The sequence below is a fragment of the Saccharopolyspora erythraea NRRL 2338 genome (assembly GCF_000062885.1).
Taxonomy (GTDB): Bacteria; Actinomycetota; Actinomycetes; order Mycobacteriales; family Pseudonocardiaceae; genus Saccharopolyspora_D; species Saccharopolyspora_D erythraea.
The window spans coordinates 8,123,643-8,212,805 of the sequence record NC_009142.1 but is presented as its reverse complement, the minus strand read 5'-3'; the positions used below and the strand labels follow the sequence as shown (position 1 = coordinate 8,212,805).

Annotated in this window: 75 protein-coding genes and 1 pseudogene (1 of these 76 cut by a window edge); 42 read left to right on the top strand and 34 right to left on the bottom strand. The window is 71.5% G+C overall.

Annotated elements, in window-relative coordinates:
- The first annotated feature begins 643 nt into the window (after window positions 1-643).
- The 8 genes from rpmH (at window position 644) to SACE_RS35670 (ending at window position 6,251) form a co-directional block, all read left to right on the top strand.
- Window positions 644-787 carry a 50S ribosomal protein L34 gene (rpmH, locus tag SACE_RS35705; RefSeq protein ID WP_011875345.1) on the top strand — a complete coding sequence of 48 codons (144 nt, stop codon included), beginning with the start codon at window positions 644-646 and terminating at the stop codon, window positions 785-787.
- Between the two features lie 10 nt (window positions 788-797).
- Window positions 798-1,289: a ribonuclease P protein component gene (rnpA, locus tag SACE_RS35700; protein ID WP_044547737.1), complete on the top strand. Its 492-nt coding sequence runs from the start codon at window positions 798-800 to the stop codon at window positions 1,287-1,289.
- Window positions 1,289-1,648, top strand: coding sequence for a membrane protein insertion efficiency factor YidD (gene yidD / locus SACE_RS35695; RefSeq protein WP_081468291.1), 360 nt, complete (start codon window positions 1,289-1,291; stop codon window positions 1,646-1,648). Before rnpA ends, yidD begins: the two co-directional genes overlap by 1 nt.
- A 4-nt stretch (window positions 1,649-1,652) precedes the next feature.
- Entirely contained in the window at window positions 1,653-2,663 is a 1,011-nt protein-coding gene (yidC, locus tag SACE_RS35690; RefSeq protein ID WP_009945732.1) for a membrane protein insertase YidC, read from the top strand.
- A gap of 33 nt (window positions 2,664-2,696) precedes the next feature.
- A complete protein-coding gene (locus SACE_RS35685) occupies window positions 2,697-3,245 on the top strand; it encodes a Jag family protein (protein WP_009945733.1) in 549 nt (182 codons plus the stop codon).
- Between the two features lie 263 nt (window positions 3,246-3,508).
- The gene (gene rsmG / locus SACE_RS35680) at window positions 3,509-4,216 is read left to right on the top strand and encodes a 16S rRNA (guanine(527)-N(7))-methyltransferase RsmG (protein ID WP_009945734.1); all 708 of its coding nucleotides are present in this window, start codon (window positions 3,509-3,511) and stop codon (window positions 4,214-4,216) included.
- Window positions 4,217-4,326: 110 nt separating this feature from the next.
- Entirely contained in the window at window positions 4,327-5,226 is a 900-nt protein-coding gene (locus SACE_RS35675; RefSeq protein WP_009945736.1) for a ParA family protein, read from the top strand.
- Window positions 5,223-6,251, top strand: coding sequence for a ParB/RepB/Spo0J family partition protein (locus SACE_RS35670; protein WP_029621527.1), 1,029 nt, complete (start codon window positions 5,223-5,225; stop codon window positions 6,249-6,251). Before SACE_RS35675 ends, SACE_RS35670 begins: the two co-directional genes overlap by 4 nt.
- 116 nt (window positions 6,252-6,367) lie before the next feature.
- Here the strand turns inward: SACE_RS35670 and SACE_RS35665 are convergent, their stop codons facing one another.
- The gene (locus SACE_RS35665) at window positions 6,368-7,315 is read right to left on the bottom strand and encodes a D-alanine--D-alanine ligase family protein (RefSeq protein WP_011875341.1); all 948 of its coding nucleotides are present in this window, start codon (window positions 7,313-7,315) and stop codon (window positions 6,368-6,370) included.
- A 98-nt stretch (window positions 7,316-7,413) separates the two neighbouring features.
- Complete coding sequence (locus SACE_RS35660; RefSeq protein ID WP_009945739.1) at window positions 7,414-8,751, bottom strand: aminotransferase-like domain-containing protein; 1,338 nt, start codon at window positions 8,749-8,751, stop codon at window positions 7,414-7,416.
- Window positions 8,752-9,017: 266 nt separating this feature from the next.
- Here SACE_RS35660 and SACE_RS35655 point away from each other — a divergent pair, with 266 nt between their 5' ends.
- The gene (locus tag SACE_RS35655; RefSeq protein WP_009945740.1) at window positions 9,018-9,653 is read left to right on the top strand and encodes a GNAT family N-acetyltransferase; all 636 of its coding nucleotides are present in this window, start codon (window positions 9,018-9,020) and stop codon (window positions 9,651-9,653) included.
- Between the two features lie 236 nt (window positions 9,654-9,889).
- Here SACE_RS35655 and SACE_RS35650 read toward each other — a convergent pair whose 3' ends face one another.
- The 9 genes from SACE_RS35650 to SACE_RS35610 form a co-directional block, all read right to left on the bottom strand.
- Window positions 9,890-11,041, bottom strand: coding sequence for an N-acetylmuramoyl-L-alanine amidase (locus SACE_RS35650; protein ID WP_009945741.1), 1,152 nt, complete (start codon window positions 11,039-11,041; stop codon window positions 9,890-9,892).
- A gap of 309 nt (window positions 11,042-11,350) precedes the next feature.
- Complete coding sequence (trxA, locus tag SACE_RS35645; protein WP_009945742.1) at window positions 11,351-11,677, bottom strand: thioredoxin; 327 nt, start codon at window positions 11,675-11,677, stop codon at window positions 11,351-11,353.
- A 32-nt stretch (window positions 11,678-11,709) separates the two neighbouring features.
- Window positions 11,710-12,711: a thioredoxin-disulfide reductase gene (gene trxB, locus SACE_RS35640; protein WP_009945743.1), complete on the bottom strand. Its 1,002-nt coding sequence runs from the start codon at window positions 12,709-12,711 to the stop codon at window positions 11,710-11,712.
- A 191-nt stretch (window positions 12,712-12,902) separates the two neighbouring features.
- On the bottom strand, window positions 12,903-13,688 hold the full coding sequence (locus tag SACE_RS35635; protein ID WP_029621528.1) for a hypothetical protein: 786 nt from the start codon (window positions 13,686-13,688) through the stop codon (window positions 12,903-12,905).
- A complete protein-coding gene (gene sigM / locus SACE_RS35630; protein ID WP_009945745.1) occupies window positions 13,685-14,293 on the bottom strand; it encodes an RNA polymerase sigma factor SigM in 609 nt (202 codons plus the stop codon). Before sigM ends, SACE_RS35635 begins: the two co-directional genes overlap by 4 nt.
- A gap of 57 nt (window positions 14,294-14,350) precedes the next feature.
- A complete protein-coding gene (locus tag SACE_RS35625; protein WP_009945746.1) occupies window positions 14,351-15,919 on the bottom strand; it encodes a protein kinase family protein in 1,569 nt (522 codons plus the stop codon).
- Window positions 15,920-16,015: 96 nt separating this feature from the next.
- Window positions 16,016-17,929, bottom strand: coding sequence for a murein biosynthesis integral membrane protein MurJ (murJ, locus tag SACE_RS35620; protein ID WP_143538036.1), 1,914 nt, complete (start codon window positions 17,927-17,929; stop codon window positions 16,016-16,018).
- 66 nt (window positions 17,930-17,995) lie between these two features.
- Entirely contained in the window at window positions 17,996-20,323 is a 2,328-nt protein-coding gene (locus tag SACE_RS35615) for a DUF6049 family protein (RefSeq protein WP_231849887.1), read from the bottom strand.
- Window positions 20,320-20,868 (bottom strand): NUDIX hydrolase, encoded by a 549-nt coding sequence (locus SACE_RS35610; RefSeq protein ID WP_009945749.1) that lies wholly within the window; start codon window positions 20,866-20,868, stop codon window positions 20,320-20,322. Before SACE_RS35610 ends, SACE_RS35615 begins: the two co-directional genes overlap by 4 nt.
- A 147-nt stretch (window positions 20,869-21,015) precedes the next feature.
- Between SACE_RS35610 and SACE_RS35605 the strand changes: the two genes are divergently transcribed.
- Together SACE_RS35605 and SACE_RS35600 are read left to right on the top strand one after the other, a co-directional pair.
- Window positions 21,016-22,515: a CCA tRNA nucleotidyltransferase gene (locus tag SACE_RS35605; protein WP_009945750.1), complete on the top strand. Its 1,500-nt coding sequence runs from the start codon at window positions 21,016-21,018 to the stop codon at window positions 22,513-22,515.
- 143 nt (window positions 22,516-22,658) lie between these two features.
- A complete protein-coding gene (locus SACE_RS35600; protein WP_009945751.1) occupies window positions 22,659-23,231 on the top strand; it encodes a YqgE/AlgH family protein in 573 nt (190 codons plus the stop codon).
- On the opposite strand, the gene SACE_RS35595 is transcribed toward SACE_RS35600, so the two are convergent.
- The gene (locus tag SACE_RS35595) at window positions 23,228-23,647 is read right to left on the bottom strand and encodes an SdpI family protein (protein WP_009945752.1); all 420 of its coding nucleotides are present in this window, start codon (window positions 23,645-23,647) and stop codon (window positions 23,228-23,230) included. The genes SACE_RS35600 and SACE_RS35595 overlap by 4 nt on opposite strands.
- Before the next feature lie 66 nt (window positions 23,648-23,713).
- Here SACE_RS35595 and SACE_RS35590 point away from each other — a divergent pair, with 66 nt between their 5' ends.
- The 3 genes from SACE_RS35590 to SACE_RS35580 all read left to right on the top strand — a co-directional run bounded on the left by SACE_RS35590 (window position 23,714) and on the right by SACE_RS35580 (window position 29,998).
- Complete coding sequence (locus SACE_RS35590) at window positions 23,714-24,799, top strand: esterase-like activity of phytase family protein (protein ID WP_011875337.1); 1,086 nt, start codon at window positions 23,714-23,716, stop codon at window positions 24,797-24,799.
- A 193-nt stretch (window positions 24,800-24,992) separates the two neighbouring features.
- Window positions 24,993-27,860, top strand: coding sequence for a leucine--tRNA ligase (gene leuS / locus SACE_RS35585; RefSeq protein WP_009945755.1), 2,868 nt, complete (start codon window positions 24,993-24,995; stop codon window positions 27,858-27,860).
- A 176-nt stretch (window positions 27,861-28,036) separates the two neighbouring features.
- Complete coding sequence (locus SACE_RS35580; protein WP_009945757.1) at window positions 28,037-29,998, top strand: acyl-CoA dehydrogenase family protein; 1,962 nt, start codon at window positions 28,037-28,039, stop codon at window positions 29,996-29,998.
- 22 nt (window positions 29,999-30,020) lie between these two features.
- Here SACE_RS35580 and SACE_RS35575 read toward each other — a convergent pair whose 3' ends face one another.
- A complete protein-coding gene (locus SACE_RS35575) occupies window positions 30,021-30,731 on the bottom strand; it encodes a TetR/AcrR family transcriptional regulator (protein ID WP_009945758.1) in 711 nt (236 codons plus the stop codon).
- A gap of 194 nt (window positions 30,732-30,925) precedes the next feature.
- Here SACE_RS35575 and SACE_RS35570 point away from each other — a divergent pair, with 194 nt between their 5' ends.
- Window positions 30,926-31,261: a glutaredoxin family protein gene (locus tag SACE_RS35570; RefSeq protein WP_009945759.1), complete on the top strand. Its 336-nt coding sequence runs from the start codon at window positions 30,926-30,928 to the stop codon at window positions 31,259-31,261.
- A gap of 332 nt (window positions 31,262-31,593) precedes the next feature.
- On the opposite strand, the gene SACE_RS35565 is transcribed toward SACE_RS35570, so the two are convergent.
- Window positions 31,594-31,968, bottom strand: coding sequence for a hypothetical protein (locus SACE_RS35565; RefSeq protein WP_009945761.1), 375 nt, complete (start codon window positions 31,966-31,968; stop codon window positions 31,594-31,596).
- Window positions 31,969-32,179: 211 nt separating this feature from the next.
- On the opposite strand from SACE_RS35565, the gene ptsP reads away from it, so the two are divergent.
- The gene (gene ptsP / locus SACE_RS35560) at window positions 32,180-33,817 is read left to right on the top strand and encodes a phosphoenolpyruvate--protein phosphotransferase (protein ID WP_011875335.1); all 1,638 of its coding nucleotides are present in this window, start codon (window positions 32,180-32,182) and stop codon (window positions 33,815-33,817) included.
- A 33-nt stretch (window positions 33,818-33,850) separates the two neighbouring features.
- On the opposite strand, the gene SACE_RS35555 is transcribed toward ptsP, so the two are convergent.
- Window positions 33,851-34,525, bottom strand: a complete 675-nt coding sequence (locus SACE_RS35555; protein WP_009945764.1) for a response regulator — start codon at window positions 34,523-34,525, stop codon at window positions 33,851-33,853.
- Entirely contained in the window at window positions 34,522-35,760 is a 1,239-nt protein-coding gene (macS, locus tag SACE_RS35550) for a MacS family sensor histidine kinase (RefSeq protein ID WP_081468292.1), read from the bottom strand. Before macS ends, SACE_RS35555 begins: the two co-directional genes overlap by 4 nt.
- A gap of 210 nt (window positions 35,761-35,970) precedes the next feature.
- Between macS and SACE_RS35545 the strand changes: the two genes are divergently transcribed.
- Window positions 35,971-37,110 (top strand): diguanylate cyclase, encoded by a 1,140-nt coding sequence (locus SACE_RS35545; RefSeq protein ID WP_009945767.1) that lies wholly within the window; start codon window positions 35,971-35,973, stop codon window positions 37,108-37,110.
- Between the two features lie 37 nt (window positions 37,111-37,147).
- Here the strand turns inward: SACE_RS35545 and SACE_RS35540 are convergent, their stop codons facing one another.
- A complete protein-coding gene (locus tag SACE_RS35540; protein WP_009945769.1) occupies window positions 37,148-38,326 on the bottom strand; it encodes an AI-2E family transporter in 1,179 nt (392 codons plus the stop codon).
- Window positions 38,327-38,570: 244 nt separating this feature from the next.
- Here SACE_RS35540 and SACE_RS35535 point away from each other — a divergent pair, with 244 nt between their 5' ends.
- On the top strand, window positions 38,571-39,485 hold the full coding sequence (locus tag SACE_RS35535; protein WP_009945770.1) for a hypothetical protein: 915 nt from the start codon (window positions 38,571-38,573) through the stop codon (window positions 39,483-39,485).
- Between the two features lie 225 nt (window positions 39,486-39,710).
- Window positions 39,711-41,165 (top strand): hypothetical protein, encoded by a 1,455-nt coding sequence (locus tag SACE_RS35530; protein ID WP_011875331.1) that lies wholly within the window; start codon window positions 39,711-39,713, stop codon window positions 41,163-41,165.
- Between the two features lie 64 nt (window positions 41,166-41,229).
- On the opposite strand, the gene SACE_RS35525 is transcribed toward SACE_RS35530, so the two are convergent.
- Window positions 41,230-42,519 (bottom strand): glycosyltransferase 87 family protein, encoded by a 1,290-nt coding sequence (locus SACE_RS35525; RefSeq protein WP_011875330.1) that lies wholly within the window; start codon window positions 42,517-42,519, stop codon window positions 41,230-41,232.
- Between the two features lie 342 nt (window positions 42,520-42,861).
- On the opposite strand from SACE_RS35525, the gene SACE_RS35520 reads away from it, so the two are divergent.
- Window positions 42,862-43,713, top strand: coding sequence for a sensor domain-containing diguanylate cyclase (locus tag SACE_RS35520; protein WP_009945773.1), 852 nt, complete (start codon window positions 42,862-42,864; stop codon window positions 43,711-43,713).
- 82 nt (window positions 43,714-43,795) lie between these two features.
- Here the strand turns inward: SACE_RS35520 and SACE_RS35515 are convergent, their stop codons facing one another.
- Window positions 43,796-44,920 (bottom strand): inositol-3-phosphate synthase, encoded by a 1,125-nt coding sequence (locus tag SACE_RS35515; RefSeq protein ID WP_009945774.1) that lies wholly within the window; start codon window positions 44,918-44,920, stop codon window positions 43,796-43,798.
- Entirely contained in the window at window positions 44,917-45,489 is a 573-nt protein-coding gene (locus SACE_RS35510; RefSeq protein WP_009945775.1) for a PadR family transcriptional regulator, read from the bottom strand. The genes SACE_RS35515 and SACE_RS35510 overlap by 4 nt, the downstream gene beginning before the upstream one ends.
- Window positions 45,490-45,668: 179 nt before the next feature.
- Between SACE_RS35510 and SACE_RS35505 the strand changes: the two genes are divergently transcribed.
- The 3 genes from SACE_RS35505 (at window position 45,669) to SACE_RS35495 (ending at window position 51,224) form a co-directional block, all read left to right on the top strand.
- Entirely contained in the window at window positions 45,669-46,073 is a 405-nt protein-coding gene (locus SACE_RS35505) for a DUF5318 domain-containing protein (protein WP_029621532.1), read from the top strand.
- 103 nt (window positions 46,074-46,176) lie between these two features.
- Window positions 46,177-49,497, top strand: coding sequence for a transglycosylase domain-containing protein (locus tag SACE_RS39880; RefSeq protein WP_011875327.1), 3,321 nt, complete (start codon window positions 46,177-46,179; stop codon window positions 49,495-49,497).
- Window positions 49,498-49,601: 104 nt separating this feature from the next.
- A complete protein-coding gene (locus SACE_RS35495) occupies window positions 49,602-51,224 on the top strand; it encodes a glycosyltransferase family 87 protein (RefSeq protein ID WP_011875326.1) in 1,623 nt (540 codons plus the stop codon).
- Between the two features lie 3 nt (window positions 51,225-51,227).
- On the opposite strand, the gene SACE_RS35490 is transcribed toward SACE_RS35495, so the two are convergent.
- The gene (locus SACE_RS35490) at window positions 51,228-52,523 is read right to left on the bottom strand and encodes a glycosyltransferase family 87 protein (protein ID WP_009948336.1); all 1,296 of its coding nucleotides are present in this window, start codon (window positions 52,521-52,523) and stop codon (window positions 51,228-51,230) included.
- A gap of 88 nt (window positions 52,524-52,611) precedes the next feature.
- Window positions 52,612-53,382 carry a deoxyribonuclease IV gene (locus SACE_RS35485; protein WP_009948337.1) on the bottom strand — a complete coding sequence of 257 codons (771 nt, stop codon included), beginning with the start codon at window positions 53,380-53,382 and terminating at the stop codon, window positions 52,612-52,614.
- A 129-nt stretch (window positions 53,383-53,511) separates the two neighbouring features.
- On the opposite strand from SACE_RS35485, the gene SACE_RS35480 reads away from it, so the two are divergent.
- The 6 genes from SACE_RS35480 to dnaB all read left to right on the top strand — a co-directional run bounded on the left by SACE_RS35480 (window position 53,512) and on the right by dnaB (window position 58,299).
- Window positions 53,512-54,474 carry a hypothetical protein gene (locus SACE_RS35480; protein ID WP_009948338.1) on the top strand — a complete coding sequence of 321 codons (963 nt, stop codon included), beginning with the start codon at window positions 53,512-53,514 and terminating at the stop codon, window positions 54,472-54,474.
- Between the two features lie 161 nt (window positions 54,475-54,635).
- The gene (rpsF, locus tag SACE_RS35475) at window positions 54,636-54,992 is read left to right on the top strand and encodes a 30S ribosomal protein S6 (protein ID WP_011875325.1); all 357 of its coding nucleotides are present in this window, start codon (window positions 54,636-54,638) and stop codon (window positions 54,990-54,992) included.
- Between the two features lie 59 nt (window positions 54,993-55,051).
- On the top strand, window positions 55,052-55,531 hold the full coding sequence (locus SACE_RS35470) for a single-stranded DNA-binding protein (RefSeq protein WP_029621827.1): 480 nt from the start codon (window positions 55,052-55,054) through the stop codon (window positions 55,529-55,531).
- Between the two features lie 50 nt (window positions 55,532-55,581).
- Window positions 55,582-55,821, top strand: a complete 240-nt coding sequence (rpsR, locus tag SACE_RS35465; RefSeq protein WP_009948341.1) for a 30S ribosomal protein S18 — start codon at window positions 55,582-55,584, stop codon at window positions 55,819-55,821.
- Between the two features lie 20 nt (window positions 55,822-55,841).
- Complete coding sequence (gene rplI, locus SACE_RS35460; protein ID WP_009948342.1) at window positions 55,842-56,294, top strand: 50S ribosomal protein L9; 453 nt, start codon at window positions 55,842-55,844, stop codon at window positions 56,292-56,294.
- Between the two features lie 610 nt (window positions 56,295-56,904).
- Window positions 56,905-58,299, top strand: coding sequence for a replicative DNA helicase (dnaB, locus tag SACE_RS35455; RefSeq protein ID WP_009948344.1), 1,395 nt, complete (start codon window positions 56,905-56,907; stop codon window positions 58,297-58,299).
- Between the two features lie 36 nt (window positions 58,300-58,335).
- Here the strand turns inward: dnaB and SACE_RS35450 are convergent, their stop codons facing one another.
- Window positions 58,336-58,824, bottom strand: coding sequence for a GNAT family N-acetyltransferase (locus tag SACE_RS35450; protein ID WP_009948345.1), 489 nt, complete (start codon window positions 58,822-58,824; stop codon window positions 58,336-58,338).
- Window positions 58,825-58,943: 119 nt separating this feature from the next.
- The gene (locus SACE_RS38135; protein ID WP_331386509.1) at window positions 58,944-59,354 is read right to left on the bottom strand and encodes an ABATE domain-containing protein; all 411 of its coding nucleotides are present in this window, start codon (window positions 59,352-59,354) and stop codon (window positions 58,944-58,946) included.
- On the opposite strand from SACE_RS38135, the gene SACE_RS38130 reads away from it, so the two are divergent.
- Window positions 59,289-60,083 carry an MBL fold metallo-hydrolase gene (locus tag SACE_RS38130; RefSeq protein WP_009948347.1) on the top strand — a complete coding sequence of 265 codons (795 nt, stop codon included), beginning with the start codon at window positions 59,289-59,291 and terminating at the stop codon, window positions 60,081-60,083. The two genes, SACE_RS38135 and SACE_RS38130, sit on opposite strands and share 66 nt — an antisense overlap.
- On the opposite strand, the pseudogene SACE_RS35440 reads toward SACE_RS38130, so the two are convergent.
- Window positions 60,026-60,847 (bottom strand): annotated as a pseudogene (locus SACE_RS35440) (GNAT family N-acetyltransferase); the annotation flags it as partial. The gene SACE_RS38130 and the pseudogene SACE_RS35440 sit on opposite strands and share 58 nt — an antisense overlap.
- Before the next feature lie 70 nt (window positions 60,848-60,917).
- Window positions 60,918-61,502, bottom strand: coding sequence for a helix-turn-helix domain-containing protein (locus SACE_RS35435; protein WP_011875322.1), 585 nt, complete (start codon window positions 61,500-61,502; stop codon window positions 60,918-60,920).
- Between the two features lie 91 nt (window positions 61,503-61,593).
- Here SACE_RS35435 and SACE_RS35430 point away from each other — a divergent pair, with 91 nt between their 5' ends.
- Together SACE_RS35430 and SACE_RS35425 are read left to right on the top strand one after the other, a co-directional pair.
- Window positions 61,594-61,908 (top strand): hypothetical protein, encoded by a 315-nt coding sequence (locus SACE_RS35430; RefSeq protein WP_011875321.1) that lies wholly within the window; start codon window positions 61,594-61,596, stop codon window positions 61,906-61,908.
- Between the two features lie 18 nt (window positions 61,909-61,926).
- On the top strand, window positions 61,927-62,529 hold the full coding sequence (locus tag SACE_RS35425) for a class I SAM-dependent methyltransferase (RefSeq protein ID WP_009948351.1): 603 nt from the start codon (window positions 61,927-61,929) through the stop codon (window positions 62,527-62,529).
- A 23-nt stretch (window positions 62,530-62,552) separates the two neighbouring features.
- Here the strand turns inward: SACE_RS35425 and SACE_RS35420 are convergent, their stop codons facing one another.
- Together SACE_RS35420 and SACE_RS35415 are read right to left on the bottom strand one after the other, a co-directional pair.
- Complete coding sequence (locus SACE_RS35420) at window positions 62,553-63,200, bottom strand: class I SAM-dependent DNA methyltransferase (protein ID WP_009948352.1); 648 nt, start codon at window positions 63,198-63,200, stop codon at window positions 62,553-62,555.
- A gap of 11 nt (window positions 63,201-63,211) precedes the next feature.
- Complete coding sequence (locus SACE_RS35415; protein ID WP_009948353.1) at window positions 63,212-64,153, bottom strand: NADP-dependent oxidoreductase; 942 nt, start codon at window positions 64,151-64,153, stop codon at window positions 63,212-63,214.
- Window positions 64,154-64,236: 83 nt separating this feature from the next.
- Here SACE_RS35415 and SACE_RS35410 point away from each other — a divergent pair, with 83 nt between their 5' ends.
- From SACE_RS35410 to SACE_RS35400, 3 genes are all read left to right on the top strand, one after another.
- Window positions 64,237-65,175, top strand: a complete 939-nt coding sequence (locus tag SACE_RS35410) for a GlxA family transcriptional regulator (RefSeq protein ID WP_011875319.1) — start codon at window positions 64,237-64,239, stop codon at window positions 65,173-65,175.
- A 53-nt stretch (window positions 65,176-65,228) separates the two neighbouring features.
- Window positions 65,229-66,173 carry a helix-turn-helix transcriptional regulator gene (locus SACE_RS35405; RefSeq protein WP_029621830.1) on the top strand — a complete coding sequence of 315 codons (945 nt, stop codon included), beginning with the start codon at window positions 65,229-65,231 and terminating at the stop codon, window positions 66,171-66,173.
- A gap of 175 nt (window positions 66,174-66,348) precedes the next feature.
- Window positions 66,349-67,464 carry a methyltransferase gene (locus tag SACE_RS35400; RefSeq protein WP_009948356.1) on the top strand — a complete coding sequence of 372 codons (1,116 nt, stop codon included), beginning with the start codon at window positions 66,349-66,351 and terminating at the stop codon, window positions 67,462-67,464.
- Between the two features lie 2 nt (window positions 67,465-67,466).
- Here the strand turns inward: SACE_RS35400 and clpX are convergent, their stop codons facing one another.
- Window positions 67,467-68,765 (bottom strand): ATP-dependent Clp protease ATP-binding subunit ClpX, encoded by a 1,299-nt coding sequence (clpX, locus tag SACE_RS35395; protein WP_009948357.1) that lies wholly within the window; start codon window positions 68,763-68,765, stop codon window positions 67,467-67,469.
- Between the two features lie 163 nt (window positions 68,766-68,928).
- Between clpX and SACE_RS35390 the strand changes: the two genes are divergently transcribed.
- On the top strand, window positions 68,929-70,014 hold the full coding sequence (locus tag SACE_RS35390; protein WP_009948358.1) for a TetR/AcrR family transcriptional regulator: 1,086 nt from the start codon (window positions 68,929-68,931) through the stop codon (window positions 70,012-70,014).
- A gap of 114 nt (window positions 70,015-70,128) precedes the next feature.
- The gene (locus SACE_RS35385; protein ID WP_231849886.1) at window positions 70,129-72,381 is read left to right on the top strand and encodes an ATP-binding protein; all 2,253 of its coding nucleotides are present in this window, start codon (window positions 70,129-70,131) and stop codon (window positions 72,379-72,381) included.
- A 15-nt stretch (window positions 72,382-72,396) separates the two neighbouring features.
- On the opposite strand, the gene SACE_RS35380 is transcribed toward SACE_RS35385, so the two are convergent.
- Window positions 72,397-72,873 (bottom strand): hypothetical protein, encoded by a 477-nt coding sequence (locus SACE_RS35380; RefSeq protein ID WP_143538035.1) that lies wholly within the window; start codon window positions 72,871-72,873, stop codon window positions 72,397-72,399.
- 422 nt (window positions 72,874-73,295) lie between these two features.
- On the opposite strand from SACE_RS35380, the gene SACE_RS35375 reads away from it, so the two are divergent.
- The 3 genes from SACE_RS35375 to SACE_RS35360 all read left to right on the top strand — a co-directional run bounded on the left by SACE_RS35375 (window position 73,296) and on the right by SACE_RS35360 (window position 81,408).
- The gene (locus tag SACE_RS35375) at window positions 73,296-75,197 is read left to right on the top strand and encodes a HEAT repeat domain-containing protein (RefSeq protein WP_009948361.1); all 1,902 of its coding nucleotides are present in this window, start codon (window positions 73,296-73,298) and stop codon (window positions 75,195-75,197) included.
- Window positions 75,198-76,844: 1,647 nt separating this feature from the next.
- The gene (locus SACE_RS35365; protein WP_009948362.1) at window positions 76,845-78,068 is read left to right on the top strand and encodes an MFS transporter; all 1,224 of its coding nucleotides are present in this window, start codon (window positions 76,845-76,847) and stop codon (window positions 78,066-78,068) included.
- 1,333 nt (window positions 78,069-79,401) lie between these two features.
- Window positions 79,402-81,408: a PhoX family protein gene (locus tag SACE_RS35360; protein ID WP_009948363.1), complete on the top strand. Its 2,007-nt coding sequence runs from the start codon at window positions 79,402-79,404 to the stop codon at window positions 81,406-81,408.
- 124 nt (window positions 81,409-81,532) lie between these two features.
- On the opposite strand, the gene SACE_RS35355 is transcribed toward SACE_RS35360, so the two are convergent.
- Genes SACE_RS35355 through SACE_RS35345 form a run of 3 tightly spaced genes read right to left on the bottom strand, consistent with a single transcriptional unit; the run spans window position 81,533 to window position 86,051 of the window.
- A complete protein-coding gene (locus SACE_RS35355; RefSeq protein ID WP_009948364.1) occupies window positions 81,533-82,120 on the bottom strand; it encodes a TetR/AcrR family transcriptional regulator in 588 nt (195 codons plus the stop codon).
- A 10-nt stretch (window positions 82,121-82,130) separates the two neighbouring features.
- Window positions 82,131-84,662, bottom strand: coding sequence for a PEP/pyruvate-binding domain-containing protein (locus SACE_RS35350; protein ID WP_011875314.1), 2,532 nt, complete (start codon window positions 84,660-84,662; stop codon window positions 82,131-82,133).
- Window positions 84,663-84,683: 21 nt separating this feature from the next.
- Window positions 84,684-86,051 (bottom strand): MFS transporter, encoded by a 1,368-nt coding sequence (locus SACE_RS35345; RefSeq protein ID WP_009948366.1) that lies wholly within the window; start codon window positions 86,049-86,051, stop codon window positions 84,684-84,686.
- 247 nt (window positions 86,052-86,298) lie between these two features.
- On the opposite strand from SACE_RS35345, the gene SACE_RS35340 reads away from it, so the two are divergent.
- Together SACE_RS35340 and SACE_RS35335 are read left to right on the top strand one after the other, a co-directional pair.
- Window positions 86,299-88,368, top strand: a complete 2,070-nt coding sequence (locus SACE_RS35340; RefSeq protein WP_173401334.1) for a PhoX family protein — start codon at window positions 86,299-86,301, stop codon at window positions 88,366-88,368.
- A 132-nt stretch (window positions 88,369-88,500) separates the two neighbouring features.
- A complete protein-coding gene (locus tag SACE_RS35335; protein WP_009948368.1) occupies window positions 88,501-88,860 on the top strand; it encodes a cupin domain-containing protein in 360 nt (119 codons plus the stop codon).
- Between the two features lie 68 nt (window positions 88,861-88,928).
- On the opposite strand, the gene SACE_RS35330 is transcribed toward SACE_RS35335, so the two are convergent.
- Window positions 88,929-89,163, bottom strand: partial view of a VanW family protein gene (locus SACE_RS35330; protein ID WP_009948369.1) — the end only. The gene runs 1,841 nt beyond the window's last position; only the last 235 of its 2,076 coding nucleotides appear in the window; its start codon lies off the right edge, out of view; its stop codon occupies window positions 88,929-88,931.

Genomic DNA, 89,163 nt, shown 5'->3' with positions numbered 1-89,163 from the left:
CGGTGTGCTCCCCTCCCCTCGCCTGCGCAATGACCTGCGTCGCTGCTGCCCAGGCCGGACACCGCACTCGACGAGTCACGAGCGGGATCGGCGAGCGCTGCGCCTTGCGGGTCAGTCCCTGACTGCACCTGCCCACACAGGTGTCCACAGAGTTGTCCACAACTGTGTACGAAGGTACGACAGAGTACTCGATCGTTCCGCTGTGGGTCCCCCGGAACGCCCCACCTGCCTGGCAGCACGGCTGCGACCGAGGTCAGGCACACCTCGCGGGGCCCGGTGACTCCCACCTCGCCGGGCCGGATCGCAGGGGCGCACGCTAGCAAGGCGCTCGTCGGGCGACAAGCGGCCCCATCGCGGTGCGCCAAGATCGGCGGTGTGGCAGGCTACTGGCCGAGCCCGCGTCGAAGCGGCCGAAGGCACCCCGGATTCGACCGGGTGAAGGCCTCTGCGTACTCTCGTACAGTCCCCCGCTTCACGAGCGGGCATGTCGCTTGGGCAAATGTCACTGCCTGACGCGTTCAGGTGCCATGCACACCGCTCGGTGTCGGCTGAGCGGCTGCGGCTTGAGAACAGTGGGACACCTGACCAGACCAAGCATGGCCAGCCGTGGCCATTGTGCCTGTAGTAACCGGGAGATCCGACCGTGAGCAAGGGCAAGCGCACCTTCCAGCCGAACAACCGCCGTCGTGCCAGGAAGCACGGCTTCCGGCTGCGCATGCGCACCCGGGCGGGCCGGGCCATCGTGGCCGGGCGCCGTCGCAGGGGTCGCGCCAGCCTGACCGCCTGACAGCCGGCCTGTGCTTCCTGCGGCTGCCCGGCTGACCAGGAGCCAGGAGTTCCGCCTGGTGGTCCGCCGCGGTCGCCGAGCTGGGCGGTCCCGCCTGGTGGTGCACGCGTTGCCGCCGGACGCCGAGGCGCGCGCCGAACTGGGCGCGACCCCGGACCGGCACGCAGGGCGACCGGCCCACCGCGCGGAGTCACCGGAAGCGGACGTGCACACGGCACCCACCCGGGATTCGAGCGAGTCGACCCGGGTGGGTTTTGTCGTCAGCAAGGCAGTGGGCTCGGCCGTGGTCCGGCACCGGGTGGCCCGTCAGCTGCGCCACCTGATGCGCGACCGCATTCCGGCGCTGCCCGCTGGCACACTGGTGGTGGTACGCGCCTTGCCCCCGGCGGCCGGTGCGCCGAGCCGCGACCTCGGTGCGGACCTCGACGCGGCGTTGCGCAAGCTGCGCCTGACCGGCACCCGGGCCGAAGGCGCCGCACGCCCTCCGACGGGTTTCAGGTGATGGCAGAAGACGCCGTGAGACCAGCAGGTGATCCGGCACGGGACGACCCCGTGGCCGGCGACGACAGGCTCCGAGCGCCAGGCCGGCGCGCGAGCCCGCTCGCCTGGGTGCTGCTGGTTCCGGTGCACGTCTACCGCAAGGTGATCTCTCCCCTGCTGCCGCCGTCCTGCCGCTTCTACCCGAGTTGCAGCGCGTACGCGGTCGAGGCGCTGACCGTGCACGGCGCCCTCCGGGGCGGCTGGCTCACCGCGCGCAGGCTGCTTCGCTGCGGCCCGTGGCACCCGGGCGGGCTCGACCCGGTGCCGCCGCGCCGGACGTCAGGTCGGGCCCGCGCACCCCAGACCCCTGCCGAGGAGTAGCTCAGTGCTGGATTTCATCTACTACCCGGTGTCGGCCATCCTGTGGTTCTGGCACGAGGTGTTCGGTTTCGTGCTGGACCCCGCCAGCGGCTTCGCGTGGGCGCTGTCGGTCGTGTTCCTGGTCTTCACGCTGCGGGCGCTGCTGTTCAAGCCGTTCGTGCACCAGGTCCGGTCGATGAAGAAGATGCAGGAGTTCGCCCCGCACATCAAGGCGCTGCAGGAGAAGTACGGCGACGACCGGCAGAAGATGGCCCAGGAGATGCAGAAGCTCCAGGCCGAGCACGGGTTCAACCCGGTCAGCGGCTGCCTGCCGATGCTGGTGCAGGTGCCGGTCTTCATCGGCCTGTTCCACGTGCTCAACGGCTTCCGGCCGGGTGCTCCCTCCAACTACGTGTTCGGCGCCGAGGACGTCGCCTCCTTCGTCGAGGCCGACCTGTTCGGCGCGAAGCTGTCGAACACCATCAGCCAGGCGCCCGAGATGCTCGCGCACTTCCAGACCGACCGGACCTCGATGCTGCTGGTCGGTGTGCCGCTGATGATCGCGGCCGCGATCGCGACCCACTTCACCGCGCGCCACGGCGTGCAGCGGCAGACGGCCGAGGCCGCGCAGAACCCGCAGACCGCGGTGATGAACCGGATGACGCTGTGGCTGTTCCCGATGTTCGCCATCATCGGCGGACCGTTCCTGCCGCTGGCGATCCTGATCTACTGGCTGGCCAACAACTTCTGGACGCTCGGGCAGCAGCGCGTGGTCTACCGCCGGATCGACCGCGAGGAGGCCGAGAAGGCCGGCACGCCCGCCGTGGTCGACTCGACCGCGGTCGCCGCGAGCGGCAGCACCGGAGCGGCGAAGGCGGAGCCCGCCGCGCGGAGCGCCACCGAGCCCACGGCCGGTACGAAGGCGGAGCCCGCGGCCAAGGCCGACGAGCCGGCCTCCCACGACGAACCCGGTGAGATCCCCGGGGTGATCGAAGACCGTTCCCGCGACGCCGACAAGCCGGGCGAGACCCGGTGACGCCGTCGCATACCCCTGGAGAGGAGACACCCAGTGTCTGAGACCGTGCAGGAGCCGAGCCAGGCCGAGGCGTCGGAGCCGACCGCCACCTCCGAGTCCGAGTCCTCCCCCAGCAACACCGAGACGCTCCTCGTGCAGGAGGGCGACGTCGCGGGCGACTACCTCGAACGGCTGCTGGACCTGCTCGACTACGACGGCGACATCGACCTCGACGTGGAGGCCGGCCGTGCGGTGGTGAGCATCGACGGCGGTGACGACCTGGAGAAGCTGGTCGGCAACCGCGGCCAGGTCCTGGAAGCCCTCCAGGAGCTGACCCGGCTCGCGGTGCAGCAGGACACCGGCGTTCGCAGCCGGTTGATGCTCGACATCGCCGGGTGGCGCGCGGGACGTCGCGAGGAGCTGACGACCCTCGGGCGGACCACCGCCGAGTCCGTGCTGGAGACCGGCAAGGAGACCAGGCTGCGTCCGATGACGCCGTTCGAGCGCAAGATCATCCACGACGCGGTCGCGGCGGTCGAGGGCGTCCACAGCGAGAGCGAGGGCGAGGAGCCGAACCGCAAGGTCGTCGTGTTCAAGAGCTGACACCGCCGGAGCGGTACGACGCAACGCTCGGTCGGGGACTCCCCCCGGCCGAGCGTTTTGCTTTGTCGGGGACCATGTCCTCGTGGCGACCGCCGCCCGGTGCGTGTTTCACGTGAAACAACTCGGACGGGTTGGTGTCAGGTCGCGCGGGTCGATCCGGCAGGCTTAAGAGGTGCGCTCGCGCTCGGCGCGGAGTTCGCCGCGCAACGCCCTCGTGACGTTGCGCCGTTTCACGTGAAACATCGACACCGGGATGGAAGACTGTGACCGCTGCGGAAGGTGAGCCGGTTCGGACTCCGGACGTCGCGAAGACCGTGTTCGGCGATGAGCTGACGACGGCCGAGCGGTTCGCCGAGCTGCTCCGGGAGCACGGTGTCCGGCGAGGACTGATCGGTCCGCGGGAGCTGGACCGGCTCTGGGAAAGACATCTGCTGAACTCTGCGGTACTTGCGGAGTTGCTACCACCGAATTGCCGGGTGGTGGACGTAGGCTCTGGGGCGGGATTGCCGGGCATTCCGCTCTCGATCGCTCGCCCGGACCTCGAACTGACCCTGCTGGAGCCGATGGCCCGACGGGTGGCGTGGTTGCAGGAAGTCATCACGGAGCTCGGTCTCAACGCCGAGGTGATGCGTGGACGTGCCGAGGAGGGACCGGTGCGGGAGCGGCTGGCGGACCAGGACGTGGTCACCGCTCGCGCGGTGGCGCCGATGGCACGCCTGGCGAAGTGGTGCCTGCCGCTGCTGCGTCCGGAAGGCCGGTTGCTCGCGCTGAAGGGCTCGTCCGCGGCCGAGGAGATCGAGCGGGATGCGACGGCGATCCGTGCGGCCGGTGGGGGCCGCGTCGAAGTGGTTTCTTGTGGTGACGGAGTGCTCGAAGTGCCGACGACCGTCGTAGTGGTGGAACGGGCGCAGCCCAGAACTACGTCCGGTCGGCGTCGTGACGGTGGGCGTCGGACGAGGAAGGATCGTTGACGGTGAATCCGGAGTCGAACGGAGCGGGTCATGTTTCACGTGAAACAAGGGGACGCGCCGTGGGCGGTATGCGCTTCCCCTCGACGGGAGCGAGCGGGAACGAGCAGTCGATGAGCGATTACGGATCCACCGACATCGGCTGGACTCCGATCATGGAGGAGGCCGAGCGCGCGACCCGGGTCCTGCACCCGGAGACGATGCAGCTCCCCCGCCCCGACCGCCGGCGCATCCTCACGGTTGCCAACCAGAAGGGCGGCGTCGGCAAGACCACAAGCACGGTGAACCTCGCCGCCGGTCTGGCGTTGCAGGGGCTCAAAGTCCTCGTCATCGACCTCGACCCGCAGGGCAACGCGAGCACCGCGCTCGGCGTGGACCACCGGTCGGGCGTGCCGTCGGTGTACGAGGTGCTGCTCGGCGAGATCAGCATCGCCGACGCCGCCGCGCCGAGCACCCAGTCGCAGAACCTGCTGTGCGTCCCGGCGACGATCGACCTCGCCGGCTCGGAGATCGAGCTGGTGACGATGGTCGCCCGCGAGGCCCGGCTGAAGGAGGCGCTGAACTCCGAGGCGCTGGAGCAGCTCGCTCCCGACTACGTCTTCATCGACTGCCCGCCGTCGCTCGGCCTTCTCACGGTGAACGCGCTCGTGGCGGCGCACGAGGTCCTGATCCCGATCCAGTGCGAGTACTACGCGCTGGAGGGTCTGGGGCAGCTGCTGCGCAACATCGAGCTGGTGCAGTCGCACCTGAACCCGGCGCTGTGGGTGTCGACGATCCTGCTGACGATGTACGACGGCCGGACCAAGCTGGCCGACCAGGTCACCAGCGAGGTGCGCGGTCACTTCGGCGACCTGACCCTGCGCACGGTGATCCCGCGGAGTGTGAAAATCTCCGAGGCACCTGGCTTCGGGCAGACGGTCCTGACCTACGACCCGGGTTCGCGAGGCTCGATGAGCTACCTCGACGCGGCCCGGGAGATCGCCGAGCGCGGTGCTGAGAGGAAGACGGCATGACCGAGCGAAAGGGTGGTCTCGGTCGGGGCCTCGCCGCGCTGATCCCGAGCGGTCCGCCCGCCGAGGGTGGCTCGAGCACTACCTCGACGTCGACTTCGACCAGCGTCCGCCTGCGCGGGTCCGGGTTCAGCACGCCCTCGTCTCCCGTCTCCGCTCCGGAGGAGGAGCCGCATGTTTCACGTGAAACAGGCGGCACCGTGGCGGGCGCCGTCTACCGCGAGGTCGGCATCAAGGCGATCACGCCGAACCCGAAGCAGCCGCGCCACGTCTTCGACGAGGAGGCGCTGGCGGAGCTGGAGCACTCCATCCGCGAGTTCGGCCTCATGCAGCCGATCGTTGTCCGCGAGCTGGAGACCGACCAGTTCGAGCTCATCATGGGCGAGCGCCGGTGGCGTGCCGCCCAGCGCGCAGGGCTGGAGACGATCCCGGCGATCGTCCGTCAGACCCAGGACGACGACCTGCTGCGCGACGCGCTGCTGGAGAACATCCACCGGGTGCAGCTGAACCCGCTGGAGGAGGCGTCGGCGTACCAGCAGCTGCTGGACGAGTTCGGCGTGACGCACGACGAGCTGGCGGACCGGATCGGCCGCAGCCGTCCGGTCATCACCAACACGATCCGGCTGCTGCGGCTGCCGATGCCGGTGCAGCGCCGGGTCGCCGCCGGGGTCCTGTCGGCCGGCCACGCGCGTGCGCTGCTGAGCCTGGACGAGCCCGGCGGCCAGGAGGAGCTCGCCAGCCGGATCGTCGCCGAGGGGCTGTCGGTGCGCGCCACCGAGGAAGCGGTGACGCTGAAGAAGGGCGAGGGGCCGGCCAAGCAGGCGAAGCCCGCTCCCCGCAAGCAGATGCAGGCGCCCGGGTTGCAGGGGCTGGCCGAGCGGCTGTCGGATCGACTGGACACCAAGGTGAAGGTCGAGCTCGGGCGCCGCAAGGGCAAGATCGTCGTCGAGTTCGGCTCCGTGGACGATCTTGAGCGCCTCGCCGAGTTGATCTTGGGCGAAAAGGCCCGACAGATCGACGACCAATGACACTGGGGCTTTCCGTCACGGTGACGATCTGAGAAATGCGGCAAATCGGGCGACCGAAGAAGCCGCCAAAACGAACAGGGCCCGCCGGGAAGGCGGGCCCTGTTTCACGTGAAACATCAGCTTCGGGAGATCGCCCGTTCCACGAGCGTCGCGAACACGTCCCCCAGCGACCGACCGGCCGCCTCGATCGCCATCGGCAGGAGCGAGGTCTCGGTCAGTCCGGGCGACACGTTCACTTCGAGGAAGTGGACCGTGCCGTCCCGGTCGATGATCGCGTCGGTCCGGGAGACGTCGCGAAGCCCGAGCAACCGGTGCGCGGCGACCGCGAGATCGCCGGCCGCGGCCGCGGTCTCCGGGCTGAGCTCGGCGGGAGTGCGGTACGTCGTCAGCCCGGCGGTGTAGCGGGCCGTGTAGTCGTACACGCCGTTGGTCGCCTCGATCTGCACCGCGGGCAACGCCTCGGGTCCGTCCGGTCCGTCCAGCACGCCGATCGCCACCTCGGTGCCCTCGATGTACTTCTCGACGAGGACGGTGTCGCCGTAGGAAAGCGCGCCGACCATCGCCGACGGGAGATCGGCGGCGTCGCGCACCACGCGGGCGCCGAGCGCCGACCCGCCCTGGTCCGGCTTGAGCATCAGCGGCAGGCCGAGCTTGGCCACCAGGGCGTCCAGCACCGACTGGGCGCCGAGCTCCCGGAAGGTCGCGTGCGGCAGCACGACCCAGTCCGGGGTGGTCAGGCCGGAACGGGCAAGCTCGGCCTTGGCCGTCGGCTTGTCCCACGCCCGGCGGCAGGCCCGCGGGTCGGTGCCGACGTAGGGGATGCCGTACATGTCGAGCACCGACTGGACCGCGCCGTTCTCCCCCTCGCCGCCGTGCAGCGCGACGACCACGGCGTCCGGGCGCTCCTGTTCGATGCGGGAGAGCAGCCGCGAATCGGCGTCCCACTCCGCGACCGTCATCCCGACGGACCGGAGCGCGGCGGACAACCGCCGACCGGAACGCAGCGACACATCACGCTCGTGCGAGAGCCCGCCTGCCAGCACGGCGACCCAGCGATCGGACAATCTTCGAACACCCCTGAAAACTGATGGTCCACCGCGCAGGGCGCTGTAGGCGCCACGCGCAGTGGACCGGACGGTTGGAACTCGTGGCCGCGAGAAGATTACGCGGTGTCGGGCGAGGGAGCCTGCGGTCCTTGGACGGTGCGCTGCGACACCGAACCGAAGGTGCGTACCAGCTCCATCTCGTCGGTGAGCGTGTTGGCCAGCCTGCGCACGCCCTCGCGGATCCGCTCCGGCGTCGGGTAGCAGAACGACAGCCGCATCTGCCTGCTGCCGAGCCGGTCGGCGTAGAAGCCGGTGCCCGAGGCGTAGGCGACCCGCTGGGTCACCGCCCTCGGCAGCATCGCCTTGGTGTCCACCCCGTCCGGGGCGGTCAGCCACACGTAGAAGCCGCCGTCCGGGCGGGTCCAGGAGCAGCCTTCGGGCATGTGCTGCTCGAGCGCGCCCAGCATCGCGTCGCGGCGCTCGCGGTACTGCTCGCGGAAGACCTTGATCTGGCCCTGCCAGTCGTGCGAGGTGAGGTACCGGGAGACGATCATCTGGTTCAGCGTGGGCGGGCACAGGGTCGCCGACTCGGCGGCGAGCACCAGCTTCTCGCGCACGGCGTGCGGCGCCAGCACCCAGCCGACCCGCAGGCCGGAGGCGAAGGTCTTGGAGAACGAGCCCAGGTAGACCACGTTGTCGGGGTCGAGGCTGCGCAGCGCCGGGTAGGTCTGCCCGTCGAAGCCCAGCAGCCCGTACGGGTTGTCCTCCAGGACCAGGATGCCGTGCTGGGCGCAGATCTCCAGCACCTCGGCGCGGCGGTCCACGGCGAGCGTGACACCGCCGGGGTTGTGGAAGTTCGGGATCGTGTAGAGGAACTTGACCCGCTTGCCCTGGGCGGACACGTCGCTGATCGCCTGCCGCAGCGCCTCTGGCTGCAGGCCCTCGTCGTCCATCGCCACGTGCACGACGTCGGCCTGGTAGGCGGCGAAGGAACCGAGCGCGCCGACGTAGGAGGGGCCCTCGGCCAGGACGACGTCGCCGGGGTCGCAGAAGATGCGGGTGACCATGTCCAGCGCCATCTGGGACCCGACGGTCACCATGACGTCGTCGGGGTGGGCGTTGATGCCCTCCATCGCCATGATGTCGCAGATCTGCTCGCGCAGCTCCGGCACGCCGTGGGCGGAGCCGTACTGCAGGGCGGACTGGCCGTCGGCGGAGATCAGGCCGGCGACCTCGCCGGCGATCGAGTCCAGCGGGAGCGCGGCGAGGTTGGGCATGCCGCCTGCCAGGGAGACCACCTCGGGGCGGCTGGCCACGGCGAAGAGAGCTCGGATCTCGGAGGCCGTCATGCCCGCGGTGCGCTGGGCGTAACGCTCCACGTGCGCATCGAGGCTGCGTGCCGCGCCCTGCTTGTCGGGCGTGCTGTCGTTCGGCTGGCTTCCGTGATCGGACATTCCGCGCTCCGGGGTTCGGTTGTGCGCTCGGGTGCTCGTCGCGTCCTGCGACGGCGATCGCGCGATTCTAACCGTGTTATCGCGGTAACACCTCCGCCGTGTAACGGGCACCTCCCAGAAACCGACTCGGCGGTAACCCATCTCACCCCATCGATAGCCGATGGCGTGGACCGCAGCGCTTGGAGGTGCCGACCACCGCGGCATATCCTGACCAGGCCCCGCCAGGTCCTTCTGCGGGGCTCCACGCGGGTTTCCAGGAGGCCAGGGTGTCGCGACGTGTCGTCGGCGTCACGCTGGACAACCTCGACCACCTGCCCAAGAAGTGCCGCCGGTGCGTGTTCTGGGAGCTGGCGCCGCACGTCCGGGAGCAGGCCGAGGAGTTCGGCGAGACCGACCTGGAGAAGGAGGCCTGGGTCTCCAGCGTTCTGCTGGAGTGGGGTTCCTGCGGGCGGATCATCTACGTCGACGGCATGCCGGCGGGCTACGCCATGTACGCGCCGCCTGCCGCCGTGCCGCGTGCCGCGGCGTTCCCGACCTCCCCGGTCAGTGCCGACGCGGTCCTCATGACGGCACTGCGGATCGACCCCGAGTTCGAGCACGGCGGCCTCGGCCGCGTCCTGGTGCAGAACGTCGCCAAGGACCTGACCCGGCGCGGGGTGAAGGCGATCGAGGCGTTCGGCGACCTCCAGGAGACGGCAGGCGGCTGCGTGATCCCGGCGGGCTTCCTCCAGCAGGTGGGCTTCAAGACGGTCCGGCAGCACCCGAAGTGGCCGCGCATGCGGCTGGAGCTGCGCACGGCGATCTCGTGGAAGGAAGACGTCGAAGCCGCCCTGGAACGCCTGCTGAGCTCGGTGTCGGTCAAGACGGCGGAACCGGCCCTCGGCGGCGCGTTCAGCCGCTGACAGCGGATCTCAGGGGCGGCACAGGCCTCTAGGTGACGGCACCTGTTCCGGATCGGAAAGCCGCCCGGCGGTTTCACGTGAAACACGCGCCACTGTTGTCACTCGCGTTCCGTGGCGACTGCCGCCATGACTTTCCGATTCGGCACGTGCCGTGCCGGGCTGGAGCGTGCCGGAACGGACCGGCGTGCCGCTGATCTGCCGGATCGGCATGCGCTGCCGATCCGGCACGGCACGGCTCAGGCGCCCTCGGCGCGGGCGAGCTCGTGGCGCAGCAGGTCGTTGAAGGTGAACGTGCCGGTCGGCTGGTCGTCCTTGCCGAGCAGGTACAGCCGCTTGATCGCGACCAGCAGCCCCTCGGCGACGATGTCGCGGAAGCCCGGGTCCAGCAGCCGTCGGCGGTCGTCGGCGTTGGTGAGGTAGCCGATCTCGATGCGCACCGCGGGCATCCGGGTCAGGCGCAGGACCTCCCACGTCTTCGGGTGCGTGCGGCAGTCGCGCATCCCGGTGCGGGCGACGATCTCGCGCTGCAGGAAGCCGGCCAGCGCCTCCCCCACGGTCGAGGTGGTGCCGTTGCCGGTGCCGAAGTGGAAGCTGGCCACGCCCTGCGCCAGCGGCGAGGCGTTGCCGTCGGTGTGCAGCGACAGGAACATGTCGGCGCCGGCCTCGTTGGCGAAGGCGGCGCGCTCGGCGTCCGGCGGGCTGGCGTTCGGGCCGCGGGAGATCAGCGCCTCCATGCCGGTGGCGATCATGCGGCCCTCGAGGCGCCGCGCGAGGTCCCACACCACGTCGGCCTCCGACACGCCGCCGACGCAGACACCGCGGTCGGCACCGCCGTGCCCGGGGTCGATGACGATGCGCTTGCCGCGCAGCCGCGGACCGGCCCGCCGCACCTTCTCCTGCTCCCGCAGGAACACCGGACGACCGCCGCGCACCTTCGGCGCGAGCTGGCGCAGCGCGCGCAGCGTGCCGGGACCGCAGATGCCGTCGGGGTTCAGGCCGTAGTCGCGCTGGAAGCTGCGCAGGGCCTGCTCGGTCTCGTGGCCGAAGATGCCGTCGGGGCGGCCCGCGTCGTAGCCGAGCTCCAGCAGGCGCTCCTGCAGGGCGAAGACGTCGTCACCGCTGACGGGCTTGGAGACCAGGAAGGCCAGCGAGCGGTCGCCGAGCCGCCAGCGGGCGTCGGTGAGCGCGCGGTAGGTGGCCGGGCCGACGACCCCGTCGGTGATCAGGCCGCGTTGTTGCTGGAAGACCCGGACCGCGTGTTCCACCGCTGCGTCGTAGGTGGCGGGATCCGGTCGGCCGTTGGGGGCCGGTAGGAGACCCAGCGCAGCAAGAGTGTTCCTGATCTCGGCAACGGCCGGACCGACGTCACCGCGGTGGAGCAGCTGCATGCACTCCTCGCTCGATTCAGGCGTCGGTGGGGACCGACGCGAAGGATGGTCCAAATCCCCCGGTGTCCTGCTTGCTCGTGTCCGGTTCGCGTTCCCGGGCACTGGCTCATTGTGCCTTGCCTGTCGTGTCACGGCGCTATGGCCCGTCGGCAGCACGGGAGGGCCTGGGGACCATGTGTGTGTACACGATCGCGTGCAGTACGCGAAAACGCGGTCCCGCCACCCCATGCTCATCGATGGGACGGCGGAACCGCGTTAGTGGGTTGCGTCAGATCGCGTCCGACGTCACAGCGCAGCGCTGTCGCCGCGTCACAGGTAGTCCTGCAGGTCCGACAGCAGCGCGGCCTTCGGCTTGGCGCCGACGATCTGCTTGACCGGCTCGCCGCCGGAGAACAGCAGCAGCGTCGGGATCGACATCACCTGGTACTCGCTCTGCAGGCTGGGGTTCTTGTCGATGTCCAGCTTGGCGACCGTGAGCTTGTCGCCGTGCTCACCGGCGATCTCCTCCAGCACCGGGGCGACCATCTTGCAGGGGCCGCACCAGGTGGCCCAGAAGTCCACGAGGACGGGCTTGTCGCTGTCCAGGACGACGGACTTGAACGAGTCGGTGTCGACGGTCACGGTGTTGCCGGCCATGTTGATCTCCCTTGTTGAGGTCGGGTGCGAGGTCAGGGGGTGATGAGGGTCTGCGCCGCGTAGCCGCCGCCGACGAACTCCGAGGCGACCTCGGCGGCCGGCACGGACTCCTGCTCGGCCAGCCACCGCTCGGCGTCGATGGCCGCCGCGCAGCCGGAGCCGGCGGCGGTGACGGCCTGCCGGTAGGTCTTGTCGACCAGGTCGCCCGCCGCGAAGACACCGGGCAGCTTGGTGTGGGTGGTGGGCTGCTGGACGAGCACGTAGCCCTCGTCGTCGACGTCGACCTGGTCGCGGACCAGCGCGCTGCGCGGGTCGTGGCCGATGGCGACGAACATGCCGGTCACCCCGAGCTCCGAGGTCTCGCCGGTCACCGTGTTGCGCAGCTTGAGCCCGGACACCGCGCCGTCACCGACGACCTCGTCGACGACGGTGTTGGTGATCCACTTGATCTTGTCGTTGGCGCGGGCGCGCTCCAGCATGATCCGGGAGGCCCGGAACTCCTCCCGCCGGTGGATGATGGTCACCGATCGGGCGAAGCGGGTCAGGAAGGTCGCTTCCTCCATCGCCGAGTCGCCGCCGCCGACCACGGCGATGTCGTGGTCGCGGAAGAAGAACCCGTCGCAGGTCGCACACGCCGAGACGCCGCGGCCGAGCAGGCGCTCCTCGCCCGGCACCCCCACGTAGCGCGCGGCGGCGCCCATGGCGAGGATGACCGCGCGGGCGCGGTAGGTCCGGCCGTTGGCGTGGACGGTCTTGATCTCGCCCGACAACTCCAGCGACTCGACGTCCTCGGCGCGCAGCTCGGCACCGAAGCGCTCGGCCTGGGAGCGCATCTGCTCCATCAGGTCGGGGCCCTGGATGCCCTCGCGGAAGCCCGGGTAGTTCTCCACCTCGGTGGTCGTCATCAGCGCACCGCCGAACTGGGTGCCCTCGAAGACCAGTGGTTCGAGCTCCGCCCGAGCCGCGTACACCGCAGCGGTGTAACCGGCCGGGCCAGAGCCCACGATGATCACGTTGCGGACGTCGCCAGTCACCGTGCCCCTTCCGTTGTCGCGTGCTCCCCGCGGCGCCTGTCTGCGCCTGCGTACTGGGTGAACGCGATCCTATGCGGCTCTGTTCCCGGGCCGGTGAGCCCGTTGGGCACAGCACAGCGCGGCCCCGGCGGCAGCCGGGACCGCGCTGGCAGCGACGGCGAAAGGCCGGTGCGGCCTCCCACTTGCTGGGATCAGCCGCCGAAGGCGGTGTCCGACAGGGTGGCCGGGTTTCCCGGCCCGCAGTCGGTTCCGACCGTTAAGAGCCGGAACCGGCCGATCTCGCCGGAGGACAGGATCAGCAGCTGCGCGGGACGCCCGTCCAGGGTGACCTCGCGGGCCCCGAGCGGGTTGGACCCCTGCACGCCGTTGGCCTGCAGGCAGCCGACGAGCCTGGCCGGGTCGGCCAGCGCCGCCGCGTACTGCTTCTCGCCGTTGAGCGCCTCGGAGAACTGCGCGGGGCTCAACGACACCTCGCCCTGGAAAGCCAGCGGCGGCCTGCCGCTGGACGTGCCCGACGGCGGCTGCGCGGCGTTCTCGTCCGGCCCGCCGCCGGTGGAGAAGACCACGATGCCCGCGACCGCGGCGGCGGCGGCGAGCACGCCGGCGCCTGCGGTGAACCGGCGCCTGCGACGGCGCTTGGCCTCGGCGAAGTCCACGACGCGGGCGGGCTGCGGTTCCGGCGCGCTCCGCTGGGGAGCGGTCGCCTGCTGCGACCACGCCCGGACCTCCTCCTCGAGCGCCGCGTCGATCCGCGCCGACACGTCGTCGGGGATCGTCAGCGGCGGCAGGTCGCCGAGGTCGGCGGTGGTGGCGTCCAGTGCGGCCAGGATCTCCCTGGCCTCGGGGTCCTCCTCGACCTGGACCCGCACCCGGTCCGCGGTCTCCTGGTCCAGCACCCCGGCGTGGAAATCGGCCAGCAAGTCCACGGACCAGGGTGGGCCCTGCGGCGCCCCCGAGCGCCGGTCTTCGCCACTCATCGTCCCTCCCGTCGACGCATGGCCTTGGCTCCATCTGGGACGTTCGCATCTGCACTTGGGTTCCGCAGGTGCCCCAGAAGTTTCGCCAACTTCGTGCGGCCACGTGCGCAACGGCTCTTGATGGTGCCTTCGGCGACGCCGAGCATCGCCGAGGTCTCGGAGACCGAGTAGCCCTCGACGTCGACCAGCACGATCGCCGCGCGCTGGTCCTCGGGCAGTTCGGCGAGCGCGTCCTGCACGGCCATCCGGGTGTCCTGCTCTGCCATGGCGTCGCGTGGGACGGCGGGCTCGGCGGGCCCGGTGTCGGGCAGCGGCACGGTCGGCCTGGCCTGGCGCCTGCGGATCCGGTCCAGGCAGGCGTTCACCACGATCCGGTGCAACCACGTGGTGACCTGGGATTCAGCGCGGAAGGAAGAGGCGTTTCGGAAGGCCGAGATCATCGCGTCCTGCAGCGCATCCGCCGCTTCCTCGTGGTCGCGCATCGTGCGCAACGCCACCGCCCAAAGCCGGTCCCGGTGCCGGCGGAAGAGCTCGGAGAACGCATGCGGATCTCCACTGGTGTGCGCCGCGATGAGGTCGGCGTCCGATCTGACGGGGACAGACACGATTGAGCACTCTACTGATCGCCGGCTCCCACCGGCTGCCCCGTTGCGCCAGTGATATCAGCCGGTGACGGTGACCTCGTTGATCTGCGACGAGAACCTGCCGTCGGGACCCGGCACGAGCTGGGTGAAGACGATCAGGATCTTCTCGGTCTTGCCGGTCATCTCGATCTGGATCGGCGTCCGGCCCGCCTCCAGCTTGCCGGAACCGATCAGGGTGTCCGCGCTCGGCGACGGCGCGCCCTCGACCTTGTGGATCTCGACCCGCGCGCCGCCGCTCGGCGAGTTGATGACGACCTCGCGCAGCGTCGCGGCGCGCTCGAGCGTGAGCACACCGCCGGTGGCGCTGCTGATCCCGCCCGGGCCGAGCTGCTGGTTGTAGCCCGAGGTGTGCCAGTCGGTGTCCGGGTTGCCGTCGTACATCAGCCGGAAGCTGTTCGGGTTGTCCGGGGAGCCGTTGGCGTTGTACTGCTTGCCGTCGGTGATCGCGATCGGCGCGGCGGGTGGTGCGGGCGGCTGCCCCGGCTGGCCGCCGGGGTTGCTGATGACGGTGCCCTGCTGGCTCGGGTGGTCGCCGGCGGTGAAGACGCTGATCAGGTTGGTGGCCAGCCAGCCGACCACCAGCAGCGTCGCCAACGCCAGCACGCCGACGCTGATCACCAGCTTCTTGCGCTTGGCCTGGTCGGGCTTGGGGTCCTCGGTCTTCCAGACCTCGTTGTCGCGGGTTTCCCCGGAGGTCGACGGTGCCTGCACGGAGGTCGTCGGCGCGTCGTAGGAGGCGTGCTGCTCCAGAACCCGCAGCACGGCCGCGCCGGTGCGGACGCCGCCCGTGGTACCGGTCTGGTCCGGGCTGCCGAGAGCGCGGACCGCGACGGTGGACAGCTCCAGCGGCACGGTGGGGCGCAGGGTGCGCGGCGCGACGATCGTGCCGTCCGGCCCGACCGGCGCCTTCGGCAGGTCCTCCGGACCGTCGGGCAGCGCCCACCTGCCGGTCAACAGCAGGTACAGCGCGGCACCCAGCCCGCGGACGTCCTCGCTGGAGGTCGCCTTGGCCAGCGGACCGGGGAAAGCCATCCGGACCTCGCCGTCCGGGGTGACGCGGATGCGCTGCGGGTGGTCGGCGCCGAGCACCAGGCCGGCGTGGTGGGCCGCCTCGACGGCCGCGGCCAGCGGCTGGAGCAGCCGGGCGGCGGTCCCGGGCGGCAGCGGCCCTTCCGCCACGAGGTCGAGGAGGTCGGTGCCGTGGGTCCACTCGGCGATCACCACGCCGAGCACGCCCTGCGGATCACCGGGCGACTGCGTGACGACGTCGAGCACCCGCGCGACGCCGACGTGGTTGAACGTGCTCGCGTGCATCGCGCGTTCCAGAGTGCGGCGCGCGTTGCCGGAGGCCTCGGAGTCGGCACGATCACCGACCAGGATCGTCAGCGCGACGTCCCGGCCGAGGACACCGTCCTTCGCGCGCCAGAGCTGCGCGTCACATCTGGGATCGGTGCCGACCTTGGCGAGCAGCCGATAACGCCCATGGTCCAACACGGAACCGGGAGTGAGGCCCTGCTCTTTAGAGCCCTCGCTCCCGGCGATCTCGTCGCGTTCCGGCGCCACCTGCTCGGTCGGTTTGCTGGTCACCTTCCCTCTCCCGCTCCTTCCGGTCCAGCCGGGGGCACCAGACACCCCCTCCCCCACGAAAGGAGACTTCCCGTTCGAGGGTACGTGACGCCGAACTTATCGACGACGCAGCAAACCCGTAAGCCGCCCGATCGCGGGCTGGAGTTCGGAAACCCGCAGCAAGGACATCAGTCCGAAGATCGCGACGAGACCGATCGCACTACCGGCGACCGCCTGCATCCAGCCGGTTCCCGGCCCGGCGGCACCGGGCATGACGGCGTCGACGCCGAGCGCGACCAGCCACGCCAGGAGTCCACCGCCCGCCGAGGCGAGCAGCGTTTTGCCAAGCGTCACCATGAAACGGCGGCTGCGCAGCGGTCCGAGGCGGCTCCGCAGCCAGACCTCGCCGATCAGCCAGCCCAGCACGAAGCTGACCGAGTTGATGATGCTCAGCGCGCACAGAACCTGCAGCGGCGTCTCGAGGTTCCCCGCCACCAACGACAGCGGAACCTTGAAGACCGTCATCAGAACCATGATCAGCGTCGGGGTCCGCGCGTCCTTCATGGCGTAGAACACGCGCATCTGCATCATGGTGACCGCGTAGGGCAGGACGCCGAACGCCGAGAGCGTCAGGGCGAGGCCGATCTTGCCGACGTCGGTCGCGCTCTCGCCGAAACCGAGCAGTGCCAGCGTGATCGGCGTGCCGAGCGCCGTCATCACCGCGCTGACCGGCAGCAGCGTCACCGCGGAGAGCCGGTTGCCCAGCGACAGGTCGTCGATCACTCGCTTGTGGTCGCCGTCGGCGGCGGCCCCGCTCATCCGCGGCAGGATGGCGGTCATCACGGAGAAGCCGATCACGCCGTACGGCAGTTGCAGCAGCATCCAGACGATGTTGTACATCGCCCACGCGCCGGCGCTGGTGCCCGCGCGGCTCATCGCCATCAGGCCGAGCTGGCTGATGCCGACGTAGGCGATCATCCACAGCGCCAGCCCGCCGAACTCGGTGAGCCGGGAGTCCCAGCCCCACCGCCACCGGAACCGGATGCCGGTGTGGCGCAGCGCCGGCAGCTGGATCAGCGCCTGCGCGACCACGCCGAGGGTGACGCCGATGCCCAGGGTCATCAGGTGCGCGTCGGTCATCCGGACCGGGTCTATGACGATCTCGCCCGGCAGCATCGCGTACACGCCGATGGTGGCGATGACGACCAGGTTGTTGACCACCGGGGCCCACGCGGGCGGGCTGAAGATCTCCTTGGACTGCAGGATCGCGCTGACCAGCGCGCTGACGCCGTAGAAGAAGATCTGCGGGAGCAGGAAGTAGGCGAACGCGGTCGCCAGCTCCGGGTTGCCCTTGTCCTCGCCCGAGGCGTAGGCCCAGACCAGCCACGACGCGCCGATCACCGACAGCACCGTGCCGACGCCGAGCACCACGACCGACAGGCTCAGCAGGCGCTGCACGTAGGCCTCGCCGCCGTCGTCGTCGCTCTTGGCGGCGCGCACCAGCACCGGCACGATGACGCTGGTCAGGATGCCGCCGATGAGGAACTCGAAGACGCTGTTCGGCAGGTTGTTGGCGACGGTGAACGAGTCGTTGACCACGCCGGTGCCGACCATCCAGGCCAGCATCACCTTCCACAGGAAGCCGGTGATGCGGCTGATCAGGGTGGCGATCGCCATCGAGCCGCTGGCACGCAGCAGCGACGGCTTGCCCGGCGAGACCGGCCGGATGACCTGGGTCTGCTCGACCGCCTGTTCCGCGGCCTGGTCCATGCCGGGCTCCGGCACCACCGCCGGGATCGGCTCGGTCGGCGCCGCGTGCCAGCCGCGCTGGGGCGGCCGCTGTCCGGCGCCGTCAGGCGGCGCGGGGCGCTGCGGCGCTGGGACCTGCTGGGTCGGGGCCGAGTGCCCGGGACCCTGCGGGCCCGGGGCCTGCCTGCGCTGGAGCGGACGGGTCGGCTGCTCCGACGGGGGCGCGGTCGGTCGCGTGCCGGGCACGTGGCCGGGCCTGGCCGGCTCCCTGTCTCGGTTCACCAACTCAAATCCTCCGCTCACCGGGTTCACCCCTGGCTCCGAACGGGGCGTCACCCGAACAGGATGTCAGCCCGGGCTGCGGTCACTTTCGGTGGTCGTGAGCGGAGTGGTCTGCGACTCGGTACCCGTCTGCCCGTTACTCGTCTGCCCGATTTCCGTCTGTTCGGTACCCGGTGAGCCGGTTTCCGGCTGCTCGGTGGCCTGGGGCCCGGCGTCCGGCTGCTCGGCCGCGGCGGCGTTGGCCGCGGCGACCCGGCGGACGCGGTTGCGGAAGCGGCGGTAGACCCGGAACGCCGAGAGCACGATCAGCAGCGACGCCGCGATGATCGTCAGCACCAGGATGACCGGGCCGTACGCGCCGGACTCCAGCCGCAGCCGCTTGGGCGGACCGAGCTCGGTTCCCGACGGCGTGGCCAACGAGATGTCGAGGGTGAACTGGCCGGAGCGGTGCACCGTGGTGGGCAGGAAGAAGCTGCGCCTGCCCTGCGCCGGGATCCGCAGCACACCGAGGTCCTTGGTTTCGAGGCCGGGCGTGCGCGGGATGCGGAACACCACCGAGACCGTGACCGGCAGGTCGTTGGCGACGGTCAGCGGGATGTAGTTGTCGGACTCGCCGCCCAGGGTGAGCTTGCCGTTGGGCTCCTCCAGCCGGACCCGCGAGAACTCCAGGTCCAGCGCCCTGCGCCCGGCGTTGACCCAGTACCGGGCCGCGTCGGGGTTGCCGCGCCAGGCGCTGGACGCGCCCCGCAGCAGGGCGTTGCGCATCGGGTTGGTGACGTCGGCCTCCTGGACGTTGACCGCGGGTTCGCGGTCGGCGGCGCGGAACAGGTCTCCGACCCGGTAGTTCTGCGCGGCGAGTTCGTTGAGCACCCTGCGCGGGATCTCCCGCCCCGCGGCGTCGACCGGGTAGCTCAGGTCGACCTCGGGCAGCTTCGAGGCGTCCGGCTCGGGCAGCGAGGTCGGCTGCACCACGCCGGCGGCCGCGAGCTGCTCCATGCCGGTCAGCAGCGCGCGGACGTCGCCGCCGCTGACGTTCCACCGCCGCGGCGGCGCGACCAGCACCGAGCCGCCCGGGGCGGAGGCGGTGTTGGCGCGGAACGCCAGCGCGCCGAGCGCGTTCTGCGCGGCGACGACGCCGTCACCGGTCTGCGGGGACAGCTCGGTCGTCTCGCGCGTGGTGTCGCGCAGCGGGTCCAACGCCGAGGCGACCAGCGGGTCGATGCTCAGCGCGGCCAGGCCGCTGCCGCGGACCCGCGCCGGTGTAGGACCGGAGATCGCCTCCGGGCGCAGCAGGGCCGTGGTGATGCCGGGGCCGTCCGGGGCCTGGGCGGCGACCTGGCCCGCGGCGGGTTCGTCGATGGTGCCCTCGACCGGCCACAGGACGTCCTTACGCGGCTCGACGCCGAGGGTCTCCTGCACGAGCTGCCTGCTGCTGGTGTCGAGCGCGCCCCTGATCACGTCGGGCAGCCCCGCCCGGCCCAGCGCCACCACGTCCACGTCGCTGTAGGGCAGCGGGATCACGCAGCGGCCCGCGGTGGCCTCCTTCAGCTTGCTCAGCCACAGCCGGGCGGTACCGGCGCCGATGCCTTCCACGGTGCCGCCGCTGGGCTGCCGCACCAGGTAGCCGGTCTGCATCGCGCGGACCGTGGCGAGCAGGTCGGGGTCGATGGCGAAGCAAAGCGCGTTGCCCAGCCGCGAGCCGGGCCCCGCCGTCTCGCCGACGGCGCGCACCAGCTCGTAGAGGCGGCCGCCGGGCGCCAGCGACTCCGACAGCAGGTCGTCCATGAGCACCGGTCGCGAGCCGGGCACCGGCCCGCGGGCCAGGCGCGGGTAGTCGACGATCGGGACGAGCATCGTCGTCGGGGCGGGCTTGGGCGGTGCCGCGGGCGCCGCGCCGGGCGCGGCGAGGACCGGCAGCAGGAAGTGCGCCTCGTCGATGCGGGCGCGGGCGCCGCCCGCCGGCCTGCCGTTGACGTTGACCAGCAACGGGTAGACCCCGGGCGAGGTGACCTGCAGCGAGTTCGGCCCGGTGAACGGGATCCGCAGCTCGAACGGAACGCGCTGACCCGGGGCGATGCTGCCGGTGATCGAGGTGAAGTTCTGCTCGGCGACCGTCCGCGAGCCGTCGCGCACGGCCCGCTGCGCGGCGGCCTCGGAGGTCGTGGGATCGCCGCGCTGGATGCGGGCCTCCACGTCGTGGATGGCCCGGGAACTCGTGTTGGTCAGCGTGCCGGTGACGGTCACCTCCGGCGGGGCGCCCGCACCCACGACCGAAGGTGTGATCTTCGACACCTCCAGTCGGGCGTGCTGATCGTCGTTCTGCGCGGTCGCCTGCGGTACCGGGACCGCGCCGAGCAGCAACACCGCGATCACGGCCGCTAGCACAAACCTCACGCCGGCTCCGTCCCACTGCCCCGGGCCGGTCGGGAACCGGCCGCGATGTCCGATGCGCCGTCGAGCAACGTCAGCGCGCGCCGCACCAGCCTCCGCTCGTCGGCGTAGGCCAGCACCTGCTCCAGTTCACCAAGCGGCACCCACGCCACCTCGGTGACCTCCACGTCCTCGTCGGAAAGCTCACCGCGCACCGCCTCCAGCAGGAAGTGGTGCACGGTCTTGTGCACGCGGCGGTTGCCCGCCACGAACCAGTAGTCGATCATGCCGATCGCCGAGACCACGCGGCCGGTTATCCCCGTCTCCTCGGCGACCTCCCGCACGGCGGTCTGCTCCGGGGTCTCACCGTGCTCGATGTGCCCCTTCGGCAGCGACCACAGCAGCCGGCCCTTGCGGTCCAGCCTCCCGATGATCGCAGCGAGCTCCCGGCCGTCGTCGACCACCAGCCCGCCGGCCGAGGTCTCGTCGACCGTCCGCAGCCGGCGGCGCCGGCGCCGGTTCCGACGCCCCGGCTGGGTACCGCCGGAGCGGCCGGGCGTCGGTGGCATGCCGCCGATGGTAGTGCCGACGGGGTGCGGGTCGGCGTCGTACCGCGTACGGCACGCGGGCGCGCCACCCCGCCGCGAAGGGCCTACCGTGTTGCTCCGGCAGGCACTCGCCGCGCCCCCGCTGAGCAGTCGATACCCTGGTTCGCCGTGTCCACTTCGCACCACGAACCCGCCGCCGCGCCCGCCGACCACCAGGCCAGGGAGCGCGACGCACAACGCAACGCGGTCGTGGAGCTGATGCGCAACGCGCCGGTCGCCGAGGAGCTGGCCGAGCGCTTCGCCGCCGCGGGCCACCGGCTGTACCTGGTCGGCGGCAGCGTGCGCGACGCCCTGCTGGGGCGCCTGGGCACCGACCTCGACTTCACCACCGACGCCCGGCCGGAGCAGGTCCGGGTCCTGCTCGACGAGTGGGCCGAGACGGTGTGGGACACCGGCATCCAGTTCGGCACGCTCGGCGCGTACCGGCACGGCACGACGGTGGAGATCACGACGTTCCGCGCCGACACCTACGACCGGGTCACCCGCAACCCGGAGGTCGCCTTCGGCGACACCATCGAGGGCGACCTGCTGCGCCGCGACTTCACCGTGAACGCGATGGCCATCGAGCTGCCGAAGCGGGCGTTCGTCGACCTGCACGGCGGGATGGCCGACCTGGTCGCCCGGCGGCTGGACACCCCGGCAACGCCGCAGGAGTCCTTCGCCGACGACCCGCTGCGGATGCTGCGCGCCGCCCGGTTCGTCTCGCAGCTCGGGTTCACCCCCGCGCCGCGCGTGGTCGACGCGATGCGGGAGATGGCCGGTGAGATCCGGCGGATCACCCCGGAGCGGGTGCAGACCGAGTTGTCGAAGCTGCTGTGCGGGCGCCACCCGCGCGAGGGCGTCGAGCTGCTGGTGGAGACCGGGCTGGCCGAGCACGTCCTGCCCGAGCTGCCAGCGATGAAGCTCGAGATCGACGAGCACCACCAGCACAAGGACGTCTACCGGCACTCGCTGGTGGTGCTGGACCAGGCGATCGACCTGGAGCGCGCGGCGGACCCCGACGGCGAGCCCGACCTGGTGCTGCGGCTCGCGGCGCTGCTGCACGACATCGGCAAGCCCGCCACCCGCCGGTTCGAGCCGGGCGGCGGGGTCAGCTTCCACCACCACGAGGTGGTCGGGGCGAAGATGACGCGCAAGCGGCTGCGGGCGCTGCGCTACTCCAAGGACGTCATCAACGACGTGTCCGGGCTGGTGTACCTGCACCTGCGCTTCCACGGCTACGGCGAGGGCCAGTGGACCGACTCGGCGGTGCGCCGCTACGTCAACGACGCCGGCCACCTGCTGTCCCGGCTGCACAAGCTGGTCCGCGCCGACTGCACCACCCGCAACCGCCGCAAGGCCGCCGCGCTCCAGCGCTCCTACGACGATCTGGAGGCGCGGATCGCGCGCATCGCGGAGGAGGAGGACCTGGCCAGGGTCCGCCCGGACCTGGACGGCAACGAGATCATGCGGCTGCTGGGCGTGGACCCGGGGCCGGTGGTCGGCAAGGCGTGGAAGCACCTCAAGGACGTCCGGCTGGACCGGGGCCCGATGGACCACGACGAAGCCGTCGCCGAGCTCTTCCGGTGGGCCCGGGAACAGGGCATCGAGGTGCCCGAGGGTCGCTGAGCAGGAGTTTCGCAGCAGCACTATTAATAGTGGTTGTTGAACAGTGAATAGTGCTGCCGACTAGTAATGCTCAGCGGTTGGTCTCTCGAACTACTAGTCCCTGGCCACCCCATGCGGGGGCGCCGTTCTGAGATCATGCGAATGTGGGAACGGACGCCGACGTCGAACCCGGGACGCTGCTGGTGGCGGCCCCGCAGCTGCTCGACCAGAACTTCCGCCGCACGGTGGTCTTCATCATCCACCACCGCGCCGAGGGCACCCTCGGAGTCGTGCTGAACCGGCCGAGCGAGGTCTCGGTCGACGACGTGCTGCCCAGGTGGGGGCCGCACGCCAGTGAGCCGCAGTCGCTGTTCGTCGGCGGACCGGTCGAGCAGCGCACCGCCATCTGCCTGGCCGCGCTGCGCACCGGGGTCGACGTGGGATCGGTGTCGGGCATGATCGGCGTCCGGGGCCCGATAGGTCTGGTCGACCTCGACGGCGATCCCGCCGACCTGGTTCCACGCGCGAGGGGGCTGCGCTTCTTCGCCGGTTACGCGGGCTGGGACGCCGACCAGCTGGCCGGTGAGATCGATCGCGGCGACTGGCTCGTCGTCCCCGCCCTGCCCGACGACGTCATAGCTCCGCCGGGCCCCGAGCTGTGGGGCCGGGTGCTGCGCAGGCAGGGACCGCCGCTGGCGTTCCTGGCCACGCACCCGGGGGATGTGAAGCTGAACTAGCTGCTCTGCTGGAGCGCGCTGCAGCAGCCGCCCGCGCAGCCGCCGCACCCGGCCGCAGGCGCGGGCTCGGGCATGGCCTCCGCGGCCCGGTTGCCGAAGACCCCGCCCACGATCTGGAGGCCGAAGGCGCCGACGAGTCCGATGACCGCGACGAGCACGACGCTGAACGTCGTGGCCAGCGCGGGCAGCGAGGCGCCCGCGAGGACGCCGGTCGCACCGGCCGCCAGGTAGGCGGGGGCGGCGGCGCGGTTGGCGAGCTCGAACGCCTCCTCGCTGCGCAGGGTCGCGGGCGTGCGCACTCCGGCGTAGCGGTTGCGGGCGAGCTGCCCGCGCATACCGCGCCATCCGACGAACAGCAGTGCCGCGCCACCGAGCACCAGCACCGCGCAGAGGATCACCTGAACAGCGAGCGTCACCAGAACAGGGTAAGGCTCCATCTGGTCGATACCCGCCGGACACCCGCGTCGGGTGTGCTGTAGCTCATGGTGAACAGACACGCGGTGACCGGAGTCGTGGCGGTCGCCCTGGCGATGACGGCCGCCGCGCCCGCGCACGCCGCCGACCGGGTGCGCCTGCTGGGCGAGCGCACGCTCCCGAACGCGATGGACTTCCAGGGCACCACCGTGGGCGGCCTCTCCGGCATCGACTACGACCCGCGCACCGGCGCATACGTGCTGATCAGCGACGACCGCTCGGAGCGGCAGCCGGCGCGCGGCTACCTCGCCGACATCCCGGTCACCGCCGACGGGCTCGGCCCGGTGTCCCTCGCGGCGACCCGGCCGCTGCTGCGCCCGGACGGCACGACCTACCCGGCGGGCAGCCTCGACCCCGAGGACGTCCGGTGGGACCCGCGCAGCGGCGAGGTCTGGTGGACCAGCGAGGGCGAGCGGCAGGAGGGGCTGGTCGACCCGTCGATCCGCAGCGCCGCCCTCGACGGTTCGGCCACCGGTGAGCTGCCGCTCCCGCCGAACCTGGCCATGCGTCCCGACAGCGGTCCGAAGCAGAACGAGGCGCTGGAGGGCCTGACCTTCGCCGCCGACGGGTCGCTGCTGGTCAGCGCCATGGAGGGGCCGCTGGTGCAGGACGGCGAGTCGCCGACGTTCGAGCACGGCGCCCTCAGCAGGCTCACCGCCCAGGACCGCTCCGGGGCCATCGTCGCGCAGGTCGCCTACCCGCTCGACAAGGTGTTCGCGCGGTCGCCGACCGGCGGGTTCGCCAACAACGGCGTCACGGCGATCCTGGCCGACGGCGACGACCCGTTCCGCTACCTGGTGATGGAGCGCTCGTTCGTCGACGGCGTCGGCAACTCCGTCCGGATCTACGAGGTCGACGCCCGCGGCGCCACCGACGTCCGGGACGTGGCCTCGCTGGCGGGCGCCGACGTGACGCCGGTGCGCAAGACCCCGCTGGCCGACCTGTCGGAGCTCGGGCTGAGCACCGTCGACAACGTCGAGGGCATGACCTGGGGTCCCGTGCTTCCCGGCGGCGAGCGCAGCCTGGTCCTCGTCAGCGACGACAACTTCTCCGCGCAGCAGACCACGCAGGTGATCGCCCTGGGCGTGAAGTGATCTCTGTTACCCTTGACACCGTGAGCAGCGCTCGACTTCTTGCGAGACCGCGTTGAACGTCCGCTGACGACGCTTCGACGCGGTGACCCCTCACGCCCGGTAGGGCTGGGGGGTTTCGCTTTTTCCGGGGACGGCACACTTAGAGGGCACGATCCGCGCGTTCGGGCGAGAAGGCAGGAAAGGTACGCACACCATGAGTGGCCAGGCAGAGGGCTCGACGAACACCGAAGAGGTCCCGCGGTTCCGGTACACCGCGCAGACCGCAGCCGAGATCGAGCAGCGCTGGCAGCGGCGCTGGGAGGAGCTCGGCACCTTCCACGCGCCCAACCCGGCCGGCTCGCTGAAGGGCGAGGTCAGCGACGAGAAGCTGTTCGTCCAGGACATGTTCCCGTACCCGTCGGGGTCGGGCCTGCACGTCGGGCACCCGCTGGGCTTCATCGGCACCGACGTCTACGCCCGCTTCAACCGGATGCTGGGCAAGAACGTGCTGCACACGATGGGCTTCGACTCGTTCGGCCTGCCCGCCGAGCAGTACGCGGTGCAGACCGGTACCCACCCGCGCACCACGACCGAGAAGAACATCGAGCGGTACCTGACCCAGATCCGCAGGCTGGGGCTGGGCCACGACGAGCGCCGCCGGGTCGCCACCACCGACATCCCGTTCTACCGCTGGACGCAGTGGATCTTCCTGCAGATCTTCCACTCCTGGTACGACACCGACGCCGACCGCGCGCGCCCGATCAGCGAGCTGGAGGCGCAGTTCGCCGCCGGTGAGCGCGCGACGCCCGACGGCCGCCCGTGGGCGGAGCTGTCGCGCACCGAGCAGCGCCGGATCATCGACTCGTACCGGCTGGTCTACCTGTCGGAGGCGCCGGTGAACTGGGCGCCGGGCCTGGGCACCGTGGTCGCCAACGAGGAGGTCACCGCCGACGGGCTGACCGAGCGCGGCAACTTCCCGGTGTTCCGCCGCAACCTCAAGCAGTGGATGATGCGGATCACCGCCTACGCCGACCGCCTGATCGACGACCTGGACCGGCTGGACTGGCCGGACAAGATCAAGACGATGCAGCGGAACTGGATCGGCCGCTCGCAGGGCGCCAACGTGGTGTTCCCGCTGGACGGCTCGGCGGGCAGCATCGAGGTCTTCACCACCCGGCCCGACACCCTGTTCGGCGTGACCTACCTGGTGCTGGCGCCGGAGCACCCGCTGGTCGACGAGCTGACCGCGGCGCAGTGGCCGCAGGACCCGGACCTGCGCTGGACCGGCGGCGCGGCCACGCCGGCCGAGGCGGTCGCGCAGTACCGCCGCGCGGCGTCGATGAAGTCGGACCTGGACCGCCAGGAGAACAAGGAGAAGACCGGCGTCTTCACCGGTGCCTGGGCCACCAACCCGGTCAACGGCGAGCAGGTGCCGGTGTTCATCGCCGACTACGTGCTGATGGGCTACGGCACCGGCGCGATCATGGCGGTGCCCGGCGAGGACCAGCGCGACTTCGACTTCGCCGAGGCGTTCGGCCTGCCGGTGGTGCGCACCGTGCAGCCCTCGGAGGGCTTCGAGGGCGGTGCATACAGCGGTGAGGGCCCGCGGATCAACTCCGCGAACCCCGACGTGGGCCTGGACCTCAACGGCATGCACCTGGACGAGGCCAAGAAGACCATCATCGAGTGGCTGGAGTCCCACAAGCACGGCTCGGGCACCGTCCAGTACAAGCTGCGCGACTGGCTGTTCGCGCGGCAGCGCTACTGGGGCGAGCCGTTCCCGGTCGTCTACGACTCCGACGGCATCCCGCTGGGGCTGCCGGAGTCGGAGCTGCCCGTGGTCCTGCCCGAGGTCGCCGACTACTCGCCGCGCACCTTCGACCCGGAGGACGCCGACAGCAGGCCGGAGCCGCCGCTGGCCAAGGCGACCGAGTGGGCCAACGTCGAGCTGGACCTTGGCGACGGCCTCAAGAACTACGAGCGCGACACCAACGTCATGCCCCAGTGGGCCGGTTCGTGCTGGTACCAGCTCCGCTACATCGACCCGGACAACGACCAGGCGTTCGTCGACCCGGCCAACGAGCGGTACTGGATGGGCAAGCGTCCGGAGCTGCACGGTCCGGACGACCCGGGCGGCCTGGACCTCTACATCGGTGGCGTCGAGCACGGCGTGCTGCACCTGCTGTACTCCCGCTTCTGGCACAAGGTCCTCTACGACCTGGGCCACGTGTCCTCGGAGGAGCCCTACCGGCGCCTGTACAACCAGGGCTACATCCAGGCCTACGCCTACACCGACTCGCGCGGCGTGTACGTCCCCGCCGAGGAGGTGGAGGAGCGCGACGGGAAGTTCTTCTTCCAGGGCGAGGAGGTCCGCCGCGAGTACGGGAAGATGGGCAAGAGCCTGAAGAACTCCGTCTCCCCGGACGAGATGGCCGACGCCTACGGCGCGGACACGCTGCGGCTGTACGAGATGGCCATGGGCCCGCTGGACGCTTCGCGGCCGTGGGCGACCAAGGACGTCGTCGGCTCGCACCGGTTCCTGCAGCGGCTGTGGCGCAACGTCGTCGACGAGAACACCGGCGAACTGCGCGTCACCGACGACGAGCCCGCGATCGAGGTGCTGCGCGCGCTGCACAAGACGATCGCCGGGGTCCGCGAGGACTACCGCGAGCTGCGGTTCAACACCGCGGTGGCCAAGCTGATCGAGCTGAACAACCTGCTGACCAAGGAGTACTCGGCGACGGGCGCGCCGCGTGCGGTGGTCGGGCCGCTGGTGCTGATGGTCGCTCCGCTGGCGCCGCACATGGCCGAGGAGCTGTGGTCGAAGCTGGGCCACGACGGGAGCCTGGCGCACGGTCCGTTCCCGGAGGCCGACGAGCAGTACCTGGTCGAGGACACCGTCGAGTACCCGATCCAGTTCAACGGCAAGGTCCGCTCGCGGATCGTCGTCCCGGCCTCCGCGGGCCAGGACGAGGTGAAGGCGGCGGCGCTGGCCGACGAGAAGGTGGTCGCGGCGCTGGACGGCCGCGAGCCGCGCAAGGTCATCGTGGTGCCGGGCCGGCTGGTCAACGTGGTCGGCTGAGCACGTGCCGCACAACGCCGGGTCATCCGCGGATGATCCGGCGTTTCCGTTCTTGAGCCCCGTTCGCGGTAGACAGGGTGACGACGCCGCTTGCCGCAGGGCGTGCGGCATCACATAGCGAGGTTACCGACGGGTAACTACGCTCGGCGGTGTCGACGCCTACCTTTGGAGGGCCCATGGACGTCCCGAAGACCCCGGCTTCCTTCGATCGCGCCGAACTCGCCGAACTGCTCGACGGGCGATGGGCGCAGGTGCGGACCCACGTGCGGCGGGCCCTGACCGGCGTCGACCTCTCCCCCGGCGACCACCTCGACACCGAGTCCCACCGCGCGCGGACGCTGGAGCAGCTGCACCTGCTGGTCGAGAGCGGGATCACCGGACTGGGCTTCCCGCTCTCGCACGGCGGCCAGGGCGACACCGGCGGCTCGGTCGTCTCGCTGGAGATGCTGTCCGGCAACCTGTCGCTGATGGTCAAGGCCGGTGTGCAGTGGGGCCTGTTCGGCGGCGCGGTCGTCGCGCTCGGCACCGACCGCCACCACGACCGCTACCTGGCCCGGATCATGGACCTGCAACTGCCGGGCTGCTTCGCGATGACCGAGACCGGCCACGGCTCCGACGTCCAGCGCCTGCGCACGACCGCCACCTACGACCCGGCGACCGAGGAGTTCGTCGTCCACACCCCGCACGAGGCGGCGCGCAAGGAGTACATCGGCAACGCCGCCCGCGACGGCCGGATGGCGGTGGTGTTCGCACAGCTGATCACCCGAGGCGACCGCCACGGCGTGCACGCGCTGCTGGTGCCGATCCGGGACGAGCGGGGAAACCCGCTGCCGGGCGTGCACATCGAGGACTGCGGCCGCAAGGCCGGTCTCAACGGCGTGGACAACGGGCGCCTCACCTTCGACCACGTGCGCGTCCCCCGCGAGGCGCTGCTCAACCGCTACGGCGACGTCGAACCGGACGGCACCTACGCCAGCCCGATCGCCAACGAGAGCAAGCGGTTCTTCACCATGCTCGGCACCCTGATCCGCGGCCGGATCTCGGTGGCGGGCACCGCGGGCGGTGCCGCCAAGCTCGCGCTGCGGATCGCGCTGCGCTACGCCGACGCGCGCCGCCAGTTCGAGCGGCCCGGCACCGGCGAGGAGACCGTCGTCCTGGACTACCTGGCCCACCAGCGCAAGCTGCTGCCCGCGCTGGCGAAGTCGTTCGCGCTGCACTTCGCGCAGGAGGAGCTGGTCAGCACCCTGCACGACATGCAGAGCTCCGACGACGCCCGCGCGCAGCGGGAGCTGGAGTCGCGGGCGGCCGGGCTCAAGGCGGTCACCACCTGGCACGCCACGCAGACCATCCAGACCTGCCGCGAGGCCTGCGGCGGCGCGGGTTACCTGGCGGAGAACCAGCTCCCGCAGCTCAAGGCCGACACCGACGTCTTCACCACCTTCGAGGGCGACAACACCGTCCTGCTGCAACTGGTCGCCAAGGGGCTGCTGACCAACTACAAGGACCAGTTCGACGACATCGGCACGCTGGGCATGGCCCGCTTCGTCGCCGACCAGTTCGTCGGCGCCGTCATCGAGCGCACCGCTGCGCGGCCGTTGGTGCAGCGGCTCGCCGACGCCGCGCCGGGCAAGGACGACGAGAACGTCATCTTCGACCGGGGCTGGCAGCTGCGCCTGTTCGACGACCGCGAGAAGCACGTGCTCGACGGACTGGCGCGGCGGCTGCGGCGGGCGACGGGCAAGGACGCCGACCCGTTCGAGGTGTTCAACAACGCTCAGGACCACGTGCTGAAGGCGGCGCGGGTGCACGTCGACCGGGTCGTGCTGGAAGCGTTCGTCGCGGGCATCGAGCGGTGCCGCGACCGCGACACGGCGGCGGTGCTGGAGCGGCTGTGCGACCTGTACGTGCTGTCCACGGTGGAGGAGGACCGCGCCTGGTTTTTGGAGCACGAGCGGCTGAACTCGCGCCGGGCCAAGTCGGTCACCGAGGCGGTCAACGCGCTGTGCGGCCGGCTGCGGCCGCACGCGGTGGACCTCGTCGAGTCCTTCGGCATCCCGGACCAGTGGCTGACCGCCCCGATCGCCACCGGTGCGGAGGCCGGCCGCCAGGAGGCGCAGCGGGCGTACGACGAGGGCTGACCTGCCGGGCCACCCTTGTCGACTACTGGAGGCCGATCTCCCGGGCCAGTTCCGAGAGCATCGAGTCGAAAAGCATGTCGGCGTGGTTGAGGTCGAACGGGAACCGCCCGAACACCTCCAGCGCGACGTGCCCGTAGAGGCGGACCCACCAGCGCAGCAGCGCGTAGACGGCCTCCGGCCGCAGCGCCTCCGGCGGCACCTCGATCCCCTTGGCGGCGAACGCCTCGGCGAGTTCCCGCTGCTCGCGCGAGAAGTCGAGGTGACCCGCGTCGGGCACCGACGCCAGGTTGTCCTGCGACACGCCTTCGGCCATCAGCGGGCCGACGAACCGGAGGAAGACACCGGCGAACTGGTCCTGCCCGGAGCGGCGGTCGGTCTCGGCGGGCGGGCTGCCGAACACCAGCGAGAACTCCTGCGGGTGCTCCAGCGCCCACTGCCGGAACGCCCGGCACACCGCGAAGACCCGCTCGCGGTAGTCGGCGTCGGCGGGTTCGAGGCCGGCCGAGAGCACTGCCGCCAGGTCGGTGCAGATGTCGTCGCAGAGGGTGCGCAGCAGGTCCTCGCGCGAGTCGTAGTAGCGGTAGAGCGCCGGCGCGGTGATGCCGAGCTCGCGTGCGATGGCGCGCAGGGTGACCGCGTCGCGTCCGTGGCCGACGAGAAGTGCGCGTGCGTGGTGGCGGATCTCCTGGTCGGTCGCCGCCCGCATCCGTTCGCGCCGGGTGACCTCGGTCATCTGCCGCTCCATCGTCTCGGTGTCCGTGCCGGGTGGCTACAGTAGCGAACGACCTCGATTAACGATGTTCACAAAGTTGACGCCATTAATGGTCGGGGCCGGTGGGAGCGTCCCACCCGGCGACCGCTGGAATATCCGTCCGAGCCGGACCGTTGGCCCACCGGACGCGCAAGCCGGCAGAGAAGAGGAGAGCCGTGTCGCAGGAAGTCGTCGTGTACACCCGCCCGGGCTGCCCGTTCTGCACGTCGCTGCGCGCCGGGCTCCGGCGGGAAGGCCTGGAGTTCACCGAGGTCGACATCTGGCAGGACCCGGAAGCGGCGGCGGTGGTGCGCTCGATCGCCGACGGCAACGAGACGGTGCCGACCGTCGTCGTCGGGTCGTGGTCGGCGGTGAACCCGTCGTCGCGGGCCGTGCTGGAGGCGGTCGCGCAACACGCCCCGGAACTGCTGCCCGCGCAGCGGCCTTCGGCGGTGCGCGGAGCGCTCAACGCGCTGGGATTCTCCAAGTCCAAGGACAGCACGCACGGCTGAACGAAAAGCGCCGCTGGCGGAATCCGCCGCGGCGCCTGGAGAACTACCAGGGGCCGACCGCACGGGGGGCGTTGCGGTCGGCTCCCGGCTTTGTTGAGATCGTCGGTGGCGCGATACCGACGAGCATCAACTAATAGAGTCTGACGCTCGACGGGGCCGAAAAGATGCGGGGTGCCCGCAAATTACCCTCGAACGGGTGGACGCGAACGGCCGTATCGCGTCTCCGGAGTGAAAGGTGTCCGGTGGGTGGGACGCAGAACCCACCGGACACGATCCTCCACAGTGGTCCCTCGATGTGCTGATCGGCTCGAAACCCCCCGGTCCGAGCTACGTCAGGCCATCACGAGAACGGGGCCGATGCGGCCGGAGGAGGCGTGGAACCTCCTGCTGCGGCGGTGTTCCTCCTCGGCCTCGTGGAACGGGTCGGCGGCACCGGCGTTCCGGCGCTGGTCGGCGAAGCTCGTGTCGACCGGTTCTCCTGGAATGGGCACGTGCATCTGCGGTACCTCATCTCTGGTCGGCGGAAGTTCGTCCTGTGCGTTGGTTCTGCGCTCCCGGTCGGTTCGGGGATCCGGTCTGTCCGGCTCCGCCGCGCCTCCGGTCCGGCTCATCACCGCGAGCATCGCGGTGACGCGGTCGATCTCACCGGTGATCGAGTTCGGGGTCGGTTCGGCGATCGCGGCTGGTGCTCCGTGGTGCTGTGCCATGACCCAAGATTGCTGCTTCCGGGTGGCCCCGGGGATCCGTACGCCTACTCATGCGTTACTCATCGGTAATGCAGGCCTTGCTCTGTACGAGTGACGTAAGAACCACTGACGTCGTAGCGAATGCGCAGCGTGTGCGTCGCGCGCGGGCCGAACGGTTGATGCGTGCCTACGATCGTCCCAAGGTGGAACACTGGAAGGTATGGTCTAGACCATGTCTCGTTTGAGTGGTGTCGGAGTCAGCTCCGGCCGCGCCTCCGGACCGGTCGCCAGGGTGAGCGAGCCGCTGCCGGAACCCGCCTCCGGACCCGCGCCGGCGGACCCCGCGGCCGAGGCCGCCCGCATCCGCCCCGCCGCCGACGCCGTCGGCGAACGCCTCTTCCAGCGCGCTTCGCGCGTCGACGGCGACGCCAAGGCGATCCTGGAAACCACCGCCGCCATGGCGATGGACCCCGCGCTGACCAGCCAGGCCGAACAGCTCGTCACCAGCCGCTCGCTGTCCGCGGCGCGCGCGGTCCACGAAGCGGCAGGCGGCTTCGCCGACGCGCTGCGCTCGGCGGGCGGCTACATGGCAGAGCGCGCCCGCGACGTCCAGGACGTGCGCGACCGGATCATCGCCGAGCTGCTCGGCATCACCCCGCCAGGCGTCCCGGAGCTGGAGGAGCCGAGCATCCTCGTCGCCCACGACCTCGCGCCCGCCGACACCGCCGACCTCGACCCCGCCATGGTCCTCGCGCTGGTCACCGAGGAAGGCGGGCCGACCAGCCACACCGCGATCCTCGCGCGGGCGCTGGGAATCCCCGCAGTGGTCGCGGTGCGCGGGCTGTTCGAGGACACCGGGTTCGCCGGCGCGGTCGTCGACGGCGACACCGGCGAGGTCGAGACGCTCGACGACGCGGTGCCTGCCGAAGCCGCCCAGCGGGGCGCGCCCGCCGAGTGGAACGGCGTCGGTGCCACGGCCGACGGCCACGCGGTGAATATCGTGGCCAACATCGGGTCGGTCGCCGATGCCCGCACCGCCGTCGAGGCCGGGGCGCAGGGCGTCGGCCTGTTCCGCACCGAGTTCTGCTACCTCGCCGCCGACGACGAGCCGCCGGTGGCGACCCAGCGCTCGGCCTACGGCGCGATCCTCGCACCGTTCACGGGCAGGCCGGTCGTGGTGCGCACCCTCGACGCCGGGGCGGACAAGCCGCTGGCTTTCCTCAACATGGGTGTGGAACCCAACCCGGCGCTCGGAGTGCGCGGTGTGCGGGTGTCCTTCGACCGCCAAGGCGTGCTCGACCGCCAGCTCGAGGCGATCGCCGGTGCCGCCGCCGACTCCGGCGCCGACGTGTCGGTGATGGCGCCGATGGTCTCCACCGCCTCGGAAGCGGCGTGGTTCGCCGGGCGGGTGCGCGCCGCCGGTCTCGGCCGGGCCGGGGTGATGATCGAGGTCCCCGCCGCCGCGCTCAGCGCGCGGGAGATCCTCGAGGTCGTCGACTTCGTCAGCATCGGCACCAACGACCTGGCCCAGTACGTCTTCGCCGCCGACCGGATGGCGGGCGCGCTGGCCGCGCTCAACGACCCGTGGCAGCCGGCGTTGCTGCGGCTCGTCGGGATGGTCGGCGAGGCGGGTGCCGAGCTGGGCAAGCCGGTCGGCGTCTGCGGCGAGGCCGCCGCCGACCCGCTGCTCGCCCGCGTCCTGGTGGGGCTGGGCGTCACCAGCCTGTCGATGGTCCCGGCGGCGGTGACCGGCGTCGGAGCGGCCGTCGCCGGCGGTTCGCTGGACGCCTGTCGGCGGGCGGCCGAAGCGGCGCTGGGCGCAGCCGACCCGGCCGAGGCCCGGCAGCGGGCGCGGGAAGCGCTGGGCTGACGGGGCGGGCCGCCGACGGCGGCCCGCGCACCCTCACCGCTGGTCCGGGTCGGCCTCCTGGTCGAGGCCGTGCTCGATCGCGTAGCGCGCGAGCTCAACCCTGTTGTGCAGCTGGAGCTTGCGCAGCGTCGACTGCACGTGGTTCTCCACCGTCCGGTGCGAGATCACCAGCTTGTTGGCGATCTGGCGGGCGGTCAGGCCCTTGGCGACCTGCCGCAGCACCTCGGTCTCCCGGTCGGTCAGCTGCGGCGCGCGGTCTCCGGAGTCCGGCGTGACCGCCATCCGCCGGTACTCGCCCAGAACCAGGCCGGCGAGCCCCGCCGTGAACACCGCGTCCCCGGCCGCGGTCCGCTGCACCGCGTCGACCAGCTCGTCCACCGACGCGGACTTGACCAGGTAGCCCGACGCGCCGGCCTTCACCGCTTCGAGCACGTCGCTGTGCTCGCCGCTGGCCGAGAGCACCAGCACCCTCGTGCCGGGGATCTCCTGGGTGATCTGGCGGGACGCCTCGACCCCGGAGGTGTCCCCGAGGTTGAGGTCCATCAGCACCACGTCCGGCTTCACGGTGCGCGCGATCCGCAGCGCCGAGACGGCGTCCCCGCTGGTCGCGCGCACCTCGAAGCCGCGCTCCTGGAGATCCCTCGCCACTCCGTCACGCCACATCGGGTGATCGTCGACCACCATCACGGAGACGTGCGGCTCGGTCATCGTTGTCCTCCTTCGCGGCGCTTGGCAGGGCCCGCGCCGTCGCCGCGAGGGACCCGTACCTCCCATTCCGTGCCCTCTCCGGGGGCAGTGTCGAGCGTGATCGTGCCACCGAGGCTGTGGATCCGGCCGCGGATCGACTGGGCGACACCCATCCGGCCCTCCGCGGCGGCCTCGTCGAGCCTGCCGTCGGGTATCCCGGGGCCGTTGTCGCGGATGCTGAGCACGATCTCCTCCGGCAGGTCCTCCAGCAGCACCCACGCCTTGGCGTCCTCGCCCGCGTGCCGTTCCACGTTGGCCAGCGCCTCCCGCACCACGGCGTAGAGGTCGGAACCGACCTGCTCGGGCAGCATGACCTGCGTCGCGGGCACCGACACCTGCACCTTGCCGGTGCGCAGAACCTGGAGCTGCGCGGCGAAGTCGGTCTCGCCGTCCTCGGTGGGGTCCGGCGGCGTTGTCGCGATCAGCGAACGCAGCGCGATCTCCTGCTCTCCCGCGAGCTTGCCCAGTTCGGCGGCCTCCCCGCCGAGCTCGTTGCCGCGTTTGCGCACCCGCGCGAGCACCTGCAGAACGCTGTCGTGGATGGAACGCGCGAGCCGTTCCCGCTCGGCGGTGGCGGCCTCCGCGCGCAGCGCGCGGGCCAGCCGCTCGGTTGACCGGCGCGCGGTGTCCGACGCCATCCCCAGCAGCAGGCCGGTGCCCACCATCAGGAGGGTGTCCATCCACATCGCCGGGGTGACGGTCCACCGGATGAGGAAGTTGCAGCCCGAGGCGACGACACCCGAGATCCCGCCGCCGACCAGGCCCCACTGGGCGGCCGCCGCGGTGATCGCCGTCGCGTGCCAGACGCTGACGACGGAGGGGTCGCCGTTCTTCATCGACGGCTCGCTCATGACGAACTCGCAGAGCAGCACCAGCGCCGTGACCAGCACCTGGTCGGCGAACACCAGCTTGTTGGTGCGGCCGGAGCGCTTCCGGTAGCGCCAGATCGTGAAGACCGTCCACAGCAGCATCACCGCGAGGATCGCCACCGCGAGCCAGGGCCGGACGTAGTCCCGGTACTGGACGGCGAACCACACGCACGCGTACAGGAACGTAACCACCCGAAATGCGTTGTGCGCACGCCAGATGGGTGAGCGGCCGTCGGTGACGCGGGGCTGCGGCGACGACGTCGGGTGCCCCGGCGTGGGGGATGTGTGCGCTGTGGACACGTCTGCGGCTCCTTCCAACTGCAACATCCTGCCTCACTGCGCGTGAGTACCGAGACCGCCGGAATAGGCACTCTGCGTGTTTGTGATCACCGTCCGGCTCAACCCGAATGGCCCCGGTTCGTGCCCTTCTGCCGGATGGGGTGCTGTGCCAAGCTCGCCTGGGGGAGGTGAGAAGGCTTCATGGGGGGATGGCTGTTGTGGAGACTTCGTCCACCGGCACTGGTCTACGTACTTCTCGTGCAGGCATCGGCACTCGGTCTGGTCGTTCCGGTCGTGGCCACCTCGCGGCCACCGCAGCAACGCGACCTCATCATGTTCACGATGCTGGCGATCACCGCGGGTACCGTCATCGTGGCGACCTCGGTGTCGATCACCATGCGCCACCAGGTGCGCCGCAACCCGTGGACGATCCACATCACGTACCTGGCCGCCGGCGTGCTGACGCTGCCGCCGAACCTGCTGGTCCTGCTGCTGCTCGGACCCGCGTTGCACGGGGTGCTCGACGTCCGGCCGGAGCTGCACCGCTGGATGTTCACCACCGCCGCGACCACCATCGCGGTGTTCTCCGCCCGCTGGGTCGCGGGCTGGGAGCATCCCGGCTGGTCGCCGGTGCAGTTCGTGCTGGTCGGTGCCGTGCTGCTGGTGGTGCGGGCGCTGGTGGTGGCGATCGGGTTGCGGCTGCGCAACCCGGCGGCGCCGCGCCAGGAGGTGCTGGGGGATCCGATCGACGTGCTGCTGGGGATCGTCGCGGCGAGCCTCGGCGGGCTGCTGGCCATCGCGCTGGTCGCCGAACCGGCCAGCGCGCTGCTGGCGGGTCCGCCGCTGGCGCTGCTCGACCTGGCCAGCCAGCTGCCGCAGTGGCGGCGTTCGGCGCAGCGGGACGGCAAGACCGGGCTCGCCAACGCGATGCACTGGGACCGGCTGGCCCGCGTGGAGCTGGCCCGCGCCCGGGCGCGTTCGCACCCGACCGCGGTGCTGCTGCTCGACCTGGACCACTTCAAGCGCGTAAACGACGAGATAGGCCACATGGCCGGCGACGCCGTGCTCGCGGCGGTGGCGCTGATGCTGCGGGGCAGCGTGCGGCGCGAGGACGTCGTCGGCCGGTTCGGCGGTGAGGAGTTCGTGGTCCTGCTGCCGGGCGCCAACTCCGAGATCGCGTGCACGGTCGCCAACCGGGTGCGCATCTCCACCGCGTCGCTGTCGGTACCGGCGCGCGACATCAAGGGCAACTACCGCGAGCTCAACGACCTGACCGTCAGCATCGGCGTCGCGACGACCTCGCGGTTCGGCTACGAGCTGTCGGACCTGCTGGTCGCCGCGGACGCGGCGCTGCTGGCCGCCAAGGCGGCCGGGCGCAACGCGGTCACGATGGCCTGACGACCGGCGTCACGACTCCGCCGTCACGACTCCGCCGTCACGACGACGGTTTGCCGTCGGACTCCGGCGGTTCGGCCGGGCCTTCCGGCTCGACCTCCTCTTCCGACTCCGGCGGCGGGAGCTCTCCCTCGGCCTCGTCGGAGGTCAGCGACCGGATGGCGGAGTTCAGCACGGCCACCAGCGGCACGGCCAACAGCGCGCCGATGATGCCGGAGATGACCACGCCGACGCTGATCGCCAGCACGACCGCGAGCGCGTGCAGCTGCACGGCACGGCCGAGCAGCAGCGGCTGCAGCACGTTGCCCTCGATCTGCTGGACCGCCAGCACCACGCCCAGCACGATCAGCGCCGCGATCCAGCCGTTGGTCACCAGCGCGACGAGCACCGCGACCGCGCCGGAGGCGACCGCACCGACGATCGGCACGAACCCGCCGAGGAACACCAGAGCGGCCAGCGGCACCGCGAGCGGCACCCCGACGGCGACCAGGCCGATCCAGATGCCCAGCGCGTCGACGACGGCCACCAGCGCAGTCGCCCGCACGTAGCCGACCAGCGAGGCGAAGCCGCGGCTTCCCGCGCGGTCGATGCGGTCGCGGTTCTCCGCGGGCACGATCCGGATGACGAACAGCCACACCCGGCGGCCGTCGTAGAGGAAGAAGATAAGCGTGAACAGCGCCAGCAGCAGGCCGGTCAGGAAGTTGCCGAAGGTGCCCGCGGTGGTGAGCACACCGCTGGTGACGCCCTGGGTCAGGGTCGCCTGGTTGTTCTTCAGCCACTCCTCGGCCTGCTCGACGTAGGTCGTGATCTGCTGGTCGTTGAGGTGCAGCGGACCGGTCGACAGCCAGTCCCGGATGCCGTTGAGGCTCAGCACGACCTGCGCCTGCAGCTGCGGGAAGCCCTCGATGAAGGCGTTGATCACGAAGGTGAGGACGCCTCCGACCACGCCCAGCCCGCCGACGAGCACCACCGCGGTCGACAGCGCCCGCGGCACCCGGTACCGCGCGAGGGTGCCGACCGCCGGTGCCAGCAGCGCCGCCAGCAGCAGCGCGATGGCCACCGGGATCACCACGACGAACAGCCGCGACACGATCATGCCGAGCACGTAGAGGGCGCCGAGGATCACCAGCAGCCGCCAGCTCAGCGCCGCGCCGACCCGCAGCGGGCGGGGGATCGCGCCGGCCGCGTCGTCCGGGCCCGTGATCTTGAAATCGCTCACACCGCAACCGTATCGCCGGGAGCGGCCCCGCCGGAGGAGGAAAAGACGATCCACGGCCGGTGAGCCGCAGCACTCCGCAGGCGCACGCGATCACACGATGTAGCGATGTTGTCGCGCTGCGGATGCGGAATCCGGCCCTGCTTTGGCAGGCTCGCCGTCGGCACCCACCAGGGCGCACGGGCCGAGCCGCAGGGCACGCCCGTCACATGGCCGCCAGCAGCGACGCCGAGGAGGCGGAGACCAGATGCCGGAAGCCGACCGGGAACCGCGGAGTGACCGCGGCTTGCGGTTGCTCTCCCGGGTGCTGGTCGTCGCGGGCGCGGCGGTCGCGGGTTCTTCCGCCGCGTGGCTGGTGGGATCGCCGGCCGAGGCCGTCGAACTCCCACCGCTCCTGCCGCTGCCTGCCGTCGAGGACGTCGTCGGCGGGCAGCACCGGCTCATCCCCGCGGTCGCGGACGGCCCGTCGGATTTCGGGCTGCCCGAGCTCGACCCGGCCGCGCTGGTCGCCCGGTCCGGTCTGGTCGACGGGTCCGCGTTGGTCGACGGGTCCGGGGCGCGCGAGCTGCTCGTCCCGGCGGCGGAACCGGTCGCGCAGGCGCTGCACGAGACCGCCGTCGAGCCGGTGCAGCGGGTCGCGGACTCGGCGGTGACGGCCTCCGGCCAGCGCGCCGAGCAGGTGTCGCACACCGTCGGCCGTGAGCTCGCCGAGCTGAGCCGTCCGCTGCTGCTGCGCGGTGAGTTCCCGGCGCAGCACGACCAGTCGCCGGTGCGGGCTCCGCAGCTCCCGCCGGCCACCGGCCCGGCGCTGCAGCCCGCAGCTCCCTCTCCGGCCACTGTGGACAATCCGGGTGCTGCCGAGCGCGTTGCGCGACCCAGCTCCGAAAGCCAGGGCGGGAAACCGGCTTCGGCCGACGGTGATTCGGAAACGCCGCGTTCGCGGCAGATCCCGGTCCAGCCCCGGCCTTTCACCATTCCAGTCTCCGCGCCCGGCTCGACCGGGAGCGGCACAGCCGCCGACGGGCACCACAACGGTGTCGGAATCGGTTGGCACCCCAGCGGTCCGAGCGGTGCCGCGGCGTTCATCCGCGTGCCCGCACGCGGCGCCGCACCAGCGCTGACCGGCAGGCCGGTCCCGCAGCCCGGCATCACGCCCGACTGACATCGCCCTCCCAGGTCCGCCGACTCGGCGTGACATATGCGCGTTGTCATATTCCATTTGATTTCCCGGGGAATTGAGCGCCCGGCCGCCTTTGCGGGCGAATGCCGAGGTCGGGTTCCCGGCAAGACCACCAGCCGCGCAGACGTGATCAACATCTGGTGACGGCATCCCCCTGACAGTTGATTTTCATCCCCCTCGTGGGGAAATATCTTGGAGGAGAGTTACATGCAGACTTGGGCGAAGCGCGGTGTGCAAGCCGCGCTGGTCACCGGTGGCATGCTGGCCGCTGGAACGGGGGTCGCATCGGCCGCCGAGACCTGCCCGGACCGTCCGGCCTCGTCTCTGGGAGAGTCGTTGCTGCCGCCCGCGATCGACGGCTTCGGCGAAGACACGCCCCGGCACCAAGCGTGCTTCGCAGGGGAGCTGTTCCCCGAGGAGTCCGCTTCCTCGGACACGGTCGTCTACAACAGGCCGCTCGTCGACCACCGCTCCGCCGACGCCCGCACCACCACCATGCTCGGCACCCTGGACCCGCTGCGCGACGTGGTGGCCGCCATCGACGAGGCACCCACCCAGGAGATGCCCAGCCTCGGCGCTTCGCACTGGATTCCCGAGCAGCAGCCGGTCCGCCGCATGGAACTCGCCGGCTGGGTCGCCGACACCACCGAGGCCCGCGCGGTCGACATGCGCGGCGGTCAGTCCAACGTCCTCTTCGGACTGCTGCCCAACGGCGCGCAGCCGGAGCGCGGCCACGGTCCGGTCGGCACCCCGGCCGAGGGCTTCCACCGCTCGCTGAGCTGGACGGGCCCGATCGGTGACGTCGTGCAGAGCGGCGCGCACCACCTCCAGGAGGGTGCGTTTCGACCGGGTGCGGGCCAGGATGTCGCTCACGAGCTCGTGATCCCCACTTCGGACCCGGCCGTGGTCGAGCACTTCGAGCGCGCGGACGGCATCGTCGAGCTGTGGCAGGAGGCGCGGGAGCGCAGCCAGGCGCTCTCGGCGCCGCTGCTCGAGCCCGAGGAGGAGCTGGACCTCACCTCCGCCGAGCTGCCCGGCGCCGACCAGCACCTGATCGACGTGCCGCACCGCCTGGTCGAGCACTCGCTCGAGGCGCCGAAGCCCGTCCCGCATGCGTCGCCCAAGGACATCATCCCGCTGACCGTGCCGGGCGAGCACCAGGACGCGGCCGCCGACGTGCCGTCCCTGCCGCCGATGGCGCTGCTCAGCCTCGACCCGCACGGCGCCACGGGCCGCAGCGGTGACCCCGTCGAGGCTCCGCTGCCCGCCCTCGGCGAGCTGCACGCCCTCGGCGGCGGCTCGACTTCGACGCCCACGGTCAACCGCATCGCCGATGCGCTGTCCGGCGACGCCGCTCCGCGCTCGGTGTTCTCGACCAACCCCGCCGCGTCCCCGGTCGAGGTCATGACCGTCGACGACCTGACGGCCGCGCTGCCGGTCGAGCGCATGGTGACCGAGAACCCGTTCCGCTCCGCTCTCGAGCCGAGCGAGCTGACCGGCATGGCGCTGCCGCTGCTGGACGCCCCGTCGGACTTCGCCGCTGCCGCGGACTGGAGCACCGTGCCGAACCTGATGCCGGTGCGCACCGGCATGCCCCTCCCGGCGGGTGAGCCGCGCCGGAACGAGGACCTGGTCGACACCGTGGTGTTCAGCCGCATCTGATCACGACGGCGAAAAGCCGGGGCGGGAGAACTCCCGCCCCGGCTTTTTCACGTCGTTCTCGCGGTCAGCCCACCGGTGTCGCACTCGCCTGCGGCTGCACGGCCGCCGCGCCGCGCCGGCCCCGCCACCAGAGCGCGGCGCAGTAGACCAGGAACGCCAGGCCGAAGTAGACGTATGAGTTGCCGATCAGGTGCTCGAAGAAGTTCCAGCGCAGCTCCTTGCCCTGGCCCTGCGGCACCTTCCAGTGCGGGCCGAGGGTGAAGAACCCGGCCGCGAGCGTCGTGGCCAGCAGCAGTGCCCAGTCCCGCCGGGTGAAGGCGCCGCCCGCCAGCAGCAGCAGCGCCGGGATCGCCCACACCCAGTGGTGCGACCAGGAGATCGGCGACACCAGCAGCGCCAGCACCCCGTTGATCGTCACCGCCATCGGCAGGTCGCGCTGGCGGATCGCATGCACCATCCCGGCCACCGCCAGCGCCAGCACCACCGCGGCGAGCAGCACGAAGAACACCGTCGGCGCAGGCACCCCCAGCTTGGTCAGCAGTGAGCGCAGCGACTGGTTGCCCGCGTAGACCGTGGCGTCACCGGTGAACTTGGGGCCGAACGAGACGTTGCTGGTGGAGAACACCTCGCGCGTCCAGAACTCGCGCGCGTTGGCGAAGGTCACCGCGAAGCCCAGCAGCGCGGTCGCCACGAACGTCAGGGCCGCGGTGATGATCATGCGGCCGTCCCGCCGCAGGACGAGGAACAGCAGGAACGCCGCCGGGGTCAGCTTCAGCCCGGCGGCGATGCCGATCAGCAGCCCGCGCGGGTAGGGCAGCCTGCGATCGCCGTCCACCCGCCACAGGCAGTCGACGGCCACCAGCGCCATCAGCACGATGTTGATCTGGGCGTAGGTGAGCGTCTCCATCACCGGCTCGGTGACGGTGGCCAGCGGCAGCACCGCCGCGGTCACCAGCAGCACCTTGTCCCGGTGGGCGACCAGGAACGTCGACGCGCTCAGCAGCACGTACAGCGTGACCAGCAGCGCGAGGTGGCTGACCAGCATGATCGCCGCCGTCGAGGCGACCTTGGGGACCAGCGCCAGCGGCGCGAACAGGATCGCGGCGAACGGCGGGTAGATGAACGGCAGGCTCAGCCCGGACTCGGTGGCAGGCAGGTCGCCGTAGACGTCCCGGCCCGCCAGCAGCGCCTTCGCGCCCAGCCGGTACACCTCGCCGTCGATGTGGTCGTGCGGGTTGATGGTGGACACCAGGATCACGGCGATCAGCTCGGCGACCGCGATCACCACCAGCAGTGGGCGCTGCTCGCGCAACCGCTCTCGCAGGCCGCGCTCGGCGGGTTCGGCTCCAGTCACCGGCACATCTCCCCATCAGGTCTTCGCCGCTGCCGCCGCGCCTCGGCGGCCCCGACAAGGGTAGAGGCCGGGCGGTCGGCACCGGCGCGGTATCCGTGCGCGCGGCGGCGGTGTCCGACGGGTTTTCGCCCGCGGGAAACCCGGCAGACGCGCCCGGTTCCCCGCCAAGATCGCAGGATCGGGTGAGCAAGGTCGCGCGGAGGGCTGGACACCCACTGACCCTGGGTCATGCGCGGTTCCGTAATACCACCGTTACGGGTGGTAGCTGTGCCCTTGAATTCGGACCCATCGGAAGGGGAGGCTCGAACGGACTGCTCCGTTTGGTGGGGAGGAGGGGGCCGAATGAGTGTCCTCGATGTGACCACACCGGCTCAGCTCACGCCGGTCTGGGATGAACTCATCACCGGGCTGACCGTCGGCGTCCTGCTCACCGATCACCGTGGCCAGGTGCTGGCCACCAACGACGTGGCCGCGGAACTGCTGCAGCTAGACAGGTCCGACGTGCTCACCGGGACGCGGCCGGAGGACTGGCAGGCCCGCGACGACACCGGTGCGCCCATGCCGGACTGGTCCGAGCTCGCGGGTCAGGTGCTGCGGGCCGGGTCGCCGCTGTCCACGCCCATGGTGATCGTGCGCGGCGGTCGCGCGCAGAGCCGGCTGTGGGCGGACTACCACGCGGTCCGCGTGCAGGGCCACAGCCGCGTGCTGATGCTGCTGCAACCGGTGCAGACCGACGTGCCGCACAGCCGCGGCCTGATCGACCCGCTTACCGGCCTGCCCGGCCGCATCCTGCTGCTCGACCGGCTCGAGCAGTCGCTCGTGCGCGCGCGGCTCAACGGCACGCTGGCCACGCTGGTGCTGGTCGACGTGCACCGGCTGGCCGAGTTCAACCAGCAGCACGGCTTCGAACGTGGCGACGAACTGCTCACCACGCTCGCGGCACGGCTGCGCGAGGGCATGAGCGACGACCGCACGGTCGCCCGCTACGGCGGCGACGAGTTCGCGGTGATCGCAGAGCACCCCAGCGGCACCGGCGAGGAGATCGCCGAGCAGATCCGCCAGACCGCCGGGTGGCCGATGCGGATCGGGCGCAGGCGCGTGCGCCCGGGCCTGCGCGTGTCTTGGGTCACCACCGACGGTCACGCCACCGTGCACTCCGTGCTCGCCCGAGCCGAACAGCAGTTGCAGCGCTGAGTGCCGCGCGGTCCGCGGACGGCGAAGACCGCCGGAGGCACGCCTCCGGCGGTCTTCGCGTGACGGGCAGGTTCGCGCGGGGTCAGTTCTCGCGCTTGCGGTCGATGAAGTCCTCGACGGCCTGGTAGGCCGCGGAGTCGGAGTACTGCTCCGGCGGCGACTTCATGAAGTAGGAGGAAGCAGACAGGACCGGGCCGCCGATGCCGCGGTCCTTGGCGATCTTCGCCGCGCGGATGGCGTCGATGATGATGCCCGCCGAGTTCGGCGAGTCCCAGACCTCGAGCTTGTACTCCAGGTTCAGCGGCACGTCGCCGAAGGCGCGGCCCTCCAGCCGGATGTAGGCCCACTTGCGGTCGTCGAGCCACGGCACGTAGTCCGACGGGCCGATGTGCACGTTGCGCTTGCCGAGGTCGCGCTGGACCTGGGAGGTGACCGACTGGGTCTTGGAGGTCTTCTTCGACTCCAGCCGCTCCAGCTCCTTCATGTTGAGGAAGTCCATGTTGCCGCCGACGTTGAGCTGCATCGTGCGGTCGAGGTGCACGCCGCGGTCCTCGAACAGCTTGGTCAGCACCCGGTGCGTGATGGTGGCCCCGACCTGCGACTTGATGTCGTCACCGACGATCGGCACCCCGGCGTCGGCGAACTTCTTCGCCCACTCCGGGTCGGAGGCGATGAACACCGGCAGCGCGTTGACGAAGGCCACGCCCGCGTCGAGGGCGGCCTGGGCGTAGAACTTGTCGGCCTCGTCCGAGCCGACGGGCAGGTAGGACACCAGCACGTCGACCTCGGCCTCGCGCAACGCGCGGACGATGTCGACCGGCTCCTCGTCGGACTCCTCGATCGTCTCCCGGTAGAAGCGGCCGAGACCGTCGTAGGTGTGCCCGCGCTGAACGGTCACGCCCAGCGGCGGCACGTCGGCGATCTTGATGGTGTTGTTCTCGCTGGCGACGATGGCCTCGGAGAGGTCGCGGCCGACCTTCTTGGCGTCGACGTCGAACGCGGCGACGAACTGCACGTCACGCACGTGGTAGTCGCCGAACTGCACGTGCATCAGGCCCGGGACCCGGGTGTCCGGGTCGGCGTCGGCGTAGTAGTGGACACCCTGCACGAGCGACGCCGCGCAGTTGCCGACCCCGACGATCGCCACCCGTACCGCTCCTGCACCGCGGCGGTCTGCGCCCATGGCAGGGCCCTCCTTCTTGGTCATCTGTCGTGTCCTCGCGATTCCCGCCGGCCTCCCAGTGGCCCGCCGGCGTCCGAGCCCGCCCGTTCGTGCTCGATGATCTCGTTGAGCCAGCGAACCTCGTGCTCGCTGTGCTCCAGGCCGAGCTCGTGCAGCGCGGTGGTGTAGTGGTCCAGCCCACCACCGGTCAGCACCGAACGCAGCCCCTCCCGGCGCTCCTCCACCCGCCGCCTGCGCGCCTCCAGGATCCGCATCCTGACCTCGGCAGGCGTCCGCGAGAAGAACGCCACGTGCACCCCGAAGGCGTCGTCGTCGCAGGCCTGCGGACCGCAGTCCCCGACCAGGTCGGCGAACCGCTTCCTACCCGCGGCTGTGAGCCGGTACACCCTCCTGGCGCGCCGTCCCAGGCCGTTGCCCGGTCCGGACGCCTCCTCCTCGATCAGCCCGGCCCGCAGCAGCCTGCGCAACGTCGGGTACAACGTTCCGCAGGAGAAGGCGCGGAACGCTCCGAGCAGGCCGTTCAGCCGCTTCCGCAACTCGTAACCGTGCATCGGGGCGTCATGCAGCAGACCCAGCACGGCCAGCTCGAGCATGCGCACCTCCTCATGGCCGGACGATCGGCTCGCCAGCGGGGCATCATATCGCCCCGATATATCGGGTGCCGAATTCGGCGGTCGGGATGTGCTGTTCCCGACACACCTGGTCAGCGCGGTCGTGGTGGCTGCCCTGAACGGCGCATGGAGCGTTCGCCTCCGGCACGTACCCTGTGGTCGTGCGGACCCAACGGCAGGTGGTGGATTACGCGTTGCAGCGCAGGTCGCTGCTCGCGCAGGTCCACTCTGGCCGCGTCGGGGTGATGGAGGTCTGCGACGCCGGCCCGTACCTGCTGCGGGCCGCGAAGTTCCATGGTGAGCCCAGCGACGTGACCTGCCCGGTGTGCCGCAAGGAACCGCTGACGTTGGTCTCGTGGGTATTCGGCGATGAGCTAAAGCACGCCTCGGGGTCGGCGCGGGCCCCGGAGGAGCTCGCCCGGATGGCGACCATGTTCGAAGAGTTCAACGTCTATGTCGTAGAGGTATGCCGCACATGTAGCTGGAACCACCTGGTGCAGTCGTACGTCCTCGGGACGGGCGGGTTGAACAACCGCCGGTCCCGGCGCAAGACTGCGGCAGAGTGAACAGGCCGTGTCCCCCGGCACGGCCGTCCGCACCCGGTGCGGCGGACCCCCGACGTGAACGCATCGCCCGGCGTCCCATGACGCCTGTCCTGGAGGCCAACTCGTGAACGACGAGCGTGACGACCGCGACCGCGGCCGCCACTCGCGGCAGCCCAATGACGGTCGAGACTTCGGCAGACCCGACGACCGAAGCGCGCCACCGGCTCCGCAACGCCCGGGACCGCCGCAGCGGCCCGGCGACCAGGCTCGCCCGCCGCAGGGTCCGCCGCAACCGCCGCGCGGTCAGGGGCGTCCCGGCGGACCGCCGGGCAGGCCGCCTGCCGGAGGGCCGCAGTGGCCGGGCGAGCCGCCCGCGGGCGGCCGCGGCGGCGACCAGGGCACCCGGCAGCAGCGCCCGGCGCCGCCGCCCGGCGGTCCGGCCTGGCCGGAGGCGGAGCCTCCGCAGGAGCGGACCGGTGCCTGGAAGCCGTCGTTCGACGACGACGATGACGACTCGTCGTCGCTCGGTGACCGCCTGAGCGGCCGCGACCAGGGCGCGGGCCGCGGTGGCGGCAACGGCGGAGGGGGCAACCTCGACCTGCCGACCACCTACTCGCAGCAGCCTCCGCCTCCTCCGGCGGGGCGCCAGGGGCCACCACCTCCGCCCGGCGGGCAGCGTCCCGGCCAGCGGCCTCCGGCCGGCGGCCCGCAGGGCCCGGGTGGTTCCCAGGGGCCCGGGGCGCAGCAGGGGCCCGGCGGTCCGCGTCCGGACGGGCAGGGCCCGGCCGGCCAGGGGACGCGGCGGGTACCGCCGCCGCCCGGACGTCCGCCCCAGGCGCCACCCGGCGAGCAGCCGACCGAGAACATCCCGCAGCATCCTGGCGACCGCGGTGACGCGACCCGGCGTGGTGGCGCCGCAGCGGCGGGCGCCGCGGGCGCTGCTGCCCTGGGGGCGGCGGCCGCGGGCGCCGGTGCGGCAGGTGCCGCCGGTGCCGCGGGCAGCGGTGCGGCCGGCGCGGCCGGTGCCGCGGGGCAGGCCGCCGGAGGGTCGGCGCCGGAGCCAAAGCTGCTCACGCACCAGGAGTCCAGCGGCGGCTACAACTACTACGCGGACGAGGCCGCCTCAGGGGACGACGCCTACGACTACGACGACCCCTACACCGCGGACGCGCACGACGACGGCTACGACGACTACCGGGACGGCGACCATGCCGACGACGACCCCGACGGCGACTTCGGCGACCCGGACGACGAGCTGATGGCCAAGAAGGCGCGCAGGCGCACGATGTGGCGGCGCATCCGGCGGTCCTGCTACGTCGCGGCCGCACTGATGATCCTGGTGCCCACCGCCGTCTTCGCCTACGGCTACTTCGCCTGGCCGGTGCCGAACCCGGAGGCGACCGCCGCGAAGACGGACCAGACGATCACGCTGAACTACGCCAACGGCGAGGTCATGACGCGGTACACGCCGAACGACGGCAAGCCGCGCAAGATGATCCGGAACCTGCGCGAAGAGGTCTCCGAGCCGATGCGCAACGCGACGCTCGCGGCCGAGGACGCCACGTTCTACGACAACCCCGGCTTCGACATCATGGGCATCGCGCGTTCGGCCTACTTCATGGTCAGCGGCGGCGGTGTCGGCGGCGGTTCCACGCTGACCCAGCAGTACATCAAGCTGGACCAGGACCTCACCAGCAAGGAGTCGCCGTACGTCCGCAAGGTGAAGGAGGTCGTGCTCGCCCTGAAGATGACCAGGGAGCGGCCCAAGGACGAGATCCTGATGGCCTACCTGAACACGGCTTACTACGGTCGCGGCGCCTACGGCATCGACTCCGCCGCCAACGCCTACTTCGGCAAGTCGCCGAAGGAGCTCAACGCCGCCGAGTCCGCGGTCCTGGCGGGCATGGTGCAGCGCCCGACCGAGAACGACCCGCGCTACGACCCGGTCCAGGGCCAGGAGCGCTGGGAGTACGTGATCGGCCAGATGGTGAAGAACAACTTCGTCAGCAAGGCCGAGCGGGCGAACATGACGCTGCCGGTGACGCTGCCCCGCGACGAGTGGCGCAGCACCCGGTCGATGTCGCCCAACCAGCGCCACGTCCTCAAGCAGGTGCTGGCCGAGCTGGACAAGGCGGGCTACAACGAGAGCACGCTGTCCCGCGGGGCGTTCACGATCAACACGACCATAGACCCGGCCGCCCAGAAGGCCGCCGAGGAGGCCGTGGCCGAGGCCACCAAGGGCCAGCGGCCCGAGCTCAGGCCCGCGCTGGTCGCGGTGGACCCAAAGACCGGCGGCGTAAAGGCGTACCACGGCGGCAACGAGGCCGGCGGCTTCGACTACGCCGACGCGATGCAGGAGCCGGGCTCGTCGTTCAAGCCGTTCGTCGTGGCGGCCGCTCTGGAGCAGGGCAAGGGCATCGGCGAGGTCTACGACGGCTCGTCGCCGCGGACGATCCTCGGCACACCGTTCGCCAACGCCCGCGGCATCAAGTGCGACGTCCCGACCTCGTGCGGTGTGCGCGAGGCCATGACCAAGTCGGTCAACACCGTCTTCGTCCAGATGGCGGCGGACATCGGCACCCCCAAGGTCGCCGAGGCGGCGCAGCAGGCGGGGATCCCCGACAAGTACAACGGCAAGCCGAGCCTGCGCAGCTCCAACGGCGGTGTCGACGCCGGTATCGCGCTGGGCATGTACCCGGTGCGGACCATAGACATGGCCAGCGCGTACGGGACGTTCGCCAACAAGGGCACGCGGGTCAAGCCCCGGTTCGTGCAGAGCATCAGCAGCTCCTCGGGCACCATCGAGCTGCACCAGGACTGGAAGCCCGAGCCGGCGTTCTCCGACGATGATGACGAGAGCAAGAACATCGCGGCCAACGTCACCGAGACGCTGCTCAACGTGGCCAAGGAAGCCGACCTCGGGCTGAAGGGCAACCGCCCGGTCGCGTCCAAGACCGGTACCCACCAGTACCTGGACACCGAGAACAACTCGAAGGCGTGGATGGTCGGCTACACCCCGCAGATCTCGGCGGCGGTGTCGCTCGGCGCCAACGACGCCGAGCACCCGGTCCTGCCGATCAAGGACATCAGCGGCAAGCCGATCTACGGATCCGGGGTGCCCGGCGACATCTGGCAGCTGTTCATGAACGCCTACCTCGAGGGAAAACCGGTGGAGAAGTTCGACAAGGCCGTCCCGATCGGCCAGTACGACACGCTGCCTCCTCCGCCGCCGCCGACCTCGGCCCCGCCGACCACCTCGGCGCCGCCGACGACCTCGGCCCCGCCGACGTCTCAGACCAGCGGTTCGGAGGAGCCGTCGGAGACCCAGACCTCCGGCGAGCAGCCGTGCGGTTGGTTCGGCTGCGACGACGAGGAGAACGGCGGCGACCCGAATAACGGCGGACCGGGCAACGTGGCGCCGCCGACGCGCGAGTTCGGCGGCTGACCCCGCGCGATCGGCGCGGCTGAGCAGGACGACCCCTGGGCCGAGGTGGCGTGATCCACCCGCCCAGGGGTCGTCGGCGTTCCAACGCCGTAGCATCCCGGGGCGTGTCCACCTCGCCCGAGAAAGCCAGCACCGAGACGTCCGAGCCCGTGAGCGCGGCTGTGGACGGCGACTCGCTCGGTCCGGCGGACCGGGTGGCCCCGACCTGGACCGAGTCGGTGGCCCTGCGCCTGAGCAGGCCGTTCGGCGGGCCCCTCGGCAGGCACGCCCAGGTCGGCAGGCAGTGGTTCTGGACACCGCTGCGGGTGGTGCTGCTGCTCGCGACGCTCACCCTCGCCGCGGGCTTCCTGTTCAAGGCGCCGTGCCTGCAGACCTACGACACCAAGAACGGCCAGCAGCTCGACTGGCGCAACAGCCGCCAGTACACGGCGATGTGCTACACCGACATCATCCCGCGCTACGGCATGGGCGACCTCGCGCCGGACGGCGTCTTCCCGTACAAGACGGCGTGGCTGGAGAGGGCGGGCACCCCGCAGGAGAAGGTCCGGTACATGGAGTACCCGGTGCTCACCGGGCTGTTCCAGTGGGTCAACGCCAAGATTGCGGACGGCTGGTCGACGCTGGCGAGCATGGGCTGGCTGCCGGCCATGATGATCACCGTCCTGTACTTCAACGTCAGCGTCTTCTGGCTGACGGCGGCGTGGCTGACGACGGTGTGGGCGCTGGTGATGCTGTGCCGCAGACGGGTGTGGGACGCCGCGCTGGCCGCGGTCAGCCCGCTGGCGTTCGTGCACGTCTTCACCAACTTCGACGCACTGGCCACCGCGTTCGGCACCGCCGGGCTGCTGGCGTGGTCGCGGCGCAGACCGGTGCTCGCGGGCGTGCTGATCGGCCTGGGCGGTGCGGCGAAGCTCTACCCGCTGTTCTTCCTCGGACCGCTGCTGGTGCTGTGCCTGCGTTCCGGCCGGCTGCGCGAGGGGATGCACACGCTGCTGGCGGCGGCGGTGAGCTGGCTGGCGGTGAACCTGCCGATCCTTCTGCTCTACCCGACCGGATGGCGGGAGTTCTTCCGCCTCAACGCCGAACGCCCGGCCGACCCGGACTCCCTCTACAACGCGCTGTCCTACTTCACCGGCTGGCCCGGCTTCGACGGGCCGCTGGCGTCCGGTCAGGCCCCGGTCGTGCTCAACCTCGTCAGCGGGGCGCTGTTCGTGCTGGCCTGCGCCGGCATCGCCTGGCTCGCGCTGGCCGCCCCGGTGCGCCCGCGGCTGGCGCAGCTCTGCTTCCTGGTGGTCGCGGTGTTCCTGCTGACCAACAAGGTGTGGAGCCCGCAGTACTCGCTGTGGCTGGTGCCGCTGGCGGTGCTGGCGATCCCGCGCTGGCGGCTGCTGCTGTCGTGGATGCTCGTCGACGCGCTGGTGTGGGCGCCGCGCATGTACTACTACCTCGGCACCGGCAACAAGGGCCTGCCCGAGGGCTGGTTCCTGGGCGCGGTGGTCCTGCGGGACGCGGTGGTCGTCGCCCTGTGCGTGCTCGTCGTCCGCGAGATCCTCGACCCCGCCCGCGACCGCGTCCGCACCACGCTGGCGTTGCGCGGTAACCGCACCGCGCCCGTCGCCGACGATCCGTGCGGCGGTTTCCTGGACGGTGCGCGGGACCGCTTCACCCTGCCCGGCCTGCGCCACCGAGGCGGCGCCGACCGGGTCCCGGCAGGGCAGCCGTCGTAGCCGTCAGGCCGTCCGCAGCTCTCGGACCTCGGCGCGTTCGTCGTCGTCGACCGGGCTGCGCGCCGCCAGGAACGCCGCGAACAGCCCGACCAGCAGCGCGGCGCGGCCCCAGACGCCGATCATCAGCGCCTGCGCGGTGAAGCCGTCGTGGATGCCGCTGGGCTCGCCCTCCATCGACAGGTACAGCCAGCGGAAGATGCTGATGCCCATCGCCGCGTCCGCCAGCAGGTACGCCGCGATCCACTCCCACCGCACCGACACCAGCACGAAGAACGGCAGCAGCCACAGCGTGTACTGCGGCGAGTGCACCTTGTGCAGCAGCAGGAACCCGCAGAGCATCGCCGCCGACACCTGGATCCAGGGGTAGCGGCCGGTGCGGACGTACCTGCGCCAGCCGAGCCGGCACGCCAGCGCGAACGACAGCAGCATCAGCACGGGCGACACCACGCCCATGACCGCCTGGAACTCGTCGCTGCCGGTGTAGGCGCGGAAGCCCCAGTACCAGATCGAGTTGGTGCTCAGGTCGATCCGGCGGTCGGACTGGAACTGGAACGACGCCAGCCAGCCCCGGAACCCGGCCAGCGCGAACGGCAGGTTCGCGACGAGGACGGTGACCGCCGCGACCCCCACGACCTGCAACGCGCCCTTGACGTCGAACCGCCGGGAACCGCTGGTGAGCACGTGCAGCGCCAGCGGGATCACGAACAGGCCCGGGTAGATCTTGAAGGCGAACCCCACCCCGAGCAGCACGGCACCGAGCAGCGCCCGCCTGCGCAACGGCACCGACGTCCACCGGTGCACCACGAACACCGCGGCCACCGAACAGGCCACCGCGGGCAGGTCCCAGTTGTGGAAGGCGTAGAGCACCAGCGGCGGGCCCAACGCCCACAGCAGCGCCCGCCAGCCGCTCAACCGGCCCAGCCACCACGCGACGGCCAGCCCGAAAGGCGCCATGAGCAGCGCGGACGCCGCCAGGAACCCGGCGTCGGTCTCCACGAACAGCGCGCCGAGCCAGATCACCAGGCCCGACAGCACCGGGTACTCGACGACACCGCCGTAGAGCGAACCGTCCTCGTCGATGCCGCCGTGGACGTAGGGGAAGGTGTGCCGGTCGATGTCCCGCCCGATCCAGAGGTTCTGGATGTCGGAGTAGCAGACCTCGCCGTAGGAGCGTTCCTGGTAGGCGGGCTCCGACCGGCCCCACTCGTTGAACTCCGGCCCCGTGCAGCGCAACTTGTTGGCGTACCCGAGGAACATGGTCGCGGCCGTGAGCAGGCACAACGCGACCAGGCCGGCCATCGTCAGCCGTCGGCCGGCGCCCGCAGTGCTGATGGCGACCTCCTGGGTGGGTCCGGTGCAGGGCGTCCGCGCCGCGCGGCGCGAGGCGTCACGACGGGCAGCGCTCGCGCAGGTAGGCGATGTCGTCGGCCTGGCCCTCGCCCGGCGTCTCCACGACGACCGGGGCTCCGGCGCTGGAGCAGACCGCGACCAGCAGCTCCGGGTCGATCTCCCCGGCGCCGATGTTGGCGTGGCGGTCCCGCGACGAGCCGAAGCCGTCCCGGGAGTCGTTGAGGTGCACCAGGTCGATCCGGCCGGTGATCGTCTTGACCCGGTCGACGACGTCGAGCAGTTCCTCGCCCGCGGCGTGCGCGTGGCAGGTGTCCAGGCAGAACCCCGCGCCGAACTCGCCGACCGCGTCCCACAGCCGGGCCAGCGCGTCGAACCGGCGGGCCATCGCGTTGGCCCCGCCCGCGGTGTTCTCGATCAGCACCGGCACCTCGAAGCCGCCCTCGTCGGCCTGGCGCTCGAACATCTTGCGCCAGTTCGCCACGCCCTCGGCCGGGTCGTCGTCCTTGGTCACGTGCCCGCCGTGCACCACCAGGCCCTGCGCGCCGACCGCCGCCGCGGCCTTCGCGTGCTGGGTGACCAGCTTGCGGGACGGGATGCGGATCCGGTTGTTCAGCGACGCCACGTTGATCACGTACGGGGAGTGGATGAACACCGCCAGGTCGCTCTCGCGCAGCTCGTCGGCCTGCGGGTGCGGCTTCGGGGCCTTCCAGCCCTGGGGGTCGGACAGGAAGAACTGGACGACCTCGGCGCCGCGCTCGGCGGCGGCGGACACGGGATCGTCGTCGCGGACGTGGGCACCGATGCGCATGGGCCCAGCTTAGATCGTGGGATTTCCGCCGAATTCGGCCCTGACGCATCACCTCGAGGGTGTTGCGCAGTTGATCCCTCTGAGAAGGTCGACGGTGTTCGTGCGCCGGAGCGCAGGGGAGGTCTCGCCATGGGTGAAGGATCGGCACCGGACGCGCGGGGGTGCGACGGCAGGCCCAACCCGCTGGTGCGGCGGGCCAGACGCGGCGCCGCCGCCGGGCTGGTCGGGCTGGCGATCACCGCGAGCACGTTCCTCGGCGCGGGCACCGCCGCCGCCGCCGACACGCTGGTCGTCGACCGCTCGCTGGCGGTGGTCGACGCCGTGGTCGGCCAGTCGGTCGCGCTGTCGCCGTCGACCATGGACCTCAAGGTCCGCGAGGCGGTGCTGCTGGCGATGCCGCTGGACTTCGGTGCGGCCGCCGACGCCGTCGAGCGGTTCCGCGAGCTGCCGCCGATCCCGCTGGGCACCGCCGGGGAGGGCCGCACCTTCTACTCCGGCGGGGACATCGCCCGGGCCGCCAAGCCCCGCATCGCCCAGCTCGGCCTGCCCGAGGACAAGGTCGACGCGGTCAGCTGGCACTTCGGCAACCTGGTGAGCATCGGCAACGCCGTCACCGTCAACGCCGAGGCGCCGGAAGAACCGCCTCCCCCGCCGCCGCCCGCGCCCGCCCCGGATCCGCAGCCCGCGCCGCCTCCGCCGCAGACCGTGCCGTCCGAGACGCCGACCAGCGACGACGTGCAGGCCCCGCCTCCCGGCGCGCCGTTACCGCCCGAGGCGTACGCCGCGCAGGGCGCCGCCGCGCCTTACCGGGCGGTGCCCGGCAACTACTCCTACGTGCCCGGCTCGCTGCCGCCGTGGGCCCGCTACGGCCAGGTGCCCGGCTTCACACCCGACGTCGGCACGCTGACCAGGCCGTGGGCCGAGCAGCAGCAGAAGCAGCGCGAGCAGGAGCAGGTCCGCGCCGTCGGCAACGCCGAGGCCCTGCCCACCACCGGCGGCGACCGGGTGGCCCTGCCGGTGCTGCTGGCGGCTGTCTCGATCGCCGGACTGACCGCCGCGCTCGTGCGCACGTGGGTCCTGCGGAGGCAGTGACCAGGGGCGGGTTCGGCCGCGGACCGGCCATGACCTGCGGCGTGAGGCCCCGGGTGAGGCCTGTCGGGCGCCCTTGCTACCTTTGAACGGTTCGTCGACGCGACGACCCTCCTGCCACGGAGAGCCCGTGGCCGTGAGTCCACAGGAGGTGAGTGGTCTTCATGCGTCATTACGAGCTCATGGTCATCCTCGACCCGAGCCTGGACGAGCGCACTGTCGCTCCGTCACTGGAAAACTTCCTCAACGTCATCCGCAACGACGGTGGCAGCGTCGAGAAGGTCGACGTCTGGGGTCGCCGTCGGCTCGCCTACGAGATCGACAAGCAGGCCGAGGGCATCTACGTGGTCCTCGACCTCAACAGCGAGCCGGCCTCCGTCAAGGAGCTCGACCGCCAGCTGAACCTCAACGAGACGGTGCTGCGGACCAAGGTGCTGCGCCGCGTCGTGGAGCCGCGCAAGGCCGCCCGCGTCGCCCGTGCCGCTGCCAAGGCCAAGAACCGTCCCGAGGCGTCCGTCTGACCTGCGCCGCGCGCAGCTAGCAGGCGAGCCCGCATCTAGGAGAGCTGGAGTCCCAGGCGATGGCTGGTGAAACGGTAATCACGGTGGTCGGCAACCTGACCGCCGATCCGGAACTGCGCTTCACCCCGTCCGGCGCCGCGGTCGCGAACTTCACGGTCGCCTCCACCCCCCGGACGTTCGACCGCCAGACCGGCGAGTGGAAGGACGGCGAGGCGCTGTTCCTGCGCTGCAACATCTGGCGGCAGGCGGCGGAGAACGTCGCCGAGTCGCTCACCCGCGGCATGCGGGTGGTCGTGCAGGGCCGGCTGCGCCAGCGTTCCTTCGAGACGAAGGAAGGCGAGAAGCGCACCGTCGTCGAGCTGGAGGTCGACGAGATCGGCCCCTCGCTGCGCTACGCGACCGCGAAGGTCAACAAGGTCAGCCGCAGCGGTGGCGGGTTCGGCGGCCCCGGTGGGGGCGCCCCGCCCGCGGACGACCCGTGGGGCTCGGCCCCGCCTGCCGGTTCCGGCGGCGGGTTCAGCGACGAGCCGCCTTTCTGACGGCGCCACCCCGCACCAAAGACAGAAGTTTTCGCTCAGGAGGAAGACCGATGGCCAAGGCGCCCGTGCGCAAGCCGAAGAAGAAGGTCTGCGTGTTCTGCAAGGACAAGGCCGCGCAGAGCATCGACTACAAGGACACGACGCTGCTGCGGAAGTACATCTCCGACCGCGGCAAGATCCGTGCCCGTCGCGTGACCGGCAACTGCAGCCAGCACCAGCGCGACGTCGCCATCGCGGTGAAGAACGCCCGCGAGATGGCGCTGCTGCCCTACACCTCGACCGCTCGCTGATCGCTGGAAGGAGACACGTCGTGAAGATCATCCTCACCGCTGACGTGACCGGCCTCGGCGAGTCCGGCGACATCGTCGAGGTCAAGGACGGCTACGCCCGCAACCTGCTGCTGCCCCGCGGCCTGGCGATCGTGGCCACCAAGGGTGCGCAGAAGCAGGTCGAGACGATCCGCCGCACCCAGGAGGCCAAGCGGGTCCGCAACCTGGAGCACGCCCAGGAGCTCAAGCAGCAGCTGCAGGGCCTGGGCGCGGTCACGCTGACCGCCAAGGTCTCCAAGCAGGGCAAGCTGTTCGGTTCGATCACCGCCGCCGACATCGTCTCCGCGGTGCGCAAGGCCGGTGGCCCGAACCTGGACAAGCGCTCGGTCGACACCCGCGGGCACATCAAGTCCCTGGGCAAGCACGCCGTCGACGTGCGCCTGCACCCCGACGTCAAGGCGTCGGTCAGCGTTCAGATCTCCGCCGCGAGCTGAACGGACGCCGCCGGCCGTCGTCGGCGGCGATCGAGCGGATGATGCCGGTCCCCGGGCTCGACCGGACCGGCACCCCGCCGGGTTTCGCGGATGGCGCCCCCGTTCTGGTCCTTCTTGATCCATACGGGGGCGTCGTCACCCTGATGACGTAGTCCTGGTCACTCCCGACCTGGTAGACGTATCGCGTTCCGACACGCCGAAGAACGAGCTCGCTCGCGACACGCCGAGAGTTTTCCCCGGATTTCTTCCACAGCTTGCACACACCCGCTGAGCTGGGGTTTCTGGTCGATCTTGACCGGTTGTCCCCAGGTTGTCCCCAGCGGTCCAGCAGCCTGGGGGACAGTTGTCCCCAGGCTTCCACAAGCTGTCCACAGGTTGTCCCGGGGTTTGTCCACAGCTCGGCTTGCCTGCTCCAAGCGGGCGATCTAGCTTCTCCGCGCGTGTGGTGTCGCAACTGCGAGTGATCTTGAGCGCTCGCGCGCCAGACTGCGTCCGACGGCTGCACGGGTCGGCATCGGCGTCGTGCCCGGGCACATGACCTGTCGTGCGCACAGGTCGCCTCATCGCGTCGCGCCCGGCGCGGTGGTCCTCGAGGAGGTGTCAGGTACCGGTGACGTTGGCCGACGAACGAGGAGCCGAACCTTCCCCCGGCGGCGGCGGATCCGCGAACTACGACGGGTCGTTCGAACGTCAGCCCCCGCAGGACATCGCCGCCGAGCAGTCCGTCCTCGGCGGCATGATGCTGAGCAAGGACGCCATCGCCGACGTCGTGGAAGTGCTGCGGCCCAACGACTTCTACCGGCCGGCCCACCAGGCCATCTACGACTGCGTCCTCGACCTGTACGGGCGCGGTGAGCCCGCCGACGCGATCACCGTCTCCGCCGAGCTCGACCGCAGGCAGGAACTGCTGCGCGTCGGCGGCGCCCCGTACATGCACACCCTCATCGCGACGGTGCCGACCGCAGCGAACGCGGGCTACTACGCCGAGATCGTCGCCGAGAAGGCGTTGCTGCGTCGGCTGGTCGAGGCCGGCACGCGCATCGTGCAGCTCGGCTACCACGGTTCGGAGGGCTCGCCGATCGAGGAGGTCGTCGACCGCGCGCAGGCCGCGATCTACGACGTCACCGAGCGCAGGACAAGCGAGGACTACGCCGCCCTCGAGGACCTCCTGCAGCCCACCATGGACGAGATCGACGCCATCGCCTCCCGCGGCGGCGAGTCCCTGGGCATCCCGACCGGCTTCACCGACCTCGACGCCGTCACGAACGGCCTGCACCCGGGCCAGATGATCATCGTCGCGGCTCGACCCGGTGTGGGCAAGTCGACGCTTGGACTGGACTTCGCCCGGTCGGCGTCGATCAAGCACGGCCTGGCCAGCGTCATCTTCTCCCTGGAGATGGGCAAGACCGAGATCGTGATGCGAATGCTCTCGGCAGAGGCCCGGATCCGGCTCGGCGACATGCGCGGCGGCCGGATGACCGACGACGACTGGACGCGGCTGGCGCGGCGGATGAGCGAGATCAGCGAGGCGCCGCTGTTCGTCGACGACTCGCCGAACCTGACGATGATGGAGATCCGCGCGAAGGCCCGCAGGCTCAAGCAGCGCAACGACATCCAGCTCATCGTGGTCGACTACATGCAGCTGATGACCTCGGGCAAGCGCGTCGAGTCGCGTCAGCAGGAGGTCTCGGAGTTCTCGCGTAACCTCAAGCTGCTGGCCAAGGAGCTCGAGGTGCCGGTGGTGGCGATCTCGCAGCTCAACCGAGGTCCCGAACAGCGCACGGACAAGAAGCCGCAGCTTTCGGACCTGCGCGAGTCGGGTTCGCTGGAGCAGGACGCCGACATGGTCATACTGATCCACCGCCCCGACGCCTTCGAGCGCGACGACCCGCGCATGGGCGAGGCGGACCTGATCCTGGCCAAGCACCGCGCCGGTCCGACGTCGACCATCACCGTGGCCCACCAGCTGCACTACAGCCGTTTCGTGGACATGGCCCAGGAATAGCGTCGGGCGCTGCCGGGGGATCGGTGCAGCCGGGGATCAGTCGTCGGCGAGGATCGCGTACAGGTCCGAATCGCGCCAGCCATCGCGAACGTACGCCGTACCCCGCATCCGGCCCTCGTACCGCATGCCGATCTTGCGCAACACCGCCGCCGAGGCGAGGTTGCGCGGGTCGCAGGTGCCGAACATGCGGTGCCGCCCGTGCTCGCCGAAGCCCATGCGCAACAGCTCTCGCGCCGCAGCCGTAGCTATGCCCTTGCCCCACAGCCGTGGATGCACCGCGTACGCGATCTCGCCGGTGCTCGGGCCGTGCAGCTTCAGTTCGGCAGTGCCCACAACGTCGCCGTCGACGAGGACCCCGAACACCAGCCGGTTCGGAGGTGCCGCGACCGCGGCCCGCACATATGCCCGCGTCTGGTCGTAAGTGTTGGGTCCCCACGCCTGGAAGCGGCACGACTCCGGCAAGCGGGCCCAGTCGTGCACGGCAGCGACGTCGTCGAGCGCGAGCGGCCGGAGGTTGAGCGCCATGGCGGCACATTAGATCAGCACGGACGCAGGCACAGCCGACCAGTCGCACGGCCACAACTCGCGAAGAAGTGCCACGAATTCGAGACCTGCAGAACGGCTGCCGGGTTTCGGCTGTCCGTTCAGCTCGTTGTGGCCTGGGTGCGGCGGGCGTAGGCGCGGGCGGCGCGGGCGCGGTCACCGCAGCGAGTGGAGCACCAGTGGCGGCGTCCGGTGCGCAGCAGGTAGCGGCTGCAGGGGGTGGAGGCGCAGGCGGTGAGGCGTTCGGCGTCGGGGCTCGTGAGCAGGTCCGCGGTGTCGGCGGCGAGCACGGCCAGGGCGTGCTCGACGATCTGCGTGGTGGGGTGGGCGGTCTCGCGGTAGAGGCCGCGGGCCGGGTCCCAGCGGAGCAGGGAGGCCGCGGGGGCGCGGGTGAGCGCGTCGTTGACGGCGGCCAGCGCCCCGTCGGGGGCGGGCCGGCCGGCGGTGTGGGCGGCGAGGAGGGCCCGGACCTGCTCGCGCAGGGAGCGCAACAGGGTGGCGCACATCTCCATCATGCCGGTGTCGACGGGAGCGAGGCCGCGGTCGACGAGCCACTGTTCGGCGGCCCGACCGCCCTCTTCGAGTACGGCGGCCTGCGGTTCCTGACCGACCCGACCTTCGACGCCCCCGGCGACTACCCGACGCCCAGCGGCGCCGTCCTGACCAAGACCGCCCCTGCCGACGGCACCCCCGCCGACCTGGGCCGTGTCGACGTGGTCCTGCTTTCCCACGACGAGCACGCCGACAACCTCGACCACTCCGGACGCGCGCTGCTCGCCGACGTCCCGCTCACCCTCACCACGCCCGGCGGCGGGCGCCGCCTGGGCGAGCGGGCCAGGGGACTGGCCGACTGGGAGTCGATCGAGCTGGACCGCCCCGACGGCGGCACGCTCACCGTCACCGGCGTGCCCGCCCTCCACGGCCCCGGACCGCGCGAGGAGGTCGAAGCGATCACCGGGGAGGTCGTCGGCTTCGTCCTGACCGCCGAGGATCTGCCCACGGTCTACGTCAGCTCAGGCGGGCAGGCGCGTTCAGCGCACCCGAGCAGTGGAGCTTCGACTGGGAGTGGTCCTGCACCCGGGACGAGTGGCTGGATCTTCTCCCCAGTTTCGGCAGCCTCACCCGGCTCCCGCCGGACCTGGTCCGCCAGCATGTGCGGCAACGGTTCGTCCACGGCGCCCTCGTATTCGATCCACCGCACCAGGTCGATACCGGCGAGGAAGCGCCACAGCGCGGCGTAGGCGGAACGCGAGACCGCTGCCAGCTCCTCGACCAGAACCGCGCTGCTGTCGTTGCCCAGCGCGTCCTGTCCGCCTTTGTGCCGGTAGCAGACATAGCCGGTGGCCTGACCGTCCGGTTCCTGGTGCAGGGCGAATCGCAGCGAGGTCGTGCCGCCGCGTGCGTATGCCTCGTCGAAGAGACGCACGTTCCAATGGCAGTCGGCTCGGTCCGGCCAACCGACCGAGGACGCTCTGACCTGGTCGTAGACCTTCTCGATCAACGGGCGTGCCTGAGCACGATCGACCAGCCGGACCGTTCCCTCGCCGAAGCCCGTGCCGGGGCGGAAGGACATGGAGCGCTTCTCGCAACGGATTCGGTTCCCCTGCGTGGCGGGGCCGTAGCCGTAGCGACCGTAGATCGCGGCTTCGGAAGGACGTAGCACGGCAACCGGTTCACGGCCCTGCTCGTGCAGGTCGGCGAGCTGCCGACGCATCATCGCGGTGAGGATTCCACGGCGCCGGTGCGTCGGAGCCACGCCGACCGAGGCGACGCCCGCGACGGGCACGAGTGCGCCGGGGACGGTCAGGACCCGGGGATAGAGGGAAACGCCTCCAACAGGGACTTCCTGGTCGAACGCGGCGATGGTGCGATCCAGGTCGGTGGCCGCGCGCTGGTTGACGATCTCCGCGTCGGAGCGGTCCATGCCGTAGGTGTCGGCGATCATCCGAGCCCAGGCTTCGAACTCGTCGTCGGTGATGGGACGAAGCGGGTGGGGATCGGCCATCCGCCCTGTGTAGTACGCGCCGAACGCCGATGCGACCGATTTTGCTGTCCCGGCGGGAAAGGTGCATCGGTCAGGCGCGTCGGGGGCGGGCTCTGATGTGGAAGCGCTCGCCCTGCGGCCCGAGGATGCTCAGGTACTCGACCGGCTGGGTGCCGGCGTTGCCGAACCAGTGCGGGAGGTGGGTGTCGAACTCGGCGACCTCGCCGGCGGTCAGGACCAGGTCCTGGTCGCCGAGCACCAGGCGCAGCCGCCCGTTGAGGACGTACAGCCAGTGATAGCCCTCGTGCGAGCGGGGATCGGGTTCGACGTCGGTGGGTCCGGCCGGGAGGATCTGCTTGAACGCCTGCAAACCACCGGGTTTGCGGGTCAGCGGGATCACGGTCATGCCGTTGCGGGTGATCGGACGGGGATGCACCCGGGGATCGCCGCTGGCCGGTGCGCCGACGAGTTCGTCGAGCGGCACCTGGTACGCATTCGCCAGCGGCAGCAGCAGTTCCAGGCCCGGTTTGCGGTGCCCGGACTCCAGCCGGGAAAGCGTGCTGACCGGAATGCCGGTGGTCTCCGACAGGGCGGTCAGGGTCGCGCCGCTGCGGCGGCGGAGCGCACGGAGTCGCGGGCCGACGGCGCTGAGCACGGTGTCGAACTCGTCGCTCATACCTCCACTGTGCCGAACGTTTTGCACTTCCAGCAAAGAACTTTGCCGGTTCACCCTCGGCGGGGGCAGGTTGGTGCCGGAGGTGGTCGCGATGACCCAGGAGTCCCGGAACAGCCGGTATGACGTGGTGATCGTCGGTGGTGGGCCGGCTGTGCACCGGCGAGCTGATCCCGCTCCGGGCGCTGGAGTGCGGGTCGCGGGCGACCTCGCCGATCCCGCCGCGAACGTCCTCGCGGCAGCCGCGTCCGGCTCCGCGGCGGCGAGTGCGATCAACGCCGACCTGATCGCCGAGGACACCCGCCGCGCCGTTGAGACCCGGCGCGATCCCTTCTCACCGGAGTCGGAAGCCCGCATCTGCCCACAGGTCGTCGGCGACCGGCGCCACGGCCTGCTCAACAACAACTGACCAGCGAGGTAAGGACAAATGGACGCACAGTTCTGGGACGACCTGTACAGCGGCCGCGACCAGCTCTTCAGCGGCAACCCCAACGGGGTGCTCGTCACCGAGATCGCCGGCACGCCGCCGGGGCAGGCGCTCGACGTGGGCTGCGGTGAAGGCGCCGACGCGTTGTGGCTGGCCCGGCGCGGCTGGCAGGTCACCGCGGTCGACGTGTCCCGCGTCGCCCTGCGACGCGCTGCCGCGGCCGGTACGGACGTCACCGGTCGCGTGGCGTGGACGCACGGCGATCTGACCACCACGCCACCACCGGCCGACGCGTTCGACCTGGTGTCCGTGCAGTACTTCCCGCTCCGGCACGAGCCGGACCACATCGCGCTCCGCGGCCTGCTGGCCGCCGTCGCACCCGGCGGCACCCTCCTCTTCGCCAGCCACGACCCGGCCGACGTGCCCCCGGACAACGAGCACGGCTTCGACCCCGGCGACTACTACCAGCCCGACGACATCGCCGAGCTCCTCGACGACAGCTGGACCGTCCTGGTCGACGAAACCCGTCCACGAACCGCTCCGGCACCCGCGGGCACGCAGCACACCAACGACATCGTCCTGCGAGCACGACGCCTGCGGTAGCGGCGCTCCGGCAGGCCGACCCGCTACGACCGCCGGGCCAGCAGGTGCGCCTGCGGCACCGGCTCGGCGGGCGCCTCGGCGGGGTCGGGCTCGCGCACCAGCCGGGCCGCCACCGCGAATCCGGCCTGTTCGAGCAGTTCGGTGATGTGGTCGGGGGACAACCGCCGGAAGTCCAGGCCGATCCGGTGACCCCACGCCTCGGCCAGGTGCAACGGCTGGTCGCCGACCTGGAACGCGAGCAGCACGTGGCCGCCCGGCGCCAGCAGCCGGTGGAACTCGGCGAACAACTCCGGCAGCAGCTCCTGCGGGGTGTGGATGACCGAGTACCAGGCGACGATGCCGCCGAGTGCGCCGTCGGCCAGCGCCAGCTCGGTCATCGACCCCACGTCGAACCGCAGGTCCGGGTGCAGCCGCCGCGCGTTCTCGACGGTCTTGGGCGACAGGTCGACGCCGAAGACGTCGAGCCCGAGCGAGTGCAGGTGGGCCGTGACGTTGCCGGGCCCGCAACCGAGGTCGGCGACCGGACCCGAACCCCGCACCAGCTCGGCGAACGCCCCGAGCATCGCCCGGCCGAACGCGTTGCTCGGCTCGGCCCGGAAGTGCTGGGCGTAGTCGACGGCGATGGCGTCGTAAGCCGCCCTGGTGATGGTCAGGTGCGAGGGTTCGGTCACGGGCGACAACGCTATACGTCGTCGCGGACCACGAGTACCAGTTTCCCGGTCGTGCGACCGGTTTCTCCGGCTTCGTGCGCCTTGCGGATCTCGGGCATGGTGAACGTCGCCTCGACCCTGGGACGCAGCGCGCCCTGCTCGACCAGGTCGGCGATCGCGTTCATCCCGGCGTGGTCGGCCTCGACGAGCAGCAGTTCGGCGCGGACCCCGAGCCGTTGCGCTTCGGCGTCGAGTTCGTCCTTCCCGTACGGGAGGATCGAGACCAGCAGGCCGCCGGGACGCAGGGTGCGCAGCGACCGGGTGCGGGTGTCGCCCGCGATGGTGTCGAGCACGACGTCGACGTCCCGGACGACGTCGGCGAAGTCGGCCTCGCGGTAGTCGACCAGCTCGTCGGCGCCGATGGCGCGCAGGAACTCGTGCTTGCCCTCGCTGGCCGTGCCGATGACGTGCGCGCCGCGGGCCTTGGCGATCTGCACCGCCATGTGCCCGACACCGCCCGCGGCGGCGTGGACGAGTACCCGCTGGCCGGGCTGCACCCGCGCGGTGTCGACCAGGGCCTGCCAGGCGGTCAGCGCCGCGAGCGGCACCGCCGCCGCCTGCACGTGGTCGAGCTGCGACGGCTTGCGCGCGAACGCGCGCGCCGGCCCGGTGACGTACTCGGCGTGGGAGCCGACGCCGTGCGGGTAGGGCAGCATGCCGAACACCTCGTCGCCCGGCTTGAAGAGCGTGACGCCGGTGCCGGTCTCCTCGACCACGCCGGAGACGTCCCAGCCGAGGACGAACGGCGGCGGCCCGAGGAACAGCTTGTGGGCGCGGTGCTTCCAGTCGGTCGGGTTCAGGCCCGCCGCGTGCACCCGCACCAGCACCTCGCTGGGCCCCGGTTCGGGCCGCGGGAGCTCCACTTCCTTCAGGACCTCGGGACCGCCGAGGGTGTCCTGGCTGATCGCCCGCATCGTTGTGCTCATGGCCCCAGGCTGCCCGGCTACCGGTGGGTGCGAAAACTGGCAGGAAGGTCATTGTTCGATAGGATCGTGCCATGCATCGAGTGGTCGTCCTCGCGCTGGAGGGCGTGTACCCGTTCGAGCTCGGCATCCCGAAGCGGATCTTCGGGGCCGCCGACGGCCGCTACGACGTGCTCACCTGCACCGTCGACGGGCGGCCGGTGCGCAGCGACGCGGACTTCGACATCGCGGTCCGGCACGGCCCCGAGGTCCTGGGCACCGCCGACACCGTCGTGATCCCGCCGTTCGACATGGCTTTGGCCAACGGTGAGCTGAGTGATCCGCTGTCCGGCGCGCTCGCTCTCGTCCGCCCCGGCACGCGCATCGTGTCGATCTGCACCGGCGCGTTCGTCCTCGCCGCGGCCGGGCTGCTCGACGGCCGCCCGGCGACGACGCACTGGGCGCTGGCCGACCGCTTCCGGAGACTGTTCCCGCGGGTGGCGCTCGATCCGGACGTGCTGTTCATCGACGACGGCGACGTGCTGACCTCCGCGGGCGCCGCGTCCGGTGTGGACGTCTGCCTGCACGTCGTGCGCAGCGACCACGGCAGCGAGGTGGCCAACTGGGTGGCGCGGGTCTGCGTGGTGCCGCCGTGGCGCGACGGCGGTCAGGCGCAGTACATCGAGCAGCCGGTGCCCGAGCCCTCCGGCGCCGGCACGGCGGCGACCCGCCAGTGGGCGCTGGAACGCCTGCACTCGCCGCTGGCGCTGGCCGACCTCGCCGCGCACGCGCGGATGAGCATGCGCACGTTCGCCCGCCGCTTCCGCGACGAGGTGGGCGTCAGCCCCGGCCGGTGGCTGATCCAGCAGCGCGTGTCCAAGGCCCGCCACCTGCTCGAGTCCAGCGACCTCGGGATCGACCAGGTCGCCGAGCAGGTCGGCTTCGCCACCGCAACCTCGCTGCGCCAGCACATGCACGCCGCCATCGGCGTCTCACCGCTGGCCTACCGCCGTACCTTCCGCGCCACCCGCTGACGCTTGCCGATGTAGGACGGTTCCCGGCCCAGATGCCTGGCATGCTCGACCGCATGACCGACACGCCCGGACGTCTCCTGAGCCTGCTGTCACTCCTGCAGACCCCGCGCGAGTGGCCGGGCAGCGAGCTCGCCGAGCGCCTCGGGGTCAGCCCGCGCACGATCCGCCGCGACGTCGACCGGCTGCGCGACCTCGGCTACCCGGTGGAGGCGACGATGGGCGCGGCGGGCGGATACCGCCTGGTCGCGGGCTCGGCCATGCCGCCGCTGCTGCTCGACGACGAGGAGGCGGTGGCCATCGCGGTCGGGCTGCGCACCGCGGCCGGGCAGGCCGTCGCCGGGATCGAGGAGGCGTCCGTGCGGGCGCTGGCAAAGCTGGAGCAGGTGCTTCCGTCGAGGCTGCGCTACCGGGTGAGCGCGCTGAACAAGGCGACGCTGCGGGTGCCGGGGTACGGGCCGACCGTCGAGCCGGACGGCCTGGCCGTGCTGGCCGCGACGATCGCCAACCACGAGAAGCTGCGCTTCGCCTACCGGACCGGTGACGGCACCGAGAGCAGCCGCCTGGTGGAGCCGCACCGCCTGGTGTCCTACGGCCACCGCTGGTACCTGGTCGCCTACGACAACGGCCGGGACGACTGGCGGATCTTCCGCGTCGACCGCATCGAACGGCCGCTGGCGACCGGCGCCCGGACCGCCCCGCGCGAGCTGCCCGCCGAGGACGCCGCCGCGTACGTGAAGAACAAGCTGCGCAGCCTCGCGGAGACCTACCACGCCGTGGTGACGCTGCACGCGCCCGCCGAGCAGTTCGGCGGTTACTTCGGTGACGTGACCGCGATCGACGAGAACTCCTGCCTGCTGCGCAGCAACGCCGACACGCTGGAGTGGCTGGCGTTCCGGCTGACGATGCTCGGCTGCGAGTTCGAGGTGCACGAACCGCCGGAACTGCTCGAGTACCTGCGCGCGATGGCCGACCGGGTCCACCGCGCCACTGGCGCGTAATCCGGTTCCCACGCCGCTGACCGCGCGACTACGCTCCCGGCTCATGACTGCTCCGCGCCACGCCTCGGTGGTGTTCTAGCGGCATCCCGCTCCGCTTCCCGCGCGTGTGCACCAAAGCTCACGCGCTGCCCACTCACGCCCGGAAAACCCGGGCGTTCGAGCAGGAACGGACTTGATGAGCAGTCAGCACCGCGACGTCCTGCGCTGGAGCGAGGACGGCGAACTCCGTTGCGCACGTTGGGTTTCCGAGAGCGGAAAGGCCGCGCCCCGGCACGTGGTCGTGGCCGACGACCGCATGCCCGCGTCCACCGCGCACCGCCACGTCCGCGACGGCACGGCGATCCTCTGGCGAGGGGACTACCACAACGCCCGCAACCTCATGCACGCCTTGCGACGGCGCGTGGACGCCCGTCGGCCGGGCGATTTTTCCTTCCAGCAGCAGCGGAAACGGCAGGCCGTGCGGGCTCGCCTGCTGGGAATGCTGCTGGTGCCGGTCGACGCGGGCCACGTCGTCCCGCTGCGGCGAGCACCGGACGTCAGGGCGGCGTGCCTGGACGTCCTCGGCCCGGCGCCGGAACCGTACGTGATGTCGTTGCGGGAGCTCCTCGGCGTCATCGGTGCGCGCGAATGGCGGCGCAAGGGCGTCGAGGTCCCGGCGCTCGGCGCGAGAATCCACCCGCACTACGGGGTGTTCGCCCCGGTGCGCGGCGAGTACGTCGACCTGGTCGCCACCGCAGCCCTGCCCACCGGCGGCGTCGCCTTCGACATCGGCACCGGAACCGGTGTCCTGGCGGCGGTGCTGGCACACCGCGGTGTGGCACGGATCGTCGCGACGGACCAGGACCCGCGCGCGCTGGCGTGCGCGCGGGAGAACATCGCACGCCTGGGCTTCGCGGACCGCGTCTCGGTCGAGGCAGCCGACCTCTTCCCGGCCGGACGCGCCGCGCTCGTCGTCTGCAACCCGCCGTGGATCCCGGCTCAACCGACCACGCCGATCGAGAACGCGGTGTACGACCCGGGCAGCCGCATGCTCCGCGGTTTCCTCGCGGGGCTCGCCGACCACCTGGAACCCGGCGGCGAAGGCTGGCTCGTGCTGTCCGACCTGGCCGAACACCTCGGCCTGCGCTCGCGGGCGCGGTTGTCGGAGTGGATCCGCGAGTCGGGCCTCGAAGTCGCCGGCAGGCTCGACGTCCCCGCCAGGCACCCGCGGGCCGGGGACCCCGGCGACCCGCTGCACGCGGCGCGCTCCGCCGAGGTGACCTCGCTCTGGCGCCTGAGACACCGGCAATAGCGTCAGGCCGACTTCTCGTGGCGACCGCGAACGGGCTGCTGGTCGCGAGGCACCAGCGTCGGGTTGACGTGGTCGAGGACGAACCCGCGGTCCACGACCACCTCGGTCACGTCATCCCGGCTGGGCACCTCGTACATCAGGTCCAGCAGGACCTCCTCCAGGATCGCCCTGGTCGCACGGGCGCCGGTGCCGCGCAGCATCGCCTGCTCGGCGATCGCCTCCACGGCGTCGTCGGTGAAGCGCAGCTCGACGTCGTCCATCCGGAACAGCTTCTGGTACTGCTTGACCAGCGCGTTGCGCGGCTCGGTGAGGATGCGGACGAGCGTCTCGCGGTCCAGCGGCTGCAACGTCGAGATCACCGGCAGCCGGCCGACGAGCTCCGGGATCAGGCCGAACTTCACCAGGTCGTCGGGCCGGGCGTCGGTGAGCGCGGCCTCGGACTGGCGCTGCTGGCGGCTGCGCACCTCGGCGCCGAAGCCGATGCCGCTGCGCCCGGTGCGCTGCTCGACGATCTTCTCCAGCCCGGCGAACGCGCCGCCGAGGACGAACAGCACGTTGGTGGTGTCGATCTGGATGAACTCCTGGTGCGGGTGCTTGCGCCCGCCCTGCGGCGGCACCGAGACGGTCGTGCCCTCCAGGATCTTCAGCAGCGCCTGCTGAACCCCCTCGCCGGAGACGTCGCGGGTGGTCGAGGGGTTGTCGCTCTTGCGGGAGACCTTGTCGACCTCGTCGATGTAGAGGATGCCCGTTTGCGCGCGGGCGACGTCGTAGTCGGCGGCCTGGATCAGCTTGAGCAGGATGTTCTCGACGTCCTCGCCGACGTAGCCCGCCTCGGTCAGCGCCGTCGCGTCGGCGATGGCGAAGGGCACGTCCAGCATCCTGGCCAGGGTCTGGGCCAGGTGCGTCTTGCCGCAGCCGGTGGGGCCGATCAGCAGGATGTTGGACTTGCCGAGCTCGACCGGTTCCTCCTTGGTCGCGTGCCGTCCGCGGCCGGTCGTCTCGGGCTGGATCCGCTTGTAGTGGTTGTAGACCGCGACCGAGAGGGCCTGCTTGGCGCCCTGCTGCCCCACCACGTACTGGTCGAGGAAGGCGTCGATCTCGCGCGGCTTGGGCAGTTCGCGCGGCGCGTCGGCGGCGGCCTGCTGCGCCAGCTCCTCCTCGACGAGCTCGTTGCACAGCTCGACGCACTCGTCGCAGATGTAGACCCCCGCCGGGCCCGCGATGACCTTGCGGACCTGCTGCTGGGTCTTGCCGCAGAACGAGCAGCGAACCCGGTCGCCGCGGTCGCCGAAGTGTGCCACTCGGGGATCTCCTCAAGGGGGCCTGGACGGCTCGAACGCGTCGCTAGCACCGCGTCGGCCACGGATTCCTCCGCGATGTTAGCAACATCCAGATGATGCGAACATCCAGATGCGCGGGGTATTCTGCGCCGCGGGGGAGCCGGAGGCCGCGGCGAGGAGAGTGATGGGTCGGCTGACCAGGGCGGAGACGCAGGAGCGCAACCGGGCGAAGGTGCTCGCCGCGGCGCGGGACGAGTTCGCCGAACGCGGTTTCCGCGACGCCAAGGTCGACGACATCGCTGATCGCGCCGAGCTGACGCGGGGCGCCGTCTACTCCAACTTCCCCGGCAAGCGCGCCCTGTACCTGGCCGTGCTGGCCCACCTCGCCGAGACCGAGCCGGCGCCGTCGCACCCGCAGCTCGGTCGCACCGCGCGCGATGCGCTGGGCGCGCTGGCCCGCGCCTGGGTGGCGCGGCTGCCTTCCGGCGGGGCCGACTCGGCCCGGATCGGCGCCGCGCTGGTGCCCGAGATCCTCGCCGACGACCGGATCCGGCAGCCCTTCGCGCAGCTCATGAAGCTCAACGCGCTCCTGCTCGGGCTGGCCCTGGAGCGGCTGCGACCGCTGGACTCCCCGGTGGCGGCGCCCGCGCGGCGTTCGGTGCGGCTGGCCGAGACCGTGCTCACCACGCTGCACGGCGCCACCCAGATGACGGCCGCGGCACCTGGTTTCGTCGAGCCCTTCGACATCGTCAGCGCGTGCGAGCAGCTCGCCGAGCTCGAACTGGGCGACTGGTGGGCACCGCCGACCGTGCACCCTCCGGTGCGGCCGTCGGACCAGCCGTGGGACCCGCCCTCGGCGACCGACGTGGTGCGCGGTGAGCCCGCCCCGCTGGCCGACGACGGCGTGGTGGCGGTGCTCGGGCTGCACCGCGTCGCGGCCGTCGAGGAAGCGGTGCGGGCGGCTCCCGCGGGTACCGAGGTCACCGCCGTCCTGGTGACCGGCGACCCGGGCGAACTCGTCCCGCTGGCGCGGCTGGCCGTCGCCGAGCTGTGCGGTTGCCTGCGCCAGGCCTTCCCGCCGCCGACGTGGCCGGGCGTGCGGATCGTGTGCGACGAGTCCGGCGAGCTCGCGGCGGCGGCCGGCGCCCCGGTCGTCGACGACACGACCGAGACCGCCGTCCACGTCCGCTCCGGCCGGATCACCGCCCGGGCGGACGGACCCGGCGCATGCCACGCGGTAGCGCTCGCCGAGACCGCGCAGCACGCGTAGTCCGGCGCTGCCCGAAAGCTGGTCGAACGACCAGTACGAACCCGGCCTGACCAGCGATTTCTGCCCTACACTGGCCTTCCGGTGCGACGTGCGGAGAACACGCGGTGGGCCGCCGTGACGACTAAACGTGTGGGGAGACTGCCCGACGACCTGACCAGCTTCGTCGGTCGTCGCGGTGCGAGCGCGCAGGTCAAGAAGCTGCTCGCGACGTCACGGCTGGTCACCCTCACCGGCGTCGGCGGGGTCGGCAAGTCGCGGCTGGCGGTCCACGTCGCGCGCGGTCTGCGCCGGGCGTTCCCCGACGGCGTCTGGCTGGTGGAGCTGGCCCGCGTCACCGAACCCGGCCTGCTCGACCGCGCCGTCGTGGCCGACCTGAACCTGGGCGATCCACCAGCAGGCCTGGACGCGCTGGTGGCCCGGCTCACCGGCCGACGCATGCTGATCGTGCTCGACGGCTGCGAGCACCTGCTCGACGAGTGCGGGCCACTGGTCGGCGCGATCCTCTCCGGCGCACCCGAGGTGCGGCTGCTGGTCACCAGCCGCTCACCGCTGGGCGTGGCCGGTGAACGCGTCTGGCCGGTGCCGCCGATGACGGTGCCCGCGCGGGGGTCGCGGGAATCCGACGCCGTCGTGCTCTTCGAGGACCGCGCGTCGGCGGTGCTGCCCGGTTTCACCGTCGGGCCGGAGAACCAGGCGGCCGTGGCCACCCTCTGCGTCCAGCTCGACGGGCTGCCGCTGGCGATCGAGCTGGCCGCGGTGTGGATGCGGTCGCTGTCGGTCGACGAGATCCTCACCCGGGTCACCGACCACTTCCAGCTGCTCAACGGCGGCGACCGCAGCGCGGTGCCGCACCACCGCTCGCTGCGGGCGACGATCGCGTGGAGCTTCGACCTGTGCACCCCGGTCGAGCGGACCCTCTGGTCGCGGCTGTCGGTCTTCGCGGGCGGTTTCGAGCTGGAGTCCGCCGAGGAGGTCTGCTCCGGCGACGGTCTGAGCGCCGACGACCTGTTGTGCGGCATCGCAGGGCTGGTGGAGCGTTCGGTGCTGTCCCGCGAGGACACCGGCGACTCACGCTCGCGGTACCGGCTGCTGAAGACGATCCGCGAGTACGGGCGGCAGCGCCTGGGACACCAGCAGGAGGTCGTGCTGCGCAGGCGCCACCGCGACCACTACCTGCTGATGGCCGAGTACGCCGACGCCGAGTGGCTCGGGCCGGGACAGACCGAGTGGCTGGTCAGGCTGCAGCGGGAACGCGAGAACCTGTGGGCCGCGCTGGAGTTCTGCCTCTCCGAGCCCGGTGAGGCATCCGAAGGGCTGCGCATGGCCGCGGCCCTCCGCTTCTTCTGGCTGGCCGGCGGCGCCCTGCGAGACGGCCGCGAATGGCTCGACGAGGCGCTGGCCGTCACCACCGAACCGACGCCGGTGCGCGGCAAGGCGCTGGCGGTCAACGGGCTGATCAGCGCGATGCTGGGCGATGTCGACGAAGGGCTGGAACTTCTCGCCGAAGCGCGCGGACTCGAAGACCCGTCCGTCCCGCACCTGGTCGGCGTCGTCGAGCTGCTGCGCAACGACCACGCCGCCGCGGACGCGGCGTTCCAGGAAGCGCTGCGGTTCCCCGACCTTCTGCGCCACGACGGTCTGGCCGTGATGACGCTGCCGAACCGGGCGCTGGCGTCGGTCTTCCTCGGCGATCCCGCGCAGGCCATCGCGCACTGCGAGGAATGCCTGGAGATCTGCGACGAACACGGCGAGCAGTGGGCGCGTTCCTGGGCGGAAATCGTGCTCGGTCTCGCCCACTGGCGCCAGGGGGACGCGCAGGAAGGCGCGGCGCACCTGCGGGAGGCGCTGCGGCTCAAGAGCCGGTTCAACGACATCACCGGTGTCGTCGTGTGCCTGGAGATGCTGGCGTGGACCGAGGCCGCGCGCGGCAGGCCGGACCTGGCGGTCAGGCTGTTCGCCGCGGTGGTCGCGCTGTGGCAGCCGCTGGGCACCTACCTGTTCGGCATCCGGTGCTACCTGGACTGGCACACGGCGGCACTGGCCCGGGCGCGCGGCATGCTGCGGGTGGCCGAGCTGCGGTCGGCCGAGCGCGAGGGCTCGTCCTTCACGCTCGCCGAGGCCGTGGCCGACGCGCTCGGGGAGCGCGAGGTCGTCTCGCCGGCCGACGTGCCCGCGCAGCTGACCAGGCGGGAGCGCGAGGTGGCCGACCTGGTTGCGCGCGGTCTGTCCAACCGGCAGATCGCCCAGCAGCTCGTGATCGCCAAGCGAACCTCGGACAGCCACATCGAGCACATCCTGACCAAGCTCGGGTTCAGCTCACGAGCGCAGATCGCGGCGTGGGTAGCCGAGCAGGCGGGCAAGCCGTGACCGGCGACCGGCCGACTACATCCCGGCGAACTGCGGCGTCTCGATCGCGCGGCGGGTCGCGGAGACGACCGTCTGCCAGGCGGGCGGCTGAGAGAGCCCGCCGACCCAGCGGGCGTCGGCCGACGGCGGCAGCGGCAGGCGCTGACCGGCCCGGGCCGCCACGACCGGACCGCGGGAGAGGGCTCCGGTCCGGTCGTGACCGCCGGGCTCGGTGAGCACGGCCCAACGATCCGGGTAGGCGATCACCGGACCGGCGAGTATGTGGATCGAGAGCACCTGCTGGACTCTGGCGCCGAGTTCGGCGGGCATCAGCAAGGCGCCAACCTGGTCGCCGATCACCAGGCCCTCGGCGTCGACCGGCCACCCGAGGGCCTGGTGATCGGAGGGTTCGGGGTCCGGCTCGGTCGGCTGGAAGCCGGTACCGGTTGGAAGGGGAGCGTGTCGCGCGGCTGGCTGTGCGGTGCGTGTCGGTAGTGGTGCGTGCTGGGGCATGGTGGTCCTGGATCTGGGCGAGGTGGGCGTCGCGGCTCGTCGCCGGCACGCCCACCTCGTCTGGGGACGGGCAGCGGGTCGCCGGGGCGCAAGGCCCGCTGTCCAGGTGCTACGACCTCCTCCCTCATCGCCCGTTACCCCTGGAAACGACGGATTCGGTCGGGTGCGAAGCCGGATGTGGCGTGTCGGCCGCCGTCATTCCCGGTTCGTCCTGTTCGCGCGTCCCAACGGGGACGTACCAGCAACTGTGGACCTAAGACCCTGGTGCCCGTAGCGGGACAACTACCGAAACCCATACCTAAAAGCACCCGGAAGGGTTGCCCGACACGCGGTGCGAACCAGCCCTTCGCTGGACGGCGGCCGGAGATCGGCTCCCTACCCTCGACGTGTTCCGATCAAGCCCCCGCACGGAGGAGACACCCATGCGCACCGCTTTCCTGCACGCCGAAACCACCCGCTACGAGCGGTCGAAGACCGCGCTGATCGACCGGTTCGCGAACTGGTGCGTCGAACACGGAGGCCAGGAGCGCGCCCCGGTCGAGCTCGCCGGTTTCCTGCTCGACGAGAAGCGCGGCGTGGACGGCCTTCTGACCAGGTGGACCGAGGACGACGTGACGCACTTCCTCGGCCACTCGTGCCCGCGCAGGCTGGTGCTCGACGAGAACTGGCGGGCCGCGCCGGAGTGCCTGGCGCTGTGGATCGCCTACCTCGACGACGTCGGCCTGCTCATCTCCGACGTACCGGCGGCGGAGCTGCGTGCCGCCGTGCAGCGGGCCTCACCCGGCTACCTCGCGGCCATGGCGGACCCGGGCGAGTGGGGCGCGGAGAAGTTCTGGTCGGTGGTGATGCGCGAGCACGGCCTCGACGCCGACGACGAGGCCGCGGTCGAGGGCTTCTTCGAGGCGGTCGACGCGGGCGAGGTCGACGTCGACCGGTCGCTGGCCGACTCGGTCGAGGACCGCGACGCGTCCGAACCGGGGCCGGAGCCCGCGTTCTGGCTGCCGCCCGCCGACGTCGAGGACGTCCGCTACGCCGAGGACGCCGTGGTGCCGCACCGGATGCGCGCCCTCCACGCGTGGCTGGGCACCGGACGCGAGCGCGTCGACACCGGAGAGCTCGCGGCAGCGCTCGACGTCGACGAGGCGGACGCCGCGCTGCTGCTGGAGTGGGCGAGGCAGACGGGCCTGGTGCGCGCGGTGGGCGACGGACTGGTCCCGACCCAGGCCAGCCTGCCGGTGCTGACCGAGCCCGCGCTGCTGTGGACCCGGCTGTGGCAGTGCTTCGTGCTGCTCGACGGCGTCTTCGGCGCGGACGAGGGCGAACTCGACGTGCTCGCGGGCGGCACCGACGCGTTCCCCGACCTGGTGCAGGCGGCGCTGTGCTGCCTGTACTCGGCCGGCGACGCGGTGCCGCTCGAACTCGTCGTGAACGCTGTCGCCGACGACCTGGCAGCCGATGACCTGGGCGCCGACGACGTGGCGGCCGATGACCCTGCCGGTGGCGAGGAGCCGACTGGCGTACCGGAGGACAGGCGAGCTGCCCTGCGCCGGACGCTGGTGAAGGTCCTCGACCAGTGGGAGGCGATGGGCGCGGTCCGCAGGCAGGTCACCACCGACGCCGAGGGCGTGGCGGTGATCGACTCGCTCGTGCCGGAGGGGACGGAGGCCGACCACACAACGGTCGAGCTGACCCCGGCCGGGCTGTGGGCGGCCCGTGGTTCGCTCCAGGCGTTCGGCTTCGTCGCGCCGACAGTGGCGGAGATCGCCGACTACCCGGCGGAGGTTCTGGTCCGCGTGCTGCGCGACAGCTCGCCCGAGGTGGTCGAAGCCCTGGCGGCGGGCTGGATCGGTCGCCGCGGTGAGCGCGCCGCCAGCGCGGAGCTGGCGGAGCTGCTGCGCAGGCTCGACGAGCCGCCGGTCCGTCTCACCGCGCTGTGGCTGCTGGAACGCACCGGGGAAGAGGGCGTCGCGGCGGTGCTCGGCCTTCGGGAGGATCCGATCGCCGGTCCCGCCGCCCGGATGTGGCTGCAGGCCAGGCCCACCCCGGTGGACGCCGCACCGGGCGAGGAGTTCGTGCGGACGGGCGACGAGCTGTTGTTCGAGCTCGACGCCATGGCGGTGACCGCGGCGGACGACACCGAGCGCTTCCTCAGCGAGTTCCGCAGCCGACCCACTCCGGACCAGCTGGCGCTGATCGACCAGATCCCCCGCACCAGCCACGTCGCCGCCGACACCGTGCTGGAGACCATCGCCCTCCAGCACCCCGACCAGCAGATCGCCGGCGCCGCCCGCCGCGGCCTGGGAAGGGTGGTCACCACGTCCTGACCCCGTCCCGCCCCAGTCCCAGCCCGCTGCGGCCCGGCCGCCCGAGCCCGGCTGACCGTGTGGGCCCCGCTCCGCCCCGCACCGGCTGGGGCGGAGCCGGGCCGGGTGCGCACAGGGCAGGCCGGGAGCGGTGCGGCCGGGGCAGCCAGGCGAGGGCGGGTTCGAACCGGTCGGGCGGGTCCGGTTCGCACTGGTTGGGCCACGCCGGGTCGCACCGGTCGGGCCTGACCGGCGCGAGTTCGCAGCGCAAGCCGGGAGCGGCGCGGGCGGGGTAGTCGGGCGAGGAGTGGTCGGCCGTCCGAGGTCGGGCGAGTCAACAGCGTGCTGACCGAGGCTGGGCCGCCACTGCGGTGGCCGATTTGTCTGCGTTGGCCGGTTGTCTCTGGTGGCCCGTCTCGTCGATCAGACGCGGACCTGTCCACCGGGGACGGCTCGTTCAGTACGGGCGGGGCGCGCCCTGCCCGTACTGAACGGCCTCACGTGGTCCGGTCGCACCCCACCCGGGTCGCGCCCGGTTCGCCCACACACCCGGTCCGGCCACCCGGCCACACCCCGCCCGCCCACACCGGGTGCGCTCACACCCGGCTCGTCACATCTGTCGGCAGCCGTGCCGGGCCACCGCCGGAATGCCGCCGCCAACCCGGCACGCTGCGCGGCAAGCTCGTAGGCCGTGCCGCTGGTGTTCCGCTGCCTCTGCCTACCGGCACCACGCCTCATCGGGTAGCCGTCCGGTGTCCGTACCTCCGGTGTCGTGCCTGCTCACCGCCACGTTGTGTCGGTGAGCAGGCCAAGTGGACATGCCGCCGAGCCTGCAGGCGACGGCGGACGCGGCCCAAGGCCAGTAACCCGTGCCGCCGTGTCCGCCTGCCCACCGGCACGGCGCATCGGCAGGGCTCCGTGGCTGTGCCGCCGTTCCGGCCCACCGTCCGGCACGCCGCCTTCGACGGGTGCCCGGCTGCTACATGCACGGTGTCTCGCTGTCACCCCTGCCGGTGCATGGCCGCCGCCCATGTGGCGGTCCACCGTCCGGCACGCCGCCTCGGATGGGTGCCCCGCTGCCACGGCCGCGGTGCCCCGCTGTCGCCGCCGCCCTTGCGTGGCCGCCGCTCGTGCATGGCCGCCGCCGCTTCGCTGCCGCTGCCGGTGCGTGGCCGCCGCTCGTGCATGGCCGCCGCCGCTTCGCTGCCGCTGCCGGTGCGTGGCCGCCGCTCGTGCATGGCCGCCGTTGCTTTGGTTCGCCGCCGCGGCATCCCGGGCGTGTCCGCCGCTCACTCTGCATCGCCGCCACCACGCCATCACTGGCTGGAACGCCACGCCCACAACCAACCACAGCCGCCGCCACCATGGCCGCCGCCACCGTTTCGCCGCCGCCACCACAGCCACCGACAACGCCCACGCCAACGCCACCAGCGTCACCGCCGCCCCCGCCATCACGCCCCGACAGTGCGCCGCCACCCCCGAGAGCCCGTCGCCACCTCCGTGGCTGCCGCCGCCGCACTGCTCCCTGCTCCGCACCTCGCTTGGGGTGTTTGCGCAGGTCATCAGCATGTTCCGTGATTGGTGTCATGTGCGGGTTGGTTCGGTCCATCCTAATTGTTAGCATTGCAAACGAACTATTCGTCTAGGGAAAGCTGGGAGTGGCGGCCGATGAGCGGCGCACACGACGTCCGGTTGCTGGATGTGTTCAAAGGCCAGCCGAAAGCCGTCTGGATCACGGCCTTCGCCGCCGTGATCGCTTTCATGGGCATCGGTCTGGTCGACCCGATCCTGCTGTCCATCGCCGAGGCGCTCAACGCCGGACCGGAGCAGGTCACCCTGCTGTTCTCCTCCTACCTCGGCGTCCAGGTCGTCGCGATGCTGATCACCGGTGCGTTCAGCGCCCGCTTCGGCGCCAAGCGCACCGTCGTGACCGGACTCGTGCTGATCGTGCTGGCCACCCTCGCGTGCGCGCTCGCCGGGTCGATCGGCCAGCTCGTCGCGCTGCGCGCGGTCTGGGGCCTGGGCAACGCGTTCTTCATCGCCACCGCCCTCTCGGTGATCGTCGGCGCGGCCAGCGGCGGACAGCAGGCGGCGATCCTGCTCTACGAGGCGGCGCTCGGCATCGGCCTGTCGACCGGGCCGCTGCTCGGTGCGCTGCTCGGCAACATCTCGTGGCGCGGTCCCTTCGCGGGCACCGCGGTCCTGATGGCCATCGCGCTGATCCTCTCCGCGGGCTTCCTGCCCAAGGACGGTGACCGCAGCCAGCGCCAGCCCGTGCGGTTGCTCGACCCGATCCGGGCGCTGCGGCACGGCGGCCTGCTGCGTACCGCGCTCGGGTCGGCCCTCTACACCGCGGCGTTCTTCACCGTGCTGGCCTGGTCCCCGTTCGTCCTCGAGTTCGGCGCGATCGCGGTCGGCCTGGTGTTCTTCGGCTGGGGACTGTGCGTCGCGGTCGCGGGCGTCACCCTCGCGCCCAAGGTGGCGGCGCGCTTCGGCGAGGCGGGCGGCACCGTGCTCGCGGTGCTGATCTACGCGGCCCTGCTCGCGGTGATGGCGGTCGGTTCGAAGCCAGTCGTGGTCGTCGCGGTCATCCTCAGCGGCCTGGCGTCCGGGCTGCTCAACACCCTTTTCACCGGCACCGCGATGAGCATCAGCTCGGCACCGCGCCCGGTCGCCAGCGCCGGCTACAACTTCTGCCGCTGGTTCGGCGGTGCGCTCGCGGCGACCCTCGTCGGCCACATCGCCGAATGGACCGGCGCCCCGCAGGCACCCTTCGTCGTCGGCGCCGCGGCCTGCGTCCTGGCGGCCGGTCTGCTGGTGGTCGACCTCCGGCCCAAGGCCGACCCGCATCAGGTCCCGGTCGAAGCGGCCCTGGTCGGCGAGGAGTTCTGACCAGGCTGAGGAAGCGACTCCCGGCCCACAACAAGCGGCGAACGAGGAAGCAGCGAGAACCAGCGTCGAAAGTGGCGGCACCCGAGCGAGGTGCCGCCACTTTTCGCATATGTGGACGCTTGGGCATGTAGCGACGGTGCGGTGCCGTGCGGGCGCAAGCATGCCCGTACGCGGGCGAAAGACATGCCCGAACGCGGCCGGACGCGATGCCGACCCTGCGGCACAACCCACGCTGAGACCTGGCCCCGCCGCTCGACCGCCGGCACACCGGCACGTGGCTGCCGCCTTGCCGATGTGCCGTGCCGACCGGGTGAACCATGCCGCGATGCCGACCGTGCCGCCACGCCAACGGTGCTCGCGCCGCAACCGTGCTACCACGGAGAACGTGCTGGCGCGCCAACCGCGCCGCGTGCCGACGACCGTGCCGCCATGCCGACCGTGCTGGCACGCCACCCGCGCTACCGGCGAAACCCGCTGTCGAGGGAATCGTGCGCTCGCGCCAGCCATGCCGTTGGCGGACTGTGTGCTCGCAAGCGCAATGCCGTTTGCGGACTGTGCCGTCGCGCCAGCCATACCGCTTGCGGACTGTGTGCTCCGCGTGCAATGCCGCTTGCGGACTGTGCCGTCACGCGAGCGATTCCGATTACGGCCTGTGCGCTCGTGCCAGCGACGCCGCTTGGGGACTGTGCCGTCGCGCCAGCCATACCGTTTGCGGACTGTGCGCTCACGCGAGAAATGCCGCTAGCGGACTGTGCGCCCGTGGCAGCCATACCGCGTGTCGATCGTGCCGTTGCGCCAACCGCGCCGGGCGCGGTCCGTGCCGCCGCGTCCGGCGCCCGCGCGCCACCAGCACACCTGGTGGCTACGAACCAGCGGCACCCGGCACGTGCGGCGGCACTCCGGCACCTCGCGGTTACGCCTCCACCCCCAGTGCCACTCCGGCACCTGTGCTGATCTGCCTGTCGTCAGACGACGGCACCAACCGCCGCCGTGCGTCCCCGCCGTCCACCGCGGCCGCCGTCCCCGCGATCCACCGCTACTGTCCGTCCCCGCCGCCCACCGCCGCCGTCCCTACCGCGCACCGCCGCCGTCCGCGCCGTCAGACGCCAAACGACGTCATCTGCCCACCCGAGCCATCCACCACCGCACGCCAGGCCCATGCCCCGCGCTGCCGGGTCCCCTTCGCCGCAAACAGTTCTAATAGGACGAAACGAGACCCGCCAACTGCCTTCCCGCGGCCAGAAGTCGCCGAATTTTCCGCAATCGTTCTCTCTTCCGTGGTTGTGACATACCCTCCACCCGTTCTCGGACTGCACCGTCATTGGAGGTTGGCGTGCCACCACACCCCGATCGCGGCCGACGCCTGCTGCCGCTGCTCGCCGGCGGCCGGGCACGGGTCACCTGCCGATACCGCTGCGGCGATCAGTGCTCGCAGCACCCGCCGAACACCTCCGACAACCCGTACTTCGGCGACCTGGTCCAGCGCGTGGTCGACCGCCGCGGCCTGTTCCGCGCCGGCGCCGTCGTCGCGGTCTCCACGGCCGCCGCCTCCTCGGCTCTGGCCTCCGCCGCCGCTGCCGCGTCGACGTCAGCCGCCGCTCCGCGGCGCGGCCTGGACTTCGTGCCCGTCAAGCCGAACCTGGAGGACGCCGTCGTCGTCCCCGAAGGCTTCCAGCAGGGCATCGTCATCCGCTGGGGCGACCCGATCCTGCCCGGTGCGCCGGAGTTCGACTTCGACGCCCAGACGCCGGAGGCGCAGGAGCAGCAGTTCGGCTTCAACAACGACTTCTGCGCCCTGCTGCCGTTGCGCGGCGACCTGCGGGTCATGGTCAACAACCACGAGTACACCAGCGAGGAGTTCATCTTCCGCGGGTACGACCCCGCCAACCCGACCGAGCAGCAGGTGCGCATCGCGTGGGCCGCGCACGGGCTGTCGGTCGTCGTGCTGGAGACCGGCGACGGCACGCCGGAGGTCCGGATGCACCGGCTCAACCGCCGCATCACGCTCAACACCGAGTTCGAGGTGCGCGGGCCCGCCGCGGGCAGCGACCTGCTCAAGACCTCGGCCGACCCGACCGGCACCAAGGTCTTCGGCACCATGAACAACTGCTCCGGCGGCGTGACTCCGTGGGGCACGATCCTGTCCGGCGAGGAGAACATCCACTTCTACTTCGCCAACGCCGACCAGGTGACCGACCCGGCCACCAAGGCGCGCCTCGACCGCTACGGCATGAAGGGCACCGAGACCGAGCGCAAGTGGGAGCGCTTCGACTCCCGCTGGGACCTCGCGCGCCAGCCCAACGAGGCCAACCGCTTCGGCTGGATCATCGAGCTCGACCCGTACGACCCGGAGTCCAGGCCGGTCAAGCACACCGCGCTGGGCCGCTTCAAGCACGAGGGCGCCAACGTCCACGTGCTCGACGACGGCCGCGTCGCCGCCTACATGGGCGACGACGAGAAGTTCGAGTACATGTACAAGTTCGTCTCCGACGAGAAGGTGAAGCGGGGCGACAGCCGGCACGCGCGGCGGCACAACATGTCGCTGCTGGACTCCGGCACGCTCTACGTGGCCAGGTTCAGCGGCGACAGCCCCGCGGAGGAGATCGACGGCACCGGAAAGCTGCCGTCGGACGGCCGCTTCGACGGCACCGGTGAGTGGATCGCGCTCGCCCACAACGACGAGAGCTTCGTGCCGGGGATGACAGCCGAGGAGGTCTACGTCTTCGCGCGCCTGGCAGCCGACGCGGTGGGCGCGACCAAGATGGACCGTCCCGAGGACGTGCAGCCGCACCCGAAGACCGGGCACGTCTACGCCGCGCTCACCAACAACAGCGACCGCGGCACCGACGGCAAGGCGGGCGCCGACGAGACGAACCCGCGCAACAGCAACAAGCACGGCCAGGTGCTCGAGCTGGCCGAGACCAGCCGGACCACCTTCACCTGGAACCTGCTGTTGGTGTGCGGCGACCCCGACGACCCCGCCACCTACTACGGCGGATTCGACAAGTCGCAGGTCAGCCCGATCACCTGCCCGGACAACGTCGCCTTCGACTCCAAGGGCGACCTGTGGATCACCACGGACTCGTCGGAGGCGCTGGCCGCCAACGACGGCCTGTACCGGGTGCCGCTGGAGGGCGAGGAACGCGGCCACGTCATGCAGTTCCTCAGCGTGCCGCGCGGCGCGGAGGCCTGCGGGCCGGTGATCGAGGACGACCTGGTGCTCGTCTCGGCGCAGCATCCCGGTGAGCTCGACGGGGCCAGCGCCGACAACCCGGTGTCGCACTGGCCGGACGGCGGGGATTCGCAGCCCAGGCCGTCAGTCGTGGCCGTCTGGCGCTGAAGGGATTCACGGCACGGCGGAGCCTTCCGGGAGACGCGCGATCTCGGAGGGCTCCGCCGTGCCATGGACTGCGGAGTGCTGCCGAGTTGGCACCGGCCCGCCGATGGTCGTGGGCCTGGCCGGTTCACGTCCGGAACAGGGGAACCAGCACCTCGTCGACGATCTCGACGATCACCTCGTCCGGAATCGGCACGCCCTGGAAGAGGAAGTGCTGGCGCAGCATCGCATGCCCGACCTCGATGCGTCGCGGCGTCACCGCCTCGGCGGCGATCTCCCCGCGTTCGACCGCGCGGCGGGTGATCTCGCCCATGGCCTTGCGGCCCGCGCCGTGCGAGTGCTGCCGCAGCTCGGCCGTCCGGGACCGGTCGGTGAGCACATCGCTGAGCAGCCCGCGCAGCGCCTCACCCGCCGGCCCGGCCAGCGTTTCGGCGTGGCGGCGCAGCAGCGCGAGCAGGTCGCCGCGCAGGGTGCCGGTGTCCGGTGGCGACGACGGGTCCGGCAGCACGTGGTAGACGGCGTCGATGGCCAGCTCCATCCGGCTCGGCCAGCGCCGGTACACCGACGCCTTGCCGGTCCGCGCCCGCTCGGCGACGCGTTCCATGGTCAGCCCGGCGTAGCCGACCTCGCTCAGTTCGTCCAGGGTGGCCTGCAGGATCGCGGCGTTGAGGGCTTCGCCGCGCCGCCGGGGGAGCTTGCGGTGGTCGGTGACCATGGCGCCGATCCTACGAATCCGCCGCCGTCACCCGACCCACGTCGCCGTCGACCGAGACACGGGTGCCGTCGGTGAGCACGCTCGTCGCGACCGCGGTGCCCATGACGGCGGGGATGCCGTACTCGCGGGCGACGATCGCGGCGTGCGAGGCGGGCCCGCCGGAGTCGGCCACGACCGCGGCGGCCCGCTGGAACAGCGGCGTCCACGCCGGGTTGGTGTACGGGCAGACGAGCACGTCGCCGGCGGCGAGCGAGCCGAACTCGGACGGGTCGCGCACGACCCGCACCGGACCGGTGTCGGTGCCGCCGGACGCGGGCGTGCCGGAGACCAGCGCGTCACCCGCGGGCCGGTCCGGGAAGACCGAGCGGAGGTTGAGCATCCGCACGCCCGCGAGCTCGGCCCGCCTGGCCGCTCTCGCCGACGCCGTGGCGCGCAGCCCACCAGCAGCGGCCGGGTCGCCGACGCCCTCCAACCCCTCCAGCCGCAGGTGGAAGACATCCTCGGCCGAGCCCAGCGCCCCGGCGTCGCGCAACCTCCCGCCGATCTCCAGCAGCGAGCGGCGCAGCACCGGCAGCGGCATGGTGAAGTAGAAGTGGCTGTCCTCGCGGAAGGCGATACCGGCACGTGCCGCTGACACCCAGCGCCGGACGCGGGCGCGCCGCTTCGGCGAGCGCAGCAGCGGATGGGCGAGGAGCCCGGCCATCGCGCGCTCGCCGACGTCCGTGCCCACCGGCGGCTCGGCGGCGAGCACCTTGACCAGGCCGAGCACGGTTTCCGGGGCATCCGACCAGGTCGGTGTGGTGACCAGGAGCGGACTGGTGGTCTCGCGATGTCCGTATTCGGTGAGGAACGCCTCGAACCGCGCGCCGAATTCGTCGAAGTCCGCCAGCCGCCCCGGCTCGAGGCTTTCGACGGCTGCGCGCAGCCGCGGGTCGGACCGCGCCCGCGCGGCCAGCGCCTCCAGCTCCCGGTTGGCGTCGGCGGTGCGCGTCGGCGCGCCGTTGACCAGGTTCATGAGCAAGGACGACCGGCCGAGCACCTTCAACGCGAGCAGCAGCCGCAACAACGAGAGCCCGGTGCGCGGCAGGTAGTCGATGCGCAGGTCCGCGACCGCACGGGTGGCGTCCAGCGCCTCGCGCGGCATGTGCAGCAGCCGTGGCCATGGCATCGCCGTGAGGTCCCGCGACGCCAGCTCGCGCACGCGTTCCAGGTAGCGGACGAACCGGGGGTCCTCTGTCCACCGGGCGGGGTCGTGCCGCCGCGCCGGCGCCGCGACGCGGAACGGCATGGCGAGCAGCCGGCGCGACGGCTTCACCGCGGGCGGCACGATCCGGTCGGCGACCCCGTCGACCTCCGTCACGAACCCGTCGATGACACCGGGAAGACCGAAGTAGGCCAGCACCTCGCCCATCAGGCCGGCGGGGCCGTGCGGTAGCCACGTCGACATGTCGAGCGGGTACGGCCGGACCGGCATGTACTCCAGCATGATCGAAGCCAGCCGGCGCTGGACCACGTTGAGCTCCAGCGGTGGTGGCGGCAGCGCGGTCATCGGACGCGCCTGGAGCACGCTCACCCGGCCGTCGGCGTAGGCCCATTCGACGTCCTGCGGACGTCCGAAGAGGCGCTCGGCCTCGCGCCCCAGACGAGCCAGTTCGCGCAGCACCTCGTCCGGCAGGCGGTCGGGACCCGGCGCCTTTGCCGCGAGCGTGCCGCGTGGGCCGACCGCCGTGCCGCTCCGTCCGGCGTCAGCGTCGGCCCAGCCGACTCGTGTGCCGCCGGGGACGGTCTCGATGCCGCCGAGATGCACTGCCGTGCCGCCGCGAGCAGCACGGTTGCCGCGCCTGCCGTTCTCCGTGCCGCCCCTGCCGGGCGCCGCGCCGCCGTGCCGACCCGGCGTCCAGCCGCGCAGGTCACCGTGCCGGTCGAGCACGTAGTGGTCCGGCGTGACCCGCCCGGACACGACGGCTTCCCCGAGGCCCCGGCCCGCGTCCACGACGATCCGCTCGCGGTCCCCGCTCACCGGGTCGGCTGTGAACAGAACGCCCGCCGTCTCGGCCGGGACCATCTCCTGCACGACGACCGCGATGCGGACCTGCCCGGAGTCGACGCCGCGAACCCGCCGGTACTCCACGGCGCGGTCGCTCCACAGCGATCCCCAGCAGCGCCGTACCGCGTCCACGACCGCGTCCGCACCGATCACGTCCAGGTAGGTGTCCTGCTGCCCGGCGAACGCCGCGCCCGGCAGGTCCTCGGCGGTCGCGCTCGACCGCACCGCGACCGGCCCGCCGCCGAGGTCGGCGTAGGCGGCGACGATCGCCGCCCGAACCGGTTCCGGCACCACCGCCGACTCGAGGGCGGCGCGGAACGCGCGGGTGTCCGGCCCCGGCTCGCCGGCCACCGCGGCGTATGCGTCGGTGGTGACGACGAACCCGCTGGGCACCGGGAACCCGGCGCGGACCAGCGCCGCCAGGTTCGCGCCCTTGCCGCCCGCCGACGCGAGGTTCGCGCCGGGGAGGTCCCGCAGCGGTACGACCAGTGCCATCGTGCCTCCCATGGAAGCCGGTCAGGGGGTTCGCCGCACGTGGGCTGTGGTGCGCAGCGGACGCGCCGGAAGCGCGAGCGCGAGCAGGAACGCGACCCCGAGCAGCGGCGCCATGACGGCGAACGCCGTCCGCAGGGACCCTCCGAACGCGGCCGGGTCGTGGGCGCCGCCCGCGGTGACCAGCGCGCCGGTGACGGCGACCCCCGCCGACGCGCCGATCTGCCGGAAGAAGGTGACCGACGAGGTCGCCGTGCCCAGGTCTCGGTGCTCGACCGCGTTCTGCGTCGCCAGCACCATGACCTGCATGACCAGCCCGACGCCGAGTCCGGTCAGCAGCATCACGGCGCCGATGGCGGCCGGCCCGGCGGTCGGCGCCAGCAGCGCGAGCAACGCCAGCCCGCAGGCGGCCACCGCCGTGCCGACGACCGGGAACACCTTGTAGTGCCCGGTGCGCGTGATGAGCCGCCCGGAGACCACCGAGCTGGTCAGCACGCCGAGCATCAGGGTGGTCACGACGAGCCCGGCCTGCGTCGCCGTCGCGCCGGAGGCGATCCGCAGGAAGGCCGGCATGTAGGTGAGGGTGCCGAAGAGCGCGAAGCCGATCAGGACGCTGATGCCCACCGGGATGGCGAACGCCGGTTCGCCGAACAGGCGCAGCGGCAGGATCGGGTCGGCGGCGTACCTGGTGGTCACAAGCCACACCGCCGTTCCGGCGAGCGCGCAGACAAGCCAGCCGGGGCTGCCGGTCTGCCCGAACAGCACCACGCCGACGACCGCCGTGGCCAGCGCCAGCGCCCCCGCGCAGTCGACCGGCGGCCGGGCGGCGGGCGCGGGCAGCCGCAGCGACCAGGCCAGCACGGCGAAGGCCAGCAGGCCCAGCGGCGGGTGGATCGCGAAGATCCACCGCCAGCTGAGCTGGTCGACGAAGAAGCCGCCGACCAGCGGGCCGCCGACGACCGCGACGGCGTAAGCGGCGCCGAAGAGACCGAGGTAGCGGCCGCGCTCGCGCGGGCTGACCAGCTCACCGATGACGGCCTGCGCGCCGATGATCAGCCCACCGCCACCGGCCCCCTGGATCACGCGGAAGACGATGAGCTGCGGCATCGAGGTGGCCAGCCCGCACAGCGCGGCACCGGTCACGAACACCGCGACCGCCGCGAGCATGGCCGGTTTGCGGCCGAAGCGGTCGCCGAGCTTGCCGTGCACTGGCATGACGACCGTCGCCGCGACCAGGTAGGCGGTGATGACGGCGGGCATCTGGTCGAGTCCGCCGAGGTCGCCGGCCACCGACGGCAGCGCGGGCGTCATGACCGTCTGGTCGAGGGCGGCGAGCAGCATCGCGAGCAGCAGTCCCGGCAGGACCAGCCCGAACGAACCCGGCCGCAACACCCGCCATCGCCCCCTAGAGAACGGTTCGTCCTCTGAAGGCTACGACGGTCGAATTGGATACGCAACGTTCACTAAGGCGGATCGCCGATTCCGATCAGTGATCAGTGCATCCCGTTGAGTGATCTCCTGCTGGGGCGGCGGCAACTCTGCGTCATGAGTTTGATGTTCGTTCACCTTCCGGTCCGGGAGTCCTCGCCTGATCTGCATAGCGTGCTGATCGTTCCCGACTGCACCACTGGAGGTCCGCTTGTCTTCCCGACCGGACAGCGGGCGGGTCGTCCCGCTCCCCCTTCTGTCCAACCACTCGGCCAGCCGCTCGTCGGTGACCTGCCGGTTCCGCTGCGGAAACGCCTGCGCGCACGAAGCGCCCAACACCTCTGACAACGCCTACTTCGGTGACATCGTCGCGAGCGTGCTGAGCCGCCGCGGCGCGCTCAAGGCCGGCGGCGTGCTCGCGCTGTCGGTCGGCGCGGCGTCCGCGCTCGGCAGCGGCGCCGCCGCCCAGCCCGCCGCACCCGCGCAGCAGGGCGGCCCCGCCCGCGGCGCCGTGCCCGGCACCGACTTCGCGCCCGTCGCCCCGAACACCCAGGACGCCGTGGTCATCCCCGAGGGCTACGAGCAGGGGATCGTCATCCGCTGGGGCGACCCGGTGCTGGAGGGCGCGCCGGAGTTCGACTTCAACGCGCAGACGGCCGCCGCGCAGGAGAAGCAGTTCGGCTACAACAACGACTTCGCCGGGCTGATCCCGCTGGACGCCGGCGGCCGCGAGAACCTGATGGTGGTGAACCACGAGTACACCACCGAGACGCACATGTTCCCCGCCTACGACGAGAACAACCCGACCGAGGAGCAGGTGCGCATCGCGTGGGCCGCGCACGGCCTGTCGGTCGTGGCCGTCGAGCGGGAGCGCGGCGGGGGATTCCGGCCCAAGCCGAGCCGCTACAACCGCCGCATCACGCTGAACACCGAGTTCGAGGTGCGCGGTCCGGCCGCGGGCAGCGACCTGCTCAAGACCTCGGCCGACCCGGCCGGGACGAAGGTCTTCGGCACCCAGAACAACTGCTCCGGCAGCGTGACGCCGTGGGGCACGGTGCTCTCCGGCGAGGAGAACTTCAACCAGTACTTCGCCAACGCCGACAGCGTCACCGACCCGGTGGCCAAGGAGCGGCTCGCGCGCTACGGCCTCAAGGGCACCGAGAGCGACCGCAAGTGGGAGCGCTTCGACAAGCGCTGGGACATCGCCCGCGAGCCCAACGAGCCGAACCGCTTCGGCTGGATCGTCGAGATCGACCCGCACGACCCGAAGTCCAAGCCGGTCAAGCACACCGCGCTGGGCCGGTTCAAGCACGAGACCGCGTCGATCAAGGTCGCCGAGGACGGCCGGGTCGTCGCGTACTCCGGTGACGACGAGCGCTTCGACTACATCTACAAGTTCGTCTCCAACGGCCGGATCAAGGGGGGCACCAGCGCCCTCGCCCGCCGGCACAACATGTCGCTGCTGGACGACGGCACCCTCTACGTCGCCAAGTTCACCGGCAACAGCCCGGCGGGTGAGATCGACGGCTCCGGCAAGCTGCCCGCCGACGGCCACTTCGACGGTGCCGGCGAGTGGCTGCCGCTGGCCAGCGGCAAGAAGTCGTTCGTGCCCGGCTTCACCGCCGAGGAGGTCTACGTCTTCACCCGCCTGGCCGCCGACGCGGTCGGCGCGACCAAGATGGACCGGCCCGAGGACATCGAGCCCAACCCGGTCAACGGCCGCATCTACTGCGCGCTGACCAACAACACCAACCGCGGCTCGGCGGGCAACGCCGGCGCCGACGAGTCCAACCCGCGGGTCGGCAACAAGCACGGCCACGTCCTGGAGCTCGACGACGACACCACCGGCACGAAGTTCCGCTGGAACCTGCTGCTGGTCTGCGGCGACCCCAACGACCCCGGCACTTACTTCGGCGGCTTCGACAAGTCGCAGGTCAGCCCGATCTCGTGCCCGGACAACGTCGCCTTCGACCGGCACGGCAACCTGTGGATCTCCACCGACGGCAACGCGCTGGACTCCAACGACGGGCTGTTCGCGGTGCCGGTCGACGGCCCCGAGCGCGGCAAGGTCAAGCAGTTCCTGACGGTGCCGGTCGGCGCCGAGACCTGCGGACCGGTCGTCACCGACGAGGTCGTCACGGTCTGCGTCCAGCACCCGGGCGAGGACGCCGAGGACCCGCAGAACCCCACCTCGCACTGGCCGGACGGCGGCAACTCGCGCCCGCGTCCGTCCGTGGTCGCGGTGTGGCGCACGGGCGGCGGCGAGATCGGCCGCCGTTGATCTGACCACCCTCCAAGCCCGGCGCGGCACGGCCTCACGGTCGTGCCGCGCCGGTGTACTTGGACCCTGTACGCATCCCGCCGACCGGTCGCAGTGTGGACCGTGTGTCCCCGACCGGAGGAGGCGGGAAGGATGACGCTCGAAGTCAAGCACCTGGACAAGCCGGACGAGAGGCGCACGTTCGGCCACGGTGAGCTGGGGGTCGTGGAGCTGCCCGGTGTGACGGTCGGCCGCGTGGTCATGCACCCCGGCTGGCGTTGGTCCAACGACGTGAAGCCGATCGCGGGCACCGACAGCTGCCAGCAGCCGCACACCACGTACGTGCTTTCGGGCCGCATCCACATCCGGATGGACGACGGCCAGGAAGCCGACATCGGCGTCGGCGAGTGCGCCGTGATCAGCCCCGGCCACGACGCCTGGGTCGTCGGCGACGAGGACTTCGTCGCCATCGACTGGACCGCCGCCGCCACCTACGCCACGCCAGCGGAGTGACCGCGGGCGTCGCCCCGCAAGAACGTCGAAGGCCCCCTCGCGAACGAGGGGGCCTTCGACGGTTTCCGTCAGCGCGGTGGCGGGGCCGCGGCCGCACCGGGCGGCGGCGGTCCGCAGTGCACGATCGGCTGCGGTTCGTAGACCGTCTTCTTCGGCCGCTCGGTCCGCACCTCGCCGGTGTGGACGTCGCGCAGCGTGCGGGTGTCGGTGACGGTGAAGCCCCCGGTGCCCTTGCTCGGGCTGCACGGCTGCCCCGGCGGCACGACGACCTCGTGCGGCGGGGTCGGGTTCGTGCGCTCACCG

Coding starts and splice junctions, on each gene's coding strand:
- yidD (WP_081468291.1), top strand. CDS start 1,289: ATGGCAGAAGACGCCGTGAGACCAGCAGGTGATCCGGCACGGGACGAC.
- SACE_RS35675 (WP_009945736.1), top strand. CDS start 4,327: ATGAGCGATTACGGATCCACCGACATCGGCTGGACTCCGATCATGGAG.
- SACE_RS35670 (WP_029621527.1), top strand. CDS start 5,223: ATGACCGAGCGAAAGGGTGGTCTCGGTCGGGGCCTCGCCGCGCTGATC.
- SACE_RS35660 (WP_009945739.1), bottom strand. CDS start 8,751: ATGTCCGATCACGGAAGCCAGCCGAACGACAGCACGCCCGACAAGCAG.
- SACE_RS35650 (WP_009945741.1), bottom strand. CDS start 11,041: ATGCAGCTGCTCCACCGCGGTGACGTCGGTCCGGCCGTTGCCGAGATC.
- trxA (WP_009945742.1), bottom strand. CDS start 11,677: ATGGCCGGCAACACCGTGACCGTCGACACCGACTCGTTCAAGTCCGTC.
- SACE_RS35635 (WP_029621528.1), bottom strand. CDS start 13,688: ATGAGTGGCGAAGACCGGCGCTCGGGGGCGCCGCAGGGCCCACCCTGG.
- SACE_RS35610 (WP_009945749.1), bottom strand. CDS start 20,868: ATGCCACCGACGCCCGGCCGCTCCGGCGGTACCCAGCCGGGGCGTCGG.
- SACE_RS35590 (WP_011875337.1), top strand. CDS start 23,714: ATGGTGAACAGACACGCGGTGACCGGAGTCGTGGCGGTCGCCCTGGCG.
- leuS (WP_009945755.1), top strand. CDS start 24,993: ATGAGTGGCCAGGCAGAGGGCTCGACGAACACCGAAGAGGTCCCGCGG.
- SACE_RS35580 (WP_009945757.1), top strand. CDS start 28,037: ATGGACGTCCCGAAGACCCCGGCTTCCTTCGATCGCGCCGAACTCGCC.
- SACE_RS35575 (WP_009945758.1), bottom strand. CDS start 30,731: ATGACCGAGGTCACCCGGCGCGAACGGATGCGGGCGGCGACCGACCAG.
- SACE_RS35565 (WP_009945761.1), bottom strand. CDS start 31,968: ATGGCACAGCACCACGGAGCACCAGCCGCGATCGCCGAACCGACCCCG.
- ptsP (WP_011875335.1), top strand. CDS start 32,180: ATGTCTCGTTTGAGTGGTGTCGGAGTCAGCTCCGGCCGCGCCTCCGGA.
- SACE_RS35555 (WP_009945764.1), bottom strand. CDS start 34,525: ATGACCGAGCCGCACGTCTCCGTGATGGTGGTCGACGATCACCCGATG.
- macS (WP_081468292.1), bottom strand. CDS start 35,760: ATGTTGCAGTTGGAAGGAGCCGCAGACGTGTCCACAGCGCACACATCC.
- SACE_RS35535 (WP_009945770.1), top strand. CDS start 38,571: ATGCCGGAAGCCGACCGGGAACCGCGGAGTGACCGCGGCTTGCGGTTG.
- SACE_RS35530 (WP_011875331.1), top strand. CDS start 39,711: ATGCAGACTTGGGCGAAGCGCGGTGTGCAAGCCGCGCTGGTCACCGGT.
- SACE_RS35520 (WP_009945773.1), top strand. CDS start 42,862: ATGAGTGTCCTCGATGTGACCACACCGGCTCAGCTCACGCCGGTCTGG.
- SACE_RS35515 (WP_009945774.1), bottom strand. CDS start 44,920: ATGACCAAGAAGGAGGGCCCTGCCATGGGCGCAGACCGCCGCGGTGCA.
- SACE_RS35510 (WP_009945775.1), bottom strand. CDS start 45,489: ATGCTCGAGCTGGCCGTGCTGGGTCTGCTGCATGACGCCCCGATGCAC.
- SACE_RS35490 (WP_009948336.1), bottom strand. CDS start 52,523: ATGGCCGGCCTGGTCGCGTTGTGCCTGCTCACGGCCGCGACCATGTTC.
- SACE_RS35485 (WP_009948337.1), bottom strand. CDS start 53,382: ATGCGCATCGGTGCCCACGTCCGCGACGACGATCCCGTGTCCGCCGCC.
- SACE_RS35480 (WP_009948338.1), top strand. CDS start 53,512: ATGGGTGAAGGATCGGCACCGGACGCGCGGGGGTGCGACGGCAGGCCC.
- rpsF (WP_011875325.1), top strand. CDS start 54,636: ATGCGTCATTACGAGCTCATGGTCATCCTCGACCCGAGCCTGGACGAG.
- SACE_RS35470 (WP_029621827.1), top strand. CDS start 55,052: ATGGCTGGTGAAACGGTAATCACGGTGGTCGGCAACCTGACCGCCGAT.
- rpsR (WP_009948341.1), top strand. CDS start 55,582: ATGGCCAAGGCGCCCGTGCGCAAGCCGAAGAAGAAGGTCTGCGTGTTC.
- SACE_RS35450 (WP_009948345.1), bottom strand. CDS start 58,824: ATGGCGCTCAACCTCCGGCCGCTCGCGCTCGACGACGTCGCTGCCGTG.
- SACE_RS38135 (WP_331386509.1), bottom strand. CDS start 59,354: ATGGAGATGTGCGCCACCCTGTTGCGCTCCCTGCGCGAGCAGGTCCGG.
- SACE_RS35435 (WP_011875322.1), bottom strand. CDS start 61,502: ATGAGCGACGAGTTCGACACCGTGCTCAGCGCCGTCGGCCCGCGACTC.
- SACE_RS35430 (WP_011875321.1), top strand. CDS start 61,594: ATGACCCAGGAGTCCCGGAACAGCCGGTATGACGTGGTGATCGTCGGT.
- SACE_RS35425 (WP_009948351.1), top strand. CDS start 61,927: ATGGACGCACAGTTCTGGGACGACCTGTACAGCGGCCGCGACCAGCTC.
- SACE_RS35415 (WP_009948353.1), bottom strand. CDS start 64,153: ATGCGGGCGATCAGCCAGGACACCCTCGGCGGTCCCGAGGTCCTGAAG.
- SACE_RS35410 (WP_011875319.1), top strand. CDS start 64,237: ATGCATCGAGTGGTCGTCCTCGCGCTGGAGGGCGTGTACCCGTTCGAG.
- SACE_RS35405 (WP_029621830.1), top strand. CDS start 65,229: ATGACCGACACGCCCGGACGTCTCCTGAGCCTGCTGTCACTCCTGCAG.
- SACE_RS35400 (WP_009948356.1), top strand. CDS start 66,349: ATGAGCAGTCAGCACCGCGACGTCCTGCGCTGGAGCGAGGACGGCGAA.
- SACE_RS35390 (WP_009948358.1), top strand. CDS start 68,929: ATGGGTCGGCTGACCAGGGCGGAGACGCAGGAGCGCAACCGGGCGAAG.
- SACE_RS35380 (WP_143538035.1), bottom strand. CDS start 72,873: ATGCCCCAGCACGCACCACTACCGACACGCACCGCACAGCCAGCCGCG.
- SACE_RS35375 (WP_009948361.1), top strand. CDS start 73,296: ATGCGCACCGCTTTCCTGCACGCCGAAACCACCCGCTACGAGCGGTCG.
- SACE_RS35365 (WP_009948362.1), top strand. CDS start 76,845: ATGAGCGGCGCACACGACGTCCGGTTGCTGGATGTGTTCAAAGGCCAG.
- SACE_RS35355 (WP_009948364.1), bottom strand. CDS start 82,120: ATGGTCACCGACCACCGCAAGCTCCCCCGGCGGCGCGGCGAAGCCCTC.
- SACE_RS35350 (WP_011875314.1), bottom strand. CDS start 84,662: ATGGCACTGGTCGTACCGCTGCGGGACCTCCCCGGCGCGAACCTCGCG.
- SACE_RS35335 (WP_009948368.1), top strand. CDS start 88,501: ATGACGCTCGAAGTCAAGCACCTGGACAAGCCGGACGAGAGGCGCACG.